The sequence below is a fragment of the Microvirga sp. HS2 genome (assembly GCF_055792805.1).
In genome coordinates, this window is sequence record NZ_JBVVAJ010000005.1 from 1 (window position 1) to 110,485 (window position 110,485).

The window sequence follows — 110,485 nt, forward strand, 5'->3', positions numbered from 1 at the left end:
GCGCTCGACCGCGGCACTCTGAAGGTGCGTTCCATGGTGCTGCCCGACCTCTACCAGGAGCACGACAAGCCCGAGCGCATGTATGCCCAGGCCGGCCTCGACGCCGCCGCCATCGTCGCAAAGGTCTTCGAGGCTCTCGGCAGGGAAGAGACTCGCCAAGCGCGAGCCTGATCCATCATGACCCGCAAACGTGCCGATGTGGTGCTCGTCGAGCGCGGCTTCTTCGCGAGCCGCGCGCGGGCACAGGAAGCGATCGCCGCCGGTCTCGTCACCGTGAACGGCGCTGTGGTGAAGAAACCCTCGGATGCCGTGGCGGAGGATGCGGTCATCACCGCCGTTCAGCCGCATCCTTACGTCTCGCGCGGCGGCGTGAAGCTGGCGGCGGCTCTCGACGCCTTCGGCATCGACCCGAAGGGCTGCGTCTGCCTCGACATCGGCGCCTCCACCGGCGGCTTCACGGAAGTGCTGCTGATGCGCGACGCCGCGCATGTCTATGCCGTCGATGTCGGTCACTCGCAGCTTCACCCGAAGGTAGCGGGCGATCCGCGCGTCACCAACCTCGAAGGCACGGATGCCCGCTCCCTCAATGAAGAGCTCATTCCGGAGCCTTGCGATATTCTCGTCTCGGATGTGAGCTTCATCTCGCTCAAGCTCGTGCTGCCCGCCGCCATCGCCCGTCTGAAGCCGCAGGCGAAAATGGCGGTTCTCGTGAAACCGCAATTCGAGGCGGGGCGCGACCACGTGAAGAAGGGCATCGTGCGGGACGAGGCCGTGCACCGCGCCGTATGCGAGGACATCAGTGCCTTCGTCGCCGCGCTTGGATTTATCATCGACGGGATCGTCCCCTCGCCCATCGAAGGCGGAGACGGCAACCGCGAATTCTTGTTGGGAGCCCATCGTGGCTGATCAGGTTGTCATCAAGCGTCTCGGCGCGAAGGCGGACGGCATTGCGGACACCGCCTCGGGGCCCCTCTTCGTGCCGAGGGCATTGCCGGGGGAAACCGTCACCATCGAGCGCGACGGCTCGCGCGCGGAGCTGATCAGCGTCGATGCGCCGTCGCCGGAGCGCGAGACGCCGTTCTGCCCTTATTACGATGAATGCGGCGGCTGCGCGACGCAGCACATGAAGCATGGCTTCTATCAGGCCTGGAAGCATGAGATTCTTGCCCATACCCTGCGCCAGGCGCGGATCGAGGCCCCCGTCGAGTCGCTGATCGACGCCCATGGCGAGGGCCGCCGCCGTGTGACATTGCATGTGCGCTTTCCGGATCGGGCCATGCATGTGGGCTACATGGCGGCTCGCAGCCACCAGATCGTTGAGATCGCCTTCTGCCCCATCGCCGAGCCCGCGCTGAAGGAGCAGGCCGCAGTCATCGCGCGGGCCGTCGGCGAGCATCTTAAAAGCGCCCGCAAGCCGCTCGATATCCAGATCACCAGCACGCAGACCGGCTTCGATGTCGATGTGCGCGGGCACGGGCCGCTGAAGGACGCGGACCGCCTGAGCCTGATCGATCTCGCCGCGCGGCTCGATCTCTCGCGCCTGTCGATCCATGGGGACGTGATCGTGGAGCGCCGTCCGCCCGCGATCACGATGGGGCGCGCTTCCGTCGTTCCGCCCCCGGGATCCTTCCTGCAGGCCACGCGCCTGGGAGAAGAGACGCTCGCCCGCTTCGTCACCGAGGCCTGCGAGCGCGCGAAACGCGTCGCCGATCTGTTTTCAGGCTCCGGACCTTTCGCCCTGCGCCTTGCGGAAAGAGCGGAGGTTCATGCGGTCGAATACGATCAGGGCTCGATGACGGCTCTCGACAAGGCTTTCCGCGCGACCCCGGGCCTGCGCCGCATCACCACGGAGGCCCGCGATCTCTTCCGCCGTCCGCTTCTCCTGCCCGAGCTCAACGCATTCGACGCCGTGGTGCTCGATCCGCCGCGAGCGGGCGCTGAAGCACAGGCGAAGCAGCTTGCCGTCTCGAAAGTGCCGCTCGTCGTGAGCGTCTCCTGCGATGCCGCCACCTTCGCGCGCGATGCCGCCATTCTGATCGGCGGCGGCTATCGCCTGGAACGCGTGATACCGGTCGACCAGTTCAAGCACTCGCCACATCTCGAAGTCGTCGGAATCCTGAGGCGCGACGTAGCGAAGAAGCGGCGGTGAATTCACCCGTCATCCCCGGCCTTGAGCCGGGGATCCACGTCTTCGACGCGTTGCGGGTCCCAAGACGTGGATGGCCGGGACAAGCCCGGCCATGACGAAGGGAACGAGCGCGATCCTAAAACAGGCTTCCCTGATCGTCCTCGTCGCTGGAGAGAGGCTTCTTCGCCTTTGGCTTGCTCTTCTGCACGGGCGCGGGTTCCGGCTGCGCCAGGGGCTCCATCAGGCTCGGGTCGTCGTTCTCGACCTTGTTCACCCGGCTCGAGACCGGAACAACATCGAGCCAGTCGTCGGGACAGGGCCGCACGAGGCGCATGACGTCGGCGCGTTCGTCGCGCACGTCGAGCCATGCGGCGATATCCTTCTCCGAGAGGATCACGGGCATGCGGTCATGCACGGCGGAGAGCGCGCCGTTGGCGTCCGTCGTGACGATCGCGGCGGTATCGATCTCGGCGCCGTCGGGGCTCATGTAGGTCTCCCACAGGCCCGCCATCGGCATGGGCCTGCGCGAGCGCGGGCGGATGAGAAACGGCGTCTTTTCGCGTCCGTGGCGCTGCCACTCGTAGAAACCGTCAGCCAGGAAGACGCAGCGTCGCCGCTTCAAGGCCGCCTTGAAAGTCGGCTTCGTCTCGAGCGTCTCGCCGCGCGCATTGATCACGAGGGGAAAATCCTTCGGATCCTTCACCCAGGAGGGCAGGAAGCCCCAGCGCACCAGCATGAAATGCCGATTGCCGCGATCCTCCATCACGATGGGCACGGGCTGCGTGGGGGCCACGTTGTAGCGCGGAGGAAAGTTCGGCTGCTCCGGGTAGCCGAAGAACTCCCGGTAGGCTTCGGGAGGAAGAGTGATGGCGTAGCGCCCGCACATGGTTGGTTCCTCAATCCTTGGTCGTCATGGCCGGGCGTGTCCCGGCCATCCATGTCTTTGAACCGTAACGCCAACAGGCGTGGATGCCCGCAACGGGTGCGGGCATGACGTTAGAGCCACCTCTTCCAACGGAAATAGAGATAGGGCAGCACGGCTGCGAGGATCATGAGGGTGATCGCCCAGAGATAGCCGTGATGCCATTCGAGCTCGGGCATGAACTTGAAGTTCATGCCGTAGAGCGACGACACCAGGGTCGGCGGCAGGAAGATCACCGACATGACCGAGAAGATCTTGATGATGTCGTTCTGCTCGATGGTGACGAGTCCGAGCGTGGCATCGAGCAGGAACTGGACCTTGTTCGAGAGGAAGGTCGCGTGCTCCTCGATGGATTGCACGTCCCGCAGAGCCGTGCGCCATTCCGCCTGATAGCCGCGCGACTTCTGCGGCCTCGGCATGCTGGCGGACAGGAAGAGCAGCAGGCGCTCCACGGAGACCATGCTCTCGCGCACGTTCGAGATCACGTCCGCCTTGCGTCCGATGGATTTCAGGGCCACCCGGAACGACGCGGTGCGGCGCGTGCCCTTTTTCTCGTTCTCGAAGATCGTCTGGGACAGTCGGTCGATGCGCTGCCCGATCGTTCCGAGGATTTCGGCGGCGCGATCGATGACCGTCTCGATCAGACCGTCGAGAACCGCCTCCGGCTGATGCCGGCAGCCGCCCGGCTTGCCGGCTCGGGCCGTGAACATGCTGAAGGAGCGCGGCTCGCCGTAGCGCACGGTCACGAGGGTCCGCTCGGTCAGGATGAACGAGACGTCGATGAGCTTCGGATTGTCCGTGTCCGAGCTGCAGAGCACGCGCGCGGTCATGTAGCGCGCGTTGTTCTCGCTGTAGAGGATCTCTGACGGCTCGATATCCGCCATCTCCTCGCGGGTGGGGATCTCGATGTTGAGATGGCGCTCGACGAGCCGGTCCTCGTCCCGGGTCGGGTCGATCAGATCGACCCAGAGGGCATCGACCGGGATCGGCTCTCCGGGAGGCAGCACGGACCGCACGAGGGACGCCCCTACGGAAGCTGCTGCCTGCGCCGGTTGATGGATCACAATCATCACTCGCCTCCACTCGAACCCGCCATTCCCGAACGTGGGCCGGGAAGCCCCTCAGGTTTAAAGACGTGGATGCCTGGATCAAGTCCGGGCATCATGGAAGAGTGTGGTTGTCGCCCTCTCATTTCGACGGCAGCGGCGGCGTATCGTCCGGCACGAAGAAGTCGGGCATCAGCGGCTTGCCGGGGTCGACCCGGTACGTCTCGAAATCCGTCACGCCCTCTTCGCTCAGGAAAACGTCGTCGATGAGGAAGTGTCCCGAGAAGTCCTTCGCGGGCTTCTGGAAGATGGCATAGGCCGCATCGGCCAGGATCTCGGGCGTGCGACTCGCCTGCACGATCTCCTCGCCGCCCAGAAGGTTCCTCACGGCGCTCGTCGCGATGGTGGTGCGCGGCCAGAGCGCGTTCACGGCGATGCCTCGTCCCCGCAGCTCGCCGGCCAGCCCGAGCACGCACAGGCTCATCCCGTATTTCGCAAGGGAATAGGCGAGATGCGGCGCAAACCATTTCTCTTTCATGTCGAGGGGCGGCGACAGCATGAGAATGTGCGGGTTCTGAGCCTTCTCCAGATGCGGGATCGCGTATTTCGAGACCATGTAGGTGCCGCGCGTGTTGATCTGGTGCATCAGATCGAACCGCTTCATGTCCGTCGCCGGAGTCGGCGTGAGGCTGATGGCGCTGGCGTTGTTCACCACGATGTCGAGGCCGCCGAAGGTTTCGACCGCCTTGTCGATGGCGCCGCTCACCGCCGCCTCGTCGCGCACGTCGACGACGAGCGGCAGCGCCTTGCCGCCCGCCTTCTCGATCTCCTCCGCCGCCGTGTAGATGGTGCCGGGGAGCTTGGGATGCGGCTCGGCGGTCTTCGCAGCGATGACGACATTCGCGCCGTCCCTGGCGGCGCGCACGCCGATGGCGAGACCGATGCCGCGTGAGGCGCCGGGGATGAAGAGAGTCTTTCCCTTGAGGCTCATCGGATCAGCTCGCCAGCATCAGATCGGCGTCCTGCAGGAAGCCTGCGCCCCGGAGCACCGTATCCTCCAACCCCTTGGCACCGACCGCGACGTTCTCCGCGAAGAAGCGGCAAAGCGCGATGCGACCCGCATGGGCGGGATCCGTGTCGCCGCCCGCCACCAGCGCATTCGCCGCGAGCGCCGCTTCGGCCAGGGCCACGCCGCCCTGGGCCAGGGCGAAGAGACGCAGATACGGCGTCGCGCCCGCCAGCGCTTCCGCAGGCGCGTTCGAGGAGACCGACTGGAGCATGAAGCTCGTCGCGCGGTCCAGGCTGTCGATGGCGTCGCGCAGGCGCGAGGCGGTCGCCCCGAAAGCCGGCGTGCCTTCCTTCATGATCCGCGTGACGACGGCGCGCATGGAGGCGATCTGCGCATGCACTGTGTCGCCGTCGGACAAGGGCAGCTTGCGCATGACGAGGTCGATGGCCTGGATGCCGTTGGTGCCCTCGTAGATCGGCGCGATGCGCGCATCGCGGTAATGCTGGGCCGCGCCCGTCTCCTCGATGAAGCCCATGCCGCCATGGACCTGCACGCCGAGCGACGCGACTTCCATGCCGATATCGGTGGAGAACGCCTTCGCCACGGGCGTCAGCAGGGATGCGCGCTCATGAGCCTTCTTGGCCTTCACCGAATCCTGTTCCAGATGCGCGCGGTCGATGGCCTCCGCCGTCATGTAGCAGATGGCGCGCGCGGCGGCGGTGAGCGCCTTCATGGTGAGGAGATTGCGCTGCACGTCCGGGTGTTCGACGATGGCGCTCGTGCCCTCCACGGCGCCGATGGCGCGGCCCTGGCGCCGCTCGTGGGCGTAGGCGAGCGCCTGCTGATAGGCGCGCTCGGCGATGGCGACGCCCTGCAGGCCGACGGCGAGGCGCGCATTGTTCATCATCGTGAACATACAGGCGAGGCCCCGGTTCTCCTCGCCCACGAGCCAGCCGACGGCGCCGCCGTTGTCGCCGAAGATCATGGTGCAGGTGGGCGAGCCGTGAATGCCGAGCTTGTGCTCGATGGAGTGGCAGCGCACGTCGTTGCGGGTGCCGTCGGGGAGGAACTTCGGCACCAGGAAGAGCGAGATGCCGCGCGTGCCCTGCGGCGCGTCGGGCAGGCGCGCCAGCACGAGGTGGACGATGTTGTCGGTGAGATCGTGCTCGCCGTAGGTGATGAAGATCTTCTGGCCCGTGATGCGGTAGGTGCCGTCGCCGACAGGCTCCGCGCGCGCGCGCAAAGCCGCCAGATCGGACCCCGCCTGCGGCTCGGTCAGGTTCATCGTCGCCGTCCATTCACCGGAGACGAGCTTTTCGAGATAGCGGTCCTTCAGGTCCTCCGAGGCATGGGAGGCCATCGCCTCGATCGCGCCGTGCGTCAGCACCGGGCCGATGCCGAAGGCCATCGAGGCGGAATTCCACATCTCGACGCAGGCCGAGTTCAGGAGCGTCGGCAAGCCCTGCCCGCCATATTCGGCGGGGCCGGGAAGCGCGTTCCATCCGGCCTCGGTCCAGGCCCGATAGGCCTCCTTCCAGCCGGGGGCGGTGGTGACGACGCCATCCTTCAGGGTCGCGCCGTGCTCGTCTCCCTCGCGGTTGAGCGGCGCGATCACGTCATTGGCAAAGCGGCCCGCCTCCTCCAGGATGGTCTGGGCCAGGTCGGCGGAAAGGTCTGCATAGAGCCCATCGGCGATCGCGCGGTCGAACCCCGCCACGTGGCGCATGGTGAAGACGATGTCCGGCACGGGCGCGCGGTAGGTCATGGCATTTCCTTTCGAGCAACGGCTTTTCATATTGACGCGTTCCCACGCGTCATTAAACCCGCCCAAGGTATCATTGCTCCTCGGACAAGGGACAGTTTAGACGTGAACGATCACGGGTCAATGGGACGCACGGCACGTCTTGCGGCTGACGGGGCCGGTTTGGCGGAAGCCGCGGCCATTCTGAGGCGCGGCGGTCTCGTGGCCTTCCCGACGGAGACGGTCTACGGATTGGGTGCCGACGCGACCAACGCAGAGGCGGTGGCGGGCATCTATGCCGCCAAGGAGCGTCCGAGCTTCAACCCGCTGATCTCCCATGTCGACAGCTTCGAAGCCGCGAAAATTCAAGGCGCCTTCGACGACACGGCCCGGACGCTGGCCGAGGCCTTCTGGCCGGGCCCTCTCACCCTCGTGGTGCCCGTCGCCCCCACCTGCACCGTATCCGATCTCGCCCGCGCCGGCCTCGATTCCGTGGGCCTGCGCGTGCCCTCGCATGCCCTCGCCCATGCGCTCCTGAAGGCGACCGGCCGCCCTGTGGCCGCTCCTTCCGCCAACCGCTCGGGCCGCGTGAGCCCGACTGATGCGGATCACGTTCTCGGAGATCTCGACCACCGCATCGATGCAGTGGTCGATGGCGGCGCGTCGGAGGTCGGTGTCGAATCCACCATCGTCGCGTGCCTCGGCGGCGCGCCACGCCTGCTGCGCCCGGGCGGCGTGCCGCGTGAGGCGATCGAAGCCCTCCTGGGGCAACGCCTCGTCACCGGTACGGAGAGTGGGACCAGCCCGGTCGCGCCGGGCATGCTCGCTTCGCACTACGCGCCGCGCGCGCAGGTGCGCCTGAGCGCGACGAAGATCCGGCCCGGCGAAGCCGCCCTGCTGTTCGGCCCTGCGATGCCCCCGGGCAGCGAGCAGGCGAAGGCTGCGCTCAACTTGAGCGAAAACGGCGACCTCAAGGAGGCCGCCGCTCATCTGTTCTCGTATCTCCGTCGGCTCGACGCATCGGAGGCGGAGACCATTGCCGTTGCGCCCGTCCCGGAAACCGGCTTGGGCGAAGCCATCAACGACCGCCTCCGTCGCGCTGCCGCGGAGCGGTGATCCGCACCCTATTCTCCTGCGCCTTCCGTCATCCCCGGCCTTGGGCCGGGGATCCACGTCTTTGAGGCGCGGTGCTTCTCAAGACGTGGATGGCTGGGACTGATCCCCGGATCAAGTCCGGGGACGGCCATGACGATCGTGAAGGGACGTGTAAGGCGCTTACTTCGCCGCGAGCTTCGCGGCGATCTCGGCCACGTGGCGGCCCTGGAAGCGGGCGCCGTCGAGTTCGGTCTTGCTCGGCTGACGGGAACCGTCGGCGGCCGCGATGGTCGATGCGCCGTAGGGCGAGCCGCCCTTCACCTCTTCGACGCCCGACTGACCGGCGAAGCTGTAGGGCAGACCGACGATGACCATGCCGTGGTGCATCAGCACCGGCAGCGTGGTGAGAATGGTCGCCTCCTGACCGCCGTGCTGGGTCGCCGTCGAGGTGAAGACCGAGCCGACCTTGCCGATGAGCTTACCCTGAGCCCAGAGGCCGCCGGTCTGATCGAGGAAGTTCTTCATCTGCGCGGTCATAGTGCCGTAGCGGGTCGGCGTGCCGAAGATGATCGCGTCGTATTCCGGAAGCTCCTCCACGGTGGCGATGGGGGCCTTCTGGTCAGTCTTGTAATGGGCTGCCTGGGCGATCTCGGCGGGCACCAGCTCGGGCACGCGCTTCACCACAACCTCCGCGCCGGCCTCGCGCGCACCTTCGGCGGCCGCATAGGCCATCTGCTCGATATGACCCCAGGACGAATAATACAGCACAAGAACCTTGGCCATGTGATCTCCGTTATGAAAGAGGATTTTGCAAGCGGCGCATACCGGGCCGCTCTGCCGATGAACGATGACGTAAGGATAACCTTTCCAACATGCAAAACCAGTGTTAGGTATGCAGGACTTCCATTGCACTCGTGCAAATTGACATGGCCAAACAGCAACAGCTCGACTGGGACGATTTCAAGCTCGTCAAGATCATCGCGGAGGCCAGCGGCCTCGCGGGCGCGGCCGAGCGCCTGGGCGTCAATCACTCCACGGTGTTCCGACGGCTCGGCCAGATGGAGGAGAACCTCGGCGTCAAGCTCTTCGAGCGGCACAGGACCGGTTATGTGCTGACGCCCGCCGGCGAGGAGATGTCCGCTCTCGCCGAGCAGATGGAGGAGAACGTCACCTCCTTCACGCGCAAGCTCGCGGGCCAGGCCGTCGCGCCCGCGGGGGAGTTGCGGGTCACGACGAACGACACCCTGCTCGTTCACATGCTCACGCACATCTTCTCGCGTTTCGTGAAGGCCTGCCCGGAAATGCGGCTCGACGTGGTGCTCGCCAACCAGGCCCTCAACCTGTCGAAGCGCGATGCGGACGTGGCGATCCGCGCGACCGACGATCCGCCGGAAACGCTCGTCGGCCGCCGCGTCGCGACGATCGCCTGGGCCATCTACGGACGCCTGGAAGACTTTCCCGATCACCAGAACCCGACGGACCTCAACTCGCCCGCGCTCTACAACCGGCCCTGGGTTGCGCTCGGCGACAATCTCGCGACGCTCAAGGCGGCGCGCTTCGTGCGCGACCGCGTGGAGCCGGAGAACATCGCTTACAAGGTGAACACGGTCCTGGGCCTTGCGGAAGCGGTGGAGGCCGGGATCGGCATCGGCCCCCTTCCCTGTTTCATCGCGGATGCGAAGCGCAGCCTGGTGCGCCTTTCAGACATAAATCCGGATTTCTCCGCGGGCCTGTGGCTGCTCACCCATCCCGATCTTCGCCAATCGGCCCGCGTGCGCGCCTTCATGGATTTCATGGCTGTCGAAATCGGAAAGCAGCGGCGCTGGATCGAGGGGCACGGCAGGAAGCCCGCCGATTAGAGCCTTTTCGGCGAAGTGGAAACGGCTCTAGCCGATCTCCACCACCACGCGCCCCTTGACCTGACCAGCGACGATCCGTTTTCCGGCATCCATCACATCGTTCAGGGGAATGGTGGAGGTCATCGCGGCGAGCTTCGCGTGGTCGAGCTCGCGCGCGAGCCGGTTCCATGCCTCGATGCGGAGCGGCTTGGGCGCCATCACCGAATCCACGCCGAGCAGCGACACGCCGCGCAGGATGAAGGGCGCGACGGTCGAGGGCAGATCCATGCCGGCCGCCAGACCGCAGGCCGCGATTGCGCCGCCGTATTTCGTCATGGAAATCACGTTCGCGAGCGGGATCGAGCCCACCGTGTCGACGCCCGCCGCCCACCGCTCCTTGCCGAGCGGGCGCACGGGCCCGGCGAGTTCGCTGCGCTCCAGGATCTCGGCCGCGCCGAGGCCTTTCAGATAATCGGCTTCCTCGGGCCGCCCCGTCGCGGCGATCACGTGCCAGCCCGCCCGGGCGAGCAAGGCGACGGCGACGGAGCCGACGCCGCCCACAGCGCCGGTGACGATGGCAGGGCCGCGCTCGGGGGTCAGCCCGTGCCTCTCGAGCGCCATCAGGCAGAGCATGGCGGTGTAGCCCGCCGTGCCGATGGCCATGGCCTGCTGCGGCGTGAGCCCTTCAGGCAGCGGGATCAGCCAGTCGCCCTTCACGCGCACCTTCTGCGCATAGGCTCCGAGATGCGTCTCGCCCAGGCCCCAGCCGTTCAGGATCACCGCGTCGCCTGCCTTGAATGCGGGGTTGGACGAAGCCTCGACGGTCCCGACGAGATCGACGCCGGGGATCATCGGAAAGCGCCGCACCACCGGCGCCTTGCCGGTCAGCGCCAGGCCGTCCTTGTAGTTGAGGGTGGAATGCGACACGCGGATTGTGACGTCGCCGTCCATCAGATCGGCCTCGTCGAAATCGCGAAAGCTCACGGATTGACCGGCATCGGTCTTGTCGATGACGAGTGCCTTGAACGTTCCCATCGCAATTCATCCTCCCCGCGACGATTGTTGGCGCGGGGAGGCATCGGGGCAAGCGTGCATGTCTCATCCCTTCGGACGAGACGCAGCCTCACTCGGCGGGCTGCAGCACCGGACCGCGCTCGACCGGACGCTCCTTGATCGGCAGGTTGATCAGGGCCGAGGCGATGCCGAGCGCGATGGAGAGCCACCAGACGAGCGTGTAATTGCCGTAGATCTCGTACAGCTCGCCGCCGAGCCAGACGCCGAGGAAGCCGCCGACCTGGTGCGAGAAGAAGGCGAAGCCATAGAGCATGGCCATGTAGCGGGTGCCGAACATCAGCATGACGAGGGAGGATGTGGGCGGCACGGTGGAGAGCCACAGGAGCCCGATGGCGATGCCGAAAGCGATCGAGCTCATGGGCGAGGCCGGGAGCAGGATGAAGGCGGCAATCGCCAGCGAGCGGCCGAAATAGATCCAGGCCAGCAGCCAGCGCTTCGACATGCGGGTGGAGAGCCAGCCCGAGCCGAGGGAGCCGAAGGCATTGGCGAGGCCGATCACGGCGAGGGTCCAGCCACCGACAGCGGCCGAGAGGCCAGCATCCTTCAGATAAGCGGGCAGATGCGCGGTGATGAAGGCGAGCTGGAAACCGCAGGTGAAGAAGCCGAGAACCAGGAGCACATAGGAACGGTGCTGGAAGGCTTCCGTCAGCGCCTGCTTGATGGACTGGTGCGGGACATTGGCCGCGCTGGCCTGGGCCGCCGCGCCCGGACGGGTCGCGAGCGCCAGCGCCAGGGGCATCACGATCAGGACGGAGCCCGCGAAGATCACCAGCGCCTGATGCCAGCCGAACGAGTCGATGAGGGCGTTGCCGATGGGCGGGAAGAGGAACTGGCCGAAGGAGCCCGCCGCCGTGCCCGCGCCGAAGGCCATGGGACGCCACTTCTCCGGCAGGAGCTTGCCGAAGGCGCCGAGGACGAGATTGAACGAGCAGCCGGACAGGCCGAAGCCGATGAGAACGCCCGCGCCGAGATGGAGGATTCCGGGCGTCGCCGCATTGGCCATCACCACGAGGCCGAGCGCATAGAGCACGGCCCCGACGCACAGCACCCGGAACGCCCCGTAGCGATCCGCAACCGCGCCCGCGAAGGGCTGTCCGACGCCCCAGAGAAGGTTCTGCAGGGCGATGGCCAGGCTGAACGTGTCGCGCCCCCAGCCGAACTCGGTGGTCATCGGGATCTGGAAGAGCCCGACGGACGCGCGGGGTCCGAAGGTGATCAGCGCGATCAGGCAGCCGGCGAGAACGATGAGCTCCGGGGAGACCCGGGCTTGAGTGGAAGGCGCGGACATCGGCACGGTCCTCAGGAGGCAAATCGGAGGGCGGATCCTATCCGAAGCGCGGCATCAGCGACATTGAAAGTTTATTGGCTTTGGCATGAGAAGCCGTGATGGATCGCGGCCCGTTCCCGGTCCGCGATCCCTCGACTCAGGTCTGCCCCGGCTTGAGCTTGTAGAAGATGTGACGGCCGATCACGTCCATCTTCTTGAGGCGGCGGGCCCAGGAGGGGCGCACGTAGTTCGCATGGTAGTGGGTGGCTCCACCCACGTCCGCGAGATAAGTCTTGCCTTCGAGCACCGCGCTCGCCACCCGCTTGGCACGCTCCCAGGAGCTCGAATCGGTGATGCGCAGGGCCTTGCCTTCGCAGGCGAAGGTGAACTGGCAGGCCAGATGGCGGTGGCGGTTCTGGTAGACGACGCCGCAGATCGAGGACGGATAGAGACCGCTCTTCACGCGATTGAGCACCACCTGCGCCACGGCGGCCTGACCCTCCTCGGGCTCACTGCGGGCCTCGAAATAGACGGCCTCGGCGAGGCAGCGCTGCTCCTTGTTCATGTTGTCGGGATCGATCAGATCCGCGTAACGCGGCGCCGCCATGCCGTCGGCTTTCGGCACGAAGCTCGTGCCGAAGCTGCCCTTGTCGAGGCGCGGCGATTGCAGGGATACCGGGGCGGCGGCGATCTCGACGGGCGTCGCCTCCATGGGAGCGGGCGTCGTCGAGGACAGGGCGACGGCGCGCTTCACCATCGGCGTCGTGGGACTGGCCGCAGCGCCCGTCGAGCCGGCGGCGGCCGCGGCGGGCGACTGCACGGAGACGGATTGGCGCGTGGTCGTGAATTCCGGTGCCTCCCACGGCTCGAAGCTCTGCTCCATGTCGGGAGCCTCCAGCTCGCCCTCCATGAGAACGGTGGGCGGCAGAAGCCGCTCGTCCTGCCGGAAGAGAAGACGGGAGCCGCCCGCCTGCGCGAGGTCGGAGCGCAGCTGGCTCGCCCTCAAGGACAGGGTGACGTGGGGCGCGACGAGGGGATCGCCCTTTCCGGAACGTTCGACCACCGGATCGGGGCCCGCATTCGCCTTGCGGTCATCCTTGGGCGGAACCGTATTCGCCAAATTGTCGGGCAGATCGTAACGGGGCACGAACCGCAGCACGTCCCGCTCGAGATCGAGCCTGCCGCCTGCGATCGACATGGAGATGGGGGGCACGAGGGCGGTCTGACCGAGATGCGCCAGCGGGCCGCGCGCCGTGAAGCTCACGCCGGCCTGCGGATCGTTGCTGGCGGAGGCCGTGAACGAGATCAGGAGACCGGTGGCGAGCGCCCAGGGCGCCGTCGTGGCGCAGATCCATCTCACCCGAGAACGACGATTCCGAAGACGCACGCGAACACCCACTCAACCCAGGGAAGCATCGGACAGAAGGCTTCCATTCCTTATGGTTATCCGGGGTTAAGGTTGATGGGTGGTTAAGAGGAACGCCTTCCTGACCTTAAGCTCCTGCGGCGGCCTGACGCTTCTCCGCCATGCGGCGCAAGGCGTCCGCCGTCTCCGGATCGGCCGGGAAGAAGGCTTCGATGGCGAGCTCGGACAGGGTCACGTCGACCGGGGTGCCGAAGATCGTCGTCGTGCTGAAGAAGGTGAGCACGCCCTCCTCCGTCGCGAGCTGCAGCGGCACGACGAGCCCCGCGTGATCCTCGCGGGACCGGGCCGAGCGCTTCGCGGCATCCGGGATCGGATAGGCGCGCAGCTCCTCGCTCAGGCCCGAGAGCACCGCGTCTCCCGTGACGTTCACCTGATGGTTCAGGCGCGCGACGAGATGCTCGCGCCACTCCGCGAAATTGACGATGCGCCGCGCGAGGCCGGCCGGATGCACGCTCAGGCGCAGCACGTTCACGGGCGGCTTCAGGAGCGCAGGGTCGACGCCGTCGACGAGCGAGAGCAGCGCGCCGTTGGCCGCCACGAGCGACCAATGTCTGTCGACGGCGAGCGCGGGATAAGGCTCGTGTCCCTTCAGCACGAGATCGATGGCGTCGCGCATGCTCTTCAGGGCCGGATCGTCGAGGGAGCGTTCGGAATAGACCGGCGCGAAACCCGCCGAGGCGAGCATCACGTTGCGCTCGCGCAGGGGCATGTCGAGCTTTTCGGCCAGGAGCTGCACCATCTCGCGGCTCGGCTGCGAGCGGCCGGTTTCGAGAAAGCTCAAGTGCCGCGTGGAGATCTCGGCATCGAGCGCGAGATCGAGCTGGCTCATGCGGCGGCGCTGGCGCCATTCGCGCAGGTAATCACCGAAGTGGTGGACGGCGGGGGCTGTGGTCTTTGCGGGCTTCATGGCCGAACCATAGCGCGAGGCAGCGCCCAACTCCATGACCTCGGAGGTAATCGACGCGCTTCCCCCGCTGAGTGATCCTTCGATGCGGTTGCGATGGTCAACCACACATTCGAGAGGAACATGCCATGACGCTTCACCCCTCCCCGCTCCTTCGCCAGGCGCTGCTCGCCGATGCGACGACAAGCGGCGCCTTCGGCCTGCTGATGCTGCTCGCGGCCGGGCCGTTGAGCCATCTGCTCGGACTGCCGGAGATGCTCCTGCGCGGCACAGGCGCGATCCTGGTGCCCTACGTCGTGTTCCTCGCCTGGCTCAGCCTGCGCGAACAGACGAACCGGGTGCTCATCTGGGCCGTCATTCTCGGCAACGTTCTCTGGACGGCCGACAGCGTGCTTCTTCTCATCAGCGGATGGGTTTCGCCCACCGGGGCAGGCTATGCCTTCGTGATCGCGCAAGCGCTCGTGGTGCTGATGTACGCGGAGCTTCAGTTCATGGGCCTGCGCCGGTCAAACACGGCGGTCGCCTGAGACACCAACGCACTCCTCGTCATGCCCGGCCTTGTGCCGGGCATCCACGTCTTCGACCCTCTGTGTTTCTCAAACGTCTTGGTCGCCACGAGTGCGGCCATGACGTTTGAGGTGCCGGAGCGCGATCGCGAATCCTAGCCCTTGTCCCGCCCGTTGAACGGGATGGACTTCAAATCCGACAACTCGACCTCATCCAGGCAGCGCACATTGATCGCCGCCATTGCCTCGCCGGTCGGCTGCTTGCCCTCGCCGAAAGTCGCCGTGCCGCAGGTGGAGCAGAAACGATGCCGGATCGTATGCGTGTTGAAGGTGTAGGTGGACAGGTTCTCCTCGCCGCGCACCTTCAGCGCATCGCGCGGAACGAAGGTGAGCAGATAGCCCTTCTTGCGGCAGATGGAGCAGTTGCATTCGATGACTTGCTGGAGATCCGTCTCGACCTCGAATGCGACCTTGCCGCAATGGCATGATCCTGTGTGCAGCGCCATTTTCGTTCCCCTTGTTACAAGGCCGTCATGAGCGTGACGATGAGCCCCGCTCCGATCACGGCAATGAAGCGATCGTTCATCGTCAGCGGCTCCGTCCTGCCCTGCGCCGCCAGCTGCCCGACGACGAGATCGACGACGAGCGACACCGCGAAAGGCCATGCGGCCGGCGGAACGGCGAGCTGCTGCCATTCGGGCTTGAGCCTGACGAGGAAACCGATGGCGATGCCGGACACCAGCACCGCCCCGATGTAGAGAAGCCTCACGCGAGACAAGGCCATTTAAGCCTGGCTCGCGGCCTTGTTGCCGAGCGCCGCCTGCGCGGCCGCCAGACGCGCGATCGGCACGCGGTAGGGCGAGCAGGACACGTAGTCGAGCCCGACTGACTGGCAGAAATGGATCGACGCCGGATCGCCGCCATGCTCGCCGCAGATGCCGAGCTTGATGCCGGCTTTCGTTGCCCTGCCGCGCTCAGCCGCGAGCTTCACCAATTCGCCGACGCCTTCCTGGTCGATAGTGACGAAGGGATCGGCGGGCAGGAGGCCCTTCTGCGTGTAGGGCCCCAGGAACGAGGCCGCGTCGTCGCGCGAGATGCCGAGCGTCGTCTGCGTCAGGTCGTTGGTGCCGAACGAGAAGAACTCCGCCGATTGAGCGATCTCACCGGCGCGCAGAGCCGCGCGCGGCAGCTCGATCATCGTGCCGACCTGATACTCGACCTTGACGCCGCTTTCCTTCGCGACCGCTTCCGCCATGGCGACGATGCGATCCTTCACGAGGTCGAGTTCCGCCTTCGTCATGACGAGCGGCACCATCACTTCCGGCACCACCGGCTTGCCCGTCTGCTTGCCCGCCTCCACCGCGGCCTCGAAGATGGCGCGCGCCTGCATCTCGGCGATCTCGGGGTATGCGACCGCGAGACGGCAGCCACGGAAGCCGAGCATCGGATTGAACTCGTGCAGTTCGCGGGCGCGATGCTTCAGCTTGTCGACGGAGGCATTCATGGACTTCGCCACCTCCTCCATCTCCTCATCCGTGTGCGGCAGGAACTCGTGCAGCGGCGGATCGAGCAGGCGAATCGTGACCGGCAGGCCGCTCATGATCGTGAACAGCTCGACGAAGTCCTTGCGCTGCATGGGCAGCAGCTTCGCGAGAGCAGCCCTGCGGCCCGCTTCGTCGTCGGCGAGGATCATCTCGCGCACCGCCACGATGCGGTCGCCTTCGAAGAACATGTGCTCCGTGCGGCACAGCCCGATGCCTTCCGCGCCGAAATTGCGGGCGGTCTTGGCGTCGAGCGGCGTTTCCGCATTGGCGCGCACCTTCATGCGGCGCACCTTGTCGGCCCAGCCCATGAGCGTGGCGAACTCGCCCGACAGCTCCGGCTCCAGCATCTTCACCTGGCCGAGCAGCACCTGGCCGTTCGAGCCGTCGATGGTGAGGACATCGCCCTTCTTCAGGGTCTGACCGGCCACCGTCATGGTCTGCTTCTGATAATCCACGCGGATCGAGCCCGCGCCGGACACGCAGGGCTTGCCCATGCCGCGCGCGACCACTGCCGCGTGCGAGGTCATGCCGCCGCGGGTGGTGAGAATGCCCTCGGCCGCGTGCATGCCGTGGATGTCCTCCGGCGAGGTTTCGACGCGCACGAGGATGACCTTGCGGCCGGCTTTCTTGGCGGCTTCCGCGTCATCCGAGTTGAACACGATCTCGCCCGAGGCCGCGCCCGGCGAGGCCGGAAGGCCCGTAGCCAGGATCTTGCGCTCGGCCTTGGGGTCGATGGTCGGATGCAGGAGTTGGTCGAGGGCCGCGGGCTCGACGCGGGTGATCGCCTCCTCCTGCGTGATCAGGCCCTCGCTGGCGAGCTCCACCGCGATGCGCAGCGCCGCTTTCGCCGTGCGCTTGCCGTTGCGGGTCTGGAGCATCCAGAGCTTGCCCTTCTCGACCGTGAATTCCATGTCCTGCATGTCACGGTAGTGCTTTTCCAGAATGCCGTAGATGCGCACCAGCTCGGCATAGGCCTGCGGCATCGCCTTCTCCATGGAAGGCTTGTCGGAGCCGGACGCGATGCGGGCGGCTTCCGTGATGTCCTGCGGCGTACGGATGCCCGCCACCACGTCCTCGCCCTGCGCGTTGATGAGGAACTCGCCGTAGAGCAGCTTCTCGCCCGTCGAGGGATTGCGGGTGAAGGCGACGCCGGTGGCGGAGGTCTCGCCCATGTTGCCGAACACCATGGCCTGGACGTTCACCGCCGTGCCCCAGCTCGCGGGAATGGCGTGCAGCTCCCGGTACTTGATGGCGCGGTTGTTCATCCAGGAGCCGAACACGGCGCCGATGGCGCCCCATAGCTGCTCCTGCGGCTCCTGCGGGAAGGGCTTGCCGAGTTCCTTCTGGACCAGATCCTTGTAGCGCGGAAGGATCGCCTTCCAGTCTTGCGCCGTCATGTGCGTATCGAGCGAGTAGCCCTTGCGGTCCTTGAACTCGTCGAGGATCTCCTCGAAGTGATGATGCTCGAGTCCCAGCACCACGTTGGAATACATAGTGATGAAGCGGCGGTAGGAATCGTAGGCGAAGCGCTCGTCCCCGGCGCCCTTGGCCAGCGCCTCGACGGTCACGTCATTGAGGCCGAGATTGAGCACCGTATCCATCATGCCCGGCATCGACGCGCGCGCGCCGGAGCGGACGGAGACGAGAAGCGGATTCTGAGCATCGCCGAAGGTGCGGCCCGTGAGCCGGCCCACGAAGTCGAGGGCTTTTTCGACCTGGCCTTTGAGCTCTTCAGGATAGGAGCGGCCATGGTCGTAATAATAGGTGCAGACTTCCGTGGTGATCGTGAAGCCCGGAGGAACCGGCAGCCCCAGGTTGGACATCTCGGCGAGATTCGCCCCCTTGCCCCCAAGCAGGTTCTTCATTCCCGCCTGGCCTTCGGCCTTGCCGTCTCCGAAGGTATAGACCCACTGCGTCATCGCTTAACCCCTTGGCTTCTGGAACGCCTGCTGCAGCGCAGGTTTGGCTTGAAGCATCTGGTACCCAAACGCAAGCTGAACAGCCAAGGTTCTATATTGCAAAAGAAGTAGTCTTTTCGATGCCCGCGAGGCGCGCCGGCGCTCTTTTTACGTGCCGGGCGGCCACAAAAAGGAAAAGGCCGGGACATGCCCGGCCTTGGTGTCGTCAGGATCGCGGGCTTACACCCGGTAGCGCCCGTTGCGCTTCACGTAGACCGTGGCGCCGACGGGAACACGCTCGTAGAGGTCCACGATGTCCTCGTTGAGCATGCGCACGCAGCCGGAGGAAACCTGGTCGCCGATGCTCCAGGGCTCGTTGGTGCCGTGGATGCGGAAGAGGATGTCCCTGCCGTCCTGGTAGAGATAGAGCGCGCGGGCGCCGAGCGGATTGTCGAGACCGGCCTCGCGGAAGCGCGGGAGATCGGGCTTGATGCCAACCATGGTCTTGGTGGGCGACCAGGCGGGCCAGACGCCCTTGCGCCCGACCGATGCCATGCCTCTCCAGGAAAAGCCCTGCTTGCCCACGCCGACGCCGTAGCGAATCGCCTTTTTGTCGGGCTGCACGAGGTAGAGCATGCGCTCGTCGATATCGACCACGATGGAGCCGGGCTTTTCGGGACCGTCGTAGGTCACCGTCTGCTTGGCGTATTTCGCATCGATCCTTCTGCGGTCGACGAGCGGAACGTCGAACGGCTTGTCGGGCATGGAGCCGACGTACCAGGCGGCATAGTCGTCCGCCGGGGCCTCGGCGGGCGCGGAGGCCTGCTGAGTGGTTTGGCAAGCGGTCAGAGAAGCGCTCAGGAGAGCGCCGAGAAGCAGGCGTCGGATCATGGTGCGAGTCTACCCGAAAAGGTGTTGCGGACTACCTAGAGCCGGGAGGGGCATTTGGCTGTGCCCCTCCTGCAACACCTCGACGGGAATTTAACTCTGTTACCCTTCGATCCGGGAGAAGTCGGCCACAGTGCGCGTCGCCTCGCGGATGCTGTTGAGGAGACGCAGGCGATTGGCGCGAAGAGCCTGATCCTCCGCATTCACCGTCACCTTGTCGAAAAAGGCGTCGACCGGCTGGCGCAGGCGGGACAGGGCCCGCATCGCGCCCTCGAAATCCTCTGATTCGACGGCTTTCGTCGCCTCTTCCTTCGCGCCGTGGAGAACGACGGCGAGCGCCTTCTCCTCGATCTGACCGTAATCGTTCACGATCTGGAGATCGGGCGCCTCGTCATAGGCGCGTCCGTCCTTCTTCTCCTCGATGCGCAGGATGTTCGCCGCGCGGCGATAGCCAGCAAGGAGATTCGCGCCGTCCTCCGTGTCGAGGAAGCGGCCGAGCGCCTCGACGCGGCGCACGATCATGAGAAGGTCGTCCTGGCCTTCGAGCGCGAACACGGCGTCGATGAGATCGTGACGCGCGCCCTGATCGCGCAGATAGACCTTCAGGCGGTCGGCGAAGAAGGAGAGGAGGTCGAGCGAGCGCATATACATGATGCGCGCCAGGCTCTCCGCGTTCCCCAGCTGCCTCTGGCGGAAGATCGATTCGAGATCCGGCAGCGCAGGATGCGAGACGAGCGAGGCGAAAGCGCTGTCCTCGATGGCCTCGACGAGCTTCCTCGCCTGGAGGAACTCCTCGAAGAGAACGTCCTTGGCATCCCGTGCGAACGGCTTCGCGAATAGGGAGATGAGAGGCAGCTTGATGTTGTTCTCGAGCACCAGCCTGATCACGCCCAGCGCCGCGCGACGCAGCGCATAGGGATCCTTCGATCCGGTCGGCTTCTCGTCGATGGCCCAGAAGCCCACGAGCGTGTCGATCTTGTCCGCGAGAGCCACGGCAACCGACACCGGATCGGTCGGCACCCGGTCGGAGGGGCCGAGAGGCTTGTAGTGCTCTTCGATGGCGGCGGCGACGGACGGATTCTCGCCTTGCAGGGTCGCGTAGTAGCGACCCATGAGGCCCTGCAGCTCGGGGAACTCGCCGACCATCTCGGTCACGAGATCGGCCTTGGCGAGACGCGCGGCGCGCTCGGCGAGAGCGGGATCGGCGCCGACGATAGGAGCAAGCTCCCTGCTGAGCGCCGCGATGCGCTCCACGCGCTCGTATTGGGTGCCGAGCTTTTCGTGGAAGACGATGGCCTTCAGCTTCTCCAGCCGGTCTTCCAGCTTCACCTTCTGGTCCGTCTCCCAGAAGAACTTGGCGTCGGAGAGGCGGGCGCGCACCACGCGCTCGTTGCCGCCGACGATCGTCCTGCCGCCATCCGTCGCGAGGAGGTTGGAGACGAGGATGAACTTGTTCGCGAGCTTACCGGTCGCAGGATCGCGCAGCACGAAGCATTTCTGGTTCGCGCGGATGGTGGTGCGGATCACCTCGGGCGGAATGTCGAGGAAGGCTTCGTCGAACGAGCCCATGAGCACCACCGGCCATTCCACGAGTCCGGAGACCTCCTCCAGCAGGCCTTCGTCCTCGACGAGTTCGAGGCCCTGCGCGAAAGCGAGATCCTTGGCGTCGTGCAGGATCATGTCCTTGCGGCGATCCGCGTCGAGCACCACCTTCGCGCGCTCCAGCGCGGGCACGTAATCGTCGAAGCGCTTCACGCGGATCTCGCCCGGCGCGAGGAAGCGGTGCCCGTGGGTGACGTCGCTCGAGACGATGCCGTCCACCTCGAAGCGCACGATTTCCGGATCCTCCGTTTCGGGGCCGAAGGTGCAGAGGATCGATTGCAGGGGACGCACCCAGCGAAGCGAGCCGGGCTCGGCGGACGCCGCCCCCCAGCGCATCGATTTGGGCCAGGGGAATGTCTTGACGATCTGCGGCAGGATCTCAGCCAGCACGTCCGTGGTCGCGCGGCCGGGCTTCTCGATGATGGCGACATAGAATTCGCCCTTCTTCGGATCGCTCTCGATCTTCGCCTGATCGATGGAGGAGAGCCCCGCGCCTTTCAGGAAGCCCTGGATCGCCGCATCGGGCGAGCCCACGCGCGGACCTTTGCGCTCCTCGCGCACGTCCTGCCCCTTCACGGGCAGGCCCATGATGGTGAGCGCGAGGCGGCGCGGTGTGGAGAAGGCCTGTGCCCCCTCGTAGAGGAAGCCGCGCTCCACCAGCGCATCGGTGACGAGCTTCTTCAGATCCTCCGCCGCGCGGCGCTGCATGCGGGCGGGGATTTCTTCGGAAAAGAGTTCAAGGAGAAGATCGGGCATAATCGGTTCGCCGCTCTATTCCCCTCCCCCTTGTGGGGAGGGGTTAGGGGTGGGGGTGTCGGCGCCAGCGCCGTTCGAAGCTGCGGTGTAAAGAGCCGCATAGATCGTGTCGAGCACGACATCGATCTGATTCATCACTTCATGGTTCCAGAATCGAAGAACTCTGTAGCCTTGCGTCGTCAGCCAGGCGCTTCGTGCCGCATCGGCCTGGAGACCGGCTTCGAAGCCGTGCTGGCTTCCATCGATTTCCAGGATCAGCTTGGCTCCATGACAGACGAAGTCCGCCACGTATGGGCCGATGGGAGCCTGCTTGCGGAAATGCGTATCGGCGAGCGGAATGCGCTCCAGATGCCACCAGAGACGCTTCTCGGCATCCGTCATCCGCCGGCGGAGGCCCCTGGAGCGAAGTGTTCCTGCTTTTGTCGTTCGGGGCATGGGAGCCTGGAGCTTAGTGTTGGGGAGCCGGCACCCCCACCCTAGCCCTCCCCACAAGGGGGAGGGAACACGGTGGTGATTCACGCGGCCACGCCCCCGCCCTCGGTCTTCAGCCATGCCGCGCCGCAGGCCTTCGCCAGTTCGCGGACGCGCAGGATGTAGCTCTGGCGCTCGGTGACCGAGATCACGCCCCGCGCGTCGAGCAGGTTGAACATGTGGCTCGCCTTGATGCACTGGTCGTAAGCCGGCAGCGCCATGAGATGGCGGCTGTCGTTGGAGCCCTCCTTGGGCTCGCCCGCTTCGAGATACTTGCGGCAGGCGGCTTCCGCGTCGCGGAAGTGGCGGAACAGCATCTCCGTGTCGGCATATTCGAAGTTGTGGCGCGAATATTCCTGCTCGGCCTGCAGGAACACGTCGCCGTAGGTGACCTTCCGGTCGCCTTCGAGGCCGTTGAAATTGAGGTCGTAGATGGACTCCACGCCCTGCAGGTACATGGCGAGGCGCTCGAGGCCGTAGGTCAGCTCACCGGCGACCGGCGAGCACTCGAAGCCCGCCACCTGCTGAAAGTAGGTAAACTGGGACACTTCCATGCCGTCGCACCAGCATTCCCAGCCGAGTCCCCAGGCGCCGAGCGTCGGGCTCTCCCAATCGTCCTCGACGAACCGGACATCGTGGACCGCCGTATCGATGCCGATCGCCTTCAGGGAGCCGAGATAGAGGTCCTGCAGGTTCGACGGATTCGGCTTCAGGATCACCTGAAACTGGTAGTAATGCTGAAGGCGGTTCGGGTTCTCGCCGTAGCGCCCGTCCTTCGGGCGGCGGGAGGGCTGCACATAGGCCGCGCGCCAGGGCTTGGGGCCCAAGGCCCGCAGGGTCGTGGCCGGGTGGAAGGTGCCTGCGCCGACTTCCATGTCGTAGGGCTGGAGAATGACGCAGCCCTGCTCGGCCCAGTAGCGCTGGAGCGTGAGGATCAGGCCCTGGAAAGAGCGCGCGGGATTCATGTGCGCAGGTTCGCTCGTCATCAATGGCGTCCGGTCTTGAAAATGTCTGGCGAACCCTTGGGATGATGGAGTCTCGAAGTCAAGCGCGGGGTGCGCTTGCCGCCATGGCGCGTCCCGGCCCCCCTTCCCGTCAAGGCCGGACTTGATCCGGCCATCCACGTCTTGGGAACGGCAGCGCCGCTAAGACGTGGATCCCCGGGACAAGCCCGGGGATGACGGGTGAGAGTTGGAGGCAGCGCAATCCTTACAATCCCAGCCGCGCCCAGGCCGCCCGCTCCTCCAGGGCCCCGACGATCTCGCCGGGATCGATCAGACCTCCCCCGGTCACCGAACGGCGTCCGAAAAGGCGCCCCAGCAAAGGGGGACGGGCCGGCTCGATCATGCGTAGCTGTACCTCTTCTCCGAAGCGCTCGCGCAGGATGGTGCGGATATCGCCGAGGCCGTCGATGAGGCCAAGGTCCAGAGCCTCCGCCCCCACCCAGAAGGCGCCGGAGAAGAGATCCTCGTAGGAATCGTTGAGCTTCTCGCCCCGGCGGGTGCGGACAAGCTCCACGAAAACCTCGTGAATCTTGCGTTGAAGGCCCTTGAGACGGGCCACGTCCTCCGGATTCTCCGGCCTGAACGGGTCCAGCATCGCCTTGTTCTCGCCGGCCGTATGCACGCGTCGCTCCACACCGAGGCGGGCGATAAGCTCCTGGAAGCCGAAGCCCGCCGACACCACGCCGATGGAGCCCACGATGGAGGCGGGGTCCGCGAAAATCTCGTCCGCCGCGCAGGCGATCATGTAGCCGCCGGAGGCTGCCGCATCCTCCACGAAGGCGAGAACCGGGATCTTCTTTTCGTCCGCCAGGCTGCGGATTCGCTTGAAGATCAGGTGCGACTGGGCGGCCGACCCGCCGGGCGAATTGATGACGATGGCCACGGCCTTCGCGCCCGGAACGGAAAACGCCCGCTCCAGCATCTGCGCCACGTTCGACATGGCCAGACCCGAGCGGAACGGCATAACGGCCCCGATCGCGCCCGACAGGCGAAGAACCGGCACGACGGGGTCGCGATAGCTGCGGAATCGGCTCGGCAGAAGGAACTGGAGACGGGCAGGAAGCATGGAGGAGAGAGATGTCTGAGCCATGGCTCACATGTAGTGCATGAAGCAGAGCTTCCCAAGATGAACATCTCGTTAGGGAAACCTTCGGCCTTCGTTCAGTTAAATCTCCTTAGAAACGGGGCATTACGGAGATTCACCCACCGGCCGCTCTGGACGCGAGCCCAAAACGGCGAAGGAGAGAATGATATGCGCAAGCTACTTTTCGGTCTTCTGGGATTTGCCACCCTTGGCGTGGCCGGCCTGGCCGCCCCGCAGGCTGAGGCCCAGCCCTATTACGGCCACGGCTATGGCTACGGCTACCGCGCGGGCCCCGTCGTGGTGCGTCACGAATACGGCCGCCCGCATTATCGCGGCTATCGTTACGGCTATCGCCCCGCGCCGGTCTATCGTCCGGTTCGGACCGTTCGCCGCTGCTGGGTCGAGCCCCGGCGGGTCTGGAACGGCTACCGGTGGGTTCGCCGGGGTGTCGAGGTGTGCCGCACAGTCCGCAGGCCCGGCTATCGCTGGTAATCTCGAGAAGGGCGCCCTCCGGCGCCCTTTTTTCACAGGAGGTCGGCCTCTCCCATGTGCAAGGCCAGGGCATGAGGCGTGAAGCGCCCGTCGGGTCCATTGAGGATGACAGGCGGCAGGATCGTCAGGGGCGCCCGGCTCCCCTTCGTGCCCGCGATGAGGACGCGAATCGCAGGCTTCCCGGCGCTCGGATGCACGAAGCGCAGCGTCAGCTCCCCCAACGGACCGTTCAGGCCATCCAGGCACTCGGCCAGCCGGTCGGCCCGGTGAATCAGGATGAAGCGGCCCTTGGGCCTGAGCAGCCCGAGGCACGCCTTCATCCAGGTCTCCAGCCCTCCCGCAGGCAACGCATGGGCGGCCGCCCTCCCCTCGTCCGGAGAGATTCGCGCGTGCCCCTCCTCGAGAAAAGGCGGATTGGTCAGAACCAGGTCGGCCGTTTCGGGATGCAGGCCCGCCGCGCGGCGGGCGGCCTTGTCGAGAACGTCCGTGACGATCACCTCGGCCTCGATCCCGTTTTCCCGGCAATTCGAGCGGCATAGCTCGGCAAGGGCGGCATCCCGCTCCACGAAAGCGAGGCGCACCTCGCTCTCGCGGGCTGCCACCATCAGGCCCACGGCCCCGGTGGACGCGCCCACGTCGACCACCCTGTCCCCAGCTTTTGCGGGAGCGGACGCAGCCAGCAGCACGGCATCGGTTCCGGCGCGATGCCCCTTGGCGGGCTGCATCAGGGACACCTTGCCGCCGAGCAGACAATCTTTCGTGAACTCACTCATGGACCTAGCCTTGGCGCAGCTCGCCTTCGAGACCCGCGTCGCGGATCAGCCGGCGGGCCTGATCCGCATCGTCATCGGGCACCAGGAGCCGTCTGGGAAACGCGCCGATCATCCCTTCCAGCGCGCTCATGTGCATGTCGGCCACAAGAACGGGGATATTGGCGTTCTCCAATAAGGATTGTAGGAAGCCAACCAGAACGAGATCGTTGGTGCGGACGATTTCGACCATCGGCTGACAACTTTCCTCTGCGGCAGATGTTTGCATTGCAGCATGGAAAGTGCCATGCCACCGTGAATGATATTCCTACCGGCCAAGCCGGCCGGCAACCCGGGATTGAGACGTGGGCGTCGTTGTTCCTTTCGAAGATAAGCATCCTGAAAAGAATGCGGGCATCGAGAAGCTCGTCTCCCTTGTGGCCGCCGACATGCAGCGGGTCAATGCGATGATCCTGTCGCGCACGGGATCCGAGGTCACCATGATCCCGGAGGTGGCCAATCACCTTATCTCCTCCGGCGGCAAGCGCCTGCGCCCCATGCTCACCCTCGCGACCGCCGGCCTGACCGGCTACGAGGGCGACGGGCATGTGAAGCTCGCGGCGGCCGTCGAGTTCATGCACACGGCCACCCTTCTCCACGACGACGTGGTGGACGAGAGCGACATGCGCCGGGGCAAGATCGCCGCCCGCATCAAATGGGGCAACGAGGCGAGCGTGCTCGTGGGCGACTTCCTGCTCGGCCAGGCCTTCCGCATGATGGTGGAAGTGGGCTCGCTGCGCGCCCTCGACATTCTCTCCGCCGCCGCCACCGTGATCGCGGAGGGCGAGGTCATGCAGCTCGCCGCCGCCAAGAACACCGAGACGACGGAGGACGAATACCTCGCCGTGATCCGCGGCAAGACGGCGGAGCTCTTCGCCGCCGCCTGCGAGGTCGGCCCCGTGATCGCCAACCGCCCCAAGGCGGAGCAGGCCGCCTGCCGCTCCTACGGCATGAATCTCGGCATCGCCTTCCAGCTCGTGGACGACGCGCTCGATTACGGCGGCAAGGCTGCGACGCTGGGCAAGAACGTCGGCGACGATTTCCGCGAAGGTAAGATCACGCTTCCGGTCGTCCTGTCCTTCCGCCGCGGCTCGGCCGAGGAGCGCGCCTTCTGGAAGCGCGTGCTCGAACAGAGCACCATCGAGGATGGCGACCTGGAACAGGCCGTCGCGATCATGCGCCGCCACAAGGCGCTGGAGGACACCATCGAGCGCGCCCGCCATTACGGCTCCATGGCGCGGGACGCCCTCGCCCTCTTCCCGTCGAGCCCGATGAAGCAGGCCCTCCTGGAAGCCGTCGATTTCTGCATCGCCCGAGCCCACTGAGCATGGCAGGATTGTTCTTTTTACAGAACAATCTGATTGACATAAAAATCGGCCGATATACAAACGTCCCTGTCCTGAGGCGGCTGCGCCGCTTCAGGACCGCGGTGATTTGAGACGAGCAGCTTGCCCCGCGTCATCAAAGGCTAAAGCGCCACGAGCGGCTTCCGCCTCGTGGTTCATGAGGGACGATTGGCCATGACGCGCCCAACATTCACGCCGGCACTGAGACCGACCCATCGGCATTCTCACGCCGAGCGGTGTTGTCGCTTCGCGCCCTGATCGTCCTTCACCTTCCCCGAACCACATGTCCGGCTTCGTGTTGAAGCCCCGACAGATCTTGCCTGAAAGGTGTTCCCATGTCCGTCTTCACCCGTCGCACTCTCCTCTCCGCGACCTTCGCCCTCGGGGCCGCTATGGCCGTGGCGCTGCCCGCCGCCGCCCAGCAGAAGAGCATCAAGGTCGGCGTCATGTCCGGGGCCGAGGAAGAGGTGGCGCAGGTCGTCAAGAAGGTCGCCGCCGGCAAGGGCCTGAATGTCGAGCTCGTTCCCTTCTCCGACTACGCGCTCGTGAACGAAGCGCTGGAGCGCAAGGATCTCGACGCCAACGCCTTCCAGCACAAGCCCTATCTCGACGCCCAGATCGCGGCGCGCGGTTACAAGATCGTGCCCGTGGGCTTCACCTTCGTGCAGCCGATCGGCCTCTACTCGTCCAAGGTGAAGGCCGTCGCCGATCTGAAGAAGGGCGCGAAGATCGGCATCCCGAACGACCCGAGCAACGGCGGCCGCGCGCTGAACCTTCTGGCCCAGGAGGGTCTGATCAAGCTGAAGGACGGCAAGGGCCTGTCGCCGAGCCTGCTCGACATCGCCGAGAACCCGAAGAGCATCCAGTTCTCCGAACTCGACGCGGCGCAGCTGCCCCGCGCCCTGCCCGATCTCGACGCAGCGGTGATCAACACCGACCATGCGCTCAATGCCGGTCTCGACATCCGCAAGGACACGATCGCGGTCGAGAAGCGCGAGGGCAATCCTTACGCGAACTTCATCGCGGCCCGTCAGGGCGACGAGAACCGCCCGGAGATCAAGACCTTCGTGGAATCCTACCAGTCTCCGGAAGTCGCCAAGTTCCTGGAAGAGCGCTTCAAGGGCGCCATCATCCCGGCCTGGTAAGAACTTCACCACCAGCGTCGTCATCCCCGGGTCGAGCCCGGGGATGACGACGAAGAAGCGGCCATCGGCCGGTCTCTACCGAAGCCTTGTCGCCTCCACCCACCAGTTCGGCTTGGCGTCGAGGAGGACACGGGCTGCATCGGCAGCGTTTCCGGCAGTCTCATAAAGCCCGAACACGGTCGCTCCCGAGCCGGACATGCGCGCGAGACGGCAGCCCTCGGTCCGGGCGACGCGTTCAAGCGCCTCCCCGATCACCGGCTGAACCATGAGAGCGGCGGGTTGGAGATCGTTGCGCGCAGCCTTCAGATCCTCCAGCAGGGCATGAACGGAAACCGTCTCCGCATCGGGATGCGGTGCGCCGCCCAGGGATTGCCCCGGCTGCAATCCGAGCGCCTTGAACACGGCAGGCGTCTCGACGGGCACGCGGGGATTGACCAGCAAGACGAAGAGCGGCGGCAAGGCCAGACAGGGCCCGAGCGCCTCCCCGATCCCGCGCATCATGCGGGCCTGGGGATCGAGGCAGACCGGCACATCCGCGCCGGTCAACCGCGCCGCCTCGCGCAGGGCCGGATGCGACAGGGGCAGATTGTTGAGCTGCGCCAGCAATCTCAGAGCCGCCGCCGCGTCGGATGATCCTCCGCCGATTCCCGCGGCGACGGGCAGGCGCTTGACCAGGTGGAAAGCACCAGACTCGAGATTTTGCACCCGCTCCGCCAGAAGGCGCGCAGCCTTCAGGACGAGATTGTCCGCATCGTTGCCCGCCGATGCGGCCGTCGGGCCGCTGACCTGCAGGGAGAGATGCGGGCCCGGCACGAGCCGAAGGTCGTCACCCACCTCCGCAAAGGCCACGAGGCTTTCGAGCTCGTGATAGCCGTCCGGCCGCCGCCCCAGGACGTGGAGCGTCAGGTTGATCTTGGCGGGAGCGCGGGTGGCGAGAGGCTGCGACATGCCTTTTCCATGCCTCAGAGATCGAGGGATGGGAAGAAGGATCCTCCGCCGTCATGCCCGGCCCTGCGCCGGGTATCCGCGTATCGAGGGTCCAGAAACGAAGATGGCCGGGAACAAGCCCGGCCATGACGAAGAAAACAAAGGCGGATCGGGCCTAGCCGCCGCTCTGCGGCACAGGAGCGGGCGCCGGAGCGGGCGTGCTGTCCGCCGCTGCGGGGTTCGGATCGTCCTCCAGGCCGTTGTCGATCTTCTTGAGAATTCTCACGAGGTCTTCCGGCTCGGGATTCGACGCCTTCGCGTGATCCCACTGGAACTTCGCCTCGATCTTGCGGCCGACCTTCCAATAGGCGTCGCCCAGGTGGTCGTTGATCGTGGGATCGCCAGCCTTGAGCTCGACGGCCTTTTCCAGCTCCCGCACCGCATCCTCGTAGCGCCCGAGGCGGTAATAGGCCCAGCCGAGGGAATCGATGATCATGCCGTCGCGCGGGGCGAGTTCCACGGCCTTCGTGAGCATCTTGAAGGCGTCGTCGATGTTCTCGTTCCGATCGACCCAGGAATAAGCGAGATAGTTCATCACCTGCGCCTTGCCGGCGGGCAGGCTGTCGGGAACCAGTTCCAGCGACTTCTTGAGATCGGCTTCCGCCTTGTCCCACTGCTTCGCCCGCTCATAGGACGTGCCGCGGTAGAAGAAGAGGATCCAGTGGCCGCGCTGGGGCGTCCCGACGAGCTCGATGGCCTTGCCGTAGGTCTCGGCCGCCTCCGCGAACTTCTTGCGCGAGCGCTGCACGTTGCCGAGCGCCATCACCACCTCGACGTCGTCCGGGCGCTCCTTCATGAGCTTGTCGAGATAGGCCATGGCCTCTTCGCCGCGTCCCATCTGCTCATAGTTCTGCCCGATGGCGATATCGGCGCTCGTGCGGACCGGCGCATCCTTCGGAACGCGGTCGAACATGGCGTTCGCCTGCTCGTATTGCTTCAGGCGCTCGTAGACGTCTCCGAGGGTGATCAGAGCCAGCGCATGGTCCGGCTTCAGGTCCAGGCCGAGCTGGAGATAGATGATGGCGGTCAGCTCGTCGCCCTGGGTGTTGCCCACCACGCCGAGGCCGTAGAGCAGCTCGGCCGCGCCGTCCTGCGCATTCGTGACGAGCGGCGTGAGGGGCTTGCCCTCATCCAGGGCCGTCAGGGCCGCCTTGACGATGGGATGACGCGGGGCGAGCTCGTCGAAAGCCTTGTAGACGGCGATCGCCTCGTCCTTCTTGCCCTGCTTGGCCAGGAAGCGGCCATAGGCATCGACCACCTGCAAGGTGTTCTTCTCACCCTCATAGGCGGCCTTGAAGCGCTTCTCGGCCTCCTTCGTGTTGCCGATCACGTCGGCGATCAGGGCCGCGTGATATTCCCGGAACTGGTTGAAGGCGCGCTCGCTCTTGAGCTTGTCGACCGTGGCCAGGGCCTGCTTGCCGTCCTTGGCGCCGGCATAGGCCCACGCGGTCAGGAGCGTTGCGGTGAGATCCGCCTGACGGCCGCGCATTCCCTTGCTGAGGCGGGTGCGGGCATCGGCGTATTTCTGCGCCTTCATCGAGCGGACGGCGAGAGCGAACTGAGCGAGGTTGTTGGTCGAATCGCGCTTGGAGAGGCGCTCGGCCGCCCGGTAGGCCTCCTGCATGGAGCCGTTGCCGAGGAACGCCACGAAGCCGCGCTCCAGAAGCTCCTGATTGCTAGGGTCGCCCTGGATGGCCTCGCGGAAATAAAGGGCGGCGGCTTCCGTATCGCGAGCGGAACCGGCCACATAGGCCGAGAGGAAGTTGCCCTCCAGGCTCTGGGCGGGAGTCAGAGCATCATTCGGGTCCGTGTTGACCGCCGAGGCGGGCGAGGCCAGAAGGCCGGCTGCCACCAGAACGAGAGCGGGTAAACCCTTGCGGGTCAAAGGCAATTTGAACGTGGGCACGAAGCGCGGCTCCAATCATCGCGACATCTCGGGGCAAGGAAGGAAGGAGATGTGCGCCAAATCAGGCCGGAGAATGGCGTTTCCCACCTGTTGCGGCAAGGGGGGAGATTGCCGCTGGGGCCGTAAAAGCCTCGTGAGGAGGATTTCGTCACGGCCCTTCCCCCGTCATGGCCGGGCTTGTCCCGGCCATCCACGTCTTGAAGCCACAGCGCCAAAGAAGACGTGGATCCCCGGGACAAGCCCGGGGATGACGGTCATGAAGGCTTCTTGCGGACGGAAGACCCGGCAAAGTCACATGTTCACGTAGTTCGGCCCACCGCCGCCTTCGGGAGTGGTCCAGACGATGTTCTGGTTCGGATCCTTGATGTCGCAGGTCTTGCAGTGGACGCAGTTCTGCGCGTTGATCTGGAAGCGAACGCCGCCCTCGCCTTCCACCCACTCGTAGACGCCGGCCGGGCAGTAGCGCTGCGACGGGCCGCCATAGACGTCGTGCTCGGAGGCCTTCTGCAGGCCCATGTCCTTCACCTTGAGATGGACCGGCTGATCCTCCTCGTGATTGGTGTTGGACAAGAACACCGACGACAGCTTGTCGAAGGTGAGCACGCCGTCGGGCTTTTCGTATTGGATCGGCGTCACCTGGGAGAGCGGCAGCAGGCACTCGTGGTCCGGCTTGCCGTGCTTCATCGTGCCGAAGGGCGACCAGCCGAACAGCTCCGTCAACCACATGTCGAGGCCGCCGAGCGCCACGCCCGCCGCCGTGCCGTATTTCGACCAGAGCGGCTTCACGTTGCGCACGCGCTTCAGGTCGTAGCCGATCGGCGAGGAGCGCCAGGCGTCCTCGTAGGACGCGACCTCGTCGTTCGCCCGGCCCGCCTGCAGCGCCGCAAGGACGTGGTCTGCGCAGAGCATGCCGGACAGGATCGCGTTGTGGCTGCCCTTGATGCGCGGCACGTTCACGAAGCCCGCCGAGTCGCCCACGAGGCAGCCGCCCGGGAAGGAAAGGCGCGGCACGGATTGCCAGCCGCCCTCCATGATGGCGCGCGCCCCGTAGCCGATGCGCTTGGCGCCCTCGAACACGTCGCGCACCATCGGATGGGTCTTGAAGCGCTGGAACTCGTCGAAGGGCGACAGGGTCGGGTTCTTGTAGTTGAGGTGCACCACGAAGCCGACCGACACGAGATTGTCGTCGAAATGGTAGAGCCAGGAGCCGCCGCCCGCATTGTTCGGGAGAGGCCAGCCCATGGAATGGCGCACCAGACCTGCCTGGAACTTCTCCGGCTTCACCTGCCAGAGTTCCTTGATGCCGATGCCGTACTTCTGATGGTCACGGCCCGCATTCAAGCCAAAACGCTCGACCATCTGCTTGGTGAGCGAACCGCGCGCACCCTCCCCGAAGATCGTGTACTTGGCGCGCAGCTCCATGCCACGGGTGAAGTTGGCGTTGGGCTCGCCGTTGCGGCTGATGCCCATGTCGCCCGTGGCGACGCCCACCACCTTGCCGTCCTCGACCAGCACCTCGGACGCGGGAAAGCCCGGATAGATCTCGACGCCCAGCTCCTCCGCCTTGCGGCCGAGATAACGGGCGACGTTGCCGAGCGAGCCGACGAAGTTGCCGTGGTTGTTCATGAGCTTGGGCATGAACACGTTGGGCAGCCTCACGCCGCCCGCATGGCCCAGATACATGAACTCGTCCGCCGTCACTTCCGTCTTCAGGGGACGGTCCGGGTCGGTGCGCCAGTCCGGCACGAGGGCGTCGAGACCGATCGGATCGATCACCGCGCCGGAGAGGATGTGGGCGCCGACCTCGGAACCCTTCTCCACCACCACGACGGAGAGATCCGCGCCCTGTTCCGCCGCCTGCTGCTTGAGCCGGATCGCCGTCGCCAGACCAGCAGGGCCGGCGCCGACGACGACGACGTCGAACTCCATGGATTCACGGGCGGGCAGATCGGACATGAGTGTTCTCCAATACGCGACTTCAAAGCCGGGCGCTTCAGACGGTTTGCATATGAACAATCCGCTCGGCTTCTCAAGTCCTGTCTTTGCTGAGGACTGTTCCTAACTTCATTGTCCCGACCCTGAAAGTTCCCTTTCAGTATAAGGTTATGCCGAAATCCGATCATGCCCGCTCGTCTCGACGGCCATGAAAACCGGACGGATCCCGAAGTTGTCCGCCTCCTTCGGAGCGCTTAGAATAGGCGCATGCAGGATCACCCCTCCGAGCGAAAAGCATCTTACACGCTCTTCGACACGCCCATCGGCCTGTGCGGCCTCGCCTGGAACGGCCGCGGCATCGTCGGCGTGCAGTTGCCGGAGGACGACGCGTCCAGAACGCGCGGCCGCCTCGCCAAGCGTTTTCCGGGCATCTCCGAAGCCCCTCCCCCGCCCGCCATCCAGGCGGTCATCGCGGATGTGTTCGCCCTGCTGAAGGGCGAGCCGCGCGATCTGTCCGCCGTGCCTCTGGACATGGATGGCGTGCCGGACCTTCACAGGCGTGTCTACGGCGTCGCCCGCGCCATCCCGCCCGGCCGGGTCCTGACCTATGGTGAGATTGCGTCCCGGCTCGGAATCGACAACGCCCGGCTCATCGGCCAGGCGCTCGGGAAAAACCCGTTCGCCATCATCGTGCCCTGCCACCGGGTCGTCGCCGCAGGCGGCAAGCTCGGCGGATTTTCAGCCAATGGGGGCGGCATGACGAAGCGCCGGCTGCTCGCCATCGAGGGGGCTCGGCGGGATGAGAGCCCGACGCTGTTCGACCTGATCTCCTGAGCGCGGGTTCGGCCTCCCCAAAGTTGATGATGGCTCAGGAGTTCCTGCTGACCTGAGTTGTTCATCCGCCCCGGAATGCTTACATACGATCCATGCAGGATCTCCCGTCCGACCACGATGCTTTGAAGGCGCTCCTCGACTTCCATGTCGAGGCGGGGGTGGATCTTGCCCTCGACGAGACCCCGCATAACCGCTTCGCGGAGCCGAAGCCCGAGCCTGCTCAATCCAGGCCGGCCCCTCAGCGCGCGGGCGCCGCTACCCCCTCGACCGTCTCGCCTTCCCTGCCCCGGGCGCTGCCCAAGGCCGCCGCCAGCGCGCCCGACGAGGTCGCGAGCCTCGCCCGCGAGCAGGCTCGCCATGCGCAATCCCTGGAAGAGCTCGAGACGATCCTGGCCGGGTTCGAGGGCTGCGCCCTGAAATTCTCCGCCAAGAACCTCGCCTTCGCGGACGGCAACCCGGACGGTCGGGTGATGCTGGTGGGCGAAGCCCCCGGAGCGGACGAGGACCGGATCGGCAAGCCCTTCATGGGCCGCTCCGGCCAGTTGCTCGACCGGATGCTCGCCACCATCGGCCTCGATCGCAGTCAGGTCTACGTGGCCAACATCGTGCCCTGGCGGCCGCCGGGCAACCGTACGCCGACGCCGCAGGAAGTCGCGATCTGCAAGCCGTTCATCGCGCGCCAGATCGAGCTGGCCAATCCTGAATTCCTGCTCTGCCTCGGCGGTCCCGCGGCGCAGAACCTTCTCGGCCTCAAAGACGGGATCCTTCGCACCCGTGGCCGTTGGTTCACCTACAAGACGGAGGACGGCCGCGAGATCCGCGCGCTTCCGACCCTGCACCCGGCCTATCTCCTGCGCCAGCCCCTTCAGAAGCGCCTCGGCTGGCGCGATTTCATGTCCCTGAGGCGGGCGCTCGACGGGCGGGAATGAGCCTCCTTCAGCCCAATCCGGAACCGAGCTATATGCTCACGCCTTAAGTTCCTGCGGCAAGTGAGGCCGCTGTTCGTAGGTGAAACATGCGCTGGGAAGACTTTCGAACCTCGTCCAATGTGGAAGACCGCCGCGGCATGGGCATGGGCGGCGCGGGTGGCCTCGGTATCGGCACCATCGTGGTTCTGGGCCTGATCAGCTGGGCGCTCGGCATCGACCCGCGCATCCTGATCGGCGGCGCCGAGATGATCAACGGCGGCGGCTCGGGCTATCAGCAGCAGCAGGGCCGTCAGGGCACGCCGCAGGACGAGGCGGGGCGCTTCGCCTCGGCCATTCTCGGCAACACGGAGGACGTGTGGAAGACGGTTCTGCCTCAGCAGGCCAACCGGCAGTACAGCGAGCCGAAGCTCGTGCTGTTCTCCGGCGCGACCCGCTCGGGCTGCGGCGGCGCGCAATCGGCCATGGGTCCGTTCTACTGTCCCCTCGACCAGACCGTTTACATCGATCTCTCCTTCTTCGAGGAGATGCAGCGCCGCTTCCGCGCGGGCGGCGATTTCGCCTATGCCTATGTGCTCGCGCACGAGGTTGGGCACCATGTGGAGAACCTGCTCGGCATCCTGCCCCGCGTCCAGGAGCGTCAGCGCGAGGTCGGCGGAGCGGAACGGAACCAGCTCTCCGTGCGCGTCGAGCTGATGGCCGATTGCCTGGCGGGCGTGTGGGCGCACCATTCCAACCAGCGCTGGAAATCGCTCGAACAGGGCGACATCGAAGAGGCGATCCGCGCCGCCGAAGCCATCGGCGACGACAAGCTGCAGCAGCAGGGCCAAGGCCGCGTCGTGCCGGATTCCTTCACCCACGGCTCCTCTCAGCAGCGCATGACCTGGCTCACGACGGGCCTGAAGAGCGGCTCGATCCAGGCCTGCGATACGTTCAGGGCGGCGCGGCTGTAAGGTTTCACGCCTACGTCATGGCCGGGCTTGACCCGGCCACCCACGTCTTAGCACCGCAGCGCAGCCAAAGACGTGGATACCCGGCGCAAGGCCGGGTATGACGAAAGAGGTGAATGCTCCCCAAGGGATTCAAGCCTCATGCCCGGCATCGACGAAACGCTCACCTTCATTCCCCTGTCCATCGCGGTTCTCACCGTGTCCGACACGCGCTCCCTCGACGAGGACAAGTCGGGATCGACCCTTGCCGAGCGGATCACGAAGGCGGGTCACCGGCTCGGGGATCGCGCCATCGTGCCGGACGACGTAGACGCCATCCGCGGGAAGGTGAAAAGCTGGATCGCTGATTCCGCCATCGACGTGATCATCACCACCGGCGGCACGGGCTTCACCGGCCGGGACGTCACGCCCGAAGCCATCGAGCCCCTGTTCGAGAAGCGCATGGACGGTTTCTCCGCCGTCTTCCACCGCATCTCCTACGACAAGATCGGCACCTCCACGATCCAGTCGCGCGCCACGGCGGGCGTGGCCAACGCCACCTTCATCTTCGTGCTGCCGGGCTCTCCCGGAGCCTGCAAGGATGCCTGGGACGGGATTCTCATCACCCAGCTCGACTACCGCTATCGCCCCTGCAATTTCGTGGAGATCATGCCTCGCCTCGACGAGCATCTGAAGCGCGGGAAACTGCAGGGCTAAAGCATCTGCCCCAAAAGTGGATTCGCACTTTTGGGGCAGATCCGATGCATTCTCCTGAGAAGAGAGCATCGTTCGACGCGGCCCGCTGGGTCCGCACGATGCTCTGAATCAGCCGAAAACCGGATCCCGCTCGATCCGGGCCGAGAGGCGCACGGGGGCGCGGGCCTTCACCCCATCGAGCAGAACGCGGCGGTGGACGAGATCGCCCGCCAGAATCGGCGGGCGCGCGAGCAGGCGGCGCACGAACCCTGCCAGACCGATGCCGTGACGGCGGAAACGGGCGCGTCCCCGCTCGGGCGTCGCGAGGGTCACGAAGCGGTCAAGAACCCGGATCCAGCCCTCCTGCGGAATATCGCCGTCGTCGAGGCAGAGCAGCCAGTCGCGCCGGGCGCTCCGGGCGCCCTCCGCCCAGGAGACATTCTCCGCCACCACAAGGCTGGCCCCAGCGGCGTCGGCGACCTTGGAGACGGTCTCGTCGGGACGCCCCGCCAGAATGACCGCATCGCCCACGAGCCCCGCCGCGACCGCGGGCACGAGGGCGCTCAGAGTGGCGGCCAGGGCCTCCGGTCCATGGGTGACGCGAACGAGAACGGTGATCATGCCCCTCCTTATAATCCCTTCGGGCGGAAACGTCGCCGGTGGGATTGCCGTCGGGCCCCTTGATTTTGTTCCTCATTTGTTCTGTTCTGGAGATGTTCTTTCCGCCGATTCGCGCGAGGCCGCCATGTCCATCCGTTTCAAGGAGCAGCCCGCTCCAGCCAGGCCTATGAAACGCTCCCCCCTCGAGGCTGCTGAAGCGGCGCGGCGGCGCATGGACGACCCGGCCTACCGGGTCGAGGTGGAGCGCCGGCGCGGACGGGGCGCGGGGGCGAACCCGAGCGGACGCTACGAGCCTGCGCAGCGCGAGAGCTTCGACGACGGCTGGGCCATCGAGGAGGATCTGCCTCCCCTGCCGACGGAAGTGATCATCGAGAAGCCGCGCACGATCATCACGAGGAACGACTCGCCCGACATCCTCTTCGAGAAATCGATCAACCCCTATCGCGGCTGCGAGCACGGCTGCTCCTATTGCTTCGCGCGCCCGACCCATGCCTATCAGGGCCTGTCCTCGGGTCTCGATTTCGAGACCAAGATCTTCGCCAAGCCGAACGCCGCCGAACTCCTGGAGAAGGAGCTGCGCGCGGCCAATTACCAGCCCACCACCATCGCGCTCGGCGCCAACACGGATCCGTACCAGCCGGTGGAGCGAAAATTCCGCATCACGCGCTCGATCCTGGAGGTGCTCGACCGGGCCGGTCACCCGGTCGGCATCGTGACGAAATCGGCGCTCGTCACGCGCGACATCGATATCCTGAGCCGGATGGCCGACCGGCAGCTCGCCAAGGTGGCGATCTCGATCACGACCCTCGACCCGAAGCTCGCCCGCCGGATGGAACCCCGCGCGGCCACGCCCGCCAAGCGCCTTGAGACCGTGCGCAGGCTGTCGGAGGCCGGCATTCCGGTGACCGTGCTGGTGGCCCCGATCATTCCGGCCATCAACGACCACGAGATCGAGGCGATCCTGAAAGCCTCGCAGATCGCCGGCGCGCAGGAGGCGGGCTATGTGCTGCTTCGCCTGCCGCACGATCTGAAGGACCTGATGCGCGACTGGCTGGTCGAGCACTATCCCGACAAGCTCAAGCACGTGTTCTCGCTGCTGCAGGAAGCCCGCGGCGGCAAGGATTACGACTCGGACTGGAGCAAGCGCCAGTCGGGCGTCGGCCCCTATGCCTGGATGATCGGCCGCCGCTTCGAGACCGCCTGCGAACGGCTGGAGCTGAACAAGCGCAACCTGTCCCTCCGCAAGGACCTGTTCAAGGCGCCCGCGAAGGAGACGGGGCAGCTCACCCTGTTCTAGTCGCTGCGATACATGCGTTTCCCGTCATGGCCTTCTCCCGTCATGCCCGCGCTCGGCGCGGGCATCCACGTCTTGGGAGCTGCGCGACAGGAAGGCGTGGGTCCCCGGGACAAGCCCGGGGATGACGACGGAGAGCGTTATGGCATGTCTCGGCATTCGTCATGGCCGCCCCTTTGGGACGGGTCGCCTTTTCGCCGACGCGACCCTCTGAGCGCCCGCTGAGCCATCACTTGATCTGACTGCGCAAGGTCTCCTTCACGACCCCATCGAAGCTGTCGGCTTTCGGTCCGGCCTTGATCTGCGCCTCGGTCATGTAGGCGTCGCGCTGCTTGACGAGTTCGTCCATCCTGGATGAAAGCTCCTGACGCTTTTGCGAATTGACCTCGATGATCTTCTTCTGCTCGGACTTATCGAGGTTCCGCAGTTCGTCAGGAAGCTCGGCCTCCTTGATGTTGTCGAATTCGACGCTTCCGGCAGCCACATCGCCCACGAGATCGCCTTCGCCTGTCACGGCTTTCGCGCCCTTGCCCGACTTGCGCAGGTAGGTCGCCATGTCGCTCGCCACCGATTCGGGTGCAGTTGCGACGGCCTTCGCCTTCTCCTGAACCTCGGCTTTCTGGCGGCTCGATCCATAGGACAAGACCGTCTTATTGACCTCGATCTGCAGATTGAGAATCTCGCGATCGTAAGGGGTTTCGATCACGACCACCTTTCCGCCATCCTGCGGGATCGGAATATAGCGGCCGCCTGCCAGCTGCGCGATATTGCGCCAGACACGTTCCGTGTCTTTCGCGCCGCCGGCCTGCACCGCGTTGACGACGATGCCGCGCTCGCGCGCCGTTCGCATCACCTCCGGATATTTCCGGTCCTGTCTGTAGTTCATATGCGGCGGCGCATCGCCGACGAGGAAGGCGATGCGGTTGGTCTGCGCGCCCTGCGTCCATTCGATTTTCGTCACGGCGGCGTCGAGAGCCTCGTTGACGGATTCCGCCCAGTCGCCTCCGCCGTCGGTCTGGAAGGCAAGGAGTTCGCCATAGAGCTTCTGGATGTCGCGGGTCAGCGGATAGACCTTCGTCACGTAATCGTCGCCGCGATCCCGATAGGCGACGAGGCCCATATGCACCTCGGCATTCGGATTCTGGTCGACAATGGACGTCGCGATCGACCAGATCTTGCGCTTGGCCCCCTCGATCAGCGGCCCCATGGATCCCGTCGTATCGAGGACGAACACGACCTCGACCCTTTTCGGCTCCTGGCGTCTGTTGTGAGCGTCCTCGGCAAAAACAGGGGTGACCGCAAGAGCCCCCGCGACCGAAAGGCAGGTTGCAGCGGCAACCAAGCGAAGTGAGTGGACCATAAAGACTCCCGTCGAGGTGACGGGAGGCAAGCTTGGCGGTAAATGCGACATAAATATGAAATATCGTTTCGATAACAAGACCCTTGACGGATCCTGTGGCCACTCGTCACTGAGGAGGCCTGCCTCGAATGCAGTACAAGACGCCTGCTTTCTCGATCGCTCCATGAAGTCCATGACCGCACCGATTCGCTCATCGAAGACATCCGGCCTCGGCCTCGAACGCGAGCTGTCCGCCCGGGCGGCGGGCTTTTCCTGCATCGTGGGCCTCGACGAGGTCGGGCGTGGGCCGCTCGCCGGGCCGGTCGTGTCGGCGGCGGTGGTGCTCGATCTCGACAACGTGCCCCGGGGCCTGGCGGATTCGAAGGCGCTCTCGGCGCAGAAGCGCGAGACGCTGTTCGCGGAGATCCTGGCAACCGCGAAGGTCGGCATCGCGTCGGTGTCCCATGCCGAGATCGACACCATCAATATCCGGCAGGCGTCGCTCCTCGCCATGTGCCGCGCCATGGCCGCCCTTCCCTGCACGCCGGACATGGCCTTCGTCGACGGTAACGATCCGCCGCGCCTGCCCTGCGCGACAGAGGCCGTCATCAAGGGCGATTCGAGCATCGCGTCGATCGCGGCCGCCTCCATCGTGGCGAAGGTGGTGCGCGACCGCATGATGGCGCGCTTGGGCGAGGCTTATCCCGCTTATGGATTCGCGAGCAACGCGGGCTACAGCACGAAGCTGCATCTTCAGGTGCTCACCAGCGACGGTCCCTGCCCTTTCCATCGCCTGAGTTTTGCGCCCTTGAAGCAAGGGTTACTGGACCTGTAACCAAACCTAACGCGCGTTAACCCAGAAAGATCAATCTTTTCAATAAGTCGGCAAGTTTTGCCGACCCAAAATAAGACGCAAATTTTTCGATCTGGAAACCTGATCTTTACCCTAACGGACGATGATCCTGAGTGTCAGTTGCGTAACCGGTGATCACCCATGGGTACCTTGCGTACCGGGGCTGCCGGCGCCGCCTCCCGGATCAGTGTCTCGCGTACCGGGCGGTCTGCGCCGGCTCCTCGGACGGGGCGTCAAGCCTCCCTCTCCGTTTTGCCGAAGTCTCTTCCTCTCAACGAGATCCTTCTCGGCGATTGCATCGCCAATCTCGAGAAGCTTCCTCCCGAGAGCGTGGACGTGGTCTTCGCGGATCCGCCTTACAATCTCCAGCTCGAACAGGCGCTCACGCGCCCGGACCAGAGCCTCGTCGACGCCGTCGACGATGATTGGGACAAGTTCGCGAGCTTTGCCGAATACGACGCCTTTACCCGCGCGTGGCTCTCCGCCGTGCGCCGCGTGATGAAGAAGAACGCGACGCTGTGGGTGATCGGCTCTTATCACAACATTTTCCGCGTGGGCACAGCCCTGCAGGATCTGGATTTCTGGGTCCTCAACGACATCGTGTGGCGCAAGGCCAACCCGATGCCGAACTTCAAGGGCCGCCGCTTCACGAACGCGCACGAGACCATGATCTGGGCCTCGAAGAGCGCTGATTCGAAGGGCTACACCTTCCATTACGATGCGCTGAAAGCCGGCAATGAAGACGTGCAGATGCGCTCGGACTGGTTCATTCCGATCTGCACCGGCGACGAGCGTCTGAAGGACGAGAACGGGCGCAAGGTGCATCCGACCCAGAAGCCGGAAGCCCTGCTCGCCCGCGTGCTGCTCTCCTCGTCCAATCCGGGCGACGTGGTGCTCGATCCCTTCTTCGGCTCCGGCACCACGGGCGCCGTCGCCAAGCTGCTCGGGCGCAACTTCATCGGCCTCGAACGCGATCCGACCTATGCGAAAGCGGCGCGCAAGCGCATCGACGCGGTCGTCCCCCTCGACGACGTCTCCGTCGCAGCACCGCCTGAAAAGCGCACGGAAGTGCGCGTGCCGTTCCTGTCGCTCGTCGAGGGCGGCTACGTGAAGGCGGGCGAGACGCTGGTCGACGAACGCCGACGCCACAAGGCGGTGGTGCGCGCCGACGGCACGCTGGCGCTCGGCGCCATCGTCGGCTCGATCCACAAGATCGGCGCGCTCACGCAGGGCTTCCCCTCCTGCAACGGCTGGACCTTCTGGCACGTGGAGCGTGGCGGCAAGCTCGTCTCCATCGACGAGTTCCGCTCCAAGGTGCGGGCCGAGATCGCGGCCTGAGGAAGGCTTCCTATCCCGAATCTGTGACAGGGCCAGCCATCGCTGGCCCTTTTCACGTTGTGCTGGAGCGCCTAGAGGAGGGAGCATCGGATTGATCCCAAAAGCGGGGTCCACTTTTGAATCCGGTGCCCTAACCTTCCGTCACAGGGGCGTCATCCAGGGCCGTTAGCGCGGGGGATGGCCTTAACAAAAAAGGAACTGCCCGTGCTTATCAAGCGTCTGCTTCCCCTGCTCGCCGCCCTTGTGCCCGCTTTCGCGCAGGCCGACGGGGTTTCCGGCAATCTGGTGCTCTATACGAGCCAGCCGAACACGGACGCGCAGCAGACCGTCGACGCCTTCAAGGCTAAGTATCCCGAGGTCACCTTGACCTTCGTCCGCGACGGCACGCCGAAGATCCTCGCCAAGCTGAGCGCCGAGTTCGAGGCCGGTCAGCCGCAGGCCGACGTGCTGCTGATCGCCGACAGCGTGACCATGGAAGGCTTGAAGAAGGACGGCCGCCTCCTCGCGCACGAGAAGGCCGACATTTCGGCCTATCCCTCCGGCACGCACGATCCCCAGAAATTCTGGTTCGCCACCAAGCTGATCACCACGGGCATCGCCTACAACACGAAGGCGACCTTCAAGCCCGCCTCGTGGCTCGACCTCACCCGACCCGAGGTGAAGGGGCAGCTCGTCATGCCGAGCCCGCTCACCTCGGGCGCCGCCCTGATCCATGCGGCGACCCTGACGGGCAACCTCGAAGGCGGCTGGAAATACTATGAGGACCTCAAGGACAACGGCGCCGTGGCCGGCGGCGGCAATGGCGACGTGCTCAAGCAGGTCGCGGGCGGTCAGAAGCTCTACGGCGTCATCGTCGATTACATGCCGATCCGCGAGAAGGCCAAGGGCGCCCCGATCGAGTTCGTGTTCCCGAAGGAAGGCGTTTCCGCCGTGTCCGAGCCGGTCGCCATCCTCAAGACCACGAAGAACCCCGACGCCGCCCGCGCCTTCGTGGACTTCCTGCTCTCGAAAGAGGGACAGGAGCTGGCCCTCAAGCAGGGCTATATCGCGGCCCATCCCGCCGTGGCGCTGCCTCCCGGCTATCCGCCGCGCGAGCAGATCAAGGTCATGAGCTTCGACGCCGCGAAAGCGCTCGCCGACGAGACGGCGAACAAGGCGGCCTTCGCCGACATCTTCGGGCAGTGAGAGACCGTACGCACAGCATGCCATTCCTGGAGCGGGGAGGTTTCGGCCTCCTCGCTTTCGTCGCTTTGGTCATCGTGGGCTTCGAGATCCTGCCGGCCCTGCGGCTCCTGATGACAGCCCTGGCTCCGGGGGGAGCCTTCGATCCGGAAAAGGCGCTCGCCGCGCTCTCAAGCCGGGCCGCGCTCCGCGCCGCGCAGGCGACGCTGGAAACCGCCTTTCTCTCCACCCTGCTGGCGGTGCCCCTCGGCACGGCCATGGCGCTGGTGCTGGGCATCACCGACATGCGCGGGCGCCATGTCGCCTCGTTCCTCTTCGTCCTGTCGGTGATGATCTCGCCCCAGGTCATCGCCCTGGCCTTCCTGCATCTCGCCGGTCCGGCCTCTCCCATCCTGAACACCCTGGGCCTTGCGCCGCAGGCCGGCAGCGCCAATCCGATGCTCGGGCGCGGCGGCATCATCCTGGTGCTCGGGCTGCACCATGCGCCGCTGGTCTACGTGGTCATGAGTGCGGGCCTCAAGCGCATCCCGCTCGCCATCGTCGAGGCCGCGCGCGTGGACGGGGCCCGGCCGCTGCGCATCGTCACCGACCATGCAATGCCACTGCTGCGGCCCCATCTCATGGGCGCGAGCCTTCTCGCCTTCGTGGCGGGCATCGGCAATTTCGGCATTCCGGCCCTTTTGGGCGCGCCGGTGAATTATCTCACCCTGCCCGTTCTCATCTACCGCCGCCTGTCGAGCTTCGGCACCGGCATGCTCGGCGATGTGGCGGCCCTCGGGCTTCTCGTCGCGGCCATTGCCATCGTCTGCGTCGCAATCAGCCAGACGCTGACGCGCCGCGGCGACGTTCTTCTGGAAGAAGACGCCCCGCTGCAGCCGTTCTGGCGCCTCGAACGAGGACGTGCGGCAGCCGAGATTTTCGTCGCCCTCGTCATTGCGGCGGTTCTCGTTCTGCCCATGCTGTCGTTGCTGACGGCGGCGCTCGTGCCATCCTACGGCATGCCGCTGAATCTCGGGACGATCACCTTCGACAATTTCACGGAAGTGCTGGCGCGGCAGGACGCGACCATGCGGGCCTTCGCGAACTCCCTTGCCTACGCGGGCGGCGCAGCGTGCCTCCTGGCCGTCCTGGCGATCCCGATGGCCTATGCGCTGGTGCGCTTGGGTGGACCTGCGCGGATCCCGATGACGGCTCTGCTCGAAACCTCCTATGTGCTGCCAGGCATCGTGCTGGCGATCGCCTGCATTCTCCTGTTCCTGAAGCCGCTGCCGCTGATCGGGCTTTCGCTCTACGCCACCCCGTCGATCATCGTCTTCGCCTATCTCGCCCGCTTTCTCGCGGTCGTGCTCAAGCCCGTCCTCGCGGGCATGGCGCAGATCGACGTGGCGCAGGAGGAGGCCGCCACCCTCGACGGCGCGGGGCTCGCCCGGCGTCTCGTCGACATCGTCCTTCCCTCGCTTCTTCCCGCAGCCGTAGCCGGGGGCCTGATGGCGTTTCTGCTCGCCTTCAGCGAGCTGACCGTCTCGGCGCTGCTCTGGTCGGCGGGCACCGAGACCATCGGCGTCGTGCTCTACAGCCTCGAAGAAGCGGGGCTCGCGAGCCAGGCATCGGCCGTCGCCGTCGTGATCGTCGCCGTCGTGATGCTCGCGATGCTGGCGCTCCACGCCCTGGGCCGGCATCTGCCGGCCGGCACCCTGCCCTGGCATTGCCCGGCGGAAGGCGCGGCGTTCCCCGCCCGCGACCCGGTCCGGACGGATCCTCGCGCGCAGGCGCCGAGGCAGGCCGAGGCCAGACCGGTCCTGGGCGTCTGACGGTTTCCGACCTCCCCAGGAATGTTGAGCGCTCTCCCATCGTCGCGGGGCTGCCGCCGGTGAGAAGACGAAGCATGGTGCGGATTGTCCTCGACTATGGAACATTCCCCTATGCCCTCGCGCGGCGAACGCTTTAACATCCTTCCATGGCTCATGCGTCTCACGATCCCTTCCATCTCGCCTTCAGCGAACCGTCCTGGGACGATCTCAGGATTTTCCTGGCCGTGGTGGCTCATGGATCGATGAACGGCGCGGCGAAGGCGCTGGGACAGAGCCAGCCGACGATCGCCCGGCGCGTGAAGGCGCTGGAGGAGGCTCTCGGGCTCGACCTGTTCCAGCGCGGTCCCAACAATCTGGAGCTCACGGAAGCAGGCCAGGCGCTCCTCGAGGCCGCCTCCCCCATGGGCGAGGCCGCGAGCGTGGTGTCCCGCACGGCCGCCGCCTACCGGCCCGATCCGGATGCGCCCGTGCGCGTGACCGCGACCTCCTCGGTCGCCCTGTTCCTGTCGCTGCATTCGGCAGAGCTGCACAAGGCCGCCGAGCCCGTGGAAATCGCCTACATCCCGACGCGCCGCAAGCTCGACCTCGCCTCGGGCGAAGCCGATATCGGCCTGCGCATGCGCGTCCTGCCCGAGGGCACGGACGATCTCGTGGCGCGCAAGGTCGGGCAGATCGCTTTCGCCATCTACGCCACCAGCGAGGACCCGACGTCCGTCATCGCCCCGCCGGAGGACCCGACCCTGTCGCGGCAGGCGGCCTACGTCGCCGAATTCGCGCAAGGGCGCACCATCGCGGCGCGCATCGGCGACATGCCGATCCGCTACCAGGCCGCGAAGGCAGGCTTAGGCGCGGCCTTCCTTCCCTGCTGGCTCGGCGATTCCGATCCCGATCTGAAGCAGGTGGTGAAGCCCGAAGGAGACCTGATCGAGGACGTCTTCCTCGTCATGCACCGCCGCAGCCGCAACCGGGCGAACGTGATGCGCGTGGCGAATGCGCTGGCGATGCTGTTCAAGCGCAATCAGAAGGCGCTGGTGGGATCCTGATCGTTACAGGGCGTAGAAATAGCGCGTCAGATGGAAAAACAGGGGAGCCGCGAAGCTGACCGAATCCATGCGGTCGAGAACACCGCCGTGGCCCTGCACCATCGTGCCCCAGTCCTTTGCTCCCATGGAGCGCTTGACGGCGGATAGCGACAATCCGCCAAGGAAACCGGCGATCACGATAAGGCCGGCCATGACCGCGGCCACAGACGGCGAAAACGGCGTGATCCACCAGAGGGCCGCGCCGAGCGCCATCGCGGACAACCCGCCGCCGACGAGCCCTTCGACGGTCTTGGACGGACTGATGACGGGTGCGAGCTTCGTCCTGCCCATCAGCTTGCCGAACACGTACTGCATCACATCGCTGAACTGCACAACGGCGGTGAGGAAGAAGAGCAGCAGAAAACTCTGGCCCTCGTATCCGGGAATCCGGAGAAGGATCAGCGCGGGAGCATGGCTGATGCAATAGACCGTGAGCATCACGGCCCATTGGATGCGGCTGACGCGCAGCAGGAAATTCACCGGGTCACCCTGGAGCGAGGAGAGGCTCGGCAGAAGGAGGAAGCCATAGACGGGGATCAGGATCGTGAACAGACCGTAGCGATCAAACCAAATCAGCCAATATTGCAGCGGCAGCAGCACGTAGAAGGCGAAGGCCAGCGGCACATGGTCCGCGCGCTGCGTCGGCGTGAGGGAGATGAACTCGCGCAGGCTGTAGAAGGATGTCAGCGCGAAGAGCACCACCGTCGCGGAAAATCCCAACGCATAGCAGGCCGCGAAGATCGCGATCATCGCCCACCATGCTCTGATGCGCGCATTCAGGTTCTCGACCGTTGCGATGCCGCTTTCGGATGTCGCCCTGCGGGCCAACATCCGCCCAATCACCGAGGCTCCTGCCAAGAGCGCGACGACGAGCCCGAACAGGATCAGGGATTTCTGAAGAAGCGTCATGACGTTGGGGCCTCGGAAACACGCGGCGCGAGCGCCGAGACGGCGGCCTGCGCGCGCGAAAGGAAGGTTTCCTTCTCCTCGTTCTCGATACGCTCGAGAGCCGCGCCGAAATGCGCGGAGCAGATGATGGGAAGCGGAAGGATTGCGCCTTTCGGCATCGCCCGCGCGGGATTGTCGAGATAGACCGGGATGAGTTCGACGTTCGGGAACTCCTTCGCCAGCCGGTAAAGCCCGCTCCTGAAAGGTCCGGGCAGCCTGCCGGTGCTGCGTGTGCCTTCCGGAAACAGGATCAACGAGCGGCCGCCGGCAAGCACCTTGCGCAGCGGCTCCAGCGCCTCGCCGGGTGCCGACGATCCCGACCGGTCGATCAGCACCGCGTTGAGGCCTTTCTGCGCGATGAAGCGCCTGATCGAGCCTTGCCCCCAGTAATCCGCCGCTGCGGCGGCATGCGTGGTCGCACGCAGATCCCCCGGCAGAGCGGACCACAGGAGAAGCGTATCGAGATGACTGCCGTGATTGGCAAAATAGATGCGCTGTTTCCCGTCCGGACGAGAGCCCGTCCAGTGGGAATGCGCGCCGACGAGAAAGCGCGTGAGGGCGATGAGAACGAGATCGATCATGGTTGTTCGCGCCCGATCCGGCCTGCAACGGCCCAGAGACGCGTGAGGCAGGTTGCGAGCGCACCGATCAGCACGATCCACGCGGCGGCAAGCAACACGCAGCGCTCCTGCCAGAGATGGCTCTCGACGAGTGCGAGAGCGCATGCGCCCGTCAACAGGGCCATGCGATGCTGTTTCGCCATCGGGCCGCGAAAATCCTGCGCCTGCCCGAGCGCCCCACCGAAAACACGGATGTAAGCCGTCAGCGCAGCCGCGAGCGCGCACGCCCAACCGAGCCAGGTGGAACCGGCGGCATATCCCATCGCGACGAGAAGCATCGTGTCGGCGATGCGATCCGGGACCTCGTTGTAGAGCGCTCCGACCGGAGAGCCGCGCCCGCCCTCCACGGCCACCATGCCGTCGAGCAGGTTGCACAGCAGGCGCATCTGAATGCCGGCAGCCGCGATGAGGTAAAGCAGCGGATGCGCGGGCGAATAAGTGAGAGCCCAGGCGCCGATGGCAGAAAAAGCGATGCTCGCCACCGAGATCTGATTGGGCGTGACGGAGGTCTTGAGCAGAACCTGTGTGAGCTTTTTCGCAAAGCCGCTGCTGCACGCCGCAATCGGACGTCGGCCATCGGACTTCGGGTTATCCGTGAACCCACTCGGTTGCATGGCCATCGGGAAAGTCTCGGCAAGACATGATATAAAACGTAATTTTATATCACAACGGTATCCCAGGCGTCAAAAGGCAACCGGGATCATGATCCGGATGGGTCGAGGGCCTTCTTCCCAGGCTTCTGCTTCGCCCCCGGCAGATCGCCCAAGGCATGTGTCAGCACCTTCTTCATGGCGCCGGGCAGCGCCTCCTCGTGGAGGTGCAGGCGCGGGGTCCAGCGCATGTCGTGGGGCGCGGGCGTGCCTTTGGGCACTTTCGCGAAGAGCACCGTGAGCTCCAGGGGGAAATGGGTGAAGACGTGGCGCACCGTGCCCGGCAGGCGCTGCCAGCGCGCGTCGATGGGGGCATCGAGCACGGCGCGGGATGGTTCGTAATTCGGCTCCCACTCGCTCGTCGGCGGCTCGGCCATGCCGCCGAGCAGGCCGGTCGGCGGGCGGGTGCGCAGGAGAATCGTGTCGTCGGCGCGCAGCACCACGAAGGCCGCGCCTTTGCGCAATGGCCCGGTCTCCTTCTTCTGCTTCTTCGGGAACGTCTCCTGAAGGCCCGCGGCGCGGGCCTGGCACGGCCTCATCCAGGGGCACAGCGCGCAGGCCGGGCGCTTGGGCGTGCAGATGGTGGCGCCGAGATCCATCAGGGCCTGCGCAAAATCGCCGGGCCTGTCCTCGGGCACGAGGTCGTCCGTCAGGGCGCGGATAAGGGGCTTGGCCTTGGGCAGAGGCTCCTCGACCATGAAAAGGCGGGACACGACCCGCTCCACGTTGCCGTCCACCGCCGCCGCCTTCCGATTGAAGGCGATCGCCGCGACCGCAGCCGCCGTATAGGCCCCGATGCCGGGCAGCGTCAGGAGGTCGGCTTCCGTCGAGGGGAACTCGCCGCCGTGCTTTTCCACAACCGCCTTGGCGCAGGCATGGAGGTTGCGGGCGCGGGAATAGTAGCCGAGCCCCGCCCAGGCCTGCATGACCGAATCCGCAGGAGCCTCGGCGAGGGCCTCCACATTCGGGAAACGACCTAAGAAATTGAGGTAGAAGGGTTTGACCGCAGCCACCGTGGTCTGCTGCAGCATGATTTCGGAAAGCCAGACGCGGTAAGGGTTTGCGGTTTCGCCCGCCCGGGCGCGCCAAGGCAGCTCGCGCCGGTGACGGTCGTACCAGGCAAGCAGGTCCTGCGGGTCGGGCTTGGTCGCGCTCGAAGCGGGCGTTAACATGTGACGTGGAATAACGGTCTAAACGGAATATTCCAACGCGGCTTTTGGACATTCAACATGAGACGACCGAGCCCCCTGGCGCGCCCCCTTGCCGAGTTTCTGGACGTCTGTCTCTCCCCGAGCCTGGCGGCGCAAGGCTTTGCCAGCTCAGACGTCATCATGGCCTGGCCCGAGATCGTGGGCGAGCGGCTCGCCGCCTTCACCCAGCCCCTCAAGATCGAGTGGAAGCGGAAGGCCCCCCATGCCGATCCGGAGGCGCGCCCGGAGCCCGCGACCCTCGTGATCCGCGTGGAAAGCGCCTTCGCGCTCGAACTCCAGCATATGGCGCCCACGGTCATCGACCGGGTGAACACCTATTACGGCTGGCGCTGCATCGGAAAGATCGTGCTGAAACAAGGCCCGGTCCGGCGGGTTGAACCCAGGAAGCCCCCGGCTCCGCCCCTCAGCCCGGCCGACAAGGCGAAGGTCGCGTCGGCCATCGGCGGCATCGAGGAGGAACGCCTCAAGGCCGCCCTGGACCGGCTGGGCCAGGCCATCGTCAGCTCCGGTTCACGCACGAAAGCGTGAGATGGGCGGCGCTTGCCTTCACCATCGTCTCCTTCTACCGCAAAGCAGCATCTCTTCAGGAGTTCTTTTCCCATGATCACCCGGCGTCAGACGCTTCAGCTTCTCGGGACCGCAGCCGTCACCGCATACCTCGCGACCAGCCTCCCGGCCCTGGCGCAGAACGTCGCCGTTCAGGATCTCGCGGTCGCCGGCCCCCTCGGCGATGTCGCCCTGGGGCCTGAGAACGCCAAGGTCACGATCATCGAGTATGCGTCGCTGACCTGCTCCCATTGCGCCCATTTCCACGCCACCACCTGGCCGGAGCTGAAGAAGCGCTACATCGACACGGGCAAGGTCCGCTTCATCCTGCGCGAATTCCCCCTGGATCCGCTTGCGACCGCCGGCTTCATGCTCGCCCGCTGCGAGGGCAACGACAAATATTATCCGATCACCGACATGCTCTTCGAGCAGCAGAAGAACTGGGCGTTTGTGGACAAGCCCCTCGATTCGCTGCGCCAGCTCATGAAGCAGGCAGGTTTTTCACAGGAAAAATTTGACGCTTGCCTCAAGGACCAGAAACTTTATGACGCAGTCAATTCGGTGAAGAACCGGGCTATGGAGCAGTTCAGTGTGGACGCCACCCCGACTTTCTTCATTAATGGCCAGCGTCATCCGGGAAGCCTGACGATCGATGAGATTGAAAAGGTCATCAAACCTCTGCTGGGCGAATAAGCCCCTTACACCTGCCCTGAACGGGCCGGACGGAAAGGCGCGTCCATGAAGCTGACGCGCCTTCGAATCGCAGGGTTCAAGACCTTCGTCGAGCCGACCGACTTCCTGATCGAGCCGGGCCTGACCGGCGTGGTCGGGCCGAATGGCTGCGGCAAGTCCAATCTCGTGGAAGCCCTGCGCTGGGTGATGGGCGAGAACTCCCACAAGAATATGCGCGCCACGGGGATGGACGACGTCATCTTCTCCGGCTCCGGCAACCGCCCGGCCCGCAACTGGGCCGAGGTGATGCTCACCATCGACAACATGGAGCGCACGGCGCCCGCCGCCTTCAACGACACCGACCTTCTCGAAATTTCGCGTAAGATCGAACGCGAGGAAGGCTCCACCTACCGGGTGAACGGCAAGGAAGTGCGCGCCCGCGACGTGCAGATCCTGTTCGCCGACGCCGCCACCGGCGCGCGCTCGCCCGCCCTCGTCCGCCAGGGCCAGATCAGCGAGATCATCTCGGCCAAGCCCCAGGCGCGCCGCCGCATCCTGGAAGACGCCGCCGGCATCGCGGGCCTCCATGCCCGCCGCCACGAGGCGGAGCTGCGCCTCAAGGCCGCCGAGGACAACCTGGTGCGCGTCGAGGACGTGATCCGGGAGCTCGAAAGCCAGATCGAGAGCCTCAAGCGCCAGGGCCGCCAGGCGTCGCGCTACAAGAACCTCTCGTCCGAGATCCGCCGTCTCGAAGCGCTGATGTACGCCATCAGCTACGCGGAGGCCCGGGAGCAGGCCGCCGCCGCCGAAAAACAGGTGGCCGAGGACCTCAAGGCCGTCGCGGACCTCACGGAAGAGCAGACCCGGACGGCGACCGCCCAGGCCGTCGCGGCCCATGGCCTCCCTGCCCTGCGGCAGGCCGAGGCCGAGGCCGCCGCGGCCCTGCAACGGCTCACCCATGCCCGCAACGAACTCGAATCGGAAGAGCGCCGCTCCAAGGAGCGCGTGGTCGAGCTGGAGCGCCATATCGGCGACCTGAACCGGGACATCGCCCGCGAGGCCGCCCAGCGGGCCGATGCCGAGGCCACCATCGAGCGCCTCCAGAGCGAGGCCGCCGAGATCGCCCAGACCACGGACGGGGCCGACGACATCCGCGCCGAGAGCGAGGAACGCCTTCAGGCGGCCGAAGCCGCCCTCGCCGAGGCCGAGGCTTCCTTGAGCGCGCTTCAGGCCCAGACCTCCGACCTCAACGCCCGCCGCGCCGCCCTCGAGCGCGCGGTGCGCGAGGAAATGGAGCGCGCGGCCCGCTTCCGGTCGGAGAAGGAGCGCCTTGAGCGCGAGATCGAGGCCCTGTCCGCCTCGACCCAGGACGGCGCGCCGATCGACGATCTGCGCGAGGACATGGCGATCGCCGAGGAAACGGCGCAGAGCTCGGAAGAGGCCGTGACCGAGGCTCGCGAGGCCCTTGCGGCGGCGCGCGAGGCGGAAAACCGGCTGCGCCAGCCTCTCAACGAGGCCGAGCGCAAGGCCCAGCGCCTCGAAACCGAGGCGCTGACGCTCGCCAAGCTCGTCACCTCCGCCACCGGCGACCTCTGGCCTCCGGCGCTCGACCAGATCACGGTCGAGAAGGGCTACGAGACCGCGCTCGGCGCCGCGCTCGGGGACGATCTCGAAGCCTCCACCAATCCCTCCGCTCCGCATCATTGGGAAATGACCGGCGCGGGCGAGAGCGATCCGTCCCTGCCGGAAGGCGTCCGCTCGCTCGCCGATCTGTCCAGGGCGCCCGTGGAGCTGCAGCGCCGCCTCAGGCAGATCGGCGTGGTGAGCAAGGCGGACGGCCTGCGCCTGCGCGGCCTGCTGAAGCCCGGCCAGCGCCTCGTTTCCCAGGAAGGCGACCTCTGGCGCTGGGACGGCTTCACCACCGCGGCGGAAGCTCCCTCCCCGGCGGCCCGCCGTCTCGCCGAGAAGAACCGGCTCGGAGACCTGGAGCGCGAAGCAGCCGAGGCCCGTGAGCAGGCCGAGCATCTGCGCCACGAGGCTGAAGCGGCCCTGGAGGCCGTGCGTCTGGCCGCCTCCCGTGAAATGCAGGCCATCGAGGCCGCGCGTCAGGCCCGTCAGGCCCTCGACGCCGCCCGCACCCGGCTCTCCGCAGCCGAGCGCAAGGAAGCCGAGCTCGGCCAGCGCCGCTCGGCCCTGCAGGAAGGCCTCGCCCGCCTCTCGGAGAGCGAGGCCGAGGCCCTGGAGCGCGTGCAGGATGCGGAAGGCGCCCTGCAGGAGCTGGCTCCCGCGCCCGATCTGGAAAGCAGGCTCCTCGAAGAGCGCACCCGCGTGGCCGAGCGCCGCGCCGCCGCTTCCGAGGCTCGCGCCGCGCTGCAATCCCTGATGCACGAAGCCGAGCTTCGCCGCCGCCGCCAGGACTCGATCGCCGCCGATATCCGCCTCTGGACCGAGCGCGCCGCCCGCGCCGCCAAGGCCCACGAGGACCTGAGCGAGCGCCTCGAACGCGCCCAGGACGAGCACCAGCGCCTGCTGGAGGCTCCCGACACCTATCTCCAGCGCCGCCGCGCCCTCATGACCGAGGTCGAGGAAGCGGAAGCCAGGCGCAAGGAAGCCGCCGACCGCCTCGCCGACGCGGAAACCGGCCTCGCCGAGACGGACCGCGCCGCCCGCGCGTCCCTGGAAGCGCTCGCCGCCGCCCGCGAGGCGCGCGCCGGCTCCCAGGCGCGCCACGAGGCCGCCGTGCAGCGTCTGGCCGAGATCACCCGCAACATCGCGGAGAACCTCGAAACCACCCCGGCCGGCCTGATCGAGATGGCAGGCCTGCGGGAAGCGACCGAGCTGCCCTCTCACGCATCGATCGAATCGAAGCTCCATTCCCTGAAGTCCGACCGCGAGCGCCTCGGCGCCGTGAATCTGCGCGCCGACGAGGAGCTGGCCGAGCTGGAAGCCAAATATACCGGCATCGCCACGGAGCGGGACGACCTCGTCGAGGCCATCAAGCGCCTGCGCGGGGCCATCGGCAGCCTCAACCGCGAGGGCCGCGAGCGCCTGCTCGCCGCCTTCGACGTGGTGAACGGCCACTTCAAGCGCCTCTTCACCACCCTCTTCGGCGGCGGCACGGCGGAACTGACCCTGGTCGATTCGGACGACCCGCTGGAGGCGGGCCTCGAGATTCTCGCCCGGCCTCCCGGCAAGAAGCCTCAGAGCATGACCCTTCTGTCCGGCGGCGAGCAGGCGCTGACGGCCACCGCGCTCATCTTCGCGGTGTTCCTCACGAATCCCTCCCCGATCTGCGTGCTGGACGAGGTCGACGCGCCTCTCGATGACGCGAACGTGGAGCGTTACTGCGCTCTCCTGGAGGAGATGTCGAAGCAGACCGAGACCCGTTTCGTGGTCATCACCCACAACCCGATCACCATGGCCCGCATGGACCGCCTTTTCGGCGTCACCATGGCCGAGCGGGGCGTCTCGCAGCTGGTGTCGGTCGACCTGCAGAGCGCCGAACGCATTCTTGAGGTGGCTTAAGGCTTTCAGCCCTGCCTTCGTTCGGCCTCAAAAACGTGTGGGCTTTCGGGCCAAGCTCGCCCGAAAACCGACTTTTCTAAAATATATCAATCACTTATCTGTTTTCAGACGGTTCTTGACAGGGTTGCCCCCCGCCCATATGTTGCGCCCGGCTTTCGGGGCTGGGCTTCCAAGCATTTTCCCGCAACGCTTTTACAGGAGATCGCAATGGCGGACCCTCGCGAGCGGAACGGCGGAAATGAGAGGAAACCGGGCAGTGCCGATGATGCCGACTTGTCCGCGAGGCTGAAATCTCTCGATGCACGGATCTCTCAAGCATCCGCTCATCGGGCTGAGCCTGAACCTCGCAACCGCCAGACTTCGGATGCCAGCGCGATGGGCCAAGCCTTCCGGCTTTCGGCCGAATTCGTCGCAGGCGTTGTTGCAGGCGGGGTCATGGGTTGGCTCGTCGATCACTTCGCGGGGACTTCGCCTTGGGGCCTGATCGTTTGTCTCATACTCGGCTTCTGCGCCGGCATGCTCAACCTCTTGAGAGCAGCCGGACTGGCAAAGCCGGCCAAGTATGACGAGAAGCGATAATCCGAAGCCCGACCTTCGACAGCCGAACGGCATTGAACAACAGCGAGAGTTAAGAGCGGATCATGGCGAGCCCGATCGAACAATTCCAGATCAAGCCCATCATCCCGGCGATCAGCTTCACCAATTCGTCGTTGTTCATGATCGGCGCCGCAGCCCTGATCGTGGGCGGCTTCATGGTGGCGACCCGCAAGCGCGCGCTCGTTCCGGGCCGCGGCCAGTCGGTCGCGGAGGTTCTCCACGATTTCGTGGCGGGAACCCTCACGGATGCGGCCGGCAAGGAAGGCATGAAGTTCTTCCCGCTCGTCTTCTCCCTGTTCATGTTCGTGTTCACGGCGAACATGCTCGGCATGATCCCGGGCTTCTTCACCGTCACGAGCCACATCATCGTGACCTTCGCCCTGGCGATGCTCGTCATCGGCACCGTCGTGGTCTACGGCCTCGTCAAGCACGGCGCCCACTTCTTCGGCCTCTTCGTCCCGTCGGGCGTGCCGGTCTGGCTCCTGCCCTTCATCGTGGTCATCGAGGTCATCTCGTTCCTGTCGCGACCGGTTTCGCTGTCCCTGCGTCTTTTCGCGAACATGCTCGCGGGGCACATCGCATTGAAGGTTTTCGGCGGCTTCGTCGTGGCGCTCCTGGGCGCCGGTGGAGCTCTGTCGATCCTCGCTCCGCTGCCGCTCCTCATGGCGGTTGCTCTCATGGCGCTCGAGTTCCTCGTCGCCGCTCTGCAGGCCTACGTCTTCACTGTGTTGACCTGCATCTACCTTAACGACGCGCTGCACCCGGGCCACTAGGTCTGCGCTGCGTTAGCCCCTCCCCCTCCCTCCCGGTCAAAGACTACTCAAGGAGTTCACAATGGATCCGGTTGCTTTCAAGTTCCTCGGCGCGGGCCTTGCCTGCATTGGCATGGGCCTCGCCGCCATGGGCGTTGGCAACATCTTCGGCAACTTCCTGTCGGGCGCTCTGCGCAACCCGTCGGCTTCTGACAGCCAGTTCGCTCGCGCCTTCATCGGTGCGGCGCTCGCGGAAGGTCTCGGCATCTTCTGCCTCGTCGTCGCTCTCGTTCTGCTCTTCACCTAATTCCAAGACGGTGATCGGGAGGTCGGGGCGCGGCGAGTGCCTCGCCTCGACTTGAGTGACGGCGGCATCCCGCCGTCATTCGTTTATTTTCGAGCATCGTGCGCTGAGACGGGCCCCTGCCCTCGCGGACACGATGCGACAAAGACGAGCGTGCCGTCCGGCCCTGCCGGAAGGCACTATGCTCCAGGATAACTCATCCTTTTAGGATCTGCTCCATGGCCCAGGCTCAGGCTCAGACGACCCACGCCGAAACACAAGCGCACGGTGGCGCTCACGAGGATGTCGGCTTCCCGCCCTTCGAGACGGAAACCTACGCCGGTCAGCTGCTCTGGCTCCTGATCACCTTCGCGGTGCTCTACACCCTGATGTCGAAGCTGGTCCTGCCGCGCCTGTCCGGCATCATCGAGAACCGGCGTTCCATGATCGCCAGCGACCTCGACGACGCCGCCGCGATGAAGACCCGCGCCGAAGAGGCCGGAGCGGCCTACGAGAAGGCTCTCGCCGAGGCCAAGGGCCGCGCCCAGACCCTCGCGCAGGAGACCCGCGCCAAGCTCGCAGCCGAAAGCGACGCCAAGCGCAAGGCTCTCGAAGCCGACCTCAACAAGCGCCTTGCCGAATCCGAGGCCACCATCTCCGCCCGCAAGGCGGAGGCCATGGGCCATGTGCGCGGCATCGCACGCGATACGGCCAGCGCCATCATCGAGCGCCTGACCGGCAAGGCTCCGGCCCCGCAGGCGGTCGACACCGCCCTCGACCAGATCAACGCCTGATCGGAGACACCCTATGTTGCAGAGCGCCGAATTCTGGGTCGCCGTCGCCTTTTTCATCTTCTGGGGCATCCTGTTTTATTACGGTGTGCCCGGGAAAGTGCTGAACCAGCTCGATTCCCGCGGCAAGCGCATCGCCGATGAACTCGCCGAGGCCAAGCGCCTGCGCGGGGACGCCGAGAGGCTCCTCAGGGAGTTCGAGGCCAAGCGCGCCGCCGCCGAGCGCGAAGCCGCGGACATCGTCTCCGCCGCCAAGGACGAGGCCGAGCGCCTGGCCCGCGAGGCCCAGGAGAAGATGGCCGACTTCGTGAAGCGCCGCACGGCGACCGCCGAGGCGAAGATCGCGCAGGCCGAGGCTCAGGCCTCCGCCGAGGTCCGCGCCGCCGCTGTCGATGCCGCCGTCAAGGCTTCCGAGCGCGTCCTGCGCCAGGAAATCACCGGCAACACCGCAGCCTCTCTGGTCAGCCAGGGCCTCAACGACGTGCGCACGAAGCTGCAGTAAGCCTTCCGCGCGCAGTGACGACGATTTCAAGGCCGCCCTTCGAGGCGGCCTTTTTGCTGGAGAATCCGATGGTCCTGATTTTCGATTGCGATGGCGTCCTGGTCGATTCCGAGCCGCTCGCCTGTCAGGTCGACGCCGATATCCTCAACGATCTCGGCCTGCCCTACACGGTGGACGACATCACGCGGCAATTCGTGGGCAAGAGCATGAAGGACATGATCGCACGCATCGAAGCGGAACATGGATGCACCCTGCCGGGCGACTTCGCCGAGCGCATCAACAGCGCCCTCTTCGCGCGTTTCGAGACGGATCTGAAACCGATCGCAGGCGTGCGCGACGCGATTCTCTCCCTGCCCCATCCGCGCTGCGTCGCCTCGTCCTCCGTGCCGGAGCGAATCGCCCTGTCGCTGCGCGTCACAGGTCTCACCGACCTCTTTGACAATGTCTTCAGCGCCACGCAGGTCGCGCGCGGAAAGCCCGCACCGGACCTGTTTCTTTTCGCTGCCGAACAGATGAAAGCGCGCCCGCAGGAGTGCCTCGTCATCGAGGATTCGCCTGCCGGGGTTCAGGCGGCATGTTCAGCCGGAATGCGCGTCATCGGCTTCACCGGCGGAGGACATTGCGGGCCGAATCATGCGGAGAATCTGCGGCAGGCCGGTGCGCCCGTCACGATCTCACGGATGGCGGACCTGCCTGCAGTTGTGCGATCTGGCAGGGCGTAGCGGATCCGGGACGACACTCTCCTCGTCATCCCCGGCCTTGGGCCGGGGATCCACGTCTTGACGCCGCCGTGGTTTGCGAGAGGTGGATGACCGGAACACATCCCGCCATGGCGATGAGGCGTTGATAGCATCCTCCGCGTCTCCGAACCCCGAAGGCATGCGGAATCAAAATGCCCGGCACTTGGCCGGGCATTTGCGTCACTGAAGAAACCCTTACTCCGCCGCTTCGGCGACGGGCGCGGGTGGCGTCCATTTGAGGACCGGGTTGCGGGCGGCGCGGGTCTCGTCGAGACGGCGGCGCGGCGCGTGGTAGGGCGCGCCGGTGAAGCGTTCCGTGTCCCCGTTCTTCGCAGCCATCGCGAGATCGCGCAGCGTCGCGATGAAGAGGTCCAGCGACGCCTTCGATTCGGATTCCGTCGGCTCGATCAGCATCGCGCCGTGCACCACCAGCGGGAAGTACATGGTCATCGGATGATAACCCTCGTCGATCATGGCCTTGGCCACATCGAGGGTGGTCACGCCGGTATCCTTGAGCCATGCATCGTCGAACAGCACCTCGTGCATGCACGGCTTGTCGCCGAAAGGCAGCGACATCAGGTCGGACAGGCCCGCGCGGATGTAGTTGGCGTTGAGCACCGCATCTTCCGATGCCTGCTTCATGCCGTCCGAGCCATGCGAGAGCATGTAGGACAGCGCCCGCACATACATGCCCATCTGGCCGTGGAAGGCCGTCATGCGGCCGAATGGCTTCTCCGCCGCGTCGGAGACCTGCTCCACCAGCTCGAAGCCGTCCTTGCCCATGCGCACGAATGGGACGGGCGCATAAGGCGCAAGACGCTCGGAGAGCACCACCGGACCGGAGCCCGGGCCGCCGCCGCCGTGAGGCGTGGAGAAGGTCTTGTGGAGGTTGATGTGCATGGCGTCGACGCCGAGATCGCCCGGCTTCGCCTTGCCAACGATGGCGTTGAAGTTCGCGCCGTCGCAGTAGAAATAGGCGCCAGCATCATGGATCGCCTTCGCGATCTCCGCGACCTGGGGCTCGAAGAGACCGCAGGTGTTGGGATTCGTGAGCATGATCGCGGCCACGTCGGGACCGAGACGCTCCTTCACGTCATCCACATGCACCCAGCCGTCCTCGCGCGCCGGCACCGGTTTCACGACGAAGCCGATGAGGGCCGCAGTGGCCGGGTTCGTGCCATGGGCCGAATCGGGCACCAGCACCACGTTGCGGGTCTTGCCCTCGCCGCGGGCTTCGATGGCGGCCTTGATCGCCATCATGCCGCACAACTCGCCATGCGCGCCGGCCTTCGGCGAGAGCGCCACGGCCGTCATGTTGGTGAGCGTGACGAGATAGCGGCCGAGCTCGTTCATGAGCTCCAGCGCCCCCTGCACCGTGGAGACCGGCTGCAGCGGGTGCACGTCGGAGAAGCCCGGCAGGCGTGCCATGCGCTCGTTCAGGCGCGCATTGTGCTTCATGGTGCAGGACCCGAGCGGGAACAGGCCCGTATCGATGCCGTAGTTCATCTGAGATAGGCGCACGTAATGGCGCATGGTCTCGGGCTCGGAAAGGCCCGGAAGGCCGATGGCCTCCTTGCGCTCCAATCCGCCGAGGCGCGGCTCGAAATCCTCCGGCTCGTCGATGTCGACGCCGGTGGTGTCATAGCGGCCGATCTCGAAGAGCAACGGCTCGATCTGCGCCAGCGCCTTGTTGCCGGTGAAGGTCGGGTGCTCGGTGGTGCCGGCCTGACCGGCATTGGTGGGACGTCCCTGGCGGTTCAACATCACAGAACCTCCTTCAAGGCGGCGACAAAGGCCGCGCGATCATCATCGGTGTTCACTTCGGTGGAGGCCACCAGCAGTAGGTTGTCGAGGCCCGCGCCGGGCAGCAGGCGCGATACGGGCACGCCCGCGAGCACGCCCTTCGCGACCAGCCGTTCGACCACTTCGGCCGCGGGTTTGGCGAGCTTCACGGTGAACTCGTTGAAGAAGGTCGTGTTGAGAACCTCGACGCCCTTCACGGCCGCAAGCTGATCCGCGAGCTTGACGGCATTCGCATGATTGACGCGGGCGAGGCGCTTCAATCCCGTCTCGCCGAGCAGGGTCATGTGAATGGTGAAAGCCAGCGCGCAAAGGCCTGAATTGGTGCAGATATTCGAGGTCGCCTTGTCGCGGCGGATATGCTGCTCGCGGGTGGAGAGGGTCAGCACGAAACCGCGATTGCCGTCCGCGTCCACCGTCTCGCCGCAGAGGCGGCCCGGCATCTGGCGGATGAACTTCGACTGCGTGGCGAAGAGTCCGACATAGGGGCCGCCGAAATTCAGCGCATTGCCGATGGACTGGCCCTCGCCCACCACGATGTCCGCGCCCTGGCTGCCGGGCGAAGCCACGAGGCCGAGCGATACGGCCTCCGTGAACACGGCGATCAGCAGCGCGCTGTGCTTGTGCGCCTTCTCGGCGATCGGCTTCAGGTCGCGAACGTTGCCGAACACGTCCGGCGACTGCACGACGACGCAGGAGGTCGTGTCGTCGATCTGCGAAAGGATGTCCTCGGTGCCCGCCACGTCGGGCTGCATGGTGACGACGCTGTCGCTCGCCATGTCGGAGAGGGTGCGCACCACCTCGGCGTAATGCGGATGCAGGCCACCGGAGAGCACGGCCTTGCGGCGCTTGGTGACCCGGTGCGCCATGAGCACCGCCTCGCCCGTGCCGGTGGAGCCGTCATACATGGAGGCGTTCGCCACCTCCATGCCCGTGAGAGCCGCGACCTGGGTCTGGAACTCGAAGAGATACTGCAGCGTGCCCTGCGCGATCTCCGGCTGATACGGCGTGTAGCTCGTCAGAAACTCGGAGCGCTGGATCAGGTGATCGACGGTCGCGGGCACGTGGTGCTTGTAGGCTCCCGCGCCCACGAAGAACGGCACGGACGAGGCCGGCACGTTCTTGGCGGACATGCGGGAGAGGATGCGCTCCACCTCCAATTCGCCTTTGTGGCGAGGCAGATCGACCGGATCCTTCAGAAGCAGGTTCTTCGGCACGTCGGCGAACAATTCGTCGACGTTTTTGACGCCGATGCGCGAGAGCATCTCGCTGCGGTCGGTGTCGGAGAGAGGCAAGTAACGCATCGGTTAAAACCTTGGTTCAGTGCGCGGGAACGCCCGCCACCACGATTTCCGTGAGCACGGAATTCGCGATGAAGCATTCCTTGTGGGCGAGGTGATGCATGTCGGCGATCTGGTCGGGCGTCGGAACTTTGTCGCCCGAGAACGCGATGACCGGATCCAGAGTGATCTTGGACACGAAGAGCTTGCCCTTCTCGTTCGGCGTCATGAGGCCCAGCGCCCTGTCCTCATAGCGGTCGACGACGAAGCGCTTCTTGGCGGCGATTCCGAGAAAGGTCAGCATGTGGCAGCTCGACACCGCCGCCACGAAAGCCTCCTCCGGATCCACCGCATCTTCGCGGGACAGAGGCAGCGGCACCACGGAAGGCGACGCCGATGCCATGAATTCGATGCCGCCGTCGAACGACCATCGATGCGCGCGGCTGTAGCGGTTGTCGGAGAACGCTTCCCCCTCCCCGCGCGTCCAACGCACATTGGCCCTGTATTCGTGCGACATCGGATCGGTCTCTTTACGAAATCGACTTCACGAATTCCTGGTACTGCTCTTCGGTCAGGAGGCCGTCGAGCTCGCTCTGGTTCGTGAGGCGGATCTTCATGAACCAGCCGCGGCCGGCCGGATCCTCGTTCACCGTGCCGGGCGAGGCTTCGAGTTCGCTGTTGACCTCGACGACCTCGCCGGAAACCGGAGCGTAAACTTCGCTCGCGGCCTTCACGCTTTCGACGACGGCGGCCTCGTCACCTTTCGCGAGGGTTTTGCCGACGCTCGGCAGCTCCACGAAAACGACGTCGCCGAGCTGGCTCTGGGCGTAGTCGGAAATGCCGACGATCCCGGCATCGCCCTCGATGCGGATATATTCGTGATCCTTGGTGTAGCGCGTGGTCATGATCGGTTCCTCTGGGTGCTAGCGCTTGTAACGGTGGGGTGCGAACGGCATCGCGGCGACCTTGGCGGGCAGCGGCTTGCCGCGAACGACGAGATGAAGATCCGTGCCGATTGCGGACACGTCCTTCGAGACATAGCCCATGGCGATCGGGCCGTTGACGGTGGGACCGAAGCCGCCGGAGGTCACGATGCCGACCTCGCGCCCGTCGGGCGTGGCGATGATGGCGCCCTCGCGCGCCGGGGCCCGGCCCTCGGGCCTGATGCCGACGCGAACGCGGGCGGCACCATCCCTGATCTCGCGCTGAATGCGCTCGGCGCCTGGGAAGCCGCCTTCCTCGCGGCGGCGCTTCTGGATCGACCAGATCAGGCCGGCCTCGATGGGCGAGGTCGTGGCGTCGATGTCGTGGCCGTAGAGGCACAGGCCCGCCTCGAGACGCAAGGAATCGCGCGCGCCGAGGCCGATGGGCTTCACCTCCGGATCGGACAGCAGCCTGTCCCAGAGCTTGGCCGCCTCGTCCGCACGGCATGAAATCTCGAAGCCGTCCTCGCCCGTATAGCCCGAACGGGACACATGGCAGGCAATGCCGTCGACCTGTACGTCGGCGGACATCATGAAGGGCAGACCGGCGATGGACGGCGCGAGCTTCGCCAGCACGCCTTCGGCGGACGGGCCCTGGAGGGCCATGAGCGCCAGGTCGTCCTTGCGGTCGAGTGAGACGCCCTTGGGCAGACGCGCCTGGATATGGGCGTAATCCTGCTCCTTCATGGAGGCGTTCACCACCAGATAGAGCCAGCCCTCGTGCCCCGGCGCGCCGACGCGGGTGACCATGAGATCGTCGAGGATGCCGCCGTCCTCGGACATGAGCAGCGACAGGCGCTGCTGATTGGGCTTGAGGCTCAGCACATCGGCGGGAACCAGGGCCTCGAGCGCCCTGGCGACGGTCTCGTGGCTCTTGTCCTCGGCGACGAGGAAAGCCTGGCCCATATGGGAGACATCGAAGAGGCCCGCATGCTCGCGGGTCCAGTTGTGCTCGGTCAGAATGCCGGTGGGGTACTGCACCGGCATGTCGTAGCCGGCGAAGGGCACCATACGAGCGCCAAGCGCCACATGGGCGGCGTGAAGCGGGGTTTGCAGAAGCGGCTGGTCGCTATGCGCTGGCTCGGCCATCAGGATCCCTCAAAGGTGCGCGTTTCATCGAGCCTTGCGGCCCGTTGCTGTGCGCCCCCTCTGTCCCGAGACCTGAGAGATTTCCCAAACCGCTCGAAGCGGCAGGTTACGCCCGTCGGTGGGCGATGCGTTCGTTGCATCGCCGCTTTCCAGAGTGCCAGCTCCCGCGCGGTCCTTTGGCCTGAGCGTTTCCGGGGCGGTTGCGCCTTCGGCGCCGGGCTTGGAAAGCCCGGTCTCTTCCGCGGGGATCATCGGCGCTTTTAGCTCTGAAGAGGAAATCGGATCCTGTCAACAAATCAGGGTGCCGCATCGGACCTCTTCCCGGCTTAATTGACGGAACGCATCGGAACCCTCATGTTAAGACCATCATCCACAGAAGGGGAAAGCGCGGCCTGAACCGGTCGGCAGCTCCTAGCACCGTTGCTCGAACTGGTCATCGCTCTTGCTCTCGTCGCCCTGAACGGCGTCTTCGCGCTTTCAGAACTCGCTATCGTTTCGGCCCGCAGGCCTCGCCTGAAGGCCATGGCCGAACAGGGCCGCTCCGGGGCCAACACCGCCCTCGCCCTCATGGAGGATTCGGGGCGCTTCCTGTCCACGGTCCAGATCGGCATCACCCTCGTCGGCATTCTGGCCGGCGCCTTCTCGGGCGCGGCTCTGGGCGATCGCCTGACCCAGATCCTCCTCGCCGAGGGCATGCCGGAAGGCTTGGCCGAGCCGCTCGGCTTCGGCGTCGTGATCGGCCTCATCACCTATCTCTCCATCGTCATCGGCGAGCTGGTGCCCAAGCAGCTCGCGCTTCGCCATCCCGAAGGGATCGCCTGCACGATGGCTCCGCTGATGCTGGTGCTCTCGAAGGTCGCCGCTCCCGCCGTATGGCTTCTGAACGCCTCCACGCGCCTCATCTTCAGCCTCCTGGGCTCGTCCTCCGGCGAGGAGGCGACCGTGACCGAAGAAGAGATCAAGATGCTCGTCGGCGAGGCCGAGAGCGCGGGCGTGATCGAGGAGGAGGAGCGGCGCATGATCTCCGGCGTCCTGCGCCTCGGCGACCGGACAGTGCGCGGCCTCATGACTCCGCGCACGGACGTGGACTGGATCGACATCGACGACGATCCGGAGAGGATCCGCACTTTCCTGCTGGAAACTCCTCACTCCCGCCTCCCCGTGAGCGAGGGCTCGCCCGACAACATCATCGGCGTCGTCCAGTCACGGGCTCTCCTGGCGGCCATGCTCTCGGACCGGACCCTGGACATCCGCTCCCAGATCCAAAGCGCCCCCGTCATTCCCGACACCCTGTACGCCCTGGACGCGCTCGCGGTTCTGCGCGATTCTGAAGTGCCCATGGCCCTCGTCCATGACGAGTACGGGCATTTCGAGGGCGTCGTCACGCCGGCGGACGCCCTGGAGGCGATCGTCGGCGCCTTCCGCTCCGACGGCGAAACGCCCGAACCCGACGCGGTGCGCCGCGAGGACGGCTCCTGGCTGCTCGCAGGCTCCATGGCCGTCGACGAAATGGCGGATGTCCTGGGCGTGCCCCTGCCCGAGGCCCGCAGCTATCACACGGTCGGCGGGCTGGTGATCAGCGAATTGCAGCACCTGCCCAGCACGGGTGAGCAGGTGGACGCGCTCGGCTGGCGTTTCGAGGTGGTCGACCTGGACGAGCGCCGCATCGACAAGGTTCTCGCGATGCCCTTGAACCAGAGAGCTGGCTCGGCCACTCGCTCCTAGCGCATTTTCAGTGAGGTGGACCCGGTTCGCCCTTCAGACATGCGGCAAAGAAAAGGGCTGGTTCCGCTTGAGCGGAACCAGCCCCAATGCATCTGATCATGCGGGCTCTTGAACAAGCGCGGCTTAGCCGCGCCGGCCCCTACCGCCGAGCCCCACCTCGATCTCGAAGGTGTTCGCGCGCGCCGCGGGCACCACGATGTTGTCCTCGACGACGGTGACGGTCGCCTGGGCGCTGCCGGCCGGAATGGCCGCCACGCCGCTGCGGCTCCGGTTGGCGATGATGGTCGAGCCGTCCTTCACCACGAACTGGACCGGAACAGGGTAGCGTCCCGCCGACCCGCCTGAGCCCAGAAGAGCGCGGGCCTCGACGCCGATTTTCACCAGGGTGGAGCCGTCCGGCTGCCCCAGGCATTCGCGGGCGAGATTGCTGATCGCGATCTGGGTGCGCGGGGACGACGGATCCCCGGCCCGGAGCGCGGAGCCTCCCTCGAAGATGGTCACCGGCGGGCAATACACATCGTCCGCAGCCTTGGCCTGGACCGGCGTGCGCGAAGCGCCGCCCGTCAGCAGCATTTCGCCGATGCCCATGCCGCTGCCGCTGCCGCTCTCGCCGGACGATGTGCACCCGGCCAGAGTGGACACGCTCAGAACGGCCAATGCCACACCGGCCTTCGCACTCAAACCCTTTACCATCGAACTCCCCCCGGCTCTCTCTTCTTGCTGTCTGTGCTCTTTAAGGAAGCGCATCGAAACCGGTCGCGAATCCGTTCAGCGACACAGGAATCCCGATGCCCTCCTCGGGCGTCTGGAACACGATGAAGGTGGCGGATTGCCCGGTCTTCATCTGGTTGATGAGATTATCTTCCATGACAACCTCGGCAACGCAACCCGTCGCCAGGCAACGCACGAATCCGGCCCGGCCGATATCCGTCTGGTCGATCTTCAGTCCGAGCCCGGACGGCAGGAGAATACCAAGCGGCGCGACCACGCGGAGGAGCCGGCTTTTGCCGTCGGCGGTTTTCAACACAATAATGACGAGGGTGACGTTCGGCCGATCCTCCGCCACCACGTTCTGGACGAGGGCGCATTGCTCGGCCGAGGCTCCCGCCGGAGTTTCGCAACGCATCTGCCAGTCGCCGTAGGTGTTCTTCACCATTCCCTGGGCGCTGGCGCCGCTCGCAGCGGCCAAAGCTGACAGGCCAAGGAATGCCGTCACCCCGTAGCGGCCCCATCGTGAAACGCCCATTGGTTTCTCCTTGATTGAACCCTCGATCCAAGGGCAGCGGCCCGGCCGCTCCGATCCAAATCCTCGGCCCGTTGGGACCATGGCAGAGGCTATAATGTCAAGCGAGAGGGAGATATGTGGGGACCACAATCGCTTTTGGCGGTTATGACGCACAAATTGCAGCCTGAGAACCGTTGCGCTTCGGCGCGTACTGTGGTCTTTGACGTGGATCAAAGGTGATGGCGCAAGCCGGGCGCCGCTATTCGCACGCCCGCGTTGTCTCCTTTATGCTTTCGTGGCCTCACGGCCACCACATCTTTAGGAGCTTTGGAACGCCGATGCGGATCGAGACTGGACGTCGATCGGTGACCGCCCTCTCCACGGCAGCGGTCGCACTTGTGTTGGGCATAAGTGAGGCGTGCGCTGCCGCAGGCCGCCCCTCCCCTTGGGAAACCGGCATGCAGGAGATGGTGACCGAGTTGGGACAGAGCGTGTCCAACTTCCACACCTACCTGGTTTGGCTGATCACCCTGATCTGCCTCTTCGTGCTGGCGCTGCTCCTGGTGGTCGTCGCCCGCTTCAACGAGCGGAAGAACCCGGTTCCCTCCCGAACCACTCACCACACCCTGCTCGAGGTGGCATGGACCATCGTTCCGGTGCTGATCCTCGTGGCGGTCGCGATTCCGTCGTTCCGCCTCCTCCGTCAGCAGCTGGTTCCGCCGCAGGCCGATGTCGTGATCAAGGCGACGGGCTATTCCTGGTACTGGGGCTACGAGTACCCGGCCGATCAGGGCGGTTTCAAGTTCGATTCGAACATGATCACCGACGCCAGCGCCCTGAAGCCCGACCAGCCGCGCCTGCTGGGCGCCGACAACGCCATGGTGGTGCCGGTCGGCAAGGTCGTGCGCGTTCAGGTGACGTCTGCGGACGTGATCCACTCCTTCGCGCTGCCTTCATTCTTCATCAAGGTCGACGCCATTCCCGGACGCCTGAACGAAACCTGGTTCAAGGCCGACAAGGAAGGCGTTTACTACGGCCAGTGCTCGGAACTCTGCGGCAACGGCCATCCCTATATGCCGATCGAAATCCGCGTCGTGAGCGAGCAGCAATATGCCGCTTGGCTGACCGAGGCGAAGCAGCGTTATGCTTCCACCGAAGGTTCGGCTCCGTTCAAGCTCGCTGACGCCCAGTAATTTAGAAAACCAAGGACCATAGAGGTCGCATTATGGCACATGCAGTTGATGCCGCTCACGCGGATCACCACGGTCACCCGACGTTCTGGCGGCGCTGGTTCTACTCCACGAACCACAAGGACATCGGCACCCTCTACCTCATCTTCGGCTTCACGGCGGGCATCGTCGGCGGCCTTCTGTCGATCGCCATGCGCCTGGAGCTCCAGGAGCCCGGCCTGCAGTTCTTCTCCAATCCGCAGGCGTTCAACGTCTTCGTGACCGGCCACGGCCTCATCATGGTGTTCTTCATGGTGATGCCCACCCTCATCGGCGGCTTCGGCAACTGGTTCATCCCGCTCATGATCGGCGCGCCCGACATGGCCTTCCCGCGGATGAACAACATCTCCTTCTGGCTCACCGTCTCGGCCTTCTGCCTGATGCTCTGCTCGCTCTTCGTCGAGGGCGCTCCGGGCTCGCTCGGCTTCGGCGGCGGCTGGACGGTTTATCCGCCGCTCTCGACCATGGGCCATCCCGGCCCGGCTCTCGACTTCGGCATCCTGGCCCTGCACCTCGCCGGTGCGGCCTCGATCCTGGGTGCGATCAACTTCATCACCACGATCCTCAACATGCGCGCTCCGGGCATGACGCTGCACAAGATGCCGCTCTTCGCCTGGGCCATGCTGGTGACCGCGTTCCTGCTGCTCCTGTCGCTGCCGGTTCTGGCCGGTGCGATCACGATGCTGCTGACCGACCGCAACTTCGGCACGACCTTCTTCGATCCGGCCGGCGGCGGTGATCCGGTGCTCTACCAGCACCTGTTCTGGTTCTTCGGCCACCCCGAAGTGTACATCATGATCCTGCCCGCCTTCGGCATCATCAGCCACATCGTCTCGACGTTTTCCAAGAAGCCGATCTTCGGCTATCTCGGCATGGCCTACGCCATGGCGGCCATCGGGGTGGTCGGGAGCGTGGTCTGGGCGCACCACATGTACACGGTCGGCCTCTCGCTGCAGACGCAGGCCTACTTCGTGTTCGCCACGATGGTGATCGCGGTGCCCACCGGCGTGAAGATCTTCTCGTGGATCGCCACCATGTGGGGCGGCTCCATCCGCTTCACCGCGGCCATGCAGTGGGCTGTGGGCTTCGTGTTCCTGTTCACGGTCGGTGGCGTCACCGGCGTCGTGCTGGCGAACGCTCCCGTCGACCGCTACATGCACGACACCTACTACGTGGTGGCTCACTTCCACTACGTGCTGTCGCTCGGCGCCGTGTTCGTGATCTTCGCGGGCATCTACTACTGGTTCCCGAAGATCACCGGCTACGTGATGCCCGACTGGATCGGCAAGCTGCACTTCTGGATCGCCTTCATCGGTGCCAACGTGCTGTTCTTCCCGATGCATTTCCTCGGCCTGTCCGGCATGCCGCGCCGCTATGCGGATTATCCGGACGCCTTCGCGGGCTGGAACCTGGTGTCCTCGATCGGCTCCTACATCTTCTTCGTCGGATTGTTCGTGTTCATCGGCGGCGTGATCTATGCCTTCGTCCGCAAGGAGAAGGCCGCCGGCAACCCGTGGGGCGAAGGTGCGACGACGCTGGAATGGACCCTGTCGTCTCCGCCTCCATACCACCAGTTCGAGACCCTGCCCCGCATCGTCGATACGGGCCACTAATCTCCATCGAGCCGGGCGGCCTTCGCCGCCCGTGCTCCTCCCCCGAAGGCTTCGATCGATGATCGAAGCCTTCCGGCGAGGAGCTGACATCGCGAGGCGCTCTCGCCTCATTCTTCGGCGTTTCGGAAGATTATTGGATATGAACACCCTGTCGAACAGTTTGACCGATTCCCAGACCGAGAGCCTCGGCCATTCAGGCCTTTCTCAGGGAGACGTGTCCGACTTCTTCGCCCTCCTGAAGCCGCGGGTGATGTTTCTCGTCGTCTTCACGGCGCTCGTCGGAATGGTCGTCAGCCATCCGGACGTGAATCCCGTGCTGGCCTTCGTCTCGCTCCTGATGATCGCCGTCGGCGGCGGCGCATCGGGCTGCCTGAACATGTGGTGGGACGCTGACATCGACGCCGTCATGACGCGCACGCGCAAGCGCCCGATCCCCGCAGGCAAGATCCAACCCGGAGAGGCGCTCGCCTTCGGCCTGACCCTGACCGCGGGCTCCGTGCTGATCCTGGGCCTCGCCAGCAACTGGCTGGCCGCCGGTCTCCTGGCCTTCACGATCTTCTTCTACGTGGTCGTCTATTCCATGTGGCTGAAGCGCTCGACGCAGCAGAACATCGTGATCGGCGGCGCGGCGGGCGCCCTGCCCCCGGTCGTCGCGCAGGCGGCCGTGACCGGTCACGTGGCGTGGGACAGCATCATTCTCTTCGCCATCATCTTCATGTGGACGCCGCCCCATTTCTGGGCCCTGGCCCTCGTGAAGTCGGGCGATTACGAGCGTGCCGGCGTTCCCATGATGCCGAACGTCTCCGGTCCGGACGCCACCCGCTTCCAGATTCTCGCCTATACGGTGCTCCTCGCCCCGCTCGGACTGGCGCCCGTCTTCGTGGGATTCGGCGGCCTGGCCTACGCGATCGTCGCGTTCGTCGGCGGCCTCGGCATGCTGGCGCTCGCGATCCAGGTCTACCGCCTGCGGAAGGGCGAGCCGGCCATGCGCGTGGCCCAGCAGCTCTTCGGCTTCTCGATCCTCTATCTCTTCCTGCTGTTCGCCACCCTCCTCGCGGAGCACGGCTTCGGCTTCTTCCATCCGGTTATGGGGTGAAGAGCATGACGGATCCGCATTCCTCCTATCGCCTCACTCCCGAGGAACAGAAACGTCGCAGGCGTCGCTCGATCGCCCTGGGGCTGACGCTCGGCTTCCTCTGCATCCTGCTGTTCGCGATCACCATCGCGAAGCTGGGCCCGCAGATCCTGAACCGTCCGCTGTGAGATGAGCGATGGCTGAAGCACCCAATCCCCAACGCAAAATGCACCGCACGGCCTTTGCCTGCCTCGGCGTTGCCGTCGGCATGGTCGGGCTCGCTTATGCCTCCGTGCCTCTCTACGACCTCTTCTGCAAGGTCACCGGCTTCGACGGCACGCCCGTCGTGCGCGCCAACAACGCGTCGGAAGTCGTGGACCGTTCGATCGCCGTGCGCTTCGACGCCAACGTGTCTCCCAGCCTGAGCTGGAGGTTCGCGCCCGAGAAGCCCGAGGTCAAGGTGAAGCTCGGCGAGACCACGACGGTCTATTACAAGGTCACCAACACGGGCGACAAACCCGCTACCGGCATCGCCACCTACAACGTGCAGCCGGATCTCGCAGGCAGCTACTTTTCGAAGCTGGAATGCTTCTGCTTCACGGAGCAGACCCTGCAGCCGGGGGAAACCCTGGAATCGGCGGTCGTGTTCTACGTCGATCCGCGTCTGGCGCAGGATTCCGACGTGAAGGATCTCACTTCCATCACGCTTTCCTACACCTACTTCCCGTCCAAGGCGGGCAAGCCGGTGGCGGAGGCGACGTCATCAACCAAACCCATCGCTCAATAAGGGACGTGACAAGCTGGACAGAAACGTCTTAAAGCGAGGTCACATTCGAGGCACGGAGACGACAGAAAATGGCCGAGGCCCACGCCAAGAACCACGATTATCATATTCTTGAACCGAGCCCGTGGCCGCTCATCGGCTCGGTCAGCGCCTTCCTGATGGCGTCCGGGTTTGTGACCTGGTGGAAGGGCATCACCTTCGGCGGCATGCACCTGGGCGCCTATATCTTCGGCGCAGGCATCATCGGCGTGCTCTACACCATGCTCAGCTGGTGGACCGACGTGGTGCGCGAAGCCAATACCGGCTCCCACACCCGCGTGGTCCAGCTGCATCACCGCTACGGCATGATCATGTTCATCGCCTCCGAGGTGATGTTCTTCGCGGCCTGGTTCTGGGCCTATTTCGATGCGGCCCTCTATGCCGGCGACCCGCAGCTCTACTCGCGCGTCGAGGCTCTGGGCGGCGTGTGGCCCCCGAAGGGCATCGAGACCTTCGATCCGTGGCACCTGCCGCTGCTCAACACCCTGATCCTGCTGACCTCCGGCACCACGGTCACCTGGGCGCACCATGCGCTCCTGCACAACGACCGCCAGGGCCTCAAGGCCGGCCTGTGGCTCACCGTCATCCTGGGCTTCGTGTTCAGCTGCGTGCAGGCCTACGAGTACAGCCATGCGGCCTTCGGCTTCAGCGGCAACATCTACGGCGCCACCTTCTTCATGGCGACGGGCTTCCACGGCTTCCACGTGATCATCGGCACGATCTTCCTCGGCGTCTGCCTGCTGCGCGCCTATCGTGGCGACTTCACGCCCCAGCAGCATCTCGGCTTCGAGTTCGCGGCCTGGTACTGGCACTTCGTGGACGTGGTGTGGCTCTTCCTCTTCGCCTCGATCTACGTCTGGGGCTACGGCGGCCACTAGAGCCGCTCACGAGACAAACTTGACAGGGCGGCTTTCGGGCCGCCCTTCGCTTTTTGGCCTCCCCTTCCCATGTGAGGGAGGCGTTTTCACGGAGAATCATCGTGGCCCAGGACCAGACCGCCGCTCCGCCCGTCATCACCGGCCTCAAGGGCCTGTGCCCCCGTTGCGGCAAGGGCCACCTGTTTCAAGGCTTCCTCAAGGTGCGGCCGCAATGCGAGGTCTGCGGCCTCGACTTCGCTTTCGCCGATTCGGGGGACGGCCCGGCCTTCTTCGTGATGTCCATCGTCGGCATCGTGGTCATCGGTCTCGCCCTGTGGGTCGAGTTCGCCTATTCGCCGCCGATCTGGCTCCACCTCGTCATGTGGTCCGCCTTGAGCATCGCCCTGAGCCTCGCCCTCGTGCGGCCCTCCAAGGGCGTTCTGGTCGCGCTTCAGTACCACCACAAGGCGGAGGAAGGGCGGATTCAGAGGTGACCGCGTCTCGTCCAAACAATATCCGCTCGCTGATCCTGCCGGGCCTTGCCTCGCTGATCGCCCTCGCGATCCTCATCGGCCTCGGCGCCTGGCAGCTCCAGCGCAAGGCCTGGAAGGAAGGGCTGGTCCAGCAGATCGAGTCCCGCGCCTATGGCGAGCCCGGCTCCATCCTGCCCGAATCGGAATGGGCCGGATGGCGGGCGGATCAGGACGAGTTCCGCAAGGTCCGGGTGACCGGTACCTTCCTGCACGACCTGGAGACGCCGGTCTACGGCTTGGCTCCCGGAACGCGCCAGGGCGCGCCCCTTCAAGGCTATTACATCGTGACGCCCCTGAAGCTCCCGTCGGGGGCCATCGTGATGGTCAACCGCGGCATCGTGCCGATGGAGCTGAAGGACCCCGCCACCCGTCCCCAGGGCCAAACTGAAGGCGACGTGACGGTCACAGGCCTCGTGCGTGCGCCCGAGGCGCGCAACCCCTTCACGCCGAAGGACGATCCGGCCAAGAACACGTGGTTCACGCGCGATCCGCAGGCCATCGCGGAGGCCCGCAACCTTGAGCGCGTCGCCCCCTTCCTCATCGATGCGGACGCTACGCCCAATCGCGGCGGCTGGCCGCGCGGCGGGCAGACCCAGCTCACGCTGCCCAACAACCATCTGCAATATGCGCTGACCTGGTACGGCCTCGCCCTTACCCTCGTCGGCGTCTTCGGAGCCTTCGCCTGGAAGCGCATCAAAGGATAAGGCAGCCCGGCAGATCGCCCTCGTTCCGGCCCGCCACTTTCGGTGGCGGGCGATCGAGAACCGGCTTGCCGCAACCTCCCGCGCCACCTATTGTCCGGCCGCAATTCTAGGAGAGATTGACCGTGCTCCACGTCTCGACCCGCGGGGAGGCTCCCGCGCTTGGCTTTTCCGACGCGCTTCTGACCGGCCTCGCGAGAGATGGCGGCCTCTACCTGCCGGAAACGTGGCCGGGCCTGACGGCCGAGACGATCAAGGGCTTTGCCGGACAATCCTATGCAGACGTGGCCAAGGCCGTCCTCGGCCCGCTGGTGCACGGCGACATACCGGCCACCGACCTCGGCCGCATGATCGACGAGGCTTATGCCTCCTTCCGGCACGACGCGGTCTGCCCTCTGACCCAGCTCGACGACAACCTCTTCGTGCTCGAGCTCTTCCACGGCCCCACGCTCGCCTTCAAGGACGTGGCGATGCAGCTGCTCGGCCGCCTCATGGACTACGTCCTGAAAGCACGGGGCGCCCGCGCCACCATCGTGGGCGCAACCTCGGGCGACACGGGCAGCGCCGCAGTCGAAGCCTTCAAGGGCCTGGATCAGGTCGACATCTTCATCCTCTATCCGCATGGCCGGGTCTCGGACGTGCAGCGCCGCCAGATGACGACGGTGGCCTCGCCCAACGTGCATGCCCTGGCCGTGGAAGGCACCTTCGACGATTGCCAGACCATGGTGAAGGGCATGTTCACCAATGCCCGCTTCCGCGACGAGCTGCAGCTCTCGGGCGTGAACTCGATCAACTGGGCGCGCGTGGCGGCGCAGGCCGTGTATTACTTCACCGCGGCCGTGGCCCTCGGCGGGCCGCATCGTCCCGTTTCCTTCTCGGTGCCCACGGGCAATTTCGGCGACATCCTAGCGGGCTGGGCGGCAAAGCGCATGGGCCTGCCCGTCGACCGCCTGATGATCGGCACCAACGCCAACGACATCCTGGCACGCACGCTTCACTCCGGCGCCTACGAGATCAGGGGCGTCGCGCCCACGACCTCGCCGTCGATGGACATCCAGATCTCCTCGAATTTCGAGCGCCTGCTGTTCGAGGCCTACGGCCGCGACGCAGAGGCGATCCGCCGCCTGATGGCCAGCTTGAGCCAGTCGCGCTCCTTCGCGATCGAGGCGGCCCCCCTCGCCCGCATCCGCGAGGAGTTCTCGGCCCTGGCCGTGGACGAAGCGAATGTCGGCGACGAGATGGCCCGAACCTATCGCGCGACGGGATATGTGCTCGATCCGCACAGCGCCGTCGGAACCCGCGCGGGCCGCGCCCTGCTCAAGGACCGGCCCGAGGTGCCCGTCGTGGCCCTGTCCACCGCTCATCCGGCCAAGTTCCCCGATGCGGTCGAGCGCGCGACGGGCGTTCGCCCCGCACTTCCGCCGCACATGGCTGATTTGATGGAGAGGAGGGAGAGCTTCACCGTTCTCCCGAACGATCAGGCCTCGGTGGAGCGCTTCATCCGCGAGCGCGCCCGGGCCGTCAGAGGCGCGGCTGCATGAACCAGCACTTCGTCCGCGAGAAGCGGGTCGACATCACGAGATTGTCCAACGGCCTGACGGTCGCGACCGAGCACATGCCGGAAATCGCCACCGCCACCCTCGGCGTGTGGGTCGGCACCGGATCGCGGCACGAGCAGGCGCACGAGCACGGCCTGTCGCATCTCATCGAGCACATGGCCTTCAAGGGCACGTCGCGCCGCTCCGCGCGCCAGATCGCCGAAGACATTGAGAACGTGGGCGGCGACATCAACGCCGCGACGAGCGTCGAATACACCAGCTATACGGCCCGCGTGCTGGGCGAGAATGTCGACGTCGCCCTCGACGTGCTCGGCGACATTCTCATCAACTCGGTCTTCGACGAAGGCGAGCTGGCCCGCGAGAAGGGCGTGATTCTGCAGGAATACGCCGCCGTCGAGGACACGCCGGACGATCTCATCTACGACGCCTTCATGGAAACGGCCTTCGCCGGGCAGCCCGTGGGACGCCCCATCCTGGGCACGCCCGACACGATCAGGAGCTTCGACGCGGCCACCATCCGGGCTTTCCTCGCGCGCGAGTACATTCCGGCCAAGATGGTGCTCGCGGCGGCGGGCAACGTGGACCATGCCCAGATCGTAGAGACCGCCGAGCGCCTCTTCGGCGCGATGCCGGCCGTCCCGATCAGCGCCCCCGAAACCGGGCATTACACGGGCGGCGAACGGCGCATCTCACGCAAGCTCGAGCAGGCCAACATCGTCCTCGGGCTTCCCGGCCTCTCCTTCAAGGATCCGGGCTATTACGCCACGCATCTCTTCGCGCATATCCTCGGCGGGGGCCTGACCTCGCGCCTCTGGCACGAGGTCCGCGAGACCCGGGGCCTCGCCTATTCCATCGATTCCTTCCACTGGCCCTTCTCCGATTGCGGTCTCTTTGGCATCGGCGCGGGAACTGCCGGGTCCGATGTCGGTGAACTCACCAAGGTGACCCTCGACTGCATGCGCCAGGCCACCCAGGACATCAGCGAGATTGAGATGATCCGCGCCAAGGCGCAGATGAAGGTGGCCCTGCTGACGGCTCTCGAAACGCCCGGCGGGCGGATCGAGCGCATGGCTCGCCAGCTTCTCTCATGGGGCCGGATCGTGGGAAGCGACGAGATCGTGCACAAGGTGGATGCTCTCGACGAGGGCCACGTGCGAGAGGCAGGACATCTTCTCCTGCAAGGCAGGCCGACCGTTGCGGCTATCGGCCCGATCAAGGGCCTGCCGTCCATCGCGGCGATCACGACGGGTCTGCAGGGCTGATTTTTTCATCCCCTTTCTTCCGTTACGTCACATCTTTTCTTCCGTTACGTCACATCTTTTTCACCTCAATCCCGCCGCAAACTGCCTCCATGCGCGTGGTTAACGATAACGAATGAGTCATGCGGACAAGTCGCAGCTTCAAGGGGCTTCGACTTGCTCTCAAGCTCCCTGACCGGTACCAATTTGCCTTTAACCTTTGGACCGGACGAAAGAACCGAAGCATTGCGGATCGTATCTTTCGCCATAGCCTTTCTATTGGCGGCTTTTTTGGGGCTCACTTGGCCGGCGACCGGCTGGGCGGTGGAGTCCGTGCGCGTCGACCCCAAGATGAAGGCCATCGACCTGACCCCTGCCATCGAGCGCTACAGGTCGGACGGCGACGAGATCCGCATCTCCACGGCCCCGGGCCGCGACGGCATCGTGCGCCGCATCGCCGTGAAGGCTCGCGAGGCCGGGACCCGTCCCGACTGGATCGTTTTCGCGCTGACCAACGACACCGATGAGCAGGTGGACCGCCTGCTCGTGGCGCCGCATTTCCGGCTGACCAGCTCGGGCGTTCTCTGGCCGGATCTCGGCTCATCCCGCATCGCTGCCGTTACGGCAAGCCAGGGCATCCGCCCCGAGCGCGACGACAGCCCCGATGCGGACGTTTTCCTCATCACCCTCGATCCGGGCACAACGGTCACGTTTGTCGCGGAGCTGCGCACCAACAACCTTCCCCAGCTCCATCTCTGGGACCAAGTCGCCTACAAGGAGCGCGTGAACGGCCTGACGCTCTACAAAGGCATCATCATCGGCATCGCGGGTCTGCTCGCCCTGTTCCTCACCATCATCTTCGTGGTGAAGGGCGCGCTGATCTTCCCGGCGGCCGCGGCCCTGGCCTGGGCGGTGCTCGCTTACGCCAGCATCGATTTCGGCTTCTTCCAGCGTGTGTTCCCGATCTCGGAAGCGACGGAGCAGATCTATCGCGCCGGCGCCGAAGCCGTCCTGGCAGCGACCCTGCTCGTGTTTCTCTTCGCCTATCTCAACCTGAACCGCTGGCATGTGCGCTACAGCCACGTGACGGCCTTCTGGCTGGCCTTTCTCGGCGCGCTGCTGCTGCTCGCGATCGTCGACGCCTCGGTCGCCTCGGGCGTGGCGCGCATGTCGATCGCCGCCGTCGCCGGCATCGGCTTCATCCTCGTGATCCACCTCGCGACCCATGGCTACGACCGGGCCATCATGCTCGTGCCCACCTGGCTCCTGCTGATCGCCTGGACCGTGGCGGCGAGCTTCACCGTTCTCGGACAGCTCGCCTCCGATCTCGTGCCGCCCGCGCTCGTCGGCGGTCTCGTGCTGATCGTCATGCTCATCGGCTTCACCGTCATGCAGCATGCCTTCGCCGGTGGCGGTTTCGCGCGGGGCTTCGTCAACGACACGGAGCGCCGTGCCCTCGCCCTCGCCGGAGCGGGCGACATCGTGTTCGACTGGGACGTGGTGTCCGACAACATCTTCGTCAGCCCCGACATCGAGCATCAGCTCGGGCTGAAGCGGGGCGCTCTCGAAGGCCCGGCCTCGGCTTGGCTCGACCTGATCCACCCCTTCGACAGGGATCGCTACCGGCTTGCGCTCGATACGGTGATCGAGCACCGCCGCGGGCGACTGGTGCAGGATTTCCGCCTGCGCTCCTCGTCCAATGCGCATCATTGGTTCCGCCTGAAGGCGCGCCCGGTGATCGGCTCCGACGGCGAGGTCATCCGCATCGTCGGTACGTTGGCCGATGTCACGGGCAGCAAGACCGCCGAGGAGCGCCTGCTGCACGACGCCGTGCACGACAGCCTCACGAGCCTGCCGAACCGCCAGCTCTTCTATGACCGCCTGGAGGCCGCCCTCACCTTCGCGAGCCAGGACGATTTCCTGCGGCCGACCGTGCTCGTCGTGGACATCGACAAGTTCAAGGACATCAACGATCAATCCGGCTATGCAGCCGGCGACTCGATCCTGCTCACGCTCTCGCGCCGCCTCGGCCGCCTGCTCAAGCCGCAGGACACGCTGGCGCGCATCTCGGGCGATGAATTCGCGATCATCCTGCTCTCCGAGCGCGAGCCCGACCGCATCATCGCGTTCGCCGACATGGTCCGGCGCATCGTGACGACGCCGGTCACCTATGCCGACCGCGAGATCTTTCTCACCGCCTCCATCGGCATTGCCCTGCACGATCCGCAGATCGCGGCCCGTCGCGAAGAGGTCCTGCGAAACGCCGAGATCGCCATGGCCCATGCCCGGCGTCACGGTGGCGACCGGATCGAGGTGTTCCGCCCCACGATGCGGTCGGACCGCAGCGATCATTTCACCATGGAGAGCGATCTGCGCCATGCGCTCGACCGGAACGAGATGAAGGTGCTGTTCAAGCCGATCGTGAGGCTCGAGGACCGGACCATCGCGGGCTTCGAATCCATGCTGCGCTGGGATCATCCGCGCCTCGGCCGCATCTCGCCGGAGGATTTCATCTCCATCGCCGAGGAAACGGGCCTCATCATCAAGCTCAGCGTCTTCCTGCTGGAGCAGACCGCACGGGAACTCGCCGTCTGGCAGGGCGCCCTGGAGGTCGAACCCCCGATCTTCGCCAGCGTGAACATGTCGAGCCACCACCTCCTGCGGCACGACCTCCTGCAGGAAGTGAAGACCGTCATCGCCCGTACGCGCGTTCTTCCCGGTTCGCTCAAGCTCGAGATGACCGAAAGCCTCGTGATGGAGAACCCGGAATATTCGGCGCAGATGCTGGACCGCCTCCGGGACCTCGGCGCGGGCTTGTCGCTGGACGATTTCGGCACGGGCTATTCCGCCCTGTCCTATCTGCTCCGCTTCCCGTTCGACACGCTCAAGGTCGACGGGTCGTTCGTCCGCCAGATGGCGTCGGGCAACTCCGTCATCCTGCGTTCCATCGTGAAGATGGCGCACGAGCTCGGCATGGAGATCGTCGCGGAAGGCGCAGAAAGCGAGTCGGAGGCTATCGAACTCTACCAGCTCGGCTGCGAATATGCGCAGGGCCCCGTCTTCGGCGAGCCGATGTCCGTGATACAGGCGCGCCAGCTGGTGGGCGCGACGAGCACGGAAGCTGCATAGATTTCTCAGGCGTGACCGGCATCCATCGACAGCATGGCCGGCTCGATCCCGATCCGGCGCAGAGCCATCTCGTAGCGGATCTCGGCGGGCGTGCTGAAGATCAACTCCGTGTCGGCCGGGCAGATCAGCCAGCCATTGGCCTGAAGCTCGTGCTCGAGCTGCCCCGCGCCCCAGCCGGCATAGCCGAGCGCGAGCACCGCCTGCTGCGGTCCACGGCCCTGGGCGATGGCGCGGAGGATGTCGATGGTCGCCGTCAGGCATACCCCGTCATCGATCGGGAGCGTCGACTGGGCGAGATGGAAATCCGGCGAATGCAGCACGAATCCGCGGCTCGTCTCCACGGGACCGCCCATGAGAACCTGAATGCCGCCCACGCGCTCGGATAGATGGATGCGCTCCGGCTCAGGCACGATTTCGAGCTGGACCAGAAGGTCCGGCATATTCAGGTTGGCGGCGGGACGGTTGAGAAGGATCCCCATCGCCCCTTCCGGCGAGTGAGCGCAGACATAGATCACCGCGCGGGCGAACCGCTCGTCCATCATGCCGGGCATCGCGACCAGCATCTGCCCGTCGAGGTAGGGAGAGCCGGTGCCATAGGGATCTTGCTGAAAGCTCATGTCTCGAAATCTGCCTTGCTGGGCCGACAACCCGATCACGGGATCGTGGATGGCAGACCCGAGTAGAAACTGCATAAAGGAAGCGCCTCAGGGAGGCGTCAGTTCCATGACACCGACATTACGCATCATCACATCTGCCTTTTTTATGATTCTGTCCTCGATCTCGGCCTTTGGACAGCCCCTCCCCGCCGCAACTTCCGCTCAAGGGTTCCACTCGCAGGTGCGCCTTCTGTCCGGGGGAAAACGGGAGGGAACCTGGCTCGCGGGGATCGCGATCACCCTCGATCCCGGCTTCAAAACCTATTGGCGCAGCCCCGGCGAATCCGGCCTGCCGCCGAGCTTTGACTGGTCGGCCTCGGAGAACGTCGCGGATGTCGAAGTCCAATGGCCGGCCCCGCAACGCCATGAGGACGCGGCGGGCGTTGCCTATGTGTACAGCCGGGAGGTCATCCTGCCGGTTCTGGTCAAGCCCAAGGCCGCGGACCAGCCGGCCAGGCTCGCGCTCACGGTGGATTACGGCATCTGCAAGGATATCTGCATTCCCGCCCATGCGGACCTTACGGTCCCCCTCTCGGCATCGGGTCCGGATCGCGCCGCCATCGAACAGGCCATGGCCAAGGTCCCCGGCAAGCGGCCCCTCGGCGACCAGGGCGAGCTGGCGGTCCTGTCCGTGCAACCCAAGAGCGGGGCGGAGGCCGCCCTATCCGTTTCCGTTCGGGCTCCGGACGGGGCTAAGCCCATTCTGTTCGCCGAGGCTCCGGAGAGCTGGTACGTCTCGGCCGAGCCGTCCGGCGAGCGCGACCGCTTTACCGTGACGATCGAAGAGAAGCCGAAGGACGCGACGGGCCCCGTTCCCCTCGTCCTCACGCTCGTTGCCGGGGACAAGGCCGTTGAAACGCAGGTGAGCCTCGACGGCAACGGACTGCCACGCTAGTGAAGAAGAACCCTTAACGAACAGCTTTGGAGCAAAGCATGGCCATTCAGGTTGGAGAACGCCTTCCTCAGGTCACCTTCCGCGTCATGACGCCGGAGGGGCCGATCGCCAAGACGACGGACGACCTCTTCAAGGGACGTAAGGTGGTGCTCGTGGCGGTTCCCGGCGCCTTCACCCCCACCTGCCACCGCAATCATCTGCCCGGCTATGTGCAGCGCGCCCATGAAATCAAGGCGAAGGGCGTCGATGCCATCCTCGTGACCGCCGTCAACGACGTCTTCGTCATGGACGCGTGGGCCAAGTCCGCCGGCGCCGACGGCATCGAGTTCCTGTCCGACGGCAACGGCGATTTCGCCAAGGCGATCAAGCTGACCATGGACGGCACGGGCTTTGGCCTCGGCATCCGCTCGCAGCGTTATTCCATGGTGGTGGACGACGGCGTGGTGAAGGCCATCAACGTGGAGGACACCCCGTCCAAGGCGCAGGTGTCGGGCGCGGAGAACATCCTGAAGGATCTCTGATCCCTTTCAGCCATCAGACCACGAGGCCCTTGCCCGCACGATGCAGGCAAGGGCTTTTCTTATGGGCTTTTACTTTGCGCCCTTCTTGAAGGGCTTCATGGCGGCGACCGCCAGTTCGTCGACGCGGATATTGGTGGGATCGTCCGCGTGCCCCTTCACCCAATGCCAGGCCACATCGTGCCGGGCAGCGGCCTCGTCGAGCTCCCGCCAGAGATCCTCGTTCTTCACGGGCTTGTTGTCGGCGGTGCGCCAGCCGCGGCGCTTCCAGTTGTGCATCCATTGCGTGATGCCCTGGCGCACATACTGGGAATCCGTGAAGAGATCGACGGCGCAGGCGCGCTTGAGGGCGTTGAGCCCTTCGATCGCGGCCCTGATTTCCATGCGGTTGTTGGTGGTGTGAGCCTCCCCGCCGGAAATCTCCTTCTCGCTGCCCTTGAAGAACAGAATGGCCGCCCAGCCACCCGGCCCGGGATTTCCCGAGCAGGCGCCGTCCGTATAGATAAGGACGCGCTCCGGGCCGCTCATGCCTCGAGCCCGTATTCGCGGGCGTGTCGCACATGACGGTGAAAATGGAGCTTGCGGTCGTATTCGAGCGGATCCTTCGGCCGCACGAGGGCGCCCGGCGGCACGTTGAGCCAGTCCACGAGGCGAGTCAGCATGAAGCGCATCGCCGAGCCGCGGCAGAGCACGGGCAAGGCTTCGGTCTCCTCAGGGGAGAGCCGGCGGACGGCCTGATAGCCCGCCAGCATCGCCTGTCCCTTCGTGAGATTGAACGATCCGTCCTGCTCGAAGCACCAGGCGTTCAGGCAGATGGCGACGTCGTAGGCGAAGGCGTCCGTGCAGGCGAAATAGAAGTCTATCAGCCCCGAGACTTCATCGCCGATGAAGAACACGTTGTCCGTGAAGAGGTCGGCATGGATGATGCCGGAGGGCAGATCCGTGGGCCAAGCCTCGTGAAGATAGGCGAGTTCGCGTCTCGTCCGGTCCGCCAGGCCGCCGGAGACCGTATCGGCCTGCGCCTCGGCCTGGGCGAAGAGCGGGCCCCAGCCGTCGAGCGACAGGGTATTGGGGCGGCTCATGGCGAAATCCCGGCCGGCGAGGTGGAGCTTGGCCAGCGCGCCGCCCAGGGCCCCGCAATGCTTTGCGGTGGGCCGGCGGACGGCGACACCATCGAGAAAGGTGATGATGACGGCAGGCCGCCCGGCAAGCCGGCCGAGGGGCTGGCCCTGGCGGTTGTTGACCGGCAGCGGACAGCTCAAGCCCTTGTTCGCCAGATGCTGCATCAGGCCGAGGAAGAACGGCAGGTCGGCCTCCCTCACCCGCTTCTCGTAGAGCGTCAGGATGTAGGAGCCTTCCGTGGTGTGGAGGAAATAATTGGTGTTCTCCACGCCCTCAGCGATGCCCTTGTAGGAGAGCAACGTGCCGATATCGTAGGTTTCGAGAAAGCTTGCGAGCTCCTCGTCGCTGACTTCCGTATAGACTGCCACTGCTTACTCCGCCGCCTGTTCACGCAACTCGCGCGGCAAAGGAAAGAACACGCTCTCGTCCGCCGTCGAAACGCTCTCTACCGACACCTCATAGCGTTCGGCAAAGGCATCGATGATTTCTTCCACGAGGATTTCCGGCGCGGACGCGCCCGCGGTGATACCTAAGCTGCGGATGTTGCCGAACAGCGACCAGTCGATGTCCTCCGCCCGCAGGATGAGGCGCACCAGGGAGCAGCCTTCCCGCTCGGCCACCTCGCGCAGGCGCTGGGAATTCGACGAATTGGGGGAGCCCACCACGATCATGGCGTCGACCTCGGGAGCCACCCGCTTGACCGCCCCCTGCCGGTTGGTGGTGGCGTAGCAGATGTCCTCCTTGTGCGGGCCGACGATGGAGGGGAAGCGCTTTTTCAGGGCCTCCACCATGTCCTGGGTGTCGTCGACGGACAGGGTCGTCTGGGTCACGAAGGCGAGGTTTTCCGGATCGTCCGGCTGCAGCTCGACAATATCGTCGACGGTCTCGACCAGGGTCGCCGCCCCGTCCGGCAGCTGCCCCATGGTGCCGACCACCTCCGGATGGCCTTCATGGCCGATCAGGACGATGTGACGGCCCCGCTTGTAGTGAACCTGCGCCTCCCGGTGCACCTTGGTCACCAGAGGGCATGTGGCGTCGATGGCGAAGAAATTGCGCGCCTGAGCGGCCTCCGGCACGGATTTCGGAACCCCGTGCGCCGAGAAGATCACGGGCGCGTCGGTGTCCGGAATCTCGTCGAGCTCACGCACGAAGACCGCCCCCTTCCGCCTCAGGTCCTCCACTACATATTTGTTGTGCACGATCTCGTGGCGCACATAGACGGGGGCTCCGTGGATCGAAAGCGCCTTCTCGACGGCGTCGATGGCGCGGACCACCCCGGCGCAGAAGCCGCGCGGGGCACAGAGCATGATGTGGAGGGGTGGCTTCGTCATGATCCCGCGATGTGGCGAGACGAGGCCCTTCCTGTCAAGCGGGAGCGACGGTTATTCGCGGCTTGACCATTCGTAAGAAGGGCTCGCCCTTGAAGGCAAGACTCCCTAGAAAGGGCAAGGCTCCCTAGAATGGGATGACCGCTCACCGGATCCGATTGCCCGATGGCCAGCCCAGCCTCCCATGTCAGCTTTCTCCCGCCTATCCTGACCTTCTGCGGGGCGGCCGTGATCGCCGTGCCCGTGTTCCGCTTCATCGGCCTGAGCGCCGTGCTCGGCTACCTGGCGGCGGGAATCGCGATCGGCCCGTCGGTCCTCAGTCTCGTCGAGGACCCGGGTACGATCGCGACCGTGGCGGAACTCGGCGTGGTGCTCCTGCTGTTCATCATCGGGCTGGAGTTGAAGCTGTCCCACCTCTGGTCCATGAAGCGGGACATCTTCGGGCTGGGCTTCGCCCAAATGGCCCTGACGGGGCTCTGCCTCGGCGGCGCGTCGCTCGCAATCGGCTTCGGGATCAGGGCGGCCTTCGTCATCGGCGTCGCGCTGGCGCTCTCGGCTACCGCGATTGCCCTTCAGATGCTGGGAGAGCGCAAGGACCTTCAAACACCTTACGGTCAGCGCTCCTTCGCGATCCTGCTGTTCCAGGACCTCTCGGTGGTACCCGTGCTCGCCATCCTGCCCCTCATGGCCTCGGGCACGGCGCTCGAGGACAACTCGATGCTGGATCGGTTCTCGGCCGCAGGCGAGGCCATATCCGCTATCGCCGCCGTCGTCCTGGTCGGCCGCTACGGGCTGAATCCCTTCTTCCGGATCCTCGCGCGCACCGGTTCCCGCGAGGTCATGACCGCATCGGCGCTGCTGGTGGTCCTGGGCGCCGCCCTGCTCATGCAGGAGGCGGGCCTCTCCATGGCCATGGGCGCATTCCTCGCTGGCCTGTTGCTCGCCGAGTCGAATTTCCGGCACCAGCTGGAGGCCGATATCGAGCCCTTCCGCGGCATGCTGCTGGGCCTGTTCTTCATGAGCGTGGGCATGTCGATCGACTTGGGCCTCGTGCGCCAGCAATGGATGCTGTTGGCTCTCGCGGCCCCGGTGGTGATCGTCGGGAAGACCGTCCTGATCTCCCTTCTCTCGCGCCTGTTCGGAGCCACGTGGCGCGAAGGCCTCCGATCCGGCACCCTCCTGTGCACGGCAGGCGAATTCGCCTTCGTGCTCCTGCCCGTCGCCACGGGCGCCGGATTGATGGCTCCGAACGAGGCGCAGACCGTGACGGCGCTGGCGGCCATCACGATGCTTCTCGGCCCGATCTTCTCGACCCTCGTCGAAAAAGCCCTTCTCGCCCGCCCCGAACGCTCCACGGGTCCCGGCATGGAGGATCTGCTCGGGCAGGAGGGCGAGCTGTCGAGCCGGGTCCTCGTGATCGGGTTCGGGCGCTTCGGACAGATCGTCAACCAGGTGCTGCTCGCCCAGGGCATCGATGCGACCGTCATCGACAACAACGTGGAACGCGTGCGCGACGCCGCCCGTTTCGGACTCAAGATCTATTACGGGGACGGAACGCGCCTCGACGTGCTGCGGGCGGCGGGAGCCGAGAAGGCCGAGATGATCTGCGTGTGCACCGACGAGCCGGAAACGATCGAGAAGATCGCCGAGATCATTCACGAGAATTTTCCGAACGCCCGCAGCTTCGTGCGCGCCTACGACCGGATTCATGCGGTGAAGCTCTTGAAGATCGGAATCGATTATCAGCTTCGCGAAACGTTCGAATCCGCCATCGTCTTCGGCCGCTCGGCCCTCGAGGAGCTCGGGATCGAAGCGGAGATCGCCGCCGGCGCGGCCCAGGACGTGCGCAAGCGCGACATCGCCCGGCTCTTCCTCCAGAAGGAAATCGGCGCGAGTTTCGGAGCCGAGCTCGTGGTCGGAGCCAGGATCGCGCCGGAACCTCTCACCTCCCCCACGGGGAAAGCCAAGGCCCTGAGCCCGGAAACCCGCGACATTCTCGGCGAAGGAGCACTCTGATGGACGCCAATGCTGCCGAGCGGGCGGCGGAGACGCGCGCCGACACGCCCGTCTTCGTGCAGGGCTCGACCATGCGCCACGTGCTCGTGATGACCGGAACGGGCGCGGCCGGATTGATCGCGATCTTCATCGTCGATCTCGTTTCGCTGCTTTACATCTCGTGGCTCAACGATCCGAGCATGACGGCGGGCGTCGGTCTCGCGACCGTCGTGATGTTCTTCACGGTCTCGATCAATGTCGGCCTGATGATCCCGATCGGCGCTCTCGTCTCGCGCGCTCTCGGGGCGCGCCGGTACGAGGACGCGCGGCGGCTCGCCACCTCGGGAAGCATTCTCATGGTGGTGATCGGCGCAGCCGTCAGCCTGATCGTCCTGCCCTTCCTGCCCGAGATTCTGAGAGCCATGGGAGCGAGCGGCCAAGCCTATCATGTCGCCCACGGCTTCCTTTGGATCGCCTTGCCGACGAATGCGCTGATGGCCGCCGGCATGGCGTTCTCCACCCTTTTGCGCGCTGCGGGCGACGCCAAGCGCAGCATGTATGCGACGCTCTCGGTGGCCATCGTCACGGTGTTTCTCGACCCCATCACGATCTTCGTCATGGATCTGAAATCCAGCGGCGCGGCCCTCACCATCAGCCTCGCGCGCGTGGTGTATCTCTATGTTGGATATCGCTACGTCACCCGTGTCCATCGGCTGCTCGCCAGGCCGAGCCTGCAGGCCGTGATCCGCGATGCGAGGCCCTTCTTCGCGATCGCCGTTCCCGCCGTTCTCACCAACCTCGCCGCGCCCGCCGCCAATGCGTTCTTCACCGGCATCATGGCGCAGTTCGGCGATCAGGCGATCGCGGCTTCGGCCATCATCGATCGGGTGACGCCTGTTTCGTTCGCGGGCGTCTTCGCGCTCGCCGGGGCCATCGGCCCGGTTCTGGGGCAGAACTGGGGCGCGGGCCGGTACGATCGCATGAAGGCGACCCTGAAGGATTCGCTCACGTTCATGGTCGTCTACGTCCTCAGCGTGTGGCTTCTGCTGTTCCTGCTGCGGGAGCCCATCGTCCTCGCTTTCAACGCTCCGCCGCTGACAGCGGAGCTGATACGCTTCTTCTGCGAGCTGAGCGGTTTCATCTGGTTCTTCGTGAGCCTCGTCTTCGTGTCCAACGCGTCGTTCAACAATCTCGGCTATCCCCTGCTCTCCACCTTCTTCAACTGGGGACGGGCGACGCTCGGAATGATCCCGTTCGCCTATTTCGGGGCGCAGATCGGCGGCCCGAAAGGCGCCCTGATCGGCATTGGCGCCGGGTCGATCGTCTTCGGGATCGCGGCCATCATCACTGCGTTCTGGACAATCCGGCGTTTGGAGAGGCAAGCTGTCCCGATCCCATGAAGGGCAGCCGGGCATTTGAGCCTTCGAGGAGCCTGCCATGTTCAATTGGTTCGATCTGATGCGCCAGGCGCAGGCCCAGGCGGCTTTTGAGACCCTGGCGCGGCAGTTTCAGCTCTCCGGCGACCAGCAGCAGCGGGCTATGGCCGCCGTTCTGCCGGCTTTCGTCATGGGGCTTCAGCACGCCATGACCAACGGCGATCCGAGCCGCTTCCTGCAATCCCTGATGAGCGGCGGCTACCAGAATGTCTGGCAGGCCGCCGGACATTCCTTTTCTCCTCAGGCGCAGCAGGAGGGAAGACGTTTGCTCGACCAGCTCTTCGGCTCGGATGAAGCAAGCCGCCGCATCGCCCATCAGGCCGCGGATTTCACCGGCATCGGCGTCGACATCATGCAGCAGATCCTGCCGATCTATGCCGGCCTTCTCGCAGGAGGATTGGCGCAGTGGATGGCGGCGCAGGCGAAGGTCGCCCAGAGCTTCGCATCGTCGAGCACAGGCGAAAGATCCAAGCAGGATGCGGTGAACCCCTGGGCGGACCTCTGGGCCGGGTGGCTGAAAGCTCCCGAGCCCGAGAAGAAGCCTGCCGCTAACCCCTTCCAGGAAATGATGGAGGGCATCTTCCCGACGCCCGCCCCTGAAAAGCCTCCCGAGTCCTCCCCGTCTGCCCCCTGGGACGAGATGATGGAAAAGGGACGCGAGATGCAGATGCAGTATCTCACGTCCCTTCAAAGGATTCTGGAGGATGCCTGGGGAACAGGCGCGAAGAGGTCTTAGCTCCGGGTCACAAGCGGAACCACCGGCCGTGGCTTGCCTGCGGCGCTGGCACGTCCATGGATCGGAACGGGGGGCTCTGTGCATCGAACCAACACCCATGACGGGCGGTGATGCAGAGGCTCCATCAGAGCGCTTTCGACGTCGCGGCGCGTGAGTCCGATATCCCTGAGCATGCGCTCGTCGAACTCGGCGAGGTTCTTGACCTCGCGACGATCCTTGAAAGCCTTGGCGAGCGAGATGAGCGAGCGAACGAAGCGGCCCAGGATATGGGCTCCCGGCGAAGCCGTGACGGGGCTACCGACCGAATCATGACAGGCCTCCTTTCGCTCGTGCATGGCCTTGAAGGGATCTCAGGAACGGCTTGAAACGTTCCAGGGCGTTCCAAGGGCGTCCCAGGCAAGAACCCTGGAACGCATTACGCTAAGAAACACTCCCCCAAGCTCTTGTTTTTAAACCACAATTTTGTAATCCTATTCGAATGTATAGCATGGCCCGTTTCATCACTTGAAACGATTGTTTGAGATACGTATCATCAGCATTGTTGATGATGGGACAAAGGCCATGCACCTGCTTGATATCGACCAGCTCCGCACCTTCGTGGCGATTGCCGATACGGGGTCGTTCACCCGTGCGGCGGAGATCGTGCATAAGACGCAGAGCGCAGTGTCCATGCAGATGAAGCGGCTGGAGGACCGGGTGGGCCGTGCGATCTTCGAGCGCGACGGACGTCTCTCCAAGCTCACGGACGAAGGCGAGCGGCTGCTCGACTACGCCCGCCGGATCGTGCGCCTCAATGCCGAATGCATGGCCTCCTTCAACGAGCACGAGCTCACGGGCCGCGTGCGCTTAGGGTTGCCCGACGACTATGCCGACCGGTATCTGCCGGAGATCCTGGCGCGGTTCTCGCGCTCCAACCCGAAGGCCGAGGTGACGGTGATGTGCGAGCCCACGCACAACCTGATCGGGCGGGTGCAGCACGGCGACCTGGATCTCGCGATCATCACCCATGTGGACCGGCGCGGCCCGTCCGAGATCGTGCGCATCGAGCAGCTTCTGTGGGTCACCTCGGGCCGCCACGGGGTGCACGAGGAAACGCCGATCCCGCTGGCGCTCGGCCGCCCGAACTGCGACTGGCGCCACTATGCCACGGAGGCCCTGGAGAGCGCGGACCGCGCCTTCCGCATCGCCTATGTGAGCTGGAACTCCACGGCGGTCGGCGCGGCGGTCCTGTCGGGCCTCGCGGTCTCGGTCCTGCCGGAAAGCGCGGTGCGTCCCGGCATGCGGATCCTGGGGCCCTCCGACGGCTTCCCCGCCCTGCCCTCGTGCAAGATCGGCCTCATTCGCGCGCGCGGCGAGGAGAACCCGCTCGCGGACGCGCTGGGCCTTCAGATCAAGCAGTCGCTCGACAATCTCGGCTCCACGCGCCCGGTCTACCCGATCGCTGCGGAATAGGCGCTATTTCGCGGCAGGCTTGCGCAGCACCAGCACGTTGCCGACGAGCGCGAACGCCACGCCGATCCCGGCGAGCGCCGTCCACTGATAGCCTTCGAGCAGCGTCGACACGGCGAGCGCGATGATGGGGAACAGCACGGTCGAATAGCCCGCCCGCGCGGCCCCGAGGCGGCGCAGCAGCGTGAGATAGGCCATGAAGGCCAGAACCGACGCGCCGATGGAGAGATAGAGCAGCGAGCCGATATATTTCGCCGTCGGCTCGATGATGAAGGCGTTGCCGCGCATCACGTTCAGCGCCAGCAGCACGACGCAGCCATAGGTCATGCCCCAGGCGGTGGCGGAGAGCAGCGGCGCGCCCCGGCGCTGCACCATGGTCGAGATCATGTTGCCCGAGCAGAAGAACAGCGTGCCCATCACGCACAGCCCCAGGCCCTTGAGCGCATCCGCGTTGAAGCCCGCGCCCGTGATCTCCGGCCAGAACAGAAGCCCGATGCCCGCGACGCCGATCACGCCGCCGAGCGCCACGCGCGGCTCTACCTTCTGGCGGAAGATGACGAAGCTCAGGATCAGGTTGAACACGGAGGCGAGCGAGAACACCACCGAGAGCAGCCCGGAGGGCACGCTCAATCCGCCGTAATAGAACGAGATGAAATTGAACGAGAACAGGCAGCATCCGACCGCTGCGAAGCGCAGGTGATCGGCGAGCGCGAACCGCACCCGGTGGCCGGTGGCGAGAACCCAGCCCCACATGAGGAGAGCCGCGAGCAGGAAGCGCCACAGCACCGACATTTCGGGAGCCACCACGCCGAGCTGCGCGTGGATCCCGATCCAGCTCACGCCCCACAGGAAGACGGTGGCGGCATAGAGCCCGAAGGTGGTTCCGTCGAAGCTTTTGGCGTCCGGCGCGGATAGGGTGGCACTGGCCTGGGTCATGGAGGCATTCCGACATTTCGTGAGACGCCCGATTACGCCGAACGGGTCATCAACACAAATGATGAAATGTTATCTGTTTTTCCTGGAACGGTGATGAAATGTTCCAGGGCCGCCCCTGGAACGCGCCCTGGAACGCCCCTGCAACGCCTGGAACGGGCCCTTCCCCTCCGTTCCAAGGGGCAGCAACCCGGAGCGCAGCGCGCCATCCGTAGAGCAAAGGCTGCTCCACCCCCCACCTCTCCCAGCCGGGGAGAGGTCGAGCGCAGCGAGGGTGAGGGGGCGAGACCTTTCCGGATCGACCTGTCCCCCTCACCCGGACCTGACAATCCGACCTCTCCCGCACGGGAGAGGTGAATCCGCGCCCGCTGAAGGAATGTCTCACCTGGTCGCCGCTTTCCGCAGGAGGAAAGGGAAGCGGCCCCGCCTGGGTCCTCCTCCCCAGTCTCGGGCTTATGTGGCTCATCCAGCGTGACGCTGGAAACCCTCCTCCCCCTTGTGGGGAGGAGTTGGAGGTGGGGGTGTGAGCGCCAGCATTTCAGAACAGAGCGCCGACACCCCCACCCTTGATCCCTCCCCACAAGGGGGAGGGAAACCTGCGCCTTATTCTGAATCCGGAGGCTCTCCCTATCGCAAGTCGGAAACGCCCGCCTCGCGTCGGCAAAACCGCACCTCCGGAACACCCCAAAGCTGTTCCGCGTCCGGGAGCCCCGCCTCCGCCCGACCTTGACCGTTTCCGGCTCCATGCTACATTGTTCATGGTTTGTTCCTGTTCGATGAAGAGCCCATGGCCATGACGTCGCTGCCCTCCTCCCCCGCTCCGTCCGATTCCGACAGCCCCGCCGCCTCGGGCATCCGGGAGAAGCTTTCCCCGGAGCGAATCGCCCTGATGCGGGACTGGGTGGAATGCACCGCGCATTCCTTCAAGCGCATCGGGCGGGAGCTCGGCATTTCGGCCTCCACCGTCTCGCGCTATGCGGCGGAGGGCGGCTGGCAGCGTCCGGCCGGAGCGGCCCTGCCGCCCGCCATCGCGCGCCCCAACCCGGAGCCGTCGCGCCGGCGCCGATCCCCGCCCCTGCGGCCGGGCGACCGGCGCAGGCGGATCGTCGACCGGCTCTGGACCCTCGCAGAGCGCCACGCCGCCATTCTGGAAACCCAGCCCATCGAGCGCGCGGGCCGCGCCCTCCAGCCGCTCGCCCGCCTCACCCGGACGCTGGGCGAGATGGACCCGCACGTCCCCCCGCCCGACGATCCCATCCCCGTCCCCGACGGACGCGAGGGCCGCAGCCTGACCGAGCTGCGCGACGAACTCGCCGCCCATCTGGAGCGCATCATGGCCGAGGAAGGCCATGGCTGGGAGGTGCAGGAATGGTGGTTCGAGGATGGGGCGGGGATTTAGACAGACGACGCGCTCGGGTCGCCACGGCTCCCTCCTCCCGTCATGCCCGGCCTTGAGCCGGGCATCCACGTCTTTGACCCACGCCGCATAAGGACATGGATGGCCGGGACAAGCCCGGCCATGACGAGGTGGCTAGCTATCACTCGGGCAAGGTATAGTGAAACGTAAGGGTCGTGCCGATATGTTAGACAGATGATAAGGATAGGGATGCGTATGGCTGACAATCCATTCCTGAATGATCTGCCCGACCCATCGACACCGCCTGACCTCCTGTACAAGTACGTGGTTCCCGACAGAGTGGATGTCCTTGAACGATTGCGCATCAGGTTTTCACCCCTCCTTACGACCAACGATGACTTCGAGGTTCGTCGGACGTTTAAGCAACTTGTCGGTCCTCGCATGAAAGGCGCGTTCAATCATGAGCTTATGAGGCTGGATGTAGATGCACTCATGGATGAACGTTTATCAGAGGCACTTGCCGAGCGGGGGCTCTCTGATCAGGCAAAACCACTCGTCCAGTCTCTGCTTCATCAGCAACTTGGCGGCGCTCAGTATCAAGACGGTTTCCGCAGCATGTTGCAGGGACTGCTGGATCAGTTCCTGCCGATGATGAACAGTGACGAACAGATTGAGCGACTACTCCATGAGGCTATTGGCAGCGGTGTTGCTTTGTCGCTGACCGATGACCCTCAAAACCCTACCATGTGGGGATACTATGCTGATCAGCAAAAAGGCTTCGTCATTGCGTTTGATGCTGCAAGTCCGTTCTTTTCGGTGAACAGGGCCGGAAAGCAGCGCAAGTTGCAGCAGATCAGTTACTTCGATGGTGAACTGGAAGAGGCTCTAGATAACCCTCGATTGGCCTTTATGTCCAAGGGCGCTGACTGGTCTCATGAGAGGGAATGGCGACTGTACGCACGGGAAGAGGACGCAGACCAAGTCATTGAGGCTGATGGACAGCGTATCCACCTGTTTGCCTTCCCGCAGGCAATGGTTCGTGGGGTCTATGTCCGCCGCGCTACGCCGCCGCAAACTGTTCAGCGCGTTCGGGATGCACTCGCGCAGCACTGCCCTGGAGCTTTCCTCAAGCGTCTAGAGCCAGATCGAATGAAACGCCGGTACATCGAAGTGCCTGTCTGACTTAGATGGCTTCGCACCAATCCGAAGCTCATGAGATCAAACGTTGAAGATCATCCCAACAGTAACAGCAGGGTCACTCTTTCAGATCCCCGTTCTATCATTGCGTCCGTAAGCCGTATAAGTGGCAGAAGGCGGGACGGTCGCTAGAGACGTGTACGCTTGGACTGCAGTGGTCGCTCTGTCCGGCAAGAAGGGATAATGGCTCCTCTGTGCCGCGTTACTGCAAATGTTGGCCTTTATCGAACCGAAGGGCCACGAACTGAGCACTGCGCAGTCCATACGCCTTCTGCCATTGGTTTCAGTGTCTGGAAGCAACTGTGCGGTATGGCACGTTCCTGCCGCAGCTTTTCAGCTATTATCTTGGAGCCCCTGCGGCGGGAGGTTTCAATGAAACACTCAAGCACCCTCTCCATTTCGCTTACCGTGTTCCTAGCAATCGGCGGAGTTGCCTTTGCCGAGGATACCGACAGCAAAACCCGCGAAGCCAATAAGATTATTGGCAATGGAAGTCCTGCAGCGTCTGCAGAAGTTCCCGATGGATCGGTTCTCGAAGCCAGCAAGACCATCGGCAACGGGAGCCCTAATGCTGCCTCGGAGACGGCCAGCCGTGTCGATGGCAAGATCATCGGCAGTGGGACAACGGCTGAGAGCGGTCAGTAGGCAAGGAGCACGACAGTTCTTCCTTTCCTGTCGTCACTCAACCGTTGTGGGAGTGAATGGGCGTCCTCACGGGACATTGAAAGGCCGCAGCCTGACCGAGCTGCGCGGCGCGCTCGGATCGCTACGGCTCTCTCATCATGGCCCTCATCCACGGCTCTCACTTCGTCATGCCCGGCCTTGAGCCGGGCATCCACGTCTTTGACCCACACAGCAAGGAAACGTGGATGGCCGGGACAAGCCCGGCCATGACGATGGAAAGCGCAGCGAAACTCAGTATCATCAGCCCATGCACAAGGGCGGCTGGGTCTATTTCATGACGAACCGGCGCAACGGCACGCTCTATGGCGGCGTGACGAGCGACCTCGCCCGCCGCGCCTGGCAGCATCGCGAGGGCCTGATCGACGGCTTCACCAAGCAATACGGCCTGAAGCGCCTCGTCTGGTACGAGTGGCACGACGACATCCGGCTGGCGATCCAGCGCGAAAAGACCATGAAGCACTGGCCCCGCGCCTGGAAGGTGCGCCTCATCCACGCCATGAACCCGGATTGGGACGATCTCTATGAAACGCTGAACCAGTAGGTGTTCCTGCCCCAAACCCACCGCGTCATCCCCGGCCTCGTGCCGGGGATCCACGTCTTCGAACCACGACGCCTCTCAAGACGTGGGTGGCCGCAACAAGTGCGGCCATGACGGTGGAGGGGGCGGCGTCCTCGCCGCTCTCCCATTGACCCCTCACCCTGTAACCGTGTTATCTCGCCCTTGGAGCCGGACGCATCCGGTTCTGGGGCGTCAGAACCCCGACCCGAGGCGGCCGGTATCGGCCGTCAACGATGCCTTCCCAGCTTATGGCCGGGGAGGCGCTGTCGCATGTCCAGGGCGCAAGCCTAAAGGGCAGCGCGGTCGTCCTCGGGCGGCTTCTGAACTCCCCGACCACCAGCAGTGCTGGTGGTCGCTTCACCTCAGGGGAGTTGTTGCGATGGACCAGCCTTATTCCGCATGGGCCGATTGGCTTTCCAAGTTCCACACCTGGCCCGAACTCATCCAGGCCCTGTGGCTCGTCGCCGTTCCCGTCACCCTGCTCGGCATGACGTGGCTCGTGCTGCGCGGCCTGCGCGATCTCGTCCGCCCCGCGCGGCCCGACGAGGGCCGCCTGATCTACGGCGTGTACCAGGACGCGCAGGGCCGCTGGATGGTCTATCGCCGCAACCGCGAGCCGCAGCCGATCGATCGAGAGACGGTGCCGCCGGAGCTGATCGGACACGGGCCGAGATTATTCAGCAGGCCGGAGGAGTGAGCCCCTCCCCGTCATCCCCGGGCCTGTCCTGGGGATCCACGTCTTTGAGGCGCGGCGGTTCCGAAGACGTGGATGGCCGGGTCAAGCCCGGCCATGACGAAAGAACCTGCTCCGCGCCTCCCGGAGGCTCAAGCCCCCTCCGGGATCGTCCTTACGTCCGGCCTCCGGCGGCGAGGAGGCGCATGGCGTTGGCCGTGACCAGGACCGTCGCGCCCGTGTCGGCGAGGATGGCGGGCCACAGGCCGGTGATGCCCAGGATGGTGGTGACCAGGAACACCGCCTTGAGGCCGAGCGCGATGGTGATGTTCTGGCGGATATTGGCCATGGTGTCCCGCGAGAGGCGCACCATGCGGGCGATGTCGAGCACGCGCCCGTGCAGGACCGCCGCGTCGGCGGTCTCCAGGGCAACGTCCGTGCCGCCGCCCATGGCGATGCCGACATCCGCCGCCGCGAGGCCCGGCGCGTCGTTGATGCCGTCGCCGATCTTGGCCACCACGTGGCCGCCGGCCTGAAGCTCGCGGACGATGGCCTGCTTGTCCTGCGGCAGCAGATCCGCCCGGGGCTCGATGCCGAGCCCCGCCGCGATGGCGCTCGCCGTACGCCGGTTGTCGCCGGTCACCATGAGGGTCTCGACCCCGGCCCGCCTCAGGGCTTCGAGGCCCTCCCTGGCGTCCGGGCGCGGCTCGTCGCGCATGGCGATCACCCCGGCGACCTGACCGCCCGCCAGCAGCACCGAGACGGACTTGCCCTCGTCGTTCAGGCCGGTGATCAGGGCCGCCTGCTCGGCCGTGAGCGCCACCTGCTCCGCGGTCGCCTTGGGCGAGCCGAGGAAGAGCGGCACGCCGCCGACGCTGCCGGTCACGCCCTTGCCGCCGACCGCCCCGGCCTTCGCGGCGGGCGGCACGGGCACGCCCGCTTCCGCCGCCTTCGCCAGGATCGCCGTGGCGAGCGGGTGGCTCGATCCGGTCTCCAGGGCCGCGGCCAGGGACAGGACCTCGCGCTCCGAGCGGGCGACCGGGACGATGTCCGTCACCTTCGGCTTGCCCTCCGTCAGGGTGCCGGTCTTGTCCAGGGCCGCCATGGTGATCGTGCCCAGGGTCTCCAGCACCGCGCCGCCCTTCATCAGGAGGCCGCGCCGGGCTCCCGCCGCCAGCCCCGCGGCGATGGCCGCGGGCGTCGAGATCACGAGCGCGCAGGGACAGCCGATCAGCAGGATCGCCAGGCCCTTGTAGACCCACTCGCCCCAGGCCGCGCCGAACAGCAGCGGCGGCACCACGGCGACGAGCGCGCCGACCACCAGAACGGCGGGGGTGTAGGAGCGCGAGAAGCGGTCGATGAAGCGCTCGGTCGGGGCCTTGCTCTCCTGCGCCTCCTCCACGAGGCGCACGATGCGCGCGATGGTGTTGTCCTGCGCCCCCGCCGTGACGCGTACGCGCAACGCCCCGTCGCCGTTGATCGTGCCGGCGAAGACCGCCTCGCCCCCGCCCTTGCGCTTGGGCACGCTCTCGCCGGTGACGGGTGCCTCGTCGATGGCGCTCTCGCCCTCGACGATGACGCCGTCGGCGGGAACCCGGTCGCCGGGACGGACCAGGATGACGGCGTTGACCGTCAGGCTCTCGGCCGGAACCTCCTCGGTCCTGCCGTCGCGCTCGATGAGCGCGGTCTTGGGCACGAGCTTCGTCAGGCCTTGGATGCTGGCGCGGGCGCGCCCCGCCGCGACGCCCTCCAAAAGCTCGCCGACGAGGAACAGGAACACCACCATGGCGGCCTCCTCGGTGGCGCCGATGATCACCGCGCCGACCGCCGCGATGGTCATGAGCATCTCGATGGAGAACGGGGTGCCGAAGCGGGCCGCAACCAGCGCCCGCCGGGCCACGGGAACGAGGCCCACCGCCATGGCGGCGAGAAACGCCCAATGCCCGATCTCCGGCACGATGAGGCCGATCCCATAGGCGGCCGCGAGCGCCAGGCCGCAGGCGATGGTCAGGAGGCCGCGCCGGCTCTTCCACCACGGCCCCTCGCTCGGGCCATGATCGTGCAGATGCCCGTGCAGGCCTGCGGAAGCCTCTTCGGCGTGGTCATGCGTGTGGCCATGATGGTGATCGTGACCGGCTGCCGGTGCGGACGCGCGGGCATCGGCCGGGCCCTGCCCGGTGACTTTGTAGCCCAGCGTCGCGATCTGCTTGGCGAGGACCGCCGGGACGATCGTGTCGTCATGGGCCACGGTCACGGTCCCGGCCGGAACCGAGACGCTCACCTCCGCCACGCCCGGGTTGCGCCGCAGGGCATTGTCGATCTTGGCCGCGCAGGAGGCGCAGTCCATCCCGGAGACCCGGTAGCGGGTGCGCTGTCCCTCGGGCGGCGCGGCCTCAGTTCGGCTCTCGCGTCTGTCCTCATGACCGTCCGGCAGATTGCATGCCTCACACATCGGCAAACCTCTTCACATCGATTCGTCCGGAGGCTACATCCTCTAGCGGCTAGAGGTTCAAGAGGATTCTTCGATGTCCCTGACGATCGGCGAGCTGTCGCGACAGACCGAGGTGAAAGTGCCGACCATCCGCTATTACGAGCAGATCGGGCTGATGGCCGAGCCGGTCCGGACCGAGGGCCAGCAGCGGCGCTACGGGCCCGGCGACGTCCGCCGCCTCACCTTCATCCGCCACGCCCGCGAGCTCGGGTTCGAGGTCGAGGCCATCCGCCAGCTCCTGGATCTCACGGGCGCGCCGGACCGCTCCTGCGGCGAAGTGCACGAGATCACCAGGGCGCACCTGAAGGAGGTGAAGGACAAGATCGCCCGCCTCACCGCCCTGCGCGACGAGCTGGAATCGATGGTCGCCTGCGACCACCGGAAGATCTCCGAGTGCCGCATCATCGAGGTGCTCGCCGACCACGCGGAATGCCTTCACGAGCGGCACTGACCAGCGGCAGCACCTCCGTCCTCACGGGAAAGGATGAGCTCCGACACCCTCCATCGTCATCCCCGGCTTTGAGCCGGGGATGACGAGAGAATGCCGCAGCCACACAGCCGAAGAGGCTTACCGAACCGTCACCTGATCCTTGATCTTTTCATAGACAGAGCGCCGGACGATCTTGCGCGTGACGAGATCCTCCACCGAGGCATAGGGGCGGTGCTTGATGATGGCGCGTCCGAGGGGGCCGGTGTTACGCAGGGAATTGAGCTCTTCGAAGGATGCGGCGTTGAGGTCGACGAGGTCGCTCGCGGGCTCGGGCTCGGTCGGCGCGGTCGCCACGGCGACGGCGCCGGTCCTGTCCGCATCGGCGGACGGCGCAGGTTCGGCGGCGGCCTGGGCGGCCTCGGACGGCGCCGGCTCGGGGTTGGAAGCGGCGGCGTCAGCGACGGTCTGGTCGCCCGCCGCGTCGGCGGACGCAGCGGCAGGCTGCGGACGAGGCTCCTCCGGGACGGTCACAGGACTCGCGGCGTCCATGGCGGCCTGCGCCTCGGCGGTCTCGGCGATCGCGACCTGCACCGGGGCGGCCCGGTCCGCCTGTCCAGCCGACGGCAAGGCGTCCACGGCTTCGTGCTGCGCATCGGCGGCGGCGGACGCTTCCGTCTGCGGACCCTCCTCCGCCGACATGGAGAAGGCATAGGCGCCGGTCGCGGCAAGGGTCACGACGAAGAAAACCCGCACCATCTGCAAGGCGAAAATGCCACGTGGCCGGAGGGACGTTCGAGAAAGATTGCCAATCTGCATTATGAAACTCGCACTCTGTTCAATTCATGAGACGCAAAAGCAAGCCTCCAGTATTCCCGTAATATTGGCGGATCGGTGGCAGGGAAATATCAGGTTATAGCGTTAGATTTCTCCAGCACCGCAGATCAAGAAGACGAGTTCCGGACATGCCTTGCCCCTGGCGCAACCCTGAACACTACGCTCCTGGCGCCCTCTGTACCTGAACAGAGCTTGAATGAACGCGAGGGATATGCTCCGAAACGGAGTGCATTGCTTATACCGATAAAGTTCACTTCATGATTTCCTCTCTCGGACAGCGTCTCGGCCTGGATCGCGCTGCCCTGGCGCACGGGCTGCGCCTGGCGCTCGCCGCGTGGCTCGCTTATGCCATCGCATCTCTCCTGCATGTGGGAAACGCGTTCTGGGCCGCGATGCCGATCTGGGTGGTGTCGCAATCGGCCAAGGGCCTTCTGATCGAGCGCGGGGTCTTCCGCATCGGCGGAACCCTGCTGGGCGCCGCCGCCGGTTTCGGCATCCTGCGGCTCGGGCTCACCCCCTATGCGTCCTTCGCCGTTCTCGGGCTCTGGGTGGCGGCGAACGCGGCGCTCGTGCATCTGCTGCGCGGCGTGCACGGCTATGGCGCGCTCATGTCCGGCATGACGGCGGCGGTCGTGGTCCTGCCGTCCATTCTGCGTCCGGAACATGCTGTCGATGTCGCGATGGCGCGGGTGGAATGCACGCTCATCGGCGTCGTGGTGGTGACGCTCGTCACCGGGTTCTGGACGCCGAGCGCCTCGCGGCGCGATTTCTATGCGCGCGTCCGCAGCCTCGCGCGGGATGCCATCGCCCTTACGCTGTCCTTCTCCATCGACGAGGAGGATGCGCGCGAGCGCGCGATCTTGCTGGAGATGGCCGACCTGCAGGCCAATGCGAGCCTCGTGGCCGCTGGCTCTCTCGAAGGTTATCGCCGGCTGCACCATGTGGACGCGCTCATCGTCGCCGCGCTGGCTCTCATGGCGGCCGGGCGCAAGCTCGGCGTGCGGCTGAACCGCAGGGGCGTTCGGCCCGAGGCGCCCGACGAGGAGGAGGCGCGCGGCCTCGCCAAGCGCCTCCTCGCCATCGCGCCGGAGAACCGGCTGGAGCGGGAGACGCTGCTCGCCGCGATCGGACGGGCGGACGCGTCCGTGCTCGACGCGCTCGACCGGGTGGTCCTGGCGGATCGCGCCTTCGATGCGGAACCGGGCAGCGCCGACGCCCGATCCTTCGGCCGCAAGGCGACCTATCTCGCGCCGCACAGGGATGGGCGGATCGCCCTGGAAACCGGCCTGTTCACGGGCGCGGCGACCTTCGCGGCCGGAGCCCTGGGCTACGCCTCCGGCTGGCCCATGGGCGAGCTCGCCGCGCTCGGCATCTGCATCTTCTCGATGGTGCTCGGATCGCTGCCGAACCCCAAGGCCATCGCGCCGGTCATGCTCAGGGGCGTCCTGCTCGGCGTCGCCGCCGCCCTCCTCTACCGCCTGACGATCCAGCCCTTCGTCACGACCGTGCCGCAGCTCGTTCTCTCGGTCGCTCCGTTCATGCTGCTCGGCGGGCTGGCGAGAGCGAGCCGGAAAACCGCAGGCCCCGCGCTCGACGCCAATATGTGCTTCATGCTGGCGAGCCAGGCCGTGCTTCCGGCGGTGACGGACCTGGTCGTGATCTTCAACGAGGCGGCGGCGCTGCTTCTGAGCGTCAGCGTGGTGACCTCGGGCTTCATGCTGCTGCCGCCCCCGGGCGAACGGCGCGCCCTTCGGGCCGCCCGCGCCATCGGGGCGGATCTCATGCGCATCCTGCAGGGGACCGACACGGCGGCGGCTCTCCGCCGGCCCGTCCTGCGCCTGAGCCTGCACATCGAGAAGAGCGCCCATCTCGGCACCCGTCCGGGCTGGAGCCTGCTCGCCGCCCTCAACCTGGGAGAGGCGATCGGCCAGCTCCGACGACACCTCGCGGAGCCGACGGGCGACAGGGCGACCCGCCGGGTGCTGGAGGAAGCCCTCGCGGGTCTGAAGACGATGCTGGAGAAGCCGGGCGGCACGGCCGACCGCCTGGAGAGCCATGCCCGCACGCTCGCCGATCCGGAAGCGGCCGACATCCTTCTCGACATCGCCAACGCCTTGAGGGCGAGCCGCCTGCTCCTGGCGCAGGCAGGCGGCAGCGGTTCCGCCTGATCCCTGCAATCGCCGGCGACCGGCTGCGCCTCCTCTCCCCGTCATCCCCGGGCTCGTCCCGGGGACCCACGTCTTCGGAACCGTCGAGCCATCAAGACGTGGATGCCCGCGACGAGCGCGGGCATGACGAAGGAGGGGCAGCTCGACATTCTCCCCGTCATCACCGGCCTTGGGCCGGTGATCTCGATCATCTGGGGCGCTGTGCTTGTCCGATCGGGATGGCCGGGCCTGATCCCCGGATCAAGTCCGGGGACGGCCATGACCAGAGAGGGCCATGACGGAACAAGCGGGATCGTGAACGGACATCGCGTCGCCTCCCCCTCCATTGACCTCATCGACGGATCGCTTAGCCTCCTATAGTGGCGGAGGTCCGGTGCGATGCGGCGCGGATGGCTGGTCGGTCTAGTCGTGGCATCCTGGCTTGTGGCGCAATCCCCCAGCTACGCGCAGGGGACGATGGCCGTTCGGGTCGGGCATTTTCCCAACATCACCCATGTGCAGGCCCTCGTCGCCCGGGCCATGGAGCGGCAGGGCCGGAACTGGTTCGCGGACCGGCTGGGGCCCGGAATCAAGATCGAGTGGTACGCCTACAATGCGGGACCGAGCGCCATGGAAGCGATCTTCGCCAAGTCGCTCGATCTCACCTATGTGGGGCCGAACCCGGCGCTGAACGCCTATGCGCGCTCCCGCGGGAGCGAGGTGCGCGTGATCGCGGGCGCGGTGAACGGCGGCGCGGCCCTCGTGGTGCAGGGGGATTCCGCGCTGACGAAACCCGCCGACTTCAAGGGCAAGCGCATCGCGACGCCGCAATTCGGCAACACGCAGGACGTGGCGGCCCGCGCCTGGCTCGTGGCGGGCGGCCTGCGCATCACGCAGACGGGCGGCGACGCGCAGGTCGTGCCCACCAGCAATCCCGACCAGCTCTCCCTTTTCAGGAACAAGCAGCTCGATGCGGTGTGGACAGTCGAGCCGTGGGTGTCGCGCCTCGAAACCGAGGCGGGCGGCAAGGTGCTCGTGGAGGAGAAGGACGCCATCACCACCGTGCTCGTGTCGAGCGCGGATTTCCTCGCCAAGAACCGCGATCTCGCCCGGCGCTTCCTGGCGGCGCATCGCGCGCTCACCGACTGGATCCGGCAGAACCCGGACGAGGCGCAGCGCCTGGCGCGCGAGGAGCTGCAGGTTTCGTTCAGGATCGACATGCCGCCGGAACTCGTGGCCCGCGCCTGGACGCGCATGCAGATCACGCCCGACGTGACGCTGTCGGCCTTCCAGTCCTTCGTCTCAGACGCGCAGGCCGTGGGCTTCCTGCGCGGCACGCCCGATCTCGGCCGCCTGATCGAGGAGCCTTGATGGAGGCCTCCCCTCACACCTCGTCCGGAATACGCCCCGCGAAACTCGTGATCGAGGGCGTATCGAAATGGTTCACGCCCAAGCGCAACATCGTGCAGGCGCTGGACGACGTCTCACTCACGGTGGCCGAGGGCGAGTTCGTCTGCCTGCTCGGCCCGTCGGGCTGCGGAAAGTCCACCCTGCTCGACATCATCGCGGGCCTCACCAGACCCGACCGGGGCCGCGTGCTCGCGGACGGCAAGCCCGTCGAGGGCCCAGGGCAGGAACGTCTCGTGATGTTTCAGGAATCGGCGCTGTTTCCCTGGCTCGACGCCTTCGGCAACGTGATGTTCGGCCTCAAGCTCAAGCCCGAACTCACCAATGCCGAGCGCCGCCGCATCGCGAACGAGTACCTGGATCTCGTGGGCCTCTCGAAGTTCAAGCATGCGCAGATCCACGAATTGTCCGGCGGCATGAAGCAGCGCGTGGCGCTCGCCCGTGCGCTCGCGCCCGATCCGCAGGTGCTGCTGATGGACGAGCCTTTCGCGGCGCTCGACGCGATGACGCGCGATCAGCTCTACGACGACATCCAGCGCATCTGGATGGAAAGCCGCAAGACCATCGTCTTCGTCACGCACAACGTGCGCGAGGCCGTGTGCCTGGGCGACCGCATCGTGCTCATGTCGCCGTCGCCGGGACGCATCCAGCAGGTCTTCGACATTCCCCTGCCGCGCCTGCGCGACATCAACAGCCCCGAGCTCGCCGCCTATACCTCGAAGATCGCGGCCGCGCTCAAAGGCGTCACGAACGGAGCGGCATACGAATGAAGCGCGCGGCCGTCGCCTTTCTCTTCTTCGCGGGCCTGATCGCCCTGTGGGATCTCGCGGTGCGTAGCGGGCGCTGGTCCGTGGTGCTGCTGCCCTCGCCCGCCGCCGTCGCGGAATACATCTGGTACGCGCTTCTCGACGGCACGCTCGTCGAATCCACCTGGGTGACGCTGAAGCGCCTGCTCGTCGGCTATGCCGCCGGCGTGCTCATCGGCCTGCCGCTCGGGCTTCTCACCAGCACGTCGCAATTTCTGGAGGACACCCTCGGCGCGCTGGCGCTCGGCTTCCAGACGCTGCCGAGCGTGTGCTGGGTGCCGCTCGCCCTCATCTGGTTCGGGCAGACGGAGGGCGCGATGCTGTTCGTCGTGATCATGGGCACGGTGTGGTCCGTGATCATCGCCACCGATCACGGCGCGCGCAACATCCCGCCGATCTACGCCCGCGCCGCGCGCACCATGGGCTCGGAAGGGTTTCACACATGGACCCGGGTGATTCTGCCCGCCTCGCTGCCGTTCCTCGTCAGCGGCATGAAACAGGGCTGGGCCTTCGCATGGCGCTCGCTGATGGCGGCGGAGATCTACGTCACGATCCTCACCGGGTTCGGCCTCGGCCACCTGCTCCATTACGGCCGCGAGCTCAACGCCATGGATCAGGTGATCGGCATCATGATCGTGATCGTGGTGATCGGCCTGCTCGTCGACCGCCTGCTGTTCTCGCCCTGGGAGCGCTTCCTGCACCGGCGCTGGGGCACGAACGTGAAGGAAGCGTGAGGCCTGTGGCGCGCCTTCACCCTGCACCGTCATGTCCGGCCTTGTGCCGGGTACCCACGCCTTGGTGGCTCAACGGTTCCGAAGACGTGGATGGCCGGGACGAGCCCGGCCATGACGAGAAGGATGCAATTCACGCCCGATCCGCTAGACCGCCCTCACCCGCTTCGGAACGCCAATCTCGCATTCCAGTCTCTTGCGGTCCCAGCCGGCTGCGTCCGCGGCGGCGGCGTAGGTGGTCGAGAGGAAATCAAGCAGCATCGCATCGGGATCCGCCGATGTGCGCAACGTGTCGTAAGGCAGGATGAATTCGCTCAAGGTCTGATCGAAGAAGGCGCCTGCTGTCACCTTCGCGTCGCGGAAGCCCGGCGGCTCCGGATAGGCGTAGGAGTAGAACGCGGCCTTCGGATAGGCATCGTTCCCCGGCCAGAAGCCCGCGCTGCTCACCTCGTCGGAATAGGCTTCGCGCGTCACCGCGTCCGGCAATCCCGGTACGCCGCCGGGATGGGGCGGCGCCTTGCGCCCCGAGAAGCGCGTGACGGCGAGATCGAAGCTGCCCCAGAAGAAATGCGAGGGCGAGGCCTTGCCGAGGAACGAGCTGCGGAAGAGCTTGAAGATGCGGTCCGCCTGCACGAGCACGCGCCAGAACCGGTAGGCCGCATCCGCATCGTAGCTGGCGTGAACCTGATCCTCCGAAAAGCGGATGGGATCGGGCACCTCGTTGGGCCTGTCGTTGATCGCCACATGCACGCCGAGGCCGCGCATGAGGTCGAGAAGCTCCTCGTGGAAATCCGCGACGCTGCGCGGCTCCAGCGACATGATGCCGTCGTCCCCGCGGCTCGTGCGCACGAGCAGCCGGTGCGCGAAGAAATCGAACTCGATCTCCACGATTTCGTATCCCGCGGGCATCGGCGACGTGGTGAGCCCGCGCGCGCTCACATAGAGCGGCACGTGCCAGCCGTGGTTGAGCCAGGGGGTCAGGGACAGCCGGATCTTACCAACGATCTGGGTCCAGAGCTGCAGGGTCGCGGCCGTGTCGCTCCATTGCGGGTAGGACAGTTCCGGCCAGACGTCGTCCATGAGGCTTCTCCCGCAAACGGCTCCGGGGCTCAATATAGATCAGGCTTTGCGGCTGTCATGGGACGGCGCGGCCCCGATACTCTCCGCCGTCATCCCCGGCCTTGCGCCGGGGATCCACGTCTTTGATGTGCTGCCGTTCACGGGCGATGCTTACCGCCCCTCACTTCTTCATGGTGCCGGTATCGCGGTTCTCCGTCGAGCCGCCTCCGGTTCCCACCGAGCCCACCGACGCGGCGGGGCTGCCGCCCGGCACCGTTCCCCCCGGCTGCAGGGGCGTCGAGAGGCCCGAAGGTGCCTGGGGCGGGTTGGCCGACGAGAACCATTGCTCGTCCGATCCCGCGCCCGAACCGGTCGCGGCCGTCTCGCCGGATGTGGGCCGGTCCATTCCTCCCGTCGTGGATCCGGCGGAGCCGGTCGGGCGGGAAGCGCCCATTCCTTGCTGGGCAGGGCCTCTGCTCCCGGCCATGCCCGTGGAGCCGGAGGACGCCCGGCCTTCCATGCCGCGGCGGCTCAAGGAACGGTCGACCACGCCGGCGTCGAGGGGGAACGGCGGCTGCGGGCGGCGCGGGGCGGGACGCAAGGGGCGGTTCGCGCGCGTCTGCCCGTTCCGCGACATGCTCCAGGCCAGGGCCGCGCCGCCGATGGCGAGCGCCCCGGCCAGGACGCCGAAGGTGATCCCCGTGGGCATGCCGTAGCGGCTCGGCATCATCGCGCTCGGCATGTGCCAGCGGGACGCCTCGTAGGACGCGATCTTCTCGCGCTCATAGGCGCGCCGCAGGGAATCCGCCTCCTGACGGGAGAAGATGCCGTGCGCCGCGACCAGGGCGCCGTTCTCCTCCAGGCTGAAGGCATGGCGGATCACGCCGACCAGCTCCTTGAAATCGAGCGCCCATTGCCGGCTGTTCTTGTCGGACTGGGCGGAGAGCGCGTCCAGTCTGCGCTGGATGTCGCGATGCTCGTCGTCGAGCTCGTGAAGGTAGGTTTCCGTGCGGCCGTCCTCGGCGAGCGCGGGATAGATCACGTTCTGCTTGGCCGCGATATGGCGGTCCAGCTCGTCTTCGAGATCGGCGAACAGTTCCGCGCGGCTGTTGGGACCGTGAGGAGTAGCCTCCAGCACCTCCTGGCAGAGCTCCTCGATATTCGCATGTTCCGACAAGATCATCCGCCACAGGTCCATGGCGCGCCTCCTCTCGAGATGGGGTTCACCGGAGAACGGCTTGAAACGGGTGCTGTTCCGATACGGAAGCCAGGCAAGAAGCCTAATTCCAAAAGAGTTGGGCATGGCGCGTGACAAGCGCATGCCGCGATTGGTATGGAAGGATCCGTTTTTCGCAGCAGCGACCGGATCATGAACGCCTCCATCCAGCAGACCCGCCCCTCCTCGCCCTTGCCGACCTATGACGACGTGATCACGGCGGCGTGGCGCATCGCGGGCGTGGCCCACCGGACGCCGGTGCTCACCTCCCGGACCGCCGACGAGCGCACCGGAGCCAAGCTCTTCTTCAAGGCGGAGAACCTGCAGCGGGGCGGCGCCTTCAAGTTCCGCGGGGCCTACAACGCCATCGCGCGGCTGCCGGAGGACGCGAAGACGCGCGGCGTGGTGGCCTTCTCCTCGGGCAATCACGCCCAGGCCATCGCCTATGCAGGCCAGCTCCAGAACGTGCCGACCGTGATCATCATGCCCAAGGATGCGCCCGCCATGAAGGTCGCCGCCACGCAGGGCTATGGCGGCGAGGTGGTGCTCTACGACCGCTACACCGAGGACCGGGAGGAGATCGGCCGCAGGCTCTCCGCCGAGCGCGGCCTCACGCTCATCCCGCCCTACGACCACGAGGACGTGATCGCAGGCCAGGGCACCGCCGCCAAGGAACTCTTCGAGGAGGTAGGCCCCCTCGACATGCTGCTCGTCTGCGTCGGCGGCGGCGGCCTGCTGGCGGGGTCGGCTCTGGCCGCCCATGCGCTCTCCCCCGCCTGCCGGATCTACGGCGTGGAGCCGGAGGCCGGAAACGATGCGCAGCAATCGTTCCGCTCGGGCACGATCGTCCGCATTCCCGTGCCCGTCACGATCGCCGACGGCGCGCAGACCACGTATGTCGGCCAGAAGACGTTCCCGATCATGCGCGCCCTCGTGAGCGACATGCTGACCGTGAGCGACGAGATGCTGGTGGACACCATGCGCTTCTTCGCCGAACGCATGAAGATCGTGGTGGAGCCCACCGGCTGCCTCGCGGCGGCGGCGGCCCTCCACGGCGTCGTGCCCTGCAAGGGCAAGCGCGTCGGGATCATCCTCAGCGGCGGCAACGTGGATCCGAAGGCGTTCGCGGGCTTCCTCGCCGGGGCGCACGCCTGAGGAACTTATCGGCCGATCCGTAGAACGACCGCCCTGCCGTCGTGATCGCCCGTCGTCACGCTCGGGTGGTCCCGAAGAGCGTTGTCGAGGGGAACGGAACCCGCCGTCTTGTAGGTGGTGCCGCGATCCAACCGTCGAGCGAAATCGTCCCGCGCCTCGTTGAAGGACGCGAAGCGATGCCCGGGCCAGCGGAACGGGTCAACCCGCTCGCGGCTGAAAGCGCCCGTGAAGAGATAGAACCGCTCCATCTCGTAAGGGCCGAAGATCCGACCGTGATTGTTGGTGAGCTCGAACACGTCGTCGGAGAGGGCGTCGTCCCAGCCCTTCGGCAGTTGCGCATAAGGCTTCCGCTCGATCATGGCCTGGTAGCCGGTGGAGTGCCCGAGACGGACGGGATACCCGGCCTCGGTGGCCGCCGCGAGCAATCGCGCGGTCGCATCCTCCCGGCTGACGGCGGCCTCGTCGATGAGGATGACGTTGATCGGCTCGCGCAGAACCTTGCCCTGATAGATTTCCCCGAGCCAATCCGACGGCATGCCCTGCGCGGTGAGCATCCACTTGCCGATGGAAGGCAAGCCCGGAGGGTCCGCGGCTTCGAGATCGGGATCCGGCGGCGGCTGGGGCCAGGACGGCTCGGTCCAGGCCGCGAGCAGCACGATGCACCCGGCCGCGATGTGGCGAAGCTTTCTCATGTTTCCCCCTGCGGTGCAAAGAAACAGATGATCGCTCTGGTGACCGGCTCCTCGCAGATGTGGAAATGCTCGTCGGGTGACGGCTTGACCTGGTCCCGGCTGATGAGGCGACCGTCCCAGAGACGATAGCCGTCCTTGGTTTCGGTCACGGTCTCCCCCTGAGCGGGCATCAGCTCGCGGCAATCGCGATCGCTGCAGCACCAGGCCGGGTACCAGCTATGGGCCAGCGCCTGCGGGCCAGCGAGACAGGCCACCACCACGGCAACGGTCCAGCTCCGCCTATGAGCCCAGCGTGAAGCCATGCGGGACAAGCCTTTCTCGAGGACGAGCTTGTCTTAAAGCTTGGGCAGATGGCCCTAGCGTCCAGTCTTCGGAACCGCACGGCGTCGCGGATAACAATGACGCTCCTCTGCTCGTCATCCTTATTCCCCGTCGCCGGGCGTGTCCGGCCATCCACGTCTTCGTGGGCCGCACCGGGTCAAAGACGTGGGTGCCCGCAACACGTGCGCGCATGACGCGGAGTGCCGGGCCGACGAGAGAAGTGCACGTCGTGGGACGAAGGCGCTAGGCCGTGTCCCTCACCGGCTTGGATCGCGCGAGGTCGTTCAATGCACCGCGCAGATCGTCCGGCGCGAGGTCCGACAGGCGCGCTTCGATCGCCGCATGAAGATCGCGCCAGACCGGCACTGCGGACGCCAGCACCGTCCGCCCCTTCCCGGTCAGGTGGAGAAGACGGCTGCGGCGGTCGTCCGGGTCGACCGTGATTGCCACGAGGCCGTCGCGCTCGAGCGGCTTCAGGGCCGCCGTCAGCGTCGTCCGGTCCATCGCCAGCAAATGCGCAACCTGACCGATGGCGGGCGGTTTCGGGCGGTTCAGGGCATTGAGCAGTGAGAATTGTCCGGAGGTGAGGCCGAGGGGCTGGAACGCCTCGTCGAACAGCCGCGAGAGCGTTCGCGCGGCCCTCTGCGCGTGAAGGCAGAGACAGGCATCGCGCACATGGATCGTCGTCTCGAAGGGTACATCGCGGGCGTTTGACATGGCCGGATTATGTTGATATCAACTCAAATTGTCAAGACACAAAGAGGGACCAAGGGAGACGCACGATGAAATACGTCGATGGATTCGTCGTGGCCGTGAAGGCCGACAACAAGGAAGCCTACCGCGCCTTCGCCGCGAAGGCCGCGCCGCTGTTCAAGGAATTCGGCGCGACGCGCATGGTCGAGTGCTGGGGCGACGACGTGCCGGAGGGCAAGCTCACCGATTTTCGTATGGCCGTGAAGGCCGCGGCTGACGAGGTCGTGGTGTTCAGCTGGATCGAATATCCCTCGAAGGAGGTTCGGGACGCGGCCATGCAGAAGATGATGACCGATCCTCGCATGCAGGCCATGGGCGAGATGCCTTTCGACGGCAAGCGCATGATCTTCGGCGGCTTCGTGCCGATCCTGGACGTCTAGGAGCCTCACCATGGCCAATCAGCATGGCGATTTCGTCTGGTATGAACTCCTGACCACGGACGCCGACGCGGCTGCCCGCTTCTACGGCGCGGTCGTCGGCTGGCGGAACCGCCGGGCGGAAGGATCGGACCTGGACTACCGGATCTTCGGGATCGGCGGCGTCGATATTGCCGGCTTCATGACGATCCGGGCAGCCGAGACGACGGGCATGCGCCCGCGCTGGCTGGGCTATATCGGCGTTCGCGATGTCGACGCGGCGGCCTCGGACATCGTGCAGGCCGGTGGCGAGCAGCATGTGCCGCCAACCGACATTCCGGGCGTCGGGCGTTTCGCGATGCTGGCCGACCCCCAGGGCGCCCTCTTCTACGTGATGCGCGGCGCGATGGAGGGCACGAGCACGTCGTTCGACCAGAGCCAACCCGGCCATTGCCATTGGAACGAGCTCGCCACGTCCGATCAGAACGCCGCGCTCGACTTCTACACGCGGCTGTTCGCCTGGGAGAAGGGTGACGCGATGCCGATGGGCGCCATGGGCGATTACCGGTTCATCGAGCATCGGGGCCAAGGGATCGGCGCGGTGATGAACCGGATGGAGGGCGGCCCTCCCCCGGCCTGGACCTTCTATTTCGGCGTGATGGACATCGATGCGGCGGCCCAGGCCGTGTCGGACAACGGCGGCACGATCCATTATGGGCCCGCCGAGGTTCCCGGCGGCGTCCACATCATCGTCGCGAGCGATCCGCAGGGCGCCATGTTCGGCCTCGTCGGCCCGAAGGCCCCGGCGAGAGGATGACCACGACCGTCACGGCCGCAACGGATGCGGCCATGACGTGTGCAGCGGCCCGCCACGATACCCCTCATCGTCATCCCCCGGCCTTGTGCCGGGGATCCACGTCTTTGAGGCGCAGCGGATCCCAAGACGTGGGTGGCCGGATCAAGTCCGGGGGATGACGATGAAGGGCAATGGCGAGGGGCGATGACGGTCAAGGATCCGCTTTCTGACGTCCTCCGCCGTCATCCCCGGGCTTGTCCCGGGGATCCACGTCTTTGGAGCCGTCGAGACGTGAATGCCCGCGACGAGCGCGGGCATGACGGGAGAAAGCCATGACGGTGTGAGACGGAAGGGTCTCATGACGGGAGGACGGAGCGGATCACACGGGAAGCGGCTTTTTTGCCGCGCTGCCCGAACATCCCGCAGCGCTCCACATTGCCTCCTCAGACACACCAGCGTGGAATGAGGACAGGCCGTGACAGCGAAAAAGACGGAAGACGACCTCGTCGATGCAGGGTCGGAATTCTCCTTCCCGGCCAGCGACCCGCCGTCCTACATGGGCGGCACCCTGGTTGCGGGCGCGCCCGCGCATGACGGATCGCCGCCGCGTGAGCCGGTGAATCACGAACTCCTTGCGCCCGACGAGGCGAAGCCCGCCGAGAGGGTCCCTCAGGGCACCGATCCGGCGCGGGTGGGCAAGGCGCCGCCCCAGCCGGGCTCGGGCGGCAACAATCCTTAAAATGCGGCCGGGACGACGGCTTCAGGCCTCGCTCTGCAGATAGGGCTCGACCTTGCCCTTGAGCTTGATCGTCATGGGATTGCCGAAGCGGTCCTTGGCGGCGCCGGCGATCACGCGGACCCAGCCCTCGCTGACGCAATATTCGTCAACGTTGGTCTTCTCCGCTCCGTTGAAGCGGATCCCCACGCCCTTGGCCAGCAGCTCCTCGTTGTAATAGGGACTGTTCGGGTTCGTGGACAGACGGTCGGGAAGCGTGTCGGACATGCGCGATGGTCTCCGTTCGGGGTCAAAATCGGCCCGCAACCTAACCGCTCGCAGCCGGGATGCCAATTCTCGAACCGCCGTCCCGTGACACTGTTCCACTCTGCTCTATTTCCCTTTCGGCACCTTGAGACTATCAAGACCTCAGACGGTACAGCTTCGGAGGAGGACATCGTGTCGGTCGGGACAGAGGGCGTTCACACGGATTTCGCGGACAACATGAGCTATGGGGATTATCTCCAGCTCGACACCCTTCTCTCCTCCCAGAGGCCCCTGACGGCGGAGCATGACGAGCTTCTGTTCATCACCATCCACCAGGTGATGGAGCT

Annotated in this window: 110 protein-coding genes and 1 riboswitch (1 of these 111 cut by a window edge); of the genes, 61 read left to right on the forward strand and 49 right to left on the reverse strand. The window is 65.7% G+C overall.

Features of this window, described 5'->3' with window-relative positions; all coding sequences use genetic code 11:
- The first annotated feature begins 177 nt into the window (after positions 1-177).
- Together ACS5Q0_RS06170 and ACS5Q0_RS06175 are read left to right on the forward strand one after the other, a co-directional pair.
- Positions 178-906, forward strand: coding sequence for a TlyA family RNA methyltransferase (locus ACS5Q0_RS06170; RefSeq protein WP_473125734.1), 729 nt, complete (start codon positions 178-180; stop codon positions 904-906).
- Entirely contained in the window at positions 899-2,149 is a 1,251-nt protein-coding gene (locus ACS5Q0_RS06175) for a class I SAM-dependent RNA methyltransferase (protein ID WP_473125735.1), read from the forward strand. The genes ACS5Q0_RS06170 and ACS5Q0_RS06175 overlap by 8 nt, the downstream gene beginning before the upstream one ends.
- A gap of 115 nt (positions 2,150-2,264) precedes the next feature.
- Here ACS5Q0_RS06175 and ACS5Q0_RS06180 read toward each other — a convergent pair whose 3' ends face one another.
- The 4 genes from ACS5Q0_RS06180 to ACS5Q0_RS06195 form a co-directional block, all read right to left on the reverse strand.
- Complete coding sequence (locus ACS5Q0_RS06180) at positions 2,265-3,014, reverse strand: SOS response-associated peptidase (protein ID WP_473125736.1); 750 nt, start codon at positions 3,012-3,014, stop codon at positions 2,265-2,267.
- Between the two features lie 110 nt (positions 3,015-3,124).
- A complete protein-coding gene (locus ACS5Q0_RS06185; protein WP_473125737.1) occupies positions 3,125-4,120 on the reverse strand; it encodes a magnesium transporter CorA family protein in 996 nt (331 codons plus the stop codon).
- Positions 4,121-4,238: 118 nt separating this feature from the next.
- Entirely contained in the window at positions 4,239-5,087 is an 849-nt protein-coding gene (locus ACS5Q0_RS06190) for an SDR family oxidoreductase (protein WP_473125738.1), read from the reverse strand.
- A gap of 4 nt (positions 5,088-5,091) precedes the next feature.
- Positions 5,092-6,870: an acyl-CoA dehydrogenase gene (locus tag ACS5Q0_RS06195; protein ID WP_473125739.1), complete on the reverse strand. Its 1,779-nt coding sequence runs from the start codon at positions 6,868-6,870 to the stop codon at positions 5,092-5,094.
- 120 nt (positions 6,871-6,990) lie between these two features.
- On the opposite strand from ACS5Q0_RS06195, the gene ACS5Q0_RS06200 reads away from it, so the two are divergent.
- The gene (locus ACS5Q0_RS06200) at positions 6,991-7,962 is read left to right on the forward strand and encodes an L-threonylcarbamoyladenylate synthase (RefSeq protein WP_473125740.1); all 972 of its coding nucleotides are present in this window, start codon (positions 6,991-6,993) and stop codon (positions 7,960-7,962) included.
- A gap of 159 nt (positions 7,963-8,121) precedes the next feature.
- Here ACS5Q0_RS06200 and wrbA read toward each other — a convergent pair whose 3' ends face one another.
- Complete coding sequence (gene wrbA / locus ACS5Q0_RS06205; protein WP_473125741.1) at positions 8,122-8,724, reverse strand: NAD(P)H:quinone oxidoreductase; 603 nt, start codon at positions 8,722-8,724, stop codon at positions 8,122-8,124.
- A gap of 143 nt (positions 8,725-8,867) precedes the next feature.
- On the opposite strand from wrbA, the gene ACS5Q0_RS06210 reads away from it, so the two are divergent.
- Positions 8,868-9,800, forward strand: a complete 933-nt coding sequence (locus ACS5Q0_RS06210) for a LysR family transcriptional regulator (protein WP_473125742.1) — start codon at positions 8,868-8,870, stop codon at positions 9,798-9,800.
- A gap of 27 nt (positions 9,801-9,827) precedes the next feature.
- Here ACS5Q0_RS06210 and acuI read toward each other — a convergent pair whose 3' ends face one another.
- The 4 genes from acuI to ACS5Q0_RS06230 all read right to left on the reverse strand — a co-directional run bounded on the left by acuI (position 9,828) and on the right by ACS5Q0_RS06230 (position 14,453).
- Positions 9,828-10,814, reverse strand: coding sequence for an acrylyl-CoA reductase (NADPH) (gene acuI / locus ACS5Q0_RS06215; protein WP_473125743.1), 987 nt, complete (start codon positions 10,812-10,814; stop codon positions 9,828-9,830).
- A gap of 88 nt (positions 10,815-10,902) precedes the next feature.
- Positions 10,903-12,141, reverse strand: a complete 1,239-nt coding sequence (locus tag ACS5Q0_RS06220) for an MFS transporter (RefSeq protein WP_473125744.1) — start codon at positions 12,139-12,141, stop codon at positions 10,903-10,905.
- Positions 12,142-12,277: 136 nt separating this feature from the next.
- Positions 12,278-13,480, reverse strand: coding sequence for a cell wall hydrolase (locus ACS5Q0_RS06225; RefSeq protein WP_473125745.1), 1,203 nt, complete (start codon positions 13,478-13,480; stop codon positions 12,278-12,280).
- Between the two features lie 133 nt (positions 13,481-13,613).
- Positions 13,614-14,453: a helix-turn-helix domain-containing protein gene (locus ACS5Q0_RS06230; protein ID WP_473125746.1), complete on the reverse strand. Its 840-nt coding sequence runs from the start codon at positions 14,451-14,453 to the stop codon at positions 13,614-13,616.
- A 125-nt stretch (positions 14,454-14,578) separates the two neighbouring features.
- On the opposite strand from ACS5Q0_RS06230, the gene ACS5Q0_RS06235 reads away from it, so the two are divergent.
- Entirely contained in the window at positions 14,579-14,977 is a 399-nt protein-coding gene (locus ACS5Q0_RS06235; protein WP_473125747.1) for a hypothetical protein, read from the forward strand.
- A gap of 134 nt (positions 14,978-15,111) precedes the next feature.
- On the opposite strand, the gene ACS5Q0_RS06240 is transcribed toward ACS5Q0_RS06235, so the two are convergent.
- From ACS5Q0_RS06240 to ACS5Q0_RS06275, 8 genes are all read right to left on the reverse strand, one after another.
- Positions 15,112-15,462 (reverse strand): GFA family protein, encoded by a 351-nt coding sequence (locus ACS5Q0_RS06240; protein ID WP_473125748.1) that lies wholly within the window; start codon positions 15,460-15,462, stop codon positions 15,112-15,114.
- Between the two features lie 14 nt (positions 15,463-15,476).
- Positions 15,477-15,740, reverse strand: coding sequence for a hypothetical protein (locus ACS5Q0_RS06245; protein ID WP_473125749.1), 264 nt, complete (start codon positions 15,738-15,740; stop codon positions 15,477-15,479).
- Entirely contained in the window at positions 15,741-18,419 is a 2,679-nt protein-coding gene (ppdK, locus tag ACS5Q0_RS06250; protein ID WP_473125750.1) for a pyruvate, phosphate dikinase, read from the reverse strand.
- A 219-nt stretch (positions 18,420-18,638) separates the two neighbouring features.
- Entirely contained in the window at positions 18,639-19,289 is a 651-nt protein-coding gene (locus tag ACS5Q0_RS06255; RefSeq protein ID WP_473125751.1) for a L,D-transpeptidase, read from the reverse strand.
- A gap of 99 nt (positions 19,290-19,388) precedes the next feature.
- Positions 19,389-21,644 carry a glycine--tRNA ligase subunit beta gene (glyS, locus tag ACS5Q0_RS06260; protein ID WP_473125752.1) on the reverse strand — a complete coding sequence of 752 codons (2,256 nt, stop codon included), beginning with the start codon at positions 21,642-21,644 and terminating at the stop codon, positions 19,389-19,391.
- Between the two features lie 15 nt (positions 21,645-21,659).
- A complete protein-coding gene (locus ACS5Q0_RS06265) occupies positions 21,660-22,025 on the reverse strand; it encodes an endonuclease domain-containing protein (protein ID WP_473125753.1) in 366 nt (121 codons plus the stop codon).
- Positions 22,026-22,159: 134 nt separating this feature from the next.
- The gene (locus tag ACS5Q0_RS06270) at positions 22,160-23,101 is read right to left on the reverse strand and encodes a glycine--tRNA ligase subunit alpha (protein WP_473125754.1); all 942 of its coding nucleotides are present in this window, start codon (positions 23,099-23,101) and stop codon (positions 22,160-22,162) included.
- Positions 23,102-23,324: 223 nt separating this feature from the next.
- The gene (locus ACS5Q0_RS06275; protein ID WP_473125755.1) at positions 23,325-24,209 is read right to left on the reverse strand and encodes a S49 family peptidase; all 885 of its coding nucleotides are present in this window, start codon (positions 24,207-24,209) and stop codon (positions 23,325-23,327) included.
- 162 nt (positions 24,210-24,371) lie between these two features.
- On the opposite strand from ACS5Q0_RS06275, the gene ACS5Q0_RS06280 reads away from it, so the two are divergent.
- On the forward strand, positions 24,372-24,695 hold the full coding sequence (locus ACS5Q0_RS06280) for a hypothetical protein (protein ID WP_473125756.1): 324 nt from the start codon (positions 24,372-24,374) through the stop codon (positions 24,693-24,695).
- A gap of 32 nt (positions 24,696-24,727) precedes the next feature.
- Here ACS5Q0_RS06280 and ACS5Q0_RS06285 read toward each other — a convergent pair whose 3' ends face one another.
- Positions 24,728-25,468 carry a tRNA1(Val) (adenine(37)-N6)-methyltransferase gene (locus tag ACS5Q0_RS06285; protein ID WP_473125757.1) on the reverse strand — a complete coding sequence of 247 codons (741 nt, stop codon included), beginning with the start codon at positions 25,466-25,468 and terminating at the stop codon, positions 24,728-24,730.
- Between the two features lie 4 nt (positions 25,469-25,472).
- Entirely contained in the window at positions 25,473-25,697 is a 225-nt protein-coding gene (locus ACS5Q0_RS06290; protein ID WP_473125758.1) for a putative signal transducing protein, read from the reverse strand.
- Positions 25,698-25,809: 112 nt separating this feature from the next.
- Here ACS5Q0_RS06290 and ACS5Q0_RS06295 point away from each other — a divergent pair, with 112 nt between their 5' ends.
- The gene (locus ACS5Q0_RS06295; RefSeq protein ID WP_473125759.1) at positions 25,810-26,829 is read left to right on the forward strand and encodes a polyprenyl synthetase family protein; all 1,020 of its coding nucleotides are present in this window, start codon (positions 25,810-25,812) and stop codon (positions 26,827-26,829) included.
- Between the two features lie 356 nt (positions 26,830-27,185).
- A complete protein-coding gene (locus ACS5Q0_RS06300; RefSeq protein ID WP_473125760.1) occupies positions 27,186-27,995 on the forward strand; it encodes a MetQ/NlpA family ABC transporter substrate-binding protein in 810 nt (269 codons plus the stop codon).
- 75 nt (positions 27,996-28,070) lie between these two features.
- Here the strand turns inward: ACS5Q0_RS06300 and ACS5Q0_RS06305 are convergent, their stop codons facing one another.
- From ACS5Q0_RS06305 to ACS5Q0_RS06315, 3 genes are all read right to left on the reverse strand, one after another.
- A complete protein-coding gene (locus ACS5Q0_RS06305) occupies positions 28,071-28,943 on the reverse strand; it encodes a 4-(cytidine 5'-diphospho)-2-C-methyl-D-erythritol kinase (RefSeq protein WP_473125761.1) in 873 nt (290 codons plus the stop codon).
- Between the two features lie 154 nt (positions 28,944-29,097).
- Positions 29,098-30,888: a tetratricopeptide repeat protein gene (locus ACS5Q0_RS06310; RefSeq protein WP_473125762.1), complete on the reverse strand. Its 1,791-nt coding sequence runs from the start codon at positions 30,886-30,888 to the stop codon at positions 29,098-29,100.
- A 291-nt stretch (positions 30,889-31,179) separates the two neighbouring features.
- Complete coding sequence (locus ACS5Q0_RS06315; RefSeq protein WP_473125763.1) at positions 31,180-32,844, reverse strand: electron transfer flavoprotein-ubiquinone oxidoreductase; 1,665 nt, start codon at positions 32,842-32,844, stop codon at positions 31,180-31,182.
- A gap of 246 nt (positions 32,845-33,090) precedes the next feature.
- Here ACS5Q0_RS06315 and ACS5Q0_RS06320 point away from each other — a divergent pair, with 246 nt between their 5' ends.
- The 4 genes from ACS5Q0_RS06320 (at position 33,091) to moaB (ending at position 36,229) form a co-directional block, all read left to right on the forward strand.
- The gene (locus tag ACS5Q0_RS06320; protein ID WP_473125764.1) at positions 33,091-33,657 is read left to right on the forward strand and encodes a methylated-DNA--[protein]-cysteine S-methyltransferase; all 567 of its coding nucleotides are present in this window, start codon (positions 33,091-33,093) and stop codon (positions 33,655-33,657) included.
- A 92-nt stretch (positions 33,658-33,749) separates the two neighbouring features.
- Entirely contained in the window at positions 33,750-34,586 is an 837-nt protein-coding gene (locus ACS5Q0_RS06325) for a uracil-DNA glycosylase (RefSeq protein ID WP_473125765.1), read from the forward strand.
- 86 nt (positions 34,587-34,672) lie between these two features.
- Positions 34,673-35,536, forward strand: coding sequence for a KPN_02809 family neutral zinc metallopeptidase (gene ypfJ, locus ACS5Q0_RS06330; RefSeq protein WP_473125766.1), 864 nt, complete (start codon positions 34,673-34,675; stop codon positions 35,534-35,536).
- Positions 35,537-35,674: 138 nt separating this feature from the next.
- Positions 35,675-36,229 (forward strand): molybdenum cofactor biosynthesis protein B, encoded by a 555-nt coding sequence (gene moaB / locus ACS5Q0_RS06335; RefSeq protein ID WP_473125767.1) that lies wholly within the window; start codon positions 35,675-35,677, stop codon positions 36,227-36,229.
- A gap of 108 nt (positions 36,230-36,337) precedes the next feature.
- On the opposite strand, the gene ACS5Q0_RS06340 is transcribed toward moaB, so the two are convergent.
- Positions 36,338-36,829, reverse strand: a complete 492-nt coding sequence (locus ACS5Q0_RS06340; RefSeq protein WP_473125768.1) for a glycosyltransferase family 2 protein — start codon at positions 36,827-36,829, stop codon at positions 36,338-36,340.
- Positions 36,830-36,995: 166 nt separating this feature from the next.
- Here ACS5Q0_RS06340 and ACS5Q0_RS06345 point away from each other — a divergent pair, with 166 nt between their 5' ends.
- A complete protein-coding gene (locus ACS5Q0_RS06345; protein ID WP_473125938.1) occupies positions 36,996-38,126 on the forward strand; it encodes a PA0069 family radical SAM protein in 1,131 nt (376 codons plus the stop codon).
- Between the two features lie 226 nt (positions 38,127-38,352).
- Here ACS5Q0_RS06345 and ACS5Q0_RS06350 read toward each other — a convergent pair whose 3' ends face one another.
- Positions 38,353-39,483: a vWA domain-containing protein gene (locus ACS5Q0_RS06350; RefSeq protein ID WP_473125769.1), complete on the reverse strand. Its 1,131-nt coding sequence runs from the start codon at positions 39,481-39,483 to the stop codon at positions 38,353-38,355.
- Between the two features lie 172 nt (positions 39,484-39,655).
- Here ACS5Q0_RS06350 and ACS5Q0_RS06355 point away from each other — a divergent pair, with 172 nt between their 5' ends.
- From ACS5Q0_RS06355 to ACS5Q0_RS06375, 5 genes are all read left to right on the forward strand, one after another.
- Entirely contained in the window at positions 39,656-40,297 is a 642-nt protein-coding gene (locus tag ACS5Q0_RS06355) for a ribonuclease HII (RefSeq protein ID WP_473125770.1), read from the forward strand.
- Between the two features lie 159 nt (positions 40,298-40,456).
- Positions 40,457-41,653 carry a DNA methyltransferase gene (locus ACS5Q0_RS06360; protein WP_473125771.1) on the forward strand — a complete coding sequence of 399 codons (1,197 nt, stop codon included), beginning with the start codon at positions 40,457-40,459 and terminating at the stop codon, positions 41,651-41,653.
- A 204-nt stretch (positions 41,654-41,857) separates the two neighbouring features.
- The gene (locus ACS5Q0_RS06365) at positions 41,858-42,838 is read left to right on the forward strand and encodes an ABC transporter substrate-binding protein (protein WP_473125772.1); all 981 of its coding nucleotides are present in this window, start codon (positions 41,858-41,860) and stop codon (positions 42,836-42,838) included.
- A 17-nt stretch (positions 42,839-42,855) separates the two neighbouring features.
- Complete coding sequence (locus ACS5Q0_RS06370) at positions 42,856-44,646, forward strand: ABC transporter permease (RefSeq protein WP_473125773.1); 1,791 nt, start codon at positions 42,856-42,858, stop codon at positions 44,644-44,646.
- A 146-nt stretch (positions 44,647-44,792) separates the two neighbouring features.
- Entirely contained in the window at positions 44,793-45,689 is an 897-nt protein-coding gene (locus ACS5Q0_RS06375; RefSeq protein ID WP_473125774.1) for a LysR family transcriptional regulator, read from the forward strand.
- 3 nt (positions 45,690-45,692) lie between these two features.
- Here the strand turns inward: ACS5Q0_RS06375 and ACS5Q0_RS06380 are convergent, their stop codons facing one another.
- The 4 genes from ACS5Q0_RS06380 to mutY form a co-directional block, all read right to left on the reverse strand.
- Complete coding sequence (locus tag ACS5Q0_RS06380) at positions 45,693-46,637, reverse strand: phosphatidate cytidylyltransferase (protein WP_473125775.1); 945 nt, start codon at positions 46,635-46,637, stop codon at positions 45,693-45,695.
- The gene (locus tag ACS5Q0_RS06385) at positions 46,634-47,257 is read right to left on the reverse strand and encodes a lysophospholipid acyltransferase family protein (protein ID WP_473125776.1); all 624 of its coding nucleotides are present in this window, start codon (positions 47,255-47,257) and stop codon (positions 46,634-46,636) included. Before ACS5Q0_RS06385 ends, ACS5Q0_RS06380 begins: the two co-directional genes overlap by 4 nt.
- A complete protein-coding gene (locus ACS5Q0_RS06390; protein WP_473125777.1) occupies positions 47,254-47,916 on the reverse strand; it encodes a CDP-alcohol phosphatidyltransferase family protein in 663 nt (220 codons plus the stop codon). Before ACS5Q0_RS06390 ends, ACS5Q0_RS06385 begins: the two co-directional genes overlap by 4 nt.
- A gap of 80 nt (positions 47,917-47,996) precedes the next feature.
- Complete coding sequence (gene mutY, locus ACS5Q0_RS06395) at positions 47,997-49,118, reverse strand: A/G-specific adenine glycosylase (RefSeq protein WP_473125778.1); 1,122 nt, start codon at positions 49,116-49,118, stop codon at positions 47,997-47,999.
- Between the two features lie 57 nt (positions 49,119-49,175).
- Here mutY and ACS5Q0_RS06400 point away from each other — a divergent pair, with 57 nt between their 5' ends.
- The 9 genes from ACS5Q0_RS06400 (at position 49,176) to ACS5Q0_RS06440 (ending at position 57,547) form a co-directional block, all read left to right on the forward strand.
- Positions 49,176-49,685: a DUF721 domain-containing protein gene (locus tag ACS5Q0_RS06400; RefSeq protein ID WP_473125779.1), complete on the forward strand. Its 510-nt coding sequence runs from the start codon at positions 49,176-49,178 to the stop codon at positions 49,683-49,685.
- Between the two features lie 72 nt (positions 49,686-49,757).
- Complete coding sequence (locus tag ACS5Q0_RS06405; RefSeq protein ID WP_473125780.1) at positions 49,758-50,396, forward strand: DsbA family protein; 639 nt, start codon at positions 49,758-49,760, stop codon at positions 50,394-50,396.
- 45 nt (positions 50,397-50,441) lie between these two features.
- Entirely contained in the window at positions 50,442-53,900 is a 3,459-nt protein-coding gene (smc, locus tag ACS5Q0_RS06410) for a chromosome segregation protein SMC (protein ID WP_473125781.1), read from the forward strand.
- Positions 53,901-54,275: 375 nt separating this feature from the next.
- A complete protein-coding gene (locus tag ACS5Q0_RS06415; protein ID WP_473125782.1) occupies positions 54,276-54,479 on the forward strand; it encodes an AtpZ/AtpI family protein in 204 nt (67 codons plus the stop codon).
- 62 nt (positions 54,480-54,541) lie between these two features.
- Positions 54,542-55,270 carry a F0F1 ATP synthase subunit A gene (locus tag ACS5Q0_RS06420; RefSeq protein ID WP_473125783.1) on the forward strand — a complete coding sequence of 243 codons (729 nt, stop codon included), beginning with the start codon at positions 54,542-54,544 and terminating at the stop codon, positions 55,268-55,270.
- A 61-nt stretch (positions 55,271-55,331) separates the two neighbouring features.
- Positions 55,332-55,556, forward strand: a complete 225-nt coding sequence (locus ACS5Q0_RS06425) for a F0F1 ATP synthase subunit C (protein WP_109598421.1) — start codon at positions 55,332-55,334, stop codon at positions 55,554-55,556.
- 215 nt (positions 55,557-55,771) lie between these two features.
- A complete protein-coding gene (locus ACS5Q0_RS06430) occupies positions 55,772-56,326 on the forward strand; it encodes a F0F1 ATP synthase subunit B family protein (protein ID WP_473125784.1) in 555 nt (184 codons plus the stop codon).
- 16 nt (positions 56,327-56,342) lie between these two features.
- A complete protein-coding gene (locus tag ACS5Q0_RS06435) occupies positions 56,343-56,825 on the forward strand; it encodes a F0F1 ATP synthase subunit B family protein (protein WP_473125939.1) in 483 nt (160 codons plus the stop codon).
- A 68-nt stretch (positions 56,826-56,893) separates the two neighbouring features.
- On the forward strand, positions 56,894-57,547 hold the full coding sequence (locus ACS5Q0_RS06440) for an HAD family hydrolase (protein WP_473125785.1): 654 nt from the start codon (positions 56,894-56,896) through the stop codon (positions 57,545-57,547).
- Positions 57,548-57,760: 213 nt separating this feature from the next.
- Here ACS5Q0_RS06440 and gcvPB read toward each other — a convergent pair whose 3' ends face one another.
- The 5 genes from gcvPB to gcvT are packed head-to-tail and all read right to left on the reverse strand — an operon-like array spanning position 57,761 to position 62,717.
- Positions 57,761-59,329, reverse strand: a complete 1,569-nt coding sequence (gcvPB, locus tag ACS5Q0_RS06445) for an aminomethyl-transferring glycine dehydrogenase subunit GcvPB (RefSeq protein ID WP_473125786.1) — start codon at positions 59,327-59,329, stop codon at positions 57,761-57,763.
- Positions 59,329-60,669, reverse strand: coding sequence for an aminomethyl-transferring glycine dehydrogenase subunit GcvPA (gcvPA, locus tag ACS5Q0_RS06450; protein WP_473125787.1), 1,341 nt, complete (start codon positions 60,667-60,669; stop codon positions 59,329-59,331). The genes gcvPB and gcvPA overlap by 1 nt, the downstream gene beginning before the upstream one ends.
- Before the next feature lie 16 nt (positions 60,670-60,685).
- Entirely contained in the window at positions 60,686-61,162 is a 477-nt protein-coding gene (locus tag ACS5Q0_RS06455) for an OsmC family protein (protein WP_473125788.1), read from the reverse strand.
- Positions 61,163-61,175: 13 nt separating this feature from the next.
- Positions 61,176-61,550, reverse strand: a complete 375-nt coding sequence (gene gcvH / locus ACS5Q0_RS06460) for a glycine cleavage system protein GcvH (RefSeq protein ID WP_473125789.1) — start codon at positions 61,548-61,550, stop codon at positions 61,176-61,178.
- 18 nt (positions 61,551-61,568) lie between these two features.
- A complete protein-coding gene (gcvT, locus tag ACS5Q0_RS06465; RefSeq protein ID WP_473125790.1) occupies positions 61,569-62,717 on the reverse strand; it encodes a glycine cleavage system aminomethyltransferase GcvT in 1,149 nt (382 codons plus the stop codon).
- 159 nt (positions 62,718-62,876) lie between these two features.
- Positions 62,877-62,969: riboswitch (glycine riboswitch) on the reverse strand.
- A gap of 168 nt (positions 62,970-63,137) precedes the next feature.
- Between gcvT and ACS5Q0_RS06470 the strand changes: the two genes are divergently transcribed.
- Positions 63,138-64,442, forward strand: a complete 1,305-nt coding sequence (locus tag ACS5Q0_RS06470) for a hemolysin family protein (RefSeq protein WP_473125791.1) — start codon at positions 63,138-63,140, stop codon at positions 64,440-64,442.
- Between the two features lie 123 nt (positions 64,443-64,565).
- Here ACS5Q0_RS06470 and ACS5Q0_RS06475 read toward each other — a convergent pair whose 3' ends face one another.
- Positions 64,566-65,135, reverse strand: coding sequence for a hypothetical protein (locus tag ACS5Q0_RS06475; RefSeq protein WP_473125792.1), 570 nt, complete (start codon positions 65,133-65,135; stop codon positions 64,566-64,568).
- A 40-nt stretch (positions 65,136-65,175) separates the two neighbouring features.
- A complete protein-coding gene (locus tag ACS5Q0_RS06480; protein WP_473125793.1) occupies positions 65,176-65,688 on the reverse strand; it encodes an invasion associated locus B family protein in 513 nt (170 codons plus the stop codon).
- A 317-nt stretch (positions 65,689-66,005) separates the two neighbouring features.
- Between ACS5Q0_RS06480 and coxB the strand changes: the two genes are divergently transcribed.
- From coxB to ACS5Q0_RS06535, 11 genes are all read left to right on the forward strand, one after another.
- A complete protein-coding gene (gene coxB / locus ACS5Q0_RS06485; RefSeq protein WP_473125794.1) occupies positions 66,006-66,860 on the forward strand; it encodes a cytochrome c oxidase subunit II in 855 nt (284 codons plus the stop codon).
- Between the two features lie 32 nt (positions 66,861-66,892).
- Complete coding sequence (gene ctaD, locus ACS5Q0_RS06490; RefSeq protein ID WP_473125795.1) at positions 66,893-68,509, forward strand: cytochrome c oxidase subunit I; 1,617 nt, start codon at positions 66,893-66,895, stop codon at positions 68,507-68,509.
- A 139-nt stretch (positions 68,510-68,648) separates the two neighbouring features.
- Positions 68,649-69,605, forward strand: a complete 957-nt coding sequence (locus tag ACS5Q0_RS06495; protein ID WP_473125796.1) for a heme o synthase — start codon at positions 68,649-68,651, stop codon at positions 69,603-69,605.
- A gap of 5 nt (positions 69,606-69,610) precedes the next feature.
- On the forward strand, positions 69,611-69,772 hold the full coding sequence (locus ACS5Q0_RS06500; protein WP_473125797.1) for a DUF485 domain-containing protein: 162 nt from the start codon (positions 69,611-69,613) through the stop codon (positions 69,770-69,772).
- A gap of 8 nt (positions 69,773-69,780) precedes the next feature.
- Entirely contained in the window at positions 69,781-70,371 is a 591-nt protein-coding gene (locus tag ACS5Q0_RS06505; protein WP_473125798.1) for a cytochrome c oxidase assembly protein, read from the forward strand.
- A 68-nt stretch (positions 70,372-70,439) separates the two neighbouring features.
- Entirely contained in the window at positions 70,440-71,285 is an 846-nt protein-coding gene (locus ACS5Q0_RS06510; RefSeq protein WP_473125799.1) for a cytochrome c oxidase subunit 3, read from the forward strand.
- 98 nt (positions 71,286-71,383) lie between these two features.
- The gene (locus ACS5Q0_RS06515) at positions 71,384-71,758 is read left to right on the forward strand and encodes a DUF983 domain-containing protein (RefSeq protein WP_473125940.1); all 375 of its coding nucleotides are present in this window, start codon (positions 71,384-71,386) and stop codon (positions 71,756-71,758) included.
- Positions 71,755-72,501 (forward strand): SURF1 family protein, encoded by a 747-nt coding sequence (locus ACS5Q0_RS06520; RefSeq protein ID WP_473125800.1) that lies wholly within the window; start codon positions 71,755-71,757, stop codon positions 72,499-72,501. The genes ACS5Q0_RS06515 and ACS5Q0_RS06520 overlap by 4 nt, the downstream gene beginning before the upstream one ends.
- Before the next feature lie 122 nt (positions 72,502-72,623).
- Positions 72,624-74,039, forward strand: a complete 1,416-nt coding sequence (gene thrC, locus ACS5Q0_RS06525; protein ID WP_473125801.1) for a threonine synthase — start codon at positions 72,624-72,626, stop codon at positions 74,037-74,039.
- Positions 74,036-75,319 (forward strand): M16 family metallopeptidase, encoded by a 1,284-nt coding sequence (locus ACS5Q0_RS06530; RefSeq protein WP_473125802.1) that lies wholly within the window; start codon positions 74,036-74,038, stop codon positions 75,317-75,319. The genes thrC and ACS5Q0_RS06530 overlap by 4 nt, the downstream gene beginning before the upstream one ends.
- Before the next feature lie 222 nt (positions 75,320-75,541).
- Positions 75,542-78,424, forward strand: coding sequence for an EAL domain-containing protein (locus ACS5Q0_RS06535; RefSeq protein ID WP_473125803.1), 2,883 nt, complete (start codon positions 75,542-75,544; stop codon positions 78,422-78,424).
- Positions 78,425-78,429: 5 nt separating this feature from the next.
- Here the strand turns inward: ACS5Q0_RS06535 and ACS5Q0_RS06540 are convergent, their stop codons facing one another.
- Positions 78,430-79,041: a YqgE/AlgH family protein gene (locus tag ACS5Q0_RS06540; RefSeq protein ID WP_473125804.1), complete on the reverse strand. Its 612-nt coding sequence runs from the start codon at positions 79,039-79,041 to the stop codon at positions 78,430-78,432.
- Between the two features lie 106 nt (positions 79,042-79,147).
- Here ACS5Q0_RS06540 and ACS5Q0_RS06545 point away from each other — a divergent pair, with 106 nt between their 5' ends.
- Together ACS5Q0_RS06545 and ACS5Q0_RS06550 are read left to right on the forward strand one after the other, a co-directional pair.
- On the forward strand, positions 79,148-79,975 hold the full coding sequence (locus ACS5Q0_RS06545; RefSeq protein ID WP_473125805.1) for a protein-disulfide reductase DsbD domain-containing protein: 828 nt from the start codon (positions 79,148-79,150) through the stop codon (positions 79,973-79,975).
- A 38-nt stretch (positions 79,976-80,013) separates the two neighbouring features.
- On the forward strand, positions 80,014-80,496 hold the full coding sequence (locus tag ACS5Q0_RS06550) for a redoxin family protein (protein WP_473125806.1): 483 nt from the start codon (positions 80,014-80,016) through the stop codon (positions 80,494-80,496).
- 69 nt (positions 80,497-80,565) lie between these two features.
- Here ACS5Q0_RS06550 and rnhA read toward each other — a convergent pair whose 3' ends face one another.
- Genes rnhA through ispH form a run of 3 tightly spaced genes read right to left on the reverse strand, consistent with a single transcriptional unit; the run spans position 80,566 to position 82,946 of the window.
- A complete protein-coding gene (rnhA, locus tag ACS5Q0_RS06555; RefSeq protein WP_473125807.1) occupies positions 80,566-81,021 on the reverse strand; it encodes a ribonuclease HI in 456 nt (151 codons plus the stop codon).
- Positions 81,018-81,983 carry a homoserine kinase gene (gene thrB / locus ACS5Q0_RS06560; RefSeq protein ID WP_473125808.1) on the reverse strand — a complete coding sequence of 322 codons (966 nt, stop codon included), beginning with the start codon at positions 81,981-81,983 and terminating at the stop codon, positions 81,018-81,020. The genes rnhA and thrB overlap by 4 nt, the downstream gene beginning before the upstream one ends.
- 3 nt (positions 81,984-81,986) lie before the next feature.
- Positions 81,987-82,946 (reverse strand): 4-hydroxy-3-methylbut-2-enyl diphosphate reductase, encoded by a 960-nt coding sequence (ispH, locus tag ACS5Q0_RS06565; protein WP_473125809.1) that lies wholly within the window; start codon positions 82,944-82,946, stop codon positions 81,987-81,989.
- Positions 82,947-83,108: 162 nt separating this feature from the next.
- Between ispH and ACS5Q0_RS06570 the strand changes: the two genes are divergently transcribed.
- From ACS5Q0_RS06570 to ACS5Q0_RS06580, 3 genes are read left to right on the forward strand one after another with little or no spacing between them, the layout of a single operon-like run.
- Positions 83,109-84,959 carry a monovalent cation:proton antiporter-2 (CPA2) family protein gene (locus tag ACS5Q0_RS06570; RefSeq protein WP_473125810.1) on the forward strand — a complete coding sequence of 617 codons (1,851 nt, stop codon included), beginning with the start codon at positions 83,109-83,111 and terminating at the stop codon, positions 84,957-84,959.
- Entirely contained in the window at positions 84,959-86,338 is a 1,380-nt protein-coding gene (locus ACS5Q0_RS06575) for an MATE family efflux transporter (RefSeq protein ID WP_473125811.1), read from the forward strand. The genes ACS5Q0_RS06570 and ACS5Q0_RS06575 overlap by 1 nt, the downstream gene beginning before the upstream one ends.
- 37 nt (positions 86,339-86,375) lie before the next feature.
- Complete coding sequence (locus ACS5Q0_RS06580) at positions 86,376-87,110, forward strand: DUF937 domain-containing protein (RefSeq protein ID WP_473125812.1); 735 nt, start codon at positions 86,376-86,378, stop codon at positions 87,108-87,110.
- Here ACS5Q0_RS06580 and ACS5Q0_RS06585 read toward each other — a convergent pair.
- Positions 87,107-87,445 carry a DUF1127 domain-containing protein gene (locus ACS5Q0_RS06585; RefSeq protein ID WP_473125813.1) on the reverse strand — a complete coding sequence of 113 codons (339 nt, stop codon included), beginning with the start codon at positions 87,443-87,445 and terminating at the stop codon, positions 87,107-87,109. The genes ACS5Q0_RS06580 and ACS5Q0_RS06585 overlap by 4 nt on opposite strands.
- A gap of 226 nt (positions 87,446-87,671) precedes the next feature.
- On the opposite strand from ACS5Q0_RS06585, the gene ACS5Q0_RS06590 reads away from it, so the two are divergent.
- Positions 87,672-88,562: a LysR substrate-binding domain-containing protein gene (locus tag ACS5Q0_RS06590; protein WP_473125814.1), complete on the forward strand. Its 891-nt coding sequence runs from the start codon at positions 87,672-87,674 to the stop codon at positions 88,560-88,562.
- Positions 88,563-88,565: 3 nt separating this feature from the next.
- Here ACS5Q0_RS06590 and ACS5Q0_RS06595 read toward each other — a convergent pair whose 3' ends face one another.
- Positions 88,566-89,495 (reverse strand): DMT family transporter, encoded by a 930-nt coding sequence (locus ACS5Q0_RS06595; RefSeq protein ID WP_473125815.1) that lies wholly within the window; start codon positions 89,493-89,495, stop codon positions 88,566-88,568.
- A 784-nt stretch (positions 89,496-90,279) separates the two neighbouring features.
- Here ACS5Q0_RS06595 and ACS5Q0_RS06600 point away from each other — a divergent pair.
- From ACS5Q0_RS06600 to ACS5Q0_RS06620, 5 genes are all read left to right on the forward strand, one after another.
- Complete coding sequence (locus tag ACS5Q0_RS06600) at positions 90,280-90,891, forward strand: hypothetical protein (protein ID WP_473125816.1); 612 nt, start codon at positions 90,280-90,282, stop codon at positions 90,889-90,891.
- 213 nt (positions 90,892-91,104) lie between these two features.
- Complete coding sequence (locus ACS5Q0_RS06605; protein ID WP_473125817.1) at positions 91,105-92,031, forward strand: DUF2971 domain-containing protein; 927 nt, start codon at positions 91,105-91,107, stop codon at positions 92,029-92,031.
- A gap of 387 nt (positions 92,032-92,418) precedes the next feature.
- Positions 92,419-92,691, forward strand: coding sequence for a hypothetical protein (locus tag ACS5Q0_RS06610; RefSeq protein WP_473125818.1), 273 nt, complete (start codon positions 92,419-92,421; stop codon positions 92,689-92,691).
- 286 nt (positions 92,692-92,977) lie between these two features.
- Positions 92,978-93,271, forward strand: a complete 294-nt coding sequence (locus tag ACS5Q0_RS06615; protein WP_473125941.1) for a GIY-YIG nuclease family protein — start codon at positions 92,978-92,980, stop codon at positions 93,269-93,271.
- 397 nt (positions 93,272-93,668) lie between these two features.
- Positions 93,669-93,986, forward strand: coding sequence for a hypothetical protein (locus tag ACS5Q0_RS06620; RefSeq protein WP_473125819.1), 318 nt, complete (start codon positions 93,669-93,671; stop codon positions 93,984-93,986).
- Between the two features lie 151 nt (positions 93,987-94,137).
- Here ACS5Q0_RS06620 and ACS5Q0_RS06625 read toward each other — a convergent pair whose 3' ends face one another.
- Positions 94,138-96,309 carry a heavy metal translocating P-type ATPase gene (locus tag ACS5Q0_RS06625; RefSeq protein WP_473125942.1) on the reverse strand — a complete coding sequence of 724 codons (2,172 nt, stop codon included), beginning with the start codon at positions 96,307-96,309 and terminating at the stop codon, positions 94,138-94,140.
- 178 nt (positions 96,310-96,487) lie between these two features.
- Here ACS5Q0_RS06625 and ACS5Q0_RS06630 point away from each other — a divergent pair, with 178 nt between their 5' ends.
- The gene (locus ACS5Q0_RS06630; protein ID WP_473125820.1) at positions 96,488-96,904 is read left to right on the forward strand and encodes a MerR family transcriptional regulator; all 417 of its coding nucleotides are present in this window, start codon (positions 96,488-96,490) and stop codon (positions 96,902-96,904) included.
- 117 nt (positions 96,905-97,021) lie between these two features.
- On the opposite strand, the gene ACS5Q0_RS06635 is transcribed toward ACS5Q0_RS06630, so the two are convergent.
- Positions 97,022-97,699 carry a ComEA family DNA-binding protein gene (locus tag ACS5Q0_RS06635; RefSeq protein WP_473125821.1) on the reverse strand — a complete coding sequence of 226 codons (678 nt, stop codon included), beginning with the start codon at positions 97,697-97,699 and terminating at the stop codon, positions 97,022-97,024.
- 275 nt (positions 97,700-97,974) lie between these two features.
- Between ACS5Q0_RS06635 and ACS5Q0_RS06640 the strand changes: the two genes are divergently transcribed.
- From ACS5Q0_RS06640 to ACS5Q0_RS06660, 5 genes are all read left to right on the forward strand, one after another.
- Entirely contained in the window at positions 97,975-99,885 is a 1,911-nt protein-coding gene (locus tag ACS5Q0_RS06640) for an FUSC family protein (protein WP_473125822.1), read from the forward strand.
- Between the two features lie 102 nt (positions 99,886-99,987).
- A complete protein-coding gene (locus tag ACS5Q0_RS06645) occupies positions 99,988-100,245 on the forward strand; it encodes a hypothetical protein (RefSeq protein ID WP_473125823.1) in 258 nt (85 codons plus the stop codon).
- Between the two features lie 18 nt (positions 100,246-100,263).
- The gene (locus ACS5Q0_RS06650) at positions 100,264-101,235 is read left to right on the forward strand and encodes an ABC transporter substrate-binding protein (protein WP_473125824.1); all 972 of its coding nucleotides are present in this window, start codon (positions 100,264-100,266) and stop codon (positions 101,233-101,235) included.
- Positions 101,235-102,041: an ABC transporter ATP-binding protein gene (locus tag ACS5Q0_RS06655; RefSeq protein WP_473125825.1), complete on the forward strand. Its 807-nt coding sequence runs from the start codon at positions 101,235-101,237 to the stop codon at positions 102,039-102,041. Before ACS5Q0_RS06650 ends, ACS5Q0_RS06655 begins: the two co-directional genes overlap by 1 nt.
- Positions 102,038-102,811 carry an ABC transporter permease gene (locus ACS5Q0_RS06660; protein WP_473125826.1) on the forward strand — a complete coding sequence of 258 codons (774 nt, stop codon included), beginning with the start codon at positions 102,038-102,040 and terminating at the stop codon, positions 102,809-102,811. Before ACS5Q0_RS06655 ends, ACS5Q0_RS06660 begins: the two co-directional genes overlap by 4 nt.
- Before the next feature lie 144 nt (positions 102,812-102,955).
- On the opposite strand, the gene ACS5Q0_RS06665 is transcribed toward ACS5Q0_RS06660, so the two are convergent.
- A complete protein-coding gene (locus ACS5Q0_RS06665) occupies positions 102,956-103,888 on the reverse strand; it encodes a DUF5996 family protein (protein ID WP_473125827.1) in 933 nt (310 codons plus the stop codon).
- Between the two features lie 160 nt (positions 103,889-104,048).
- Positions 104,049-105,065: a hemerythrin domain-containing protein gene (locus ACS5Q0_RS06670; protein WP_473125828.1), complete on the reverse strand. Its 1,017-nt coding sequence runs from the start codon at positions 105,063-105,065 to the stop codon at positions 104,049-104,051.
- A 171-nt stretch (positions 105,066-105,236) separates the two neighbouring features.
- On the opposite strand from ACS5Q0_RS06670, the gene ACS5Q0_RS06675 reads away from it, so the two are divergent.
- Positions 105,237-106,238 carry a threo-3-hydroxy-L-aspartate ammonia-lyase gene (locus tag ACS5Q0_RS06675; RefSeq protein WP_473125829.1) on the forward strand — a complete coding sequence of 334 codons (1,002 nt, stop codon included), beginning with the start codon at positions 105,237-105,239 and terminating at the stop codon, positions 106,236-106,238.
- Positions 106,239-106,243: 5 nt separating this feature from the next.
- Here ACS5Q0_RS06675 and ACS5Q0_RS06680 read toward each other — a convergent pair whose 3' ends face one another.
- The 3 genes from ACS5Q0_RS06680 to ACS5Q0_RS06690 form a co-directional block, all read right to left on the reverse strand.
- Positions 106,244-106,930 carry a hypothetical protein gene (locus tag ACS5Q0_RS06680; protein WP_473125830.1) on the reverse strand — a complete coding sequence of 229 codons (687 nt, stop codon included), beginning with the start codon at positions 106,928-106,930 and terminating at the stop codon, positions 106,244-106,246.
- Complete coding sequence (locus ACS5Q0_RS06685) at positions 106,927-107,232, reverse strand: hypothetical protein (protein ID WP_473125831.1); 306 nt, start codon at positions 107,230-107,232, stop codon at positions 106,927-106,929. The genes ACS5Q0_RS06680 and ACS5Q0_RS06685 overlap by 4 nt, the downstream gene beginning before the upstream one ends.
- 262 nt (positions 107,233-107,494) lie before the next feature.
- Positions 107,495-107,968 (reverse strand): MarR family winged helix-turn-helix transcriptional regulator, encoded by a 474-nt coding sequence (locus ACS5Q0_RS06690; protein WP_473125832.1) that lies wholly within the window; start codon positions 107,966-107,968, stop codon positions 107,495-107,497.
- A 65-nt stretch (positions 107,969-108,033) separates the two neighbouring features.
- On the opposite strand from ACS5Q0_RS06690, the gene ACS5Q0_RS06695 reads away from it, so the two are divergent.
- The 3 genes from ACS5Q0_RS06695 to ACS5Q0_RS06705 all read left to right on the forward strand — a co-directional run bounded on the left by ACS5Q0_RS06695 (position 108,034) and on the right by ACS5Q0_RS06705 (position 109,895).
- Positions 108,034-108,384 carry a DUF1428 domain-containing protein gene (locus ACS5Q0_RS06695; RefSeq protein WP_473125833.1) on the forward strand — a complete coding sequence of 117 codons (351 nt, stop codon included), beginning with the start codon at positions 108,034-108,036 and terminating at the stop codon, positions 108,382-108,384.
- Positions 108,385-108,394: 10 nt separating this feature from the next.
- Positions 108,395-109,177, forward strand: a complete 783-nt coding sequence (locus tag ACS5Q0_RS06700) for a VOC family protein (protein WP_473125834.1) — start codon at positions 108,395-108,397, stop codon at positions 109,175-109,177.
- A gap of 454 nt (positions 109,178-109,631) precedes the next feature.
- Positions 109,632-109,895, forward strand: coding sequence for a hypothetical protein (locus tag ACS5Q0_RS06705; RefSeq protein ID WP_473125835.1), 264 nt, complete (start codon positions 109,632-109,634; stop codon positions 109,893-109,895).
- Between the two features lie 21 nt (positions 109,896-109,916).
- Here the strand turns inward: ACS5Q0_RS06705 and ACS5Q0_RS06710 are convergent, their stop codons facing one another.
- On the reverse strand, positions 109,917-110,159 hold the full coding sequence (locus tag ACS5Q0_RS06710) for a DUF3297 family protein (protein WP_473125836.1): 243 nt from the start codon (positions 110,157-110,159) through the stop codon (positions 109,917-109,919).
- Positions 110,160-110,330: 171 nt separating this feature from the next.
- Here ACS5Q0_RS06710 and kynA point away from each other — a divergent pair, with 171 nt between their 5' ends.
- Positions 110,331-110,485 carry the 5' end (the start) of a tryptophan 2,3-dioxygenase gene (gene kynA, locus ACS5Q0_RS06715; protein WP_473125837.1) on the forward strand. 670 nt of this gene lie beyond the right edge of the window, so the window shows 155 of its 825 coding nt (coding positions 1-155); it begins with the start codon at positions 110,331-110,333; the stop codon falls past the right edge of the window.

Excerpts from the sequence above, each read along its gene's own strand:
- ACS5Q0_RS06600 (WP_473125816.1), top strand. The coding sequence starts at position 90,280 with ATGGCCATGACGTCGCTGCCCTCCTCCCCCGCTCCGTCCGATTCCGAC.
- ACS5Q0_RS06275 (WP_473125755.1), bottom strand. The coding sequence starts at position 24,209 with ATGGCTCAGACATCTCTCTCCTCCATGCTTCCTGCCCGTCTCCAGTTC.
- ACS5Q0_RS06255 (WP_473125751.1), bottom strand. The coding sequence starts at position 19,289 with ATGATCCGACGCCTGCTTCTCGGCGCTCTCCTGAGCGCTTCTCTGACC.
- ACS5Q0_RS06650 (WP_473125824.1), top strand. The coding sequence starts at position 100,264 with ATGCGGCGCGGATGGCTGGTCGGTCTAGTCGTGGCATCCTGGCTTGTG.
- ACS5Q0_RS06325 (WP_473125765.1), top strand. The coding sequence starts at position 33,750 with ATGCAGGATCTCCCGTCCGACCACGATGCTTTGAAGGCGCTCCTCGAC.
- gcvH (WP_473125789.1), bottom strand. The coding sequence starts at position 61,550 with ATGACCACGCGCTACACCAAGGATCACGAATATATCCGCATCGAGGGC.
- glyS (WP_473125752.1), bottom strand. The coding sequence starts at position 21,644 with ATGCCCGATCTTCTCCTTGAACTCTTTTCCGAAGAAATCCCCGCCCGC.
- ACS5Q0_RS06240 (WP_473125748.1), bottom strand. The coding sequence starts at position 15,462 with ATGGCGCTGCACACAGGATCATGCCATTGCGGCAAGGTCGCATTCGAG.
- coxB (WP_473125794.1), top strand. The coding sequence starts at position 66,006 with ATGCGGATCGAGACTGGACGTCGATCGGTGACCGCCCTCTCCACGGCA.
- ACS5Q0_RS06370 (WP_473125773.1), top strand. The coding sequence starts at position 42,856 with ATGCCATTCCTGGAGCGGGGAGGTTTCGGCCTCCTCGCTTTCGTCGCT.
- ACS5Q0_RS06385 (WP_473125776.1), bottom strand. The coding sequence starts at position 47,257 with ATGATCGATCTCGTTCTCATCGCCCTCACGCGCTTTCTCGTCGGCGCG.
- ACS5Q0_RS06235 (WP_473125747.1), top strand. The coding sequence starts at position 14,579 with ATGACGCTTCACCCCTCCCCGCTCCTTCGCCAGGCGCTGCTCGCCGAT.
- ACS5Q0_RS06500 (WP_473125797.1), top strand. The coding sequence starts at position 69,611 with ATGACGGATCCGCATTCCTCCTATCGCCTCACTCCCGAGGAACAGAAA.
- ACS5Q0_RS06640 (WP_473125822.1), top strand. The coding sequence starts at position 97,975 with ATGATTTCCTCTCTCGGACAGCGTCTCGGCCTGGATCGCGCTGCCCTG.
- ctaD (WP_473125795.1), top strand. The coding sequence starts at position 66,893 with ATGGCACATGCAGTTGATGCCGCTCACGCGGATCACCACGGTCACCCG.
- ispH (WP_473125809.1), bottom strand. The coding sequence starts at position 82,946 with ATGACGAAGCCACCCCTCCACATCATGCTCTGTGCCCCGCGCGGCTTC.
- ACS5Q0_RS06425 (WP_109598421.1), top strand. The coding sequence starts at position 55,332 with ATGGATCCGGTTGCTTTCAAGTTCCTCGGCGCGGGCCTTGCCTGCATT.
- ACS5Q0_RS06635 (WP_473125821.1), bottom strand. The coding sequence starts at position 97,699 with ATGCAGATTGGCAATCTTTCTCGAACGTCCCTCCGGCCACGTGGCATT.
- ACS5Q0_RS06550 (WP_473125806.1), top strand. The coding sequence starts at position 80,014 with ATGGCCATTCAGGTTGGAGAACGCCTTCCTCAGGTCACCTTCCGCGTC.
- rnhA (WP_473125807.1), bottom strand. The coding sequence starts at position 81,021 with ATGAGCGGCCCGGAGCGCGTCCTTATCTATACGGACGGCGCCTGCTCG.
- ACS5Q0_RS06570 (WP_473125810.1), top strand. The coding sequence starts at position 83,109 with ATGGCCAGCCCAGCCTCCCATGTCAGCTTTCTCCCGCCTATCCTGACC.
- ACS5Q0_RS06340 (WP_473125768.1), bottom strand. The coding sequence starts at position 36,829 with ATGATCACCGTTCTCGTTCGCGTCACCCATGGACCGGAGGCCCTGGCC.
- ACS5Q0_RS06355 (WP_473125770.1), top strand. The coding sequence starts at position 39,656 with ATGACCGCACCGATTCGCTCATCGAAGACATCCGGCCTCGGCCTCGAA.
- ACS5Q0_RS06510 (WP_473125799.1), top strand. The coding sequence starts at position 70,440 with ATGGCCGAGGCCCACGCCAAGAACCACGATTATCATATTCTTGAACCG.
- ACS5Q0_RS06270 (WP_473125754.1), bottom strand. The coding sequence starts at position 23,101 with ATGACGAGCGAACCTGCGCACATGAATCCCGCGCGCTCTTTCCAGGGC.
- ACS5Q0_RS06670 (WP_473125828.1), bottom strand. The coding sequence starts at position 105,065 with ATGGACCTGTGGCGGATGATCTTGTCGGAACATGCGAATATCGAGGAG.
- ACS5Q0_RS06170 (WP_473125734.1), top strand. The coding sequence starts at position 178 with ATGACCCGCAAACGTGCCGATGTGGTGCTCGTCGAGCGCGGCTTCTTC.
- ACS5Q0_RS06420 (WP_473125783.1), top strand. The coding sequence starts at position 54,542 with ATGGCGAGCCCGATCGAACAATTCCAGATCAAGCCCATCATCCCGGCG.
- ACS5Q0_RS06200 (WP_473125740.1), top strand. The coding sequence starts at position 6,991 with ATGGGACGCACGGCACGTCTTGCGGCTGACGGGGCCGGTTTGGCGGAA.
- ppdK (WP_473125750.1), bottom strand. The coding sequence starts at position 18,419 with ATGACGCAGTGGGTCTATACCTTCGGAGACGGCAAGGCCGAAGGCCAG.
- ACS5Q0_RS06695 (WP_473125833.1), top strand. The coding sequence starts at position 108,034 with ATGAAATACGTCGATGGATTCGTCGTGGCCGTGAAGGCCGACAACAAG.
- ACS5Q0_RS06480 (WP_473125793.1), bottom strand. The coding sequence starts at position 65,688 with ATGGGCGTTTCACGATGGGGCCGCTACGGGGTGACGGCATTCCTTGGC.
- ACS5Q0_RS06675 (WP_473125829.1), top strand. The coding sequence starts at position 105,237 with ATGAACGCCTCCATCCAGCAGACCCGCCCCTCCTCGCCCTTGCCGACC.
- gcvT (WP_473125790.1), bottom strand. The coding sequence starts at position 62,717 with ATGGCCGAGCCAGCGCATAGCGACCAGCCGCTTCTGCAAACCCCGCTT.
- ACS5Q0_RS06620 (WP_473125819.1), top strand. The coding sequence starts at position 93,669 with ATGGACCAGCCTTATTCCGCATGGGCCGATTGGCTTTCCAAGTTCCAC.
- ACS5Q0_RS06220 (WP_473125744.1), bottom strand. The coding sequence starts at position 12,141 with ATGTCCGCGCCTTCCACTCAAGCCCGGGTCTCCCCGGAGCTCATCGTT.
- ACS5Q0_RS06300 (WP_473125760.1), top strand. The coding sequence starts at position 27,186 with ATGTCCGTCTTCACCCGTCGCACTCTCCTCTCCGCGACCTTCGCCCTC.
- ACS5Q0_RS06455 (WP_473125788.1), bottom strand. The coding sequence starts at position 61,162 with ATGTCGCACGAATACAGGGCCAATGTGCGTTGGACGCGCGGGGAGGGG.
- ACS5Q0_RS06590 (WP_473125814.1), top strand. The coding sequence starts at position 87,672 with ATGCACCTGCTTGATATCGACCAGCTCCGCACCTTCGTGGCGATTGCC.
- ACS5Q0_RS06375 (WP_473125774.1), top strand. The coding sequence starts at position 44,793 with ATGGCTCATGCGTCTCACGATCCCTTCCATCTCGCCTTCAGCGAACCG.
- ACS5Q0_RS06320 (WP_473125764.1), top strand. The coding sequence starts at position 33,091 with ATGCAGGATCACCCCTCCGAGCGAAAAGCATCTTACACGCTCTTCGAC.
- ACS5Q0_RS06625 (WP_473125942.1), bottom strand. The coding sequence starts at position 96,309 with ATGGACTGCGCCTCCTGCGCGGCCAAGATCGACAATGCCCTGCGGCGC.
- ACS5Q0_RS06360 (WP_473125771.1), top strand. The coding sequence starts at position 40,457 with ATGGGTACCTTGCGTACCGGGGCTGCCGGCGCCGCCTCCCGGATCAGT.
- ACS5Q0_RS06645 (WP_473125823.1), top strand. The coding sequence starts at position 99,988 with ATGCCCGCGACGAGCGCGGGCATGACGAAGGAGGGGCAGCTCGACATT.
- ACS5Q0_RS06505 (WP_473125798.1), top strand. The coding sequence starts at position 69,781 with ATGGCTGAAGCACCCAATCCCCAACGCAAAATGCACCGCACGGCCTTT.
- ACS5Q0_RS06350 (WP_473125769.1), bottom strand. The coding sequence starts at position 39,483 with ATGGTCCACTCACTTCGCTTGGTTGCCGCTGCAACCTGCCTTTCGGTC.
- ACS5Q0_RS06595 (WP_473125815.1), bottom strand. The coding sequence starts at position 89,495 with ATGACCCAGGCCAGTGCCACCCTATCCGCGCCGGACGCCAAAAGCTTC.
- ACS5Q0_RS06540 (WP_473125804.1), bottom strand. The coding sequence starts at position 79,041 with ATGAGCTTTCAGCAAGATCCCTATGGCACCGGCTCTCCCTACCTCGAC.
- ACS5Q0_RS06655 (WP_473125825.1), top strand. The coding sequence starts at position 101,235 with ATGGAGGCCTCCCCTCACACCTCGTCCGGAATACGCCCCGCGAAACTC.
- ACS5Q0_RS06610 (WP_473125818.1), top strand. The coding sequence starts at position 92,419 with ATGAAACACTCAAGCACCCTCTCCATTTCGCTTACCGTGTTCCTAGCA.
- ACS5Q0_RS06530 (WP_473125802.1), top strand. The coding sequence starts at position 74,036 with ATGAACCAGCACTTCGTCCGCGAGAAGCGGGTCGACATCACGAGATTG.
- ACS5Q0_RS06475 (WP_473125792.1), bottom strand. The coding sequence starts at position 65,135 with ATGGTAAAGGGTTTGAGTGCGAAGGCCGGTGTGGCATTGGCCGTTCTG.
- ACS5Q0_RS06195 (WP_473125739.1), bottom strand. The coding sequence starts at position 6,870 with ATGACCTACCGCGCGCCCGTGCCGGACATCGTCTTCACCATGCGCCAC.
- ACS5Q0_RS06400 (WP_473125779.1), top strand. The coding sequence starts at position 49,176 with ATGAGACGACCGAGCCCCCTGGCGCGCCCCCTTGCCGAGTTTCTGGAC.
- ACS5Q0_RS06380 (WP_473125775.1), bottom strand. The coding sequence starts at position 46,637 with ATGACGCTTCTTCAGAAATCCCTGATCCTGTTCGGGCTCGTCGTCGCG.
- gcvPA (WP_473125787.1), bottom strand. The coding sequence starts at position 60,669 with ATGCGTTACTTGCCTCTCTCCGACACCGACCGCAGCGAGATGCTCTCG.
- mutY (WP_473125778.1), bottom strand. The coding sequence starts at position 49,118 with ATGTTAACGCCCGCTTCGAGCGCGACCAAGCCCGACCCGCAGGACCTG.
- ACS5Q0_RS06575 (WP_473125811.1), top strand. The coding sequence starts at position 84,959 with ATGGACGCCAATGCTGCCGAGCGGGCGGCGGAGACGCGCGCCGACACG.
- ACS5Q0_RS06390 (WP_473125777.1), bottom strand. The coding sequence starts at position 47,916 with ATGGCCATGCAACCGAGTGGGTTCACGGATAACCCGAAGTCCGATGGC.
- ACS5Q0_RS06665 (WP_473125827.1), bottom strand. The coding sequence starts at position 103,888 with ATGGACGACGTCTGGCCGGAACTGTCCTACCCGCAATGGAGCGACACG.
- ACS5Q0_RS06280 (WP_473125756.1), top strand. The coding sequence starts at position 24,372 with ATGCGCAAGCTACTTTTCGGTCTTCTGGGATTTGCCACCCTTGGCGTG.
- ACS5Q0_RS06210 (WP_473125742.1), top strand. The coding sequence starts at position 8,868 with ATGGCCAAACAGCAACAGCTCGACTGGGACGATTTCAAGCTCGTCAAG.
- ACS5Q0_RS06265 (WP_473125753.1), bottom strand. The coding sequence starts at position 22,025 with ATGACGGATGCCGAGAAGCGTCTCTGGTGGCATCTGGAGCGCATTCCG.
- ACS5Q0_RS06710 (WP_473125836.1), bottom strand. The coding sequence starts at position 110,159 with ATGTCCGACACGCTTCCCGACCGTCTGTCCACGAACCCGAACAGTCCC.
- ypfJ (WP_473125766.1), top strand. The coding sequence starts at position 34,673 with ATGCGCTGGGAAGACTTTCGAACCTCGTCCAATGTGGAAGACCGCCGC.
- ACS5Q0_RS06305 (WP_473125761.1), bottom strand. The coding sequence starts at position 28,943 with ATGTCGCAGCCTCTCGCCACCCGCGCTCCCGCCAAGATCAACCTGACG.
- ACS5Q0_RS06685 (WP_473125831.1), bottom strand. The coding sequence starts at position 107,232 with ATGGCTTCACGCTGGGCTCATAGGCGGAGCTGGACCGTTGCCGTGGTG.
- ACS5Q0_RS06430 (WP_473125784.1), top strand. The coding sequence starts at position 55,772 with ATGGCCCAGGCTCAGGCTCAGACGACCCACGCCGAAACACAAGCGCAC.
- ACS5Q0_RS06190 (WP_473125738.1), bottom strand. The coding sequence starts at position 5,087 with ATGAGCCTCAAGGGAAAGACTCTCTTCATCCCCGGCGCCTCACGCGGC.
- ACS5Q0_RS06700 (WP_473125834.1), top strand. The coding sequence starts at position 108,395 with ATGGCCAATCAGCATGGCGATTTCGTCTGGTATGAACTCCTGACCACG.
- moaB (WP_473125767.1), top strand. The coding sequence starts at position 35,675 with ATGCCCGGCATCGACGAAACGCTCACCTTCATTCCCCTGTCCATCGCG.
- wrbA (WP_473125741.1), bottom strand. The coding sequence starts at position 8,724 with ATGGCCAAGGTTCTTGTGCTGTATTATTCGTCCTGGGGTCATATCGAG.
- ACS5Q0_RS06315 (WP_473125763.1), bottom strand. The coding sequence starts at position 32,844 with ATGTCCGATCTGCCCGCCCGTGAATCCATGGAGTTCGACGTCGTCGTC.
- ACS5Q0_RS06405 (WP_473125780.1), top strand. The coding sequence starts at position 49,758 with ATGATCACCCGGCGTCAGACGCTTCAGCTTCTCGGGACCGCAGCCGTC.
- ACS5Q0_RS06545 (WP_473125805.1), top strand. The coding sequence starts at position 79,148 with ATGACACCGACATTACGCATCATCACATCTGCCTTTTTTATGATTCTG.
- ACS5Q0_RS06680 (WP_473125830.1), bottom strand. The coding sequence starts at position 106,930 with ATGAGAAAGCTTCGCCACATCGCGGCCGGGTGCATCGTGCTGCTCGCG.
- smc (WP_473125781.1), top strand. The coding sequence starts at position 50,442 with ATGAAGCTGACGCGCCTTCGAATCGCAGGGTTCAAGACCTTCGTCGAG.
- ACS5Q0_RS06690 (WP_473125832.1), bottom strand. The coding sequence starts at position 107,968 with ATGTCAAACGCCCGCGATGTACCCTTCGAGACGACGATCCATGTGCGC.
- ACS5Q0_RS06290 (WP_473125758.1), bottom strand. The coding sequence starts at position 25,697 with ATGGTCGAAATCGTCCGCACCAACGATCTCGTTCTGGTTGGCTTCCTA.
- ACS5Q0_RS06615 (WP_473125941.1), top strand. The coding sequence starts at position 92,978 with ATGCACAAGGGCGGCTGGGTCTATTTCATGACGAACCGGCGCAACGGC.
- gcvPB (WP_473125786.1), bottom strand. The coding sequence starts at position 59,329 with ATGTTGAACCGCCAGGGACGTCCCACCAATGCCGGTCAGGCCGGCACC.
- ACS5Q0_RS06495 (WP_473125796.1), top strand. The coding sequence starts at position 68,649 with ATGAACACCCTGTCGAACAGTTTGACCGATTCCCAGACCGAGAGCCTC.
- ACS5Q0_RS06180 (WP_473125736.1), bottom strand. The coding sequence starts at position 3,014 with ATGTGCGGGCGCTACGCCATCACTCTTCCTCCCGAAGCCTACCGGGAG.
- ACS5Q0_RS06660 (WP_473125826.1), top strand. The coding sequence starts at position 102,038 with ATGAAGCGCGCGGCCGTCGCCTTTCTCTTCTTCGCGGGCCTGATCGCC.
- ACS5Q0_RS06285 (WP_473125757.1), bottom strand. The coding sequence starts at position 25,468 with ATGAGTGAGTTCACGAAAGATTGTCTGCTCGGCGGCAAGGTGTCCCTG.
- ACS5Q0_RS06345 (WP_473125938.1), top strand. The coding sequence starts at position 36,996 with ATGAAACGCTCCCCCCTCGAGGCTGCTGAAGCGGCGCGGCGGCGCATG.
- ACS5Q0_RS06440 (WP_473125785.1), top strand. The coding sequence starts at position 56,894 with ATGGTCCTGATTTTCGATTGCGATGGCGTCCTGGTCGATTCCGAGCCG.
- ACS5Q0_RS06585 (WP_473125813.1), bottom strand. The coding sequence starts at position 87,445 with ATGCACGAGCGAAAGGAGGCCTGTCATGATTCGGTCGGTAGCCCCGTC.
- ACS5Q0_RS06580 (WP_473125812.1), top strand. The coding sequence starts at position 86,376 with ATGTTCAATTGGTTCGATCTGATGCGCCAGGCGCAGGCCCAGGCGGCT.
- ACS5Q0_RS06605 (WP_473125817.1), top strand. The coding sequence starts at position 91,105 with ATGGCTGACAATCCATTCCTGAATGATCTGCCCGACCCATCGACACCG.
- ACS5Q0_RS06245 (WP_473125749.1), bottom strand. The coding sequence starts at position 15,740 with ATGGCCTTGTCTCGCGTGAGGCTTCTCTACATCGGGGCGGTGCTGGTG.
- ACS5Q0_RS06415 (WP_473125782.1), top strand. The coding sequence starts at position 54,276 with ATGGGCCAAGCCTTCCGGCTTTCGGCCGAATTCGTCGCAGGCGTTGTT.
- acuI (WP_473125743.1), bottom strand. The coding sequence starts at position 10,814 with ATGGGAACGTTCAAGGCACTCGTCATCGACAAGACCGATGCCGGTCAA.
- ACS5Q0_RS06185 (WP_473125737.1), bottom strand. The coding sequence starts at position 4,120 with ATGATTGTGATCCATCAACCGGCGCAGGCAGCAGCTTCCGTAGGGGCG.
- ACS5Q0_RS06230 (WP_473125746.1), bottom strand. The coding sequence starts at position 14,453 with ATGAAGCCCGCAAAGACCACAGCCCCCGCCGTCCACCACTTCGGTGAT.
- ACS5Q0_RS06630 (WP_473125820.1), top strand. The coding sequence starts at position 96,488 with ATGTCCCTGACGATCGGCGAGCTGTCGCGACAGACCGAGGTGAAAGTG.